This is a genomic window from Pseudoxanthomonas mexicana, assembly GCF_046736355.1.
Lineage (GTDB): Bacteria > Pseudomonadota > Gammaproteobacteria > Xanthomonadales > Xanthomonadaceae > Pseudoxanthomonas_A > Pseudoxanthomonas_A mexicana_B.
Genome location: NZ_CP157201.1, coordinates 1,819,805 through 1,935,147, shown reverse-complemented (window position 1 = coordinate 1,935,147; position 115,343 = coordinate 1,819,805). Strand labels below are relative to the sequence as shown.

Genomic DNA, 115,343 nt, shown 5'->3' with positions numbered 1-115,343 from the left:
GCGAGTCGAGCTGGCCGCGCTGGCTGCCCATGCGCTCCAGCGCTTGGCTCAGCCCGACGATCTGCGCGCGCTGCGATTCCAGCGTCAGCGCCAGCGCGTGCGCGGCGTCGCGCGAGGCGCGGGCGGCGTCGCGGGCCAGGTCGCGCGCTTCGACCAGTTGCCGGCGCTCGGCTTCCAGCGCGTGGCGGGCGCTCTCCAGGTCGCCCATGCGGGTGACCGCGTCCTCCAGCTTCGCGCGCGCCTCGCGCGCCTGCTCGCGGCTGGCGTCCAGCGTCTCGATCAGCTGCGCCAGCTCGCCGTCGATGCGCTCGATGCGGGTGCGGGTGGATTCGACGCGCCCCTGCTGGCTCTGCAACTGGCCGGCCAGCTCGGACACGCTGCGGTGCGCCATGTACAGCGCGCGCTGCGCGTCCTCGCGGTGCTGCTCGGCGGCCAGCAGCTGATCGCGCAGGCTGGCCAGGCGGTGCTCGAGCTCGGCCTCGCGCTGTTGCAGCGTTTCGATCTCCGCGCGCAGCGCTTGGATCTCGCGTTCGCGCAGCAGCGCGCCCTGCTTGGCCGCGCCCTGCCGCGAGACGCGCACCCAGCCTTCGCCCAGGCGTTCGCCGCCGCGGGTGATGACCGAGTCGCCTTCCGGCAGCTGCGGTTGCAGGCGGCGCGCCTCGGCCAGGTCCTCGGCCGCGTGCAGGCGCGCCAGCAGGCGGCGGATCGCGGCCGGGCCCTGCACCTTGGCCGCCAGCGAAGTGGCCGGGAAGGATTGCTCGCGGCTGTCGGCGTCGACCAGCGCGATGCGGCCCTCGCCCAGTTCGCCCAGCGCGTCGACCAGGGTCTCGGGCGCATCGACCAGCACGCCCTCGATGAGCTGGCCCAGCGCGCCTTCGACCGCGTTCTCCCAGCCGGATTCGACGCTGAGCCGCTCGCCCACGCGCGCGGCGCTGTCCAGCCCGCGCGCCTTCAGCCAGTTGACCGCCGCGCCCTGCTCCTGACCCAGCGCGGCGTGCTGCAGCGTTTCCAGCGAGGACAGCCGGCCGCGCGCTTCCTGCGCGCGCTTGCGCAGCTCCGACAGTTCGGCCTGGGTGCTGCGCTGCTGTTCCTGCACCGCCGTGGCGGCCTGCTTGCGCGATTCGACCTGCTCGCTGAGCGTGTCGATGGATTCCTTCTGGGTGTCGTGCTGGATGCGCAGCTGCTCGAAGGCGTCGGCCAGCGCGTCCAGGTCCAGCCCGGCGCGTTCGCCGGCCAGCGCCTCGCGGCGGCGCTCGGCCTCGAATGACTGCCGATCCAGATAATCGACGCGGGTACGCTCGACCTCGCCGGCGCGCGCGGCTTCCGACGCCTCGCGGCTGTGCGTCTCCCAGCGCTGCTGCCAGTCGCCGAGCCTGCCTTCGGCATCGCGCAGCGCGTCCTGCTTGAACAGGTCTTCCTCCTGCATTTCCTGCAGGCGCGGCTCGGCCTCGGCCACGCTCTCGCGCAGCACGTTCAGGCGGGTCTGGTCGCCGCTGATGTGCTGGCCCAGCTCGGCCAGCGCGTGCTGCGCCTCCTCGTGCGCCTTGTGCAGGCGCGCGGACAGCTCGCGCTGGTGCTGCATCTGCTGCTCGATGCGCGCCAGCGCGCTGCCGACCTGGTAGACCTCGGCCTGGGCGCGGCTCAGCGCGTCGGCCGCTTCCTCGCGGCGGACGCGGTCGGTCTCGATGTGCGCCTCGGCCTCGCGCTGCTCGGCGATCAACTGCTGCAGGCGGGTCTCTTCCTGCGACAGCCCCTCGCGCAGCGCGCCCAGCTGGCCGTCCAGGCCGCGGTATTCCAGCGCCTTCCATTCGGCGTCCTTGATCCGGCGCTCTTCCTGCAGGGCCTGGTACTGCTCGGCCTGGCGCGCCTGGCGCTTGAGGTGCTCGAGCTGCTTGCCGATCTCCTCGCGCAGGTCGCCCAGGCGGTCCAGGTTCTCGCGGGTGTGGCGGATGCGGGTCTCGGTCTCCTTGCGGCGCTCTTTGTACTTGGAGATGCCCGCGGCCTCCTCCAGGTAGATGCGCAGGTCCTCCGGGCGCGCCTCGATGATCTGGCTGATCATGCCCTGCTCGATGATCGAGTAGCTGCGCGGGCCCAGGCCGGTGCCGAGGAACAGATCGGTGATGTCGCGGCGGCGGCACTTGGTGCCGTTGAGGTAGTAGCTGCTCTGGCCGTCGCGGCTGACCTGGCGCTTGACCGAGATCTCGTTGAAGGCGGCGAACTCGCCGGAGATGGCGTGGTCGCTGTTGTCGAAGATCAGCTCGACGGTGGCCTGCGAGACCGGCTTGCGCGCGGCGCTGCCGGAGAAGATCACGTCGGTCAGTGAGTCGCCGCGCAGGCGGCTGGCCGAACTCTCGCCCATCACCCAGCGCACCGCGTCGATGATGTTGGACTTGCCGCAGCCGTTCGGGCCGACCACGCCGGTCATGTTGGTCGGCAGGTGCAGCGTGGTCGGATCGACGAAGGACTTGAAGCCGGACAGCTTGATGGTCGAAAGGCGCATGCGGCGTGGGTTTCCGGGCGGCGCGGCCGTGGTGGCCAAGCGTCGCTTGCTTTGGTTCAGGATTAAATGTCGATGGCAACCCATTGATTCCAATGGAGTAGCCCGGCGCCAAACGCACGCCGACCGATGAGTATAGCGGCAGGGCGGGATTGCATGGAGCGCTTGCGTGTCGCCTTCCGCCCCGCCGTCGCCGCGAGGCGGGCCACCGGCGCGCATCCCGGGAGGCACGCTGGGGCCGTGCCGTCCTGCAGGCCTTCGGCCCGGCGGCAACGCGCCCGCCGGAAGGCCGGTTGGCGGCCCTCGCAACCGGAATCGCCATGCGCCGGCGGATGGCCTTCACGCACCGCGCATGCCTGTTAGGATGCAGCGGTTTGCTCCGCGCAAATCCTCCCCTTCCTCCCATCGAGCGACTCACCGCCGTGTCTCAATTTGCATCCGTGGAACTGGCCCCGGGCGATCCGATCCTGGGCATGACCGACGCCTACAACGCCGACTCCCGTCCCGACAAGATCAACCTGGGCGTGGGCATCTACTACGACGAGCAGGGCCGCATCCCGCTGCTCGACTCGGTGCGCAGCGTCGAGCAGGCGCTGGCCGCGGCTGGCCGCCCGCGCGGCTACCTGCCCATCGATGGCCTGCAGGCCTACGTCGCGGCGACGCAGAAACTGGTGTTCGGCGCCGATGCCGAGGTGCTGGCCGCCGGCCGCGTCGCCACTGCGCAGACCATCGGCGGCAGCGGCGCGCTGCGGGTGGGCGCGGACCTGCTCAAGCGCGTGCTGCCGCAGGCGCGCGTCGCCATCAGCAGCCCGAGCTGGGAAAACCACCGCGTGGTGTTCGGCGCCGCCGGCTTCGAGGTCGCCGACTACCGCTACTACGACGCCGCCACCCACGGCCTGGACTTCGACGGCATGCTGGCCGATCTGGGCAGGCTGGAGCCGGACACGGTGGTGTTGCTGCACGCCTGCTGCCACAACCCGACTGGCGTGGACCTGAGCGCGTCGCAGTGGCAGCAGGTGGTCGAACGGGTGGAGGAACGCCGGCTGCTGCCGTTCATCGACATGGCCTACCAGGGCTTCGACCAGGGCACCGACGCCGACGCCACCGCGGTGCGGCTGTTCGCCGCTTCCGGCATCCCGGCCTTCCTGGTCGCCAATTCGTATTCCAAGTCGTTCTCGCTGTACGGCGAACGCGTCGGCGCGCTGTCGGTGGTCTCGGCCGACCGCGACGAGAGCAAGCGCGTGCTGTCGCAGGTCAAGCGCACCATCCGCTCCAACTATTCCAGCCCGGCCACCCACGGCGGCGCGCTGGTGGCCGGCGTGCTGGGCAGCGACGAGCTGCGCGCGCAATGGGATCGCGAACTGGGCGGCATGCGCGAACGCATCCATCGCCTGCGCGCCGGGCTGGTGGAAAAGCTCGCCAGCCTGGGGGCGCCGGAATTCGCCTTCATCCAGCAGCAGGCCGGCATGTTCTCGTACTCGGGCCTGAGCGAGGCACAGGTGGCGCGGCTGCGCGAGGAATACGCCATCTATGCCATCGGCACCGGCCGCATCTGCGTGGCCGCGCTCAATACCGGCAACCTGGATCGGGTCGCCGAGGCGGTGTACGCGGTCAGCCGCGGCTGAGGGGCGACGAGAAGGGAGGCGAACTCGTCTCCCTTCCCTCCCCTGTTCCTGTGGGAGCGACGTGAGTCGCGACGTGCCAACCACCTGTCGCGACTCACGTCGCTCCCACAGGACAGGACCCCGCGGGATGCAGGCTCAATCGCCCAGGCGCTGCCCGCTGCCGGGGTCGAAGAAATGCAGGCACGCGCCGTCCAGCGCCATCGGCAGCATCTGGCCCAGCGCCGGCAACGGGCGCGGCGACACGCGCGAGACCAGCGGCTGGCCGGCCAGATCGAGGTTGACGAAGATCTCGTTGCCAACCGGCTCGATCACCTCGATGCGTGCCTGGAAAGCCGCTGCGCCGTCCGCCGCCGGTTGCAGGTGCTCGGGCCGCACGCCCACCGCGATCGGCCGCTGCAGCCAGGCTTCCGGGACCTGCGCCGCACCCAGCGGCAGTGATGCCCCGCTGTCCAGGTGCAGCTTCAGGCCGTCGTCGCGCAACAGCCGCCCTTCCAGCACGTTCATCGCCGGGCTGCCGAGGAAGCCGGCGACGAACAGGTTGGCCGGGCGCTCGTACAACGCCATCGGCGTGTCGATCTGCTGCACCTGCCCGTCCTTCAGCACGACGATGCGCTGGCCCAGCGTCATCGCCTCGACCTGGTCGTGGGTGACGTAGATCATCGTGGTGCCGAGCTGGCGGTGCAGGCGCGCGATCTCGGTGCGCACCGAGTGGCGCAGCTTGGCATCGAGGTTGGACAGCGGCTCGTCGAGCAGGAACACCGACGGCTCGCGCACCAGCGCGCGGCCCAGCGCCACGCGCTGGCGCTGGCCGCCGGACAGCTGCTTCGGCAGCTTGGCCAGCATCGGCGTCAGCCCCAGCGTGTCGGCGGCGGCGGCGATGCGGCGCTCGATGGTGGCGCGGTCGTGCCTGCGCAGCTTCAGGCCGAAGGCGAGGTTCTCGGCCACGGTCATGTGCGGGTACAGCGCATAGCTCTGGAACACCATCGCGATGTCGCGATCCTTCGGCGCCACGTCGTTGACCACGCGCCCGCCGATCGACAGCGTGCCGGCGCTGATCTCCTCCAGCCCGGCGATCATCCGCAGCAGCGTCGACTTGCCGCAGCCGGACGGACCGACCAGCACCATCAGTTCGCCATCGGCGATCCCGAAGCTGGCCCCGTGCACGGCGACCTGGCCGTTGTCGTAGACCTTGCGGATGCCATCGAGTTGGACGTTTGCCATTGCAGCTCCTGCGGTGGGCGGCGCATGGCCGCAAGGGCCCCGGCGCACGCGTCGGCCCGCCGGCGGCCATCGCCGGTGCGATCGGGCCGGAACCCGGCCATTCTGCCATGTAACCGTTTTCATGGCGCAAGTCCACGAGCGTGCACGACGCGCGCGGCGCAGTGACGAGGATGCGCATCCCCGGTCGATGCATCGATGCACGCCGCAAGCAGACCAATGCCAATCCATTGCATGGCCGCGAACGGCAATGCGCGCGATCGCGACGGCGCCTTGCGTAAAAGTCCAGTGTCCGGAGGCGTCCGCAGACGCATCGCGCACCACGCGCAGGCTATCATCGCGGGTCGGCCGATCCCGCGCGCAGCGATCCGCGTGCACCGATCATCCTTCCCCTCCTTTCCGCATCTCCTCGAACGAATCCGCATGAGCCAAGCCCCGCGCGTCCTGCTGGCCGATATCGGCGGCACCAATGCCCGCTTCGCCCTGGTCGATACCGGCGCCGCCACGCCCCTGCTGCTGGACACGGTGCAGGGATTTCCGGTCGCCGATTTCCATTCGCTGGCTGATGCGGCGCAGCATTACCTGCAGCAGCCGCAAATCAGCGGGCAGGCCGGCGACGTGCGCCACGGCGTGTTCGCCGTGGCCGGCCGCGTCGACGGCGACGTGGCGCGCATCACCAACCATCCCTGGGTGATCTCGCTGGCGCGCACCCGTGATGCGCTGGGCTTCGACGGCATCCGCCTGGTCAACGACTTCGCCGCGCAGGCGATGGCGATCCCGATGCTGGGCCGCAGCGACGTGGTGGCGATCGGCAGCGCCGAGTGGACGCCGGACACGCAGCCACTGCCGCGCACCTACGCCATCCTCGGCCCCGGCACCGGTCTGGGCGTGGGCGGCCTGATCGTGCGCGACGGCAGGCGCTATCCGCTCGAGACCGAGGGCGGCCACGTCGATTTCGCGCCGGGCACGCCGCAGGAAATCGAGATCCTGCGCCGGCTTTCCGCGCAGTTCGGGCGGGTTTCGATCGAGCGCCTGATCTGCGGCCCCGGGCTGGTCAACCTGCACCGCGCGCTGTGTGAGATCGCCGGCGAGGATCCGGGCCAGCCGCAGCCCGCCGACGTGACCCGGCGCGCGCAGGAAGGCGACGTCCGCGCGATGCAGGCGATCGACGTCTTCTGCGCGGTGTTCGGCGCGATCGCCGGCGACCTGGTGCTGACGCTGGGCGCGTGGGACGGCGTGTTCCTGACCGGCGGGCTGGTGCCGCGGCTGTTGCCGTCGCTGCAGCATTCCGGCTTCCGCCAGCGCTTCGAACACAAGGGCCGCTTCTCGGCCACGATGGCCGGCATCCCGACGATGGCGATCATCCATCCGCATCCCGGCCTGCTGGGCGCGGCCGGCATGGCGGTCGAGGCGTTCGGCGCGCGGCGAAGCTGACGGCAACGCCACCGCGCGAAGGCTGGTCTGGCTTTGGTCACTTTAATCGGCGGCGCAAAGCCAGTAGAAAGTACGACATGCTCCTGCCGTCGCGCGCGACGGGCGCCACTGCCCGGTTTGCCTTCCCCGCTCCCCGCATCGCCACGCGCCGCGCCGCAGGCCGCTGCGCTGCGGCGGCAAGGCGAACGGTGAAGGAAACGGCGACGCGCTCCACGGCCGGCAGGCGCACAATCGACTTCCCGCAGCCCAGCCGACGCCAATGAGCCTGCATCCCCGCATCCAACAGGTCACCGAACGCATCCGCCAGCGCAGCGCGCCGCTGCGCCGCGCCTACCTGGACGGCATCGACGCCGTCCACCGCGACGGCCCGCAGCGCACGCGGCTGAGCTGCGGCAACCTCGCCCACGCCTTCGCCGCCTGCGGGCCGACCGACAAGGGCCGCCTGCGCGCCGACGTCACCCCCAACCTCGGCATCGTCAACGCCTACAACGACATGCTGTCGGCGCACCAGCCGTTCGAGCGCTACCCGGAGATCATCCGCACCGTGGCGCGCGAACTCGGCGCCACCGCGCAGGTCGCCGGCGGCGTGCCGGCGATGTGCGACGGCGTCACCCAGGGCCGGCCCGGCATGGAGCTGTCGCTGTTCTCGCGCGACAACATCGCCCAGGCCACCGCGATCTCGCTCAGCCACGACATGTTCGACGCGGCGCTGTACCTGGGCGTGTGCGACAAGATCGTGCCGGGGCTGCTGATCGGCGCGCTGGCCTTCGGCCACCTGCCGGCGGTGTTCGTGCCGGCCGGACCGATGACGCCGGGCATCCCCAACAAACAGAAGGCCGAGGTGCGCGAGCGCTACGCCGCCGGCGAGGCCACCCGCGAGGAACTGCTGGAAGCCGAGTCGGCCAGCTACCACGCGCCGGGCACCTGCACCTTCTACGGCACCGCCAACTCCAACCAGGTGCTGCTGGAGGCGATGGGCCTGCAACTGCCGGGTACCTCGTTCGTCAATCCCGACCAGCCGTTGCGCGACGTGCTCACCCGCGCCGCCGCCGAGCGCGCGCTGCGCATCACCGCGCTGGGCGACGACTACCGCCCCATCGGCCACCTGGTCGACGAGCGCGCCATCGTCAACGCGATGGCCGCGCTGATGGCCACCGGCGGCTCGACCAACCACACCATCCACTGGGTCGCGGTCGCGCGCGCGGCCGGCATCGTGCTGACCTGGGACGACATCGACCTGATCTCGCAGACCGTGCCGCTGCTGGCGCGGGTGTATCCCAACGGCGAGGCCGACGTGAACCGCTTCGCCGCCGCCGGCGGCACCCAGTTCGTGTTCCGCGAGCTGCTCGACGCCGGCCTGATGCACGACCTGCCGACCATCGTGCCGGGCGGCCTGCGCGCGTACTGCGATGAACCGCGCCTGGTCGAGGGCAGGCTGGCCTACGCGCCGGGCCTGGCGCACAGCGCCGACGAGGCGGTGGTGCGGCCGGTGGCGACCGCGTTCGAGCCGCAGGGCGGCCTGCGCCTGCTGCGCGGCAACCTCGGCCGCTCGCTGATCAAGACCTCGGCGGTCAAGCCGGAATACCGCCGCATCGAGGCGCCGGCGGTGGTCGTCGACGATCCGCGCGCGCTCAACCGCCTGCACGCGGCCGGCGTGCTGCCGCAGGACTTCGTCGCGGTGGTGCGCTACCAGGGGCCGCGCGCCAACGGCATGCCCGAGTTGCACTCGCTGGCGCCGCTGCTGGGCCTGCTGCAGAACCAGGGCCGGCGCGTAGCGCTGGTCACCGACGGGCGCCTGTCCGGTGCCTCGGGCAAGATTCCCGCCGCCATCCACCTGACCCCGGAAGCGGCGCGCGGCGGCCCGCTGGCGCGGCTGCGCGAGGGCGACATGATCCGCCTGGACGCCGAAGCCGGCACGCTGGAAGCGCTGGTGCCGGCCGACGAATGGGACGCGCGCGAACTGGCGCCCAACACCACGCCGGCCGGGCTGGACATGGGCCGCAACCTGTTCGCGATCAACCGCGAGGTGGTCACGCCGGCCGACCAGGGCGCGCTGTCGATCTCCTGCGGCCCGCCCCACGGCAACGGCTCGTGGGAATACGACGCCGAGTACGACCTGGGCGACAGCCCCGAGGCAGCGGATGCGCCGCACGAGGCCAAGGACGCCTGATGTGTCATGCGGCTCCAACCTTCCATGCGGGAGCGACATGAGTCGCGACGCTCCGATGTACAGCCGTCGCGACTCACCCGTACCGGCATGCCGGCACGACTCCCACATGACCCATTCATCGAACCGAACCGCGCCATGACCATCGCCGAACGCCAGCAGAAAGCCGAACACCTCCTCCGCGCCGCCGGCATCCTGCCGGTGGTCACCGTGCACACGCTGGAGCAGGCGCGCCGCGTCTCGGCGGCGCTGCTGGAAGGCGGCCTGCCCGCCATCGAGCTGACCCTGCGCACGCCGGTGGCGATGGAGGCGCTGGCGATGCTCAAGCGCGAGCTGCCCGGCATCGTCATCGGCGCCGGCACGGTGCTGACGCGCGCGCAGATCGCGCAGTCCATCGACGCCGGCGCCGATTTCCTGGTCACGCCCGGCACGCCGCCGGAACTGGCCGACGCACTGGCGGAAGCGGACATCCCGGCCGTGCCCGGCGCGGCCACGCCGACCGAGATGCTGGCGCTGATGGCGCGCGGCTTCCGCGTCTGCAAGCTGTTCCCGGCCAGCGCGGTCGGCGGGCTGGCGATGCTGAAGGGCCTGGCCGGACCACTGGCGGAGCTGAGGATCTGCCCCACCGGCGGCATCACCGAGGACAACGCCGCCGACTATCTTTCGCAGCCCAACGTCGTCTGCATCGGCGGCTCGTGGATGGTGCCGGCCGGCTGGATCGAGGCCGGCCAGTGGGACAAGGTCGCCGCCAGTTCGGCGATGGCGGCGGCCATCGTGCGCAAGGTGCGGGGCTGAGCCAAAGGGTTGGTATCCGTCGTCCCCGCGAAGGCGGGGACGACGAGAAGAAGCAGTTGAATCGGGAATGCCCTAGCCGCGCGACAGCGCCATCGCGAAGCCGTCGCGCCGCCACGCCAGGGCGAGCAGGACGTACCACGCCACCAGCATCAGGCCGAGCAGCCATTCGGAGGCGTTCTCGATGCGATCCTGCAAACCGGCGTCGATGCCGACCAAGCCGGCGGCGACGTTGACCAGGCCCAATGCCAGCATCACGGCGGCGGCCAGCGCCATCGCCTGGTGCAGCCTCGTGCCCATCCGCGCCGTCGCGACCGCCTGCCGCATCAGCAGCAACTGCGCCACGAATCCGCAGCCGAAGTACACGACGACGCCGTAGCGGCGCAGGAACCGGTAGACCTCGCCCTCGCTGCCGAGGAAGGTCGCATAGACCGCCAGCGCCAGCGCCGACAACGCGCCCAGCGCCAGCATCAGGCGGACCGCCCTGCCCGCTTCCGGCGCCAGCCAGCGGCGCGCCAGCCACCATGCCAGCAGGTGCAGCACCGCGCACGGCAGCGCGACCAGCTTGAACAGGTGATTGCCCCAACCGTGGCGCGCGGCGCGGCTGATCGACACGCAGCCGTCCACGTAGGGCAAGCACGCCGGGATCAGCCCGTCGCGCATCGACAGCAGCCATGCAGCGTGCACGCCGACCAGGAACAGCGCCGCGATCAGCAGCGGCAGCGGCCACAGCGGCGTGGTGTCGGTCCGGACGGGAACGAATCGCATGGCGACGTCTTAGCCGAGCCGCCCTTCCGGCGCAAGCCGAATCGCTGTAGAGCCGAGCTTGCTCGGCTCCCCTCTACTTTGCGCAGCCGGGCAAGCTCGGCTCTAAAGGAGCGTGCGTCAAACGGGGCCGGAACGATTCATGTTCGTGGTCCACCGTCATTGCGCCGGCCCCTGCGGAATCTCGATGGTCAAATCCGCAGGCAGCGCATCGATGCGCAGTTCGCTGCCGTTCCATGCGGCCCGGCCCTTGCCCACGCGCAGGCGACCCGGCTCGCCCGCGTAGGGCCAGGGCAGGTTCAGGCCACCGGCGGGCGGCGTCAGGCCGTCGCCTATTTGAAGATGCAGGCGCGCCCCCTCGCGCCGCAGCCGATAGCCCAGCGTGCCGTGCGGCGTGCGCAGGCCGTCGATCGCCACGCCCTGCTCCATCCACGCCGGCGGCAGGCCCGCCGCCAGCACCAGGCTGTCGTCGACCTCGCGCACGTAGGCGAACATGTCCAGCGCCGAACGCACGAAGTCCGATCCGACCCAGGCATGCGGCAGGTCGCCGACGAAGAACGGCGTGCGCGGCGTGCGCGAGACCACCTCGGCCCACTGGTTCCACGCCGGCGGCGCGCGATCGGCGAAGAAGTAGTCGACGACCTCCTGTGCGCGTTCGCGCCAGCCCAGCCGCACGAACGCGGCGACGTTGCGCCATTCGTAGGGCGTGTAGTCCTTCCATTCCAGCCGGCCGTCGCGGCGATCGACGAAGCGCTGCCAGTACAGCTCGAAGGTGTTGTGCAGCAGTTCCTTCGGCAGCCTGCCCTGCTCGCCGCCCGGCGCCAGCGCGATGGTGGTCGAGGTGGCGTCGAAGTCGCCCAGTTCGGCCGCGCCCGGCAGGTAGTCGATGCCGTGCCGCGCGGCGGCCGCGCGCAGCGAGGCGTCCAGGTCCTCGCGGAACTGGTCGCGCGAGGCGGCCATGCGCCGCGCGTCTTCCGCCTCGCCCAGCGCCTGCGCCACCTCCGCCGCGTCCTTGTAGCCGCGCAGCGCCCAGAAGTTGTCCCAGTACGAGTGCATCGGCTTGGCCGAATAGCCCTCGTGGCTGATCGAGGCCGGCATCATCCCGTAGAACGCCGGGTCGAGCGCGCGGTTGGCCTCCGTCCGCTCGCTGGCGCGCAGCTGCTCCATGTAGCGGTAGGCGCCGCGCACGTGCGGCCACATGCGGCGCAGGAAGGCCTCGTCGCCGGTGTAGCGCCAGTATTCGGCGATGTTGAAGATCAGCTCGCCGTGGCTGTCGTTCTCCGGCACCGGATCGCTGCCGCGATCGTCCACGCAGCACGGCACCTTGCCGTTGTCGAACTGGTACGGCGCGTACCATTCGACGTACGCCTTCACCACCTCGGGCCGGCCCATCCGCAGCAATCCTTCGGAAATCATCGCGCCGTCGCGGATCCAGCTGCGCGAATACGAGCGCGTGCCCGGTTGCAGGCGCGGGCCGATGCGCGAGATCAGCATGTGCGCCAGCGAGGTGCGCAGCGTGTCTACCAGCGGCTGCCCGGCCGGCGGCACCTCGAAGCGCACCACGTCCAGCTTGCGCCGCCACTGCGCGGCGACCTCGTCCTGCATCGCCTGCGCTTGCGCGGGCGCGACGGCGTGGCCGGGCGTCATCCCTTCCATCGGGATCAGCAGGACGATTTCCTCCGACTGCCCCGGTTGCAGCGTCATCCGGTAGACCATCGCCGCCGATGCCAGCCCGACCGGATCCTGCACCGCGGTCCTGTCCGCGGCCCGGACGGCATCGATGTCCTCCAGCGCCTGCGGCAACAGGCCGGCGTCGAAGCTGCTGGCATGCGAGGCGTCCGGCGCGCGCGAGGCGATCACGCGCGGGCGTCCGTCCACCGCCAGCACGCCTCCGTCGAGCGACAGCGACTCCAGCCGGCTGACGCCGCCGATGGTGTTGAGGAACTGCGCCGGCGGATTGACCTGGAACGGCCGCGCCGCCAGCACCAGCGCGTACTCGCGCGGCGCCGCGCCGGTGTTGCGCAGCACATAGCGCGACAGCAGCCGCGAGTCGCCCGGCGCGCCGTGGGCGAACGCGGTGACGTCGAGCGCGAAATCCGCATGCCGCCAGTGCACCGACGGTATCGGCAGGTAGCCGTCCTGCAGCGACTGGCTCACCTGCACGTCGGCCCAGGTCGCCAGCGCGCCGTCCAGCAGCACGAACGGCTCGATGCTGAAGCCGCCCTTGCCGACCTCGACCGCGCCGTCCTCGCCGATCAGGCCCTGCTCGGCGCCGCCGTCCAGCCCGAGGAGGGTCCAGTACGGTTGTTCGCCGCTGAAGCCGCGCGGGAACAAACCGCGCCGCGCATCGGCAGCCACCGCCTTGACGAAGTCGTTGGGATGGGCGGAAAAACCCAGCGGCTGCACCTCGGCCCCGGCCAGCCCGAACGACGCGCCCGGCCCGTCGGTCATCGTAAACCGCAGGTAGCGCGCCTCCGACTCCGGCAGCGCCAGGTAGTCGATGCCGCCGTTGCCGCCCGCCACCGCGCGCGCGTCGCGCCAGCGGCCGCCGTCGTCGGAAAGCTGCAACAGGTAGTCGGAGGCATGCTCGCCCGGCTTCCAGCGCAGCTTGAGGCCGCCGAACTCGCGCGGCTTGCCCAGGTCCAGCGTGATCCACGCGCCCTGCGAAGCGAAGTCCGCGTGCCAGGCGGTGGCCGCGTCCCCGTCAACCACCGCGGCCGCGCGCGTGCCGGCCAGCGCGGAGGACGCGCTGGCGGTGGCCGTCAACGGCGAACGATCCTCCGGTGGCAGCGGCTGGAGGGCCAACTCGTCGAAGCACACCGTTCCCTTGCCGCCGGCCTGGTTGTAGATCGTGAACTCGACCTTGGCGCTGCGGCGCAGGACGCGATCCGGATCCGGTCCCCAGGCCTTGTCGATGTGGCGCCGCTTGTAGCGCACCGGCGTCCAGTCGCGCGGGTAGTCGTATTTCGGCCGGTTGACCCACCAGACGTTGTCGCCGCTGGCGTCGACCAGCTTGAATTGCAGGTCGTTGGCCGGCGAATCGCCGCGCAGATGGAAGGCGAACGCGTAGTTGTCCGGATACTCCAGCGGCAGATCGCGCTGGATGCCGGCATAGCCGGACACGCCGTTGAAGTCGTAGTCCAGGCACAGCGCGTTGCCCCGCGCACCATCGATCTGCCGCAGCTTGCCGCTGACCTGGTCGGAGGTGACCACCCGCCACGACGCAGCGTCGTCGAAGCCGTCGAGCAGGCGTGCGCCGCCGGCATGCTCCCGGGCTTGGCCCGTTCCGATTGCCGCCAGCGCGGCGGCGGCCAGCAGGGGCTTCATCGGGAAGAATCGCTTGCTCATGTCACTGGACCTCATGCATCGGATCACGTCGCCGGCGTGGTTGGGCGTTCGAGCCGCCCTCCGCCCACACCATCCCCACCCAACCCTCCCCTTGAAGGGGAGGGCCGTAGAGCGGAGCTTGCTCCGCTGCTCCTCATCCCTTCACGCTGCCCAGCAACAGCCCCTGGATGTAGTAGCGCTGCAACACCAGGAACAGCAGCAGCACCGGCAGGATGGTCACCACCGCGCCGGCCATCATCAGCTCGTAGTCCATCACGTGCTCGCGCGACAGCGAGGCCAGCGCCACCGGCAGCGTCTGCATGCTGTCGTCGCTGAGGATGATCAGCGGCCACATGAAGTCGTTCCAGGCGGCCAGGAAGCTGAAGATCGCCAGCGTCACCAGGATCGGCTTGAGCCCGGGCAGCACGATCCGGAAGAAGATCCGCCACTCGCCGGCGCCGTCGATGCGCGCGGCCTCCAGCAGCTCGTCCGGTATCGAGCGCGCGTACTGGCGGACCAGGAAGATGCCGAAGATGGTCGCCATGCCCGGTACGATCGCGCCGGCGTAGGTGTTGACCAGCCCCATCTGCTTGAGCAGCAGGAACAGCGGCATCATCGCCACCTGCCCGGGAATCACCAGCGCGGCCAGCAGCGCGCGGAACGTGCGCTCGCGCCCCTTGAACCGCAGCTTGGCGAAGGCGTAGCCGGCCATCGTGTTGAACAGCAGCGACAGCACCGTCACGCAGCCGGCGATCAGCGCGCTGTTGAGCAGGTAGCGGCCCATGCCGGCGCGCACGAACAACTCGCGGTAGTTGTGCAGGGTCGGCGCGGATGGCAGCAGCGGCGGCGGGAAATGCCCGGCCTCGCCGGCCTGCATGAACGACACCGACAGCATCCACAGCAGCGGGCCGAGGCTGACCACGGCCAGCAGCGCCAGCAGCGCATTGACGGCGAACCTGGCCGCGCGCGGGCTCATCTCACTCCGCCCCGCGCCGGCGCGCGAACCACAGCAGGCCGCTGGTCACCGCCGTCATCAGCACGAACAGCAGGAACGCCACCGCCGACGCGTTGCCCAGGTTCCACCACTTGAAGCCTTCCTCGTACATCAGGTACAGCACGCTCTTGGTGCTCTCCAGCGGCCCGCCCTGGGTCATCACGTAGGGCTCGGCGAACAGCTGGAAATAGCCGGCCATGGTCAGGATGCCGACCAGCAGCATCACCGGTCCCAGCATCGGCAGGGTGACGTGGCGGAACTGCGCCCAGCGCGAGGCGCCGTCGATGCGCGCGGCCTCGTAGAGATCCTCGGGGATGCTCTGCAGGCCGGCCAGGAAGATGATCATGTTGTAGCCGAAGTTCTTCCACACCGCGAACAGGATGATGGTCGGCATCGCCCAGCGCGGGTCGCCCAGCCAGTCGATCGGGTCGACGCCCACATGGGACAGTCCCCAGTTCACCAGCCCGTAGCGGGTGTGGAACAGGTAGCGCCAGATCACCGCCACCGCCACCACCGTGGTCACCACCGGCGCAAAGAACGCGGTGCGGTAGAAGCCCTTGAAGCGGCCCAGCCTCGAATGCAGCAGCAGCGCCGCGCCCAGCGACAGCGCCACCGACAGCGGCACGCCGACCGCGACGAAGTACGCCGTGTTGCCCAGCGACTTCCAGAACAGCGGCGTCTGCAACAGCGCGAGGTAGTTGCCCAGGCCGACGAAGCGCAGGTTGCCGATGTCGGCCAGCGCGTAGATGTCGAAGTCGGTCAGGCTCAGCGCCAGCGCCGCCAGCACCGGCAGCCCGAAGAACACCACGATGACCGCCAGCGCGGGCGCGGCGAACATCCAGCCGGCGGCCTGCGCCTTCATGGACGGCCCGCCTGTGCGCGGTCCAGCATCCAGCGGCGCTTCTCCAGGATGCGGTCGGCGCGGCGGTCCAGTTCCTCGGCGGCCGCATCCACTTCCATGCGGCCGTTGGCGACCCGTTCGCCGATCAGCCGCATCTCGGTGGCGATGCGCTCCCACTCCGGCACCTTGGGCGTGGGCACGGCGCGCTCGAGCTGTTCGCGGAAGGCGCGCGCATGCGTGTCGTTGGCCAGCGCGGGCGTACGCCAGGGCGAACGGCGCGGCGGCAGATCGCCGGTCATGGCATGGAAGCGCGCCTGCACCTCCGGGCGCGAGAACCAGCGCACCAGTTCCCAGGCTTCCGGCTTGCGCGCCGAGCCGCGGAAGATCACGAAACTGGTGCCGTTGGCCAGCGACGCGCCCGGCCCTTCCGGGCCCGGCAGCGGCATCGTCATCCAGTCGCCCTGCTGCGACGCCGGCAGGCGCTGCTTGAACTGCGCGATGTTCCACGGACCGGAGATGTAGAAGGAATAGAAGCCCTTGCCGAATTCGTCCCAGACGTTGGAGATCTGGTTGTTGGTCACCGCCGGCGCCCAGCCGCGATCGAACATCTCCTTGTAGAAGGAAAGCGACTGCCGGAAACCGTCGCTGCGGAAGTTGCCGTAGCGCCCGCCGTCGCGCAGCAGCGGCTCGGGCTGCTGCACCGCCAGGCTCAGCAGCGGCTCGAACTCGTTGAGCGGCAGCAGGATCGCGTAGTTGCCGGTGCCTGCCGCCTGCTTGACCGCCGCCATCGCCGTGCGCCACTCGTCCCAACTCGCTGGCGGCGCGTCGATGCCGGCCTTGCGCAGCAGATCGGCGCGATAGAACGGCAGCCGCGTCTCCACGTACCACGGCACCGCGTAGACGCGCCCCTCGACCACGCCGCTGTCCCACACGCCCGGGAAGTAGTCGGCGGCGTCGAAGCCCGCTGTGGCGGCGATCTCCTCGTCCAGCGGCTCCAGCGCGTCGATCGCGGCGAACTCGGGTATCCAGGTGTTGCCGATCGGGCTGACGTCGGGCAGCGCGTCGCCGGCGAAGGCGGTCAGCAGCTTCTCGTGCGCCGACAGCCACGGCAGCTTCTGCAGGTCGACGCGGATGTGCGGATGCTCGCGCTCGAACTCCGGGATCATCCGCGCGACGATCTCGCCCTCGTAGCCCATCACCCAGAAGGTGACGGTGCGCCGGTCGTCGCGTCCGGCGCAGGCGGCCAGCGATGCCGCCAGCACCAGCGCCGGCAGCAGCCAGCGCCAGCGGCCGGCGATGCGCCGGAAAGCCGCGCGGGCGATGTCGCGGGACACCGGCACCCCGTCAGTTCAGCGGCTGCGGGCGCGGCGGCGGCGAAGGCGGGGCGACGTTGCCGCGCGACTCGGCCGTGCCCAGCGCGCGCGCCGCGGCGGCCTCCGGATCGCCTTCCGAGGCGGGTTCGGCGGCCTCGCCTCCGGCCGTGCTCAGCCAGCCGCCCTTGAAGCCGGCGCGCTCCAGGCCGCGGCGGATGTGCGGGTTCTCCTTCATCACGTTCCAGACGAACTCGTTGCGGTAGTTGGTGATCATCGCAAGTATCGGCCCTTGATCGATGCCGATGTAGTCGCCGGCCACCCAGCCGTTGCCCGGCACCAGCCGCCCGGTCTTGAGCGGGATGTCGTAGTCGAAGCTGCGGTTGAACGAGTCGAGGAAGCCGTAGCTGGAATACAGGTAGTCGCCGAAGCGCCGGTGCATCTCCTCGGTCGCCGGGATCACGATCTCCGGCGCGAACGGCAGCGAGGCGACGGCCGCGGTCGGGGCGATGGTGCCGTCGTCGAAGTTCTCGCGGAAGCCGGTGCCGCGCGCCGAGTAGTGGCGGAAGTTGCGCTGCTCGCCGTTGTAGTCCTGCAGGGTCTGCTGCGGGCCGTCGCTGGCGGTCAGGCCCCAGACGTTCTCGCCGTAGTCCTTCCACTTCATCGGGTTCTCGATGGCGTAGTTGCGCTGGGCGTAGGTGGCGCGGCGGCTGTTCTCGAAGTAGTCGATGCCGCGCTCGCGCATGTAGTCGTCCTGGATGCCGCGGAAATCGACCCACACGTGGGTGTACTGGTGGCCGAAGTGCGGGCCGAAGGTCAGGAACTCCTGCCCCTGGAAAACGCCCCAGAACTCGTTGTAGCTGCGCGTCCACACCTGCCACGCGTCCGGGCTGACCGGATGGGTCGGCGAGGCCATCGCCAGGATGTAGACCATCATCGCCTCGTTGTAGCCGGTCCAGTCGTGCGGGATGAACCCGCTCTCGGGGAACCAGCCCATCGAGATCAACGGCTTGTTGATCTGCAGCCACGGCCATTCCACCCGCCGGTACAACTGCTCGGCCAGGTCGCGGATCTCCTTCTCGCGCGCGTCGTCGCGGTCGTAGTACGACTGCGCGAACAGCACGCCCATCATCAGGATGGCCGTGTCCACGCTCGACAGCTCCACCCAGCTGTCGTAGCGGTGGCCGTCCTGCATGTCGAGGAAGTGGTAGTAGAAGCCGTGGTAGCCGCCCTTGCCCTCGCGCTGCGGCCCCATCGGCAGCTGGCGGAAGAAGCGCAGCGTGGTCAGCGTGCGGTCCACCGCCTGGGTGCGGCTGACCCAGCCGTTCTCGATGCCGATCGGATACGCCGTCAGCGCGTAGCCCACCGAGGCGATGCTGGCGAACGGCCGCGACGGGAAGCGATCCGGCGTCAGCCCGTTGACCTCGTTGGTGGTGTCCCAGAAGAACTGGAACGTCCTGCGCTCGATGTCGCGGAACAGCGGCGGCAGCTCGGGCCGGGCCGGCGGCTTGCCGTCCCCGGCCTGCTGCTGCGGCATCGGCGGCGCCGGCTGCGGTTGCGGGCGGGGTTGTTCCTGCTTGCCGCAGGCTGCGAGCAGGACCACCACGGCACCCAGCACCAGCGCCGGAAATTTGTTCTTGAAGGAGGAACCTTTGGACACGCTTCTTCTCTGCAATCGTTTTCAGTGTTCGGCAAGGCCAGCCACCCGGCGGGTGGCTGGCCGCGGGTCTTACCAGTCGAGTCCGAAGGACAGCTTGAAGGTGCGTGTCGGCCAGAGTATGCCGTTGCCCGAACGCTGCCCGAAGTTCGGGTTGGCCACGCCCGGGGCGCCGCGCCAGTCGTCGAAGTCCGTCCAGTTGCTCCAGTTGAAGGCATTGATCAGATCGGCACGCACCTTGAGCTTCAGGTCGCTGCCGGTGTCCCAGACCTTCTGGATCGCGACGTCGAACTGCTTGAAGCCGATCGTTTCCGAACGCTCGTAGGGATCGAAGAAGCAGTTGTCATTGCTGATCGCGTCGTAGCAGTTGGTCGCGCTGCGCGGCGTCGGCGACTCCAGGATCAGCTTGGCCGACAAGGTGATGTCCCAAGGCAGACCATAGATGCCCGCCGCCACCAGGCGATGCTTCGGTACCCCGTTGGACAGGTAGAAAGTGTCGCCGACATCCGGATAGTCGAAGACATAGGTCTCGCCATTGGACGAACTGAGCCGGTTCTCCGTCGCATCGCTGTAGGTATAGGCCACCGTCAAGCCCCAGGGCGATTGTTCGGTGTACGGCTTGTCGATCGACAGCAGCAGGGAGTTGAGCTTGGTCTCGATGCCGTTCTGGCCGAGGATCAGGCTGCCGTACCCCGGGATGGCCTGGCCCCAGGGCTGGCGGCCCCAGGTCGCGTTCGGGAACGCCGGGTCACGGAAGCCGCCGTTCGGATAACGGTTGCCGAGGCGGAAATAGATGCCTTCCTTGGAACGGATGTGGGCCAGGGAGATCGAAGTGTTCCAGTCATTGCCCCAGGCGGTGAAGATGTTGCGCATGCCGATGCTGATCTGATCGGAATATGGCGTTTCCAGGTCGTTCCTGATGAGGTTGACCTCGCCGCCCGCCGTCGGATTGGCTGCCGCGAACGCCGCCAATCCCTCCGGCGTCATCAATGCCGGATCGAACGGAATGCAGGTCGGGCTCGGGTTGCACGGATGGTTCACATCCGGGAAGTTGATCGTGTACGTGGTGAAGGCGCCGGCATAGAACTCGCGCGCGGTGTAGTCGAACAGGTTGCGGTCATAGGACCGCCCGACGCCGCCGAAGAACACGTGGCGCTGGTCTCCGTAGAGGTCGTAGGAGAAGCCAAGGCGCGGGGCGAAGTTGTTCTTGTCGCTCTTGCGGTTGCTGCCGTTGCTGATGTAGTCCTCGACGTCGTAGTCGGTATTCTGGATGTTGGTCCAGCCACGCAGGGCACCGACGATCGCAGGATCGAGCACGTAGTCCGTGTAGGCACCCATGTCCTCGTAGTCCCAGCGGACGCCCAGGTTCAGGGTCAGCTTTTCGTTGACCTGCCAGTCGTCCTGGACGTAGATGCCGAACTGCTTGTTGTCGGACTTGATGAACGGCGTGCGCCCGACGCGCGAGGTCGTGTATTCGATCCGGTAAGGCTGGCCGGGGTTGACCTGCACGTCGTAGATGTAGCGCGGGTTCGGCGGGAACTGCTGGAACGCGGTGAGCTCGATGTCCTTGTACTTGAAACCCGCCTTCAGCGTGTGATTCTCCCACCCGTACCAGGTGAAGTCGTTCTGCAGGCCCCAGCCCTCCTGGCCCTTGTCCTGGAAGCTGGCGCCACCGCCGGTATTGAGCAGCGTGATGTCGCCATTGTTGGCCAGGTTGCGGGCCGTATAGCGGACGATCGGGGCGTTCACCAGCGGCGAGGGGTTGTAGGCCGATTCCTCGAACGTGAGGTGCGCGTCGTTCATCCAGTCCGTCGCCGAGTACAGCGAGCGCAGGTCATAGCGCTTCTCGTCGTTGTTCAACGCGGTGGCCGCCTGGACCGCGTTCACGCCGCCGACATCGAGGATGCCGACTTCCTCGCGTATGCGCGCGGAGAACTCGACCAGGTGCGCGTCACTGGCCTGCCAGCTCAGCTTGCCGAAGTAGACGTCCTGATCGAACGGCCGGCTGGTCGGCCCGTACTGGGCGAGGATGTTGGCGGGAATCGCCACGTGTCCGGCGCTGTTCGGCCGCGTGACCATCTCGGGAACGACGAAGTCCTTGGCTTCGTAGGTCACGAAGAAGTGCAGGCGGTCGCGGATGATCGGGCCGCCGAAGGCGACGCCGTACTGCTCGGTGCGCTCGGGACTTTTCCTCCCCGCCGCCGCCTCGCCCGGGCTGGCCTCGCGCCAATCGTCGCTGTAGCGATCCCAGATGAAGCTGCCGGAAAAGTCATTGGTGCCCGAGCGGGTCACGGCGGTGACCGCCGCGCTGCTGATCTGATCGTACTCGGCCTTGTAGTTCGAAGTGATGACCTTGTACTCGCCGATGGCGAGCTGCGGGAAGGGGTTGCCGCGGCTGTCGTCCTGGCCGGTGATGCCGCCGGGCGTGACGTAGTTCTTCTGGCCGACACCATCGATGAACACGTTGATCTGGCTGGCGCCCTGCGCGCCGCTGCGCAGCTGCGACTCGTTGCCGTTGCCGCTGGTGATGAAGCGCATGCCCGGCACGGTATCGGCGAACGCCAGGAAGTTGCGCGAGTTCTGCGGCAGCAGTTCGATCTGCTTCTGCGACACGTAGGTCGCCACTTCCGAGGTCTTGGTCTCCACCAGCATCGGCGCGGTCACGCTGACGGTGTCGAGCGTGGTGGCGTCGCCGGGCGCAGCCGTCGTCGCGGGGGCGCCGGTGAGGTTGAACGTCGCGGTCTGGCCCACCTGCAAGGTCACCGCCTCCGTGCGCGACTGGCCGCCAGAGGTCAGCACGATGCGGTAGGTACCCGGCGGCAAGCCGCCGATGTTGTAGCTGCCGTTGCTGGCCTGGACCGTACGGGTCAGGCCGGTATCCACGTTGGTGACGGTGATCGTGGCATCGCTGGCGGCGCTGCCGCGCAGCGTGGCCGAAGTCGACTGCGCCAGCACGGCCGGTGCGGCCAGCGACAGGCAGCTGGCCAGCGCGCAAGCCAGCAGGCGGCGGTTGTATCGCGGATTGTTGCGTTGGTGCCTCATGACGCTCCCTCCCGGGGGATTGATCGAATGGAGTTTTTTTCTGTTTCTGTAAACGGTTACAGCCCAGGGCAAAAAAATTCCGGCCTCAGTGGCCGTTGTCGTCCCGCGACGCCGCGCTGGAGGCGCGCACGATCAACTCGGGCACCAGCACCCGCGAAACCGGTTCGGCCGGCTCCCTGCCCTCGATGGCTTCCAGCAGCATCTGCATGGCGCCGCCGCCCAGCCCGGCAATGTTGACCTTCATCGTGGTCAAGGTCGGATGAACGAAGCGCGCCAGCGGGATGTCGTCGAAACCGGCCAGCGCGATGTCGGCGGGCACGCGCACGCCGGCCTCGCTGAAGGCGTACAGGCAGCCCAGCGCCATCATGTCGTTGGCGGCGAACACCGCGTCCGGGCGCTGCGCCGATTGCAGGATGCGCCGCCCGGCCTCGTAGCCGGAGGCCTCGTCGAAATCGCCCGGAAGTTCCCAAGGCTCGACGCCGGGCGCGCCGGCGCGCAGGGCGTCGCGGTAGCCGCGCAGGCGCTCGCGCGCGTCGAAGTTGTCCTCCGGCCCGCCGATGAAGGCGATGCGGCGGTGGCCGGCGGCGATCAGGTGCTCGACCATCGCCACCGCGCCGCCGTGGTTGTCGATGCTCAGCACCGGGAAGCCGATCTCAGGCGACTGCGCGTTGATCAGCACCGCCGGCAGCGAGGCCGGCAGGTTGTCGACCAGCGCGTCGGGCGTGTCCAGGTACGGCGAGAGCACCAGCAGGCCGTCGACGCGGCCGCGCATCGCGCGCAGCGCCTCGCCCTGCTCGCCGGGATGACCGTGGTAGCTGGACACCAGCAGGTGCTGGCGGCGCGCGCGCGCGACCTGGTCGATGCCGCGGATCAGTTCGGAGAAGAATTCGCCATGCAGGTCCGGCAGGACCACGCCGATGGTCTGGGTGCGGCGGCTGCTGAGGCTGCGGGCGGCGGCGTGCGGCTGGTAGCGCAGGCGGTCGGCGGTGGCCAGCACGTGCTGGCGCACGCCCTCGGCGACGTTTTCATGGCCATTGAGCGCGCGCGAGACCGTGGCGACGGACACGCGCGCCTCGCGGGCGACATCCTTGATGGTGATCGCACTTCGCGCCATCTACCGCCCCTCCGCGGCCATGACTGCCTTCCGGTTGGCGCGGACTGTAAACGTTTCCATGCAGGGATGCAAAGCCCTTCCGACGACGGTCTTTGCGCCTGTGCGATCAACGCCTTGCCGCGGCCCGTGCATGCCGCATCGCAACATCGTCCACGCCGGGGCTTGCCGCCCTACCGCGCCTCGTCCGGCGTTGCCGCCTCGATGGCCAGGGCGTGGACGTCGGTGACCATCATCTCGCCCAGTGCGGCGTAGACGGCGCGGTGCCGGGCCAGCGGCGGCTTGCCGGCGAAGGCCGCGCTGACGATGCGCACGCGGTAGTGGCCGCGGCCGTCGCGCGCGCCGGCATGGCCGGCGTGCAGGTGGCTCTCGTCGATCACGTCCAGCGCGGCCGGCGCCAGCGCCGCCTGCAACGCCGTGCGGATGCGCTCGACGCGGTTCACGGCAGCACCTTACGGAACGGGCGCACCTGCACGCGCTGGTAGACGCCGGCCTCGACGTAGGGGTCGGCGTCGGCCCAGGCCTGCGCGGCCGCCAGCGAGTCGAACTCGGCGATGACGATGCTGCCGCTGAAGCCGGCCGCGCCCGGATCCTCGGCGTCGATGGCCGGGCACGGGCCGGCCAGCAGCAGGCGACCTTCGTCGCGCAGCGCGGTCAGCCGCGCCAGGTGGGCGGGGCGCGCCGCCAGCCGCGCCGGCAGGGCGTCCCCGGCGTCGTATCCTTCGATGGCGTACCACATGGCGTTCTCCCGGCTCCAGGGCAGGCGATTGTACGGAACGCACGCGCCTTGCCGACGCTGGACAGCACCGGCGCCAGCCCGTACCCTGTCGGCACTCGCACGGCCGGAAAGCAGCGGCCCGTCCCCGAAGCGGCTCCCCGCCCTCCTTCCCGACGCCAGATTCGCTGCCCGCACCGCCCGCGCCCGACGACCTCGCTGTCCGCCGCCGCCCCCCTGCGGTGTGCGTTGCTTGTTGCAGTACCCCCTGCGTCTGCCCGCGACGCAGCATCGATGCAGTGCCGCTGCGCCGCCCCCGTCGCGCCCGGTCCTGCATACCCCGGCTTGAATGGCATTACGGCTTTTCCCCAGATGAGTTCCGAACTCGCGCAAGACGCGAATCCGCAAACCCAGCCTTCGCCCCCGCAGCAGCAGGAAATGCCGCTGGCGGTGGTGCATGGGCAGCCGGTGCTGCAGATCCCGCAGGATCTGTACATCCCGCCGGACGCGCTGGAAGTCATCCTCGACGCCTTCGAAGGCCCGCTGGACCTGCTGCTGTACCTGATCCGCCGGCAGAACCTGGACATCCTCGACATCCCGGTCGCCGAGATCACCCGCCAGTACGTGGACTACATCAACGTGATGCGGGAGCTGCGCTTCGAGCTGGCGGCCGAATACCTGGTGATGGCCGCGATCCTGGCCGAGATCAAGTCGCGCATGCTGCTGCCGCGGCCCGTGGCCGAGGAGGGCGAGGAAGGCGACCCGCGCGCCGAGCTGGTGCGCCGGCTGCAGGAATACGAGCGCTTCAAGCAGGCCGCCGAGGACCTGGACGCCCTGCCCCGCCAGGACCGCGACACCACGCCGGTGCAGGCGCACGTGCCGGACCGCGCCGCGGTCAGGCTGCCGCCGCCGGTGGACCTGAAGGAGATGCTGCTGGCGCTGCACGACGTGCTCAAGCGCGCCGAGCTGTTCAGCGGCCACGCGATCAGGCGCGAGGCGCTGAGCGTGCGCCAGCGCATGGGCGACCTGCTGACCCGGCTGGAGGACGGCCGCTTCCACCGCTTCGAGTCGATGTTCACCGCCGAGGAAGGCAAGCTCGGCGTGCTGGTGACCTTCCTGGCGATGCTGGAGCTGGCCAAGGAACAGTTGCTGGACATCGTGCAGGAAGCGCCGCTGGCGCCCATCTACATCAAGTCGCTGGCGCTCAACAACACCAACGAGCCGTTGCAGTTCTCCAGCGAGTTCGACGACAGCGACGCCGCCAACGACGATGCGCAGCGCTAGCCCGCGCACCGCCCGGGCGGCGCCCCGCCATTCCCGCCCCGGCCCGCGCCGGGACGAAGGCTGAACCCCCCAGACACCGGAATCATGGATCAATCCCTCATCAACCGCATCGTCGAGGCCGCGCTGCTGGCGGCCAGCCAGCCGCTGACGCTGGCGCAGCTGCACGGCCTGTTCCCGGAGGACGAGCCGGCGCCGCCGGGCGGCGTCGAGCAGGCGCTGGATCAACTGCGCGAGGCCTGCGCCGAGCGCGGCGTCGAACTGGTCGAGGTGGCCTCCGGCTTCCGCTACCAGGTCAAGGCCGACGTCCACCCCTGGGTGGCCCGGCTGTGGACCGAGCGCAAGACCCGGTACACCCGCGCCACCCTGGAGACGCTGGCGCTGATCGCCTACCGCCAGCCGATCACCCGCGGCGAGATCGAGCAGGTGCGCGGCGTGGCGGTCAGCAGCAACATCATCCAGGCGCTGGAAGAACGCGAATGGATCCGCGTGGTCGGCCACCGCGACGTGCCGGGCAAGCCGGCGCTGTTCGGCACCACCAAGACGTTCCTGGACTACTTCGGCCTCAAGCGGCTGGACGAACTGCCGCCGCTGTCGGAGCTGAAGGACATCGGCGAGCTGGAGCCGCAGCTGCCGCTGGACGACGTGCCGCTGCCAGCCGGCATCGCCGCGATGGACGCGGTCGCCGACGGCGGCGCCGACACCCCGGAAGCCGGGAGCGCCGAGGCCACGGCGGCGGCCGATGCCGGCGAACCGGGTGACGGCGGCGAAGACGCGAACGACGACGACGCGGACGCATCCGCCGGCGACGCCCCGGCCACGCCGCAGGACGAAGACGGCATCGCCGGCATCGACGACGCCGGCGACGAAGACGACGAAGACGACGAAGACGACGAAACACCCGCGCCGCCACCGGCCATCGCCGGTTCCGGCGCGCCCCACGACGACAACCCTACCCCACGACAAGATGACGACGCCGCCGATTCCGAACAGGAAAGCCGGGCATCGTCGGAGCAGAAACAATGAGCAACACCCCCCGCAACAAACTGTCGCTGAAGCGCGACGCCGCCGAAACCACCGAGACCAGCGGCAAGCTGGAAGAGCGCCTGCACAAGGTGCTGGCGCAGGCCGGCCTGGGATCGCGCCGCGCGCTGGAGCAGCGCATCGCCGACGGCCTGGTCAAGGTCAACGGCGAGGTCGCGCAGACCGGCATGTCGGTCAAGGGCGGCGACCGCATCGAGATCGACGGCCGCACCTTCGTCGCCAGCGCGCTGACCGAGCCGGCGCGCGTGCTGATGTACAACAAGCCCGAGGGCGAGGTGACCACCCGCGAGGATCCCGAAGGCCGCCCGACCATCTTCGATTCGCTGCCCGCGCTCAAGGGCGCGCGCTGGATCGCCATCGGGCGCCTGGACATCAACACCACCGGCCTGCTGCTGCTGACCACCGACGGCGAGCTGGCCAACGCGATGATGCACCCGTCCTACGAGGTCGAGCGCGAGTACGTGGTGCGCGTGCGCGCGCCGGAAGGCCAGGAGACCGTGCCGGACAACATCGTCGATCGCCTGGCGCGCGGCGTCGCGCTGGACGACGGCCCGGCCAAGTTCGACGAGATCGAGAAGATCGGCGGCACCGATTCGCACGACTGGTTCCGCGTGGTGGTCAAGGAGGGCCGCAACCGCGAGGTGCGCCGGCTGTGGGAATCGCAGGGCTGCCAGGTCAGCCGCCTCAAGCGCACCCGCTACGGCAAGATCTCGCTGCCGCAGCCGCTGCTGCGCGGCCAGTCGCAGGAACTGTCCGACGCGCAGGTGCAGGCGCTGCGCAAGGAACTGGGCCTGGAGGACGGCGCGCCGGCCGCGCTGACCCTGCAGCCGGTGATCGGCCAGCGCAAGGCGGCCAAGTCCACCGTGCACGTCGGCGGCGGCCGCGGTGCCGGCCATGCCTACGTCAACGGCCACAACACCGCCGACGAGGGCCGCGAGCTGCGCCGCTTCGACCACGTGCGCGAGGATCGCGGCCGTGGCGGGCGCGGCAGGAAGCCGCACGGCGGCCTGACCGTCAGCGGCGAGGCCGCCGCCAAGCAGTCGCAGAAGCCGTTCAAGCAACGCAAGGAAAAGGGCCCCAGGCCGCTGCCGGAAGGCAACCCCGCCGCGTTCCGCACCTGGTACGTGCCGGAAGGCGTCGATACCGGTCCGACCGGCCACCGCAACGCCGGCCCGAAGAAGCCCTACGGCGGCAAGCCGGGCGGCCGTCCGGGCGCCGCGGGTCGTCCCGCGGGCGGCGGCGGCAAGCGCACTGGCTCGCCCTATGGCGAACGCGGCCAGGGCGGCGGCTTCGGGGGCGGTTTCGACGAGCGCGGCCCGCGCGGCGGCGGACAGGGCGCCGGCAAGCCGCAGCGCGCGGCCCGTCCCTACGGCCATCCGGGCAACGCGCCGAGCTTCCCGTCCGATCACGCCAATCCCGGCTTCAGTCCGTATGGACAGCAGCCGCGCGGCCCGCGTCCGCAGGGCCGTCCGGGCGGCGGCAACCGGCCGCAGCACGCCGGCCCGCGCCCGGGCGGGCGACCGGCCGGCGGGCGCGGTCCTTCCGGCCGCCCCGGCGGCTCTCGCGGCCCGCGCGGCGGACAGGGCTGAAGCGAATGAAGGCAGGGGCGCGATGAGCGCTCTTGCCGTTTCCGGCGCCAGCATCCTGCGAGATTCCATCGGCACGACGTCGTGGCCCGCACCGCCATCGCGACGCCGCCTTCCCTCGTCCGCGCGCGCCGCGATTGAGCAGGATCAAGGACAACCCGCGGCGGTTGGCTAGAATGGCCGCGGTTCGACACAAGGTCCCCCTCCCTCATGTCCTCTGCTTTCGGCACCGAGACGGTGCTCGAGGTCCGCCACTGGACCGACGCCTACTTCAGTTTCACCACCACCCGCGACGAAGGTTTCCGCTTCGACAACGGCCAGTTCGTGATGATCGGCCTGCAGGTGGACGGCAAGCCGCTGCTGCGCGCCTATTCCATCGCCAGCGCCAACTGGGAAGAGCGGCTGGAGTTCTTCAGCATCAAGGTCCAGGACGGCCCGCTGACCTCGCGCCTGCAGCACATCAAGCCGGGCGACGAAGTCATCGTCGGGCGCAAGCCCACCGGCACCCTGCTGATCAGCGACCTGCACCCGGGCCGCAACCTGTACCTGCTCGGCACCGGCACCGGCCTGGCGCCGTGGCTGTCGATCATCAAGGATCCGGAAACCTACGAGCGCTTCGAGCGCGTGGTGCTCTGCCACGGCGTGCGCAACGAAGCCGACCTGGCCTACCGCGACTATTTCGAGAAGGAACTGCCGCAGCACGAGTTCCTCGGCGAGACCATCCGCGAGAAGTTGCTGTACTACCCGGCCGTCAGCCGCGAACCGTTCCCCAACCAGGGCCGACTGACCGACCTGATGGCCAGCGGCCAGATGATGCGCTCGCTCGGCATCGAGCCGCTGGATCCGGAACACGACCGCGCCATGATCTGCGGCAGCCCGCAGATGCTGGCCGACTTCCGCGCCCTGCTCGACGGGCGCGGCTTCGTCGCCGCACCGCGCATCGGCACGCCCGGCAACTACGTGTTCGAACGCGCCTTCGTCGAGAAGTAGATCCCGCCACGCCCATGCCGGAGCGGGAGCCCAGGGCTCCCGCTCAACCGGCCAGCGCGGCGCGGATTTCCCCGGCCAGGCTTTCGGGCCTGCGCACCGGTGCGTGGCGGGCGATGACCCGGCCATCGCGGCCGACCAGGAACTTGGTGAAATTCCACTTGATGGCGCCGGTGCCGAGCAGCCCGCGCCGCTGCGCGCGCAACCAGCGCCACAGCGGGTGCGCATGCTCGCCGTTGACCTCGACCTTGGCCGACATCGGGAAGCTCACCGCATAGTTGAGCGCGCAGAAGCTGCGGATGCCGGCTTCGTCCTCCGGTTCCTGGTGGCCGAACTGATCGCAGGGAAACCCCAGCACCACCAGCCCGTCGTCGCGGTGTTCGCGCCAGAGCTTTTCCAGGCCGGCGTACTGCGGAGTGAAACCGCAGCGCGAGGCGACGTTGACGATCAGCAGCACGCTGCCGGCGAAGTCGGACAGCGGCAGCGGGTTGCCGTCGATGCCGGTGGCGGTGAAATCGAAGGCGGTGGTCATGGCGGAATCCGGCTGCGGCGTCCCCGGAAGACTAACCCGGCCCGGGTCCACCGCAGTTCGCATCGCGCACGCCGCTCGCCCATGCCTTTCGTCATGGTCCCGCCCTGCGGCCTTGGGTTACCCTTGCTGGTCCATATCTAAGGAATCAGCGCTACATGACCACCCGCCTAGCCCTCGCGCTCGCCGCGACCCTTGGACTCGCCATGCCCGCCTATAGCCATGCCGCCCCGGCCACGTCGCAGACCGCCCAGGCGGCCAATCCGTTCTTCGCCGAGAGCCCGCTGCCGCTGCACTATCCGCAGTTCGACAAGATCAAGGACAGCGACTTCGCCCCGGCCTTCGACGCCGGCATGGCGCAGCAGCTGAAGGAAGTGGAGGCCATCGCCAACAACCGCGCCAAGCCCACCTTCGAGAACACCATCATCGCGCTGGAGAAGAGCGGCGACATCCTCGACCGCGCCACCACCGTGTTCTTCGCCCTGGTCGGCGCCGACACCAACGACGCGCGCAACAAGCTGCGCAGCGACTACGCGCCGAAGTTCGCCGCCCACGGCGACGCCATCAACCTCAACGGCAAGCTGTTCGCGCGCATCCAGGCGCTGTACGACCAGCGCGACAAGCTGGGCCTGGACGCCGAGGGCGTGCGCCTGATCGAGCGCTACCACACTCAGTTCGTCCGCGCCGGCGCCAAGCTGTCCGACGCCGACAAGGCCAGGCTGAAGGAAATGAACGGCGAACTGGCCCGGCTGGGCAGCCAGTTCAGCCAGAACGTGCTCGACGAGGTCAATGCTTCGGCGCTGGTCATCGACGACGCCAAGGAGCTCGACGGCCTGACCGAGGCGCAGATCGCCACCGCCGCCAACGAGGCCAAGTCGCGCGGGCTGGAGGGCAAGTACGTGCTGACCCTGCTCAACACCACCGGCCAGCCGCCACAGGCACAGCTGACCAACCGCGCGGTGCGCCAGCGCCTGCACGAGGCCTCGGTCACCCGCGGCGGCAAGGGCGGCCAGTACGACAACCGCGAGATCATCAGCAAGGTGATGAAGCTGCGCGCCGAGCGCGCCAGGCTGCTGGGCTACCCCAACCACGCCACCTATGGCCTGGAGGACCAGACCGCGCGCACGCCGCAGGCGGTCAACGACATGCTCGGCAAGCTGGCCCCGGCCGCCGTGGCCAACGCCAGGCGCGAAGCGGCCGACCTGCAGGCGATGATCGACCGCGAGGGCGGCAAGTTCGAGCTCGCCGCGTGGGACTGGGCGTACTACAGCGAGAAGGTCCGCGCCGACAAGTACAACTTCGACGAGTCGCAGCTCAAGCCGTACTTCGAGCTCAACAACGTGCTGGAGAACGGCGTGTTCCATGCCGCCAACCAGCTCTACGGCCTGACCTTCAAGAAGCGCACCGACCTGCCGGTCTACCACCCCGACGTGGCCGTCTACGACGTGTTCAACGAGGACGGCTCGCAACTGGCGATCTTCATCGCCGACATGTACGCGCGCAAGTCCAAGCGCGGCGGCGCGTGGATGAACTCCTACGTCTCGCAGTCGGCGCTGACCGGCTTCAAGCCGGTGGTCGCCAACCACCTCAACATCCCCAAGCCGCCGGAAGGCGAGCCGACCCTGCTGACCTGGGACGAGGTCACCACCACCTTCCATGAGTTCGGCCATGCGCTGCACGGCATGTTCTCCGACGTGAAGTACCCGTACTTCTCCGGTACCAGCGTGCCGCGCGACTTCGTCGAGTACCCCTCGCAGGTCAACGAGATGTGGGCCGACTGGCCGTCGATCCTGAAGAACTACGCCAAGCACTACCAGACCGGCGCGCCGCTGCCGCAGGAACTGCTGGACAAGGTGATCGCCGCGTCCAAGTTCAACGAAGGCTTCCGCACCACCGAATACCTGGGCGCGGCGATGCTGGACCAGCGCTGGCACCAGATTACCGCCGACCAGGTGCCCGACGCGGCCGGCGTGCTCGACTTCGAGGCCAGGGCCCTGGCCGCCGACGGCATCAACTACCCGCCGGTGCCGCCGCGCTACCGCACCACCTACTTCAGCCACATCATGGGCGGCTACTCGGCCGGCTACTACGCCTACATCTGGTCCGAAGTGCTGGACGCCAACAGCGTGGAGTGGTTCAAGAACAACGGCGGCCTGACCCGCGCCAACGGCGACCACTTCCGCAAGACCCTGCTGTCGCGCGGCGGCAGCGAGGACGCGATGAAGATCTTCCGCGACTTCGCCGGCCACGATCCGAAGATCGAACCGTTGCTGGAGAAGCGCGGACTGACCACCACGCCGACGGCCGACTGATCGGCATCCAGGTGTTCCCATCGCGCCACCTCCGGGTGGCGCGATGTTTTTGGGGACATGCGTTGTGGGAGCGACGTGAGTCGCGACAAGGCTCTACCGATCAAGCGTCGCGACTCACGTCGCTCCCACAGTTCGCCAAGCCTCCCGCGCCGGCTTCTCGCCGCCTATACGCCCGCGCTCCCACACTGCCGGGCATGCCGGCATTCCCCTCCGACGATCTGATCGTGCTGCGCCCGGAAGGGCTGTACTGCCCACGCGGCGACTTCCACATCGACCCGTGGCGGCCGGTGTCGCGCGCGGTGATCACCCACGGCCACGGCGATCACGCGCGCATCGGCATGGGCGAGTACCACTGCTGCGAGGATTCGCTGCCCATCCTGCGCTGGCGGCTGGGCGAACAGCGCTACACGGCCTACGAATACGGCCAGCCCTTCGTGCTCGGCGATGCGCGCGTATCGCTGCATCCGGCCGGCCACGTGCTCGGCTCGGCACAGGTGCGCATCGAATGCGGAGACGAGGTGTGGGTGGCCTCGGGCGACTACAAGCGCCAGCCGGATCCGACCTGCGCGCCGTTCGAGGTGGTGCCGTGCGACACCTTCATCACCGAGGCGACGTTCGGCCTGCCGGTCTACCGCTGGCCGGACACCGCCGAGGTGGTCGCCGACATCGTCGACTGGCGGCGGCGCTGCGCCGCGCGCGGCGAGGCCGCCCTGCTCTACTGCTACGCGCTGGGCAAGGCGCAGCGCGTGCTGGCCGAGTTGCGCGCGCACGACGATGAGCCCCCCGTACTGCTGCATGGCGCGGTCGCCGCCGGCGTCGACGTCTACCGCCAGGCCGGCGTGCCGATGCACGGCAGCGTGCGCGTGTCCGAGCAGGACAAGGGCGCCGACTTCGCCGGCCGGCTGGTGCTGGCGCCGCCGTCGGCCGCGGGCAGTCCCTGGATACGCCGTTTCCGCCGCGCGCAGCAGGGATTCGCGTCGGGCTGGATGCGCATCCGCGGCAACCGCCGCCGGCGCAACTACGATCGCGGCTTCGTCGTGTCCGATCACGCCGACTGGCCGGATCTGCTGCGCACGATCCGACAGACCGGCGCGCGCCGCGTCATCGCCACCCACGGCAGCACCGATGCGCTGATCCGCGCGCTGCGCGAACAGGGCATCGCCGCCGAGGCGTTCCGCACCGACTACGGCGGCGAGGAATGATCCACCGCCATCGCCACACCGCATCGGACGCCGGGCGATGAAAGCCTTCGCCGCGCTGTTCACCGAACTGGACCGCAGCACCGCCACGCTGGACAAGCGCGCGGCGATGGTCGCCTACCTGGGGCAGGCGCCGCCGCGCGACGCCGCCTGGGCGATCTGGCTGCTGTCCGGCGGCAAGCTGGCGCGCATCGCCAACACGCGCGAACTGCGCGACTGGATTTCCGCCGAAAGCGGCCAGCCGGACTGGCTGGTCGCCGACAGCTACGACCACGTCGGCGATCTGGCCGAGACGCTGACGCTGCTGCTGGACGATCCGGCCGCGCCGGTAACCGACCGACCGCTGCACGCATGGGTCGAGCAACACCTGCTGCCGGTGGCCAACCGCCCCGAGCCGGAGCGCCGCCAGGCCGTCGTCGCCGGCTGGCGCGGCCTGCCCGGCGCGCAGCGGCTGCTGTTCAACAAGCTGCTGACCGGCGCGCTGCGCGTGGGCGTGTCGCAGCGGCTGGTGCAGCAGGCGCTGGCGGACCTGACCGGCATCGACATCGCCCGCATCGCCCAGCGCATGCTCGGCGCATGGCGGCCGACGCCGGCCTTCCTGCAAGACCTGCTCAACCCCGAGGCGCTGGAATCCGACCGCCAGCAGCCCTACCCGTTCTTCCTGGCCTCGCCGCTGGAAGCCGACGCCGCCGCGCTGGGCGACATCGCGCAGTGGTGGCTGGAATGGAAATGGGACGGCATCCGCCTGCAACTGATCCGCCGCGGCGGCGAGATCGCGCTGTGGTCGCGCGGCGAGGAGCGGCTGGACGGCCGTTTCCCGGAAATCGAGGCGGCCGCCGCGCTGCTGCCGCGCGACTGCGTGATCGACGGCGAACTGCTGGGCTGGCGCGAAGGCGACGCGCCGCTGCCGTTCACCGCCTTGCAGACGCGCATCCAGCGCCGCAAGCCGGGACCGAAGGTGCTCGGCGACACCCCGGCGCGCGTGCTGGCCTACGACCTGCTCGAACTTGACGGCGAGGACCTGCGCGCCCTCCCGTTGCGCGAGCGCCGTCATCGGCTCGAACAACTGCTGGTGCCGCTGGCCGATCCGCGCCTGTCGCTGTCGCCGCGCGTGCAGGCGGACGATTGGACGCAGGCGGCCGCGCTGCGCGATAGCGCGCGCGAACGCGGCGTCGAGGGCCTGATGCTCAAGCGCGCCAATTCGACCTACCAGTCCGGCCGCCGCCGCGGCGACTGGTGGAAGTGGAAGATCGATCCGCTGACCATCGACGCGGTGCTGATCTACGCGCAAGCCGGCCACGGCCGCCGCAGCACGCTGTACACCGACTACACCTTCGGCCTGTGGGACGGCGATGCGCTGGTGCCGGTGGCCAAGGCGTATTCCGGGCTGGACGACAGGGAAATCCTCGCCCTCGACGGCTGGATCCGCGCGCACACCAGCGAGCGCTTCGGCCCGGTGCGCGCGGTGCGGCCGCACCATGTGTTCGAACTCGGCTTCGAGGCGGTCAACCTGAGCAAGCGGCACAAGTCGGGCGTGGCGGTGCGCTTCCCGCGCATCCTGCGCTGGCGGCACGACAAGCCGATGGCCGAGGCCGACCGGCTCGATACGCTGAAGGCGCTGGCGCGATGAAGCAACGCGCAGGCGATGGCGCCGAAGCGGACGACAGTGCGCCGCGCGTATCCGCAACGTCCTCCACTGCGGCGCGACGCCTGGCGCAGGCGCGCCTGGCCGGCTGGTTCGCCACCCGCGGCTGGAAACCACTGCCGTTCCAGCGCGAGGCCTGGCGGCGCTACCTGGCCGGCGAATCGGGCCTGCTGCACACGCCGACCGGAAGCGGCAAGACGCTCGCCGCCTTCGGCGGTCCCTTGCTCGAAGCGCTGTCCGATTCCCTTCTCCCACCCGCGGGAGAAGAGCCTGCCCCGTACTTGATACGGGGTGGCCCGAAGGGCCGGATGAGGGCCACCGGCCGCAAAAAAACATCCCGCGCATTGAAAGTCCTGTGGATCACCCCACTGCGCGCCCTCGCCACCGACACCACCCGCGCACTGCGCGAGCCGGTCGAAGCGCTCGGCCTGGACTGGATCATCGCCCAGCGCACCGGCGACGCCAGCGCGCGCGACAAGCGGCTGGCGCGCGCCGGCGACCGGCTGGACGCGCTGGTCACCACACCCGAATCGCTGGCGCTGCTGTTGTCCTATCCCGACACCGCAGCGCACCTGTCGCAGTTGCGCTGCGCGATCGTCGACGAATGGCACGAGCTGCTCGGCAACAAGCGCGGCGTGCTGCTGCAACTGGGCCTGGCGCGGCTGCGCGCGCTGGCGCCGGCGCTGCGCACCTGGGGCCTGTCGGCCACGCTCGGCAACCTGGACGAGGCGCGCGACGTGCTGCTACCGCATGCGCCGCAGGCGGCCATCGTCTCCGGCGTGCGGCCCCGGCAGGTGCGGGTGGAGACGCTGCTCCCCGCGCAGGAGGAACGCTTCCCCTGGGCCGGCCACCTCGGCCTGTCGCAGTTGCCGCGCGTGCTGGAGCGCATCCTCGCCCGGCACAGCAGCCTGCTGTTCACCAATACGCGCGCGCAGGCCGAGCTGTGGTTCCAGGCGCTGGGTGCGGTCTGGCCGGATGACGCGGCCACGCTCGCGCTGCACCACGGCTCGCTGGACCCGGCGCTGCGCGCGGCCGCCGAACAGGGCCTGCGCGACGGCTCGCTGCGCTGCGTGGTCGCCACCTCCAGCCTGGATCTGGGCGTGGACTTTCCCGCCGTCGATCAGGTCTTCCAGATCGGCAGCCCCAAGGGCGTGGCGCGACTGGCGCAGCGCGCCGGCCGCGCGCGCCATCGCCCGGGCGAAAGCGGGCAGATCACCTGCGTGCCGACCCACGCGCTGGAACTGGTCGAATACGCCGCCGCGCGACGGGCGCTGGCCGCGCGCCGCATCGAACCGCGCCGTCCGCCGCGGATGTCGCTGGACGTGCTGGCCCAGCACTGCGTGACGCTGGCGCTGGGCGGCGGTTTCGATGCGGCGGCGCTGCTGGACGAGGTGCGCGGCACGCATGCCTTCGCCGCGCTCGATGCGGCCACTTGGCGGGCGGTGCTGGACTTCATCGTGCAGGGCGGACAGGCGCTGTCGCACTACCCGGATTTCCGCCGCGTAATCGTCGATGCGGACGGCCGCTACCGGGTCGAGGATCGCCGCGTCGCGCTGCGCCACCGGCTGTCCATCGGCACCATCACCAGCGACGGCAGCGTGGCGGTCAGGTTCCTGCGCGGCGGCGGGCTGGGTTCGGTCGAGGAGAGCTTCGTCGGCCGCCTGCGCCGCGGCGATCGCTTCCGCTTCGCTGGCCGCCTGCTGGAACTGGTGCGGCTGGAGGACATGACCGCCTACGTGCGCCTCGCGCGCGGCGGCGAGGGCGTGGTGCCCAAATGGATGGGCGGACGGCTGCCGCTGTCGACCGAACTGGCGCACGAGGTCCAGGCGCTGCTCGCCGATGCCGGCGACGACGACGCGCAACCGCCGGAACTGCGCGCGATGGCGCGGCTGTTGCGGCTTCAGCGCAAGCTCTCGGCGCTGCCGGGCGCCGGCACGGTGCTGGCCGAGTCGGTCAAGACTCGCGACGGCCGGCACCTGTTCCTGTATCCGTTCGCCGGACGGCAGACGCACGAGGGCCTGGCCGCGCTACTGGCGCTGCGCTGGGGACGGCGGCGGCCCAACACGTTCGGCTACTCGGCCAACGACTACGGGCTGGTGCTGTCGCCGGCCACGCCGGACGAGACGGTGGACGCGGCGTTCATCGCCTCGCTTTTCGCTGCGGAAGGCCTGCAGCGCGACCTGCGCGAAAGCCTCAACCTCGGCGAACTGGCGCGCCGGCAGTTCCGCGACATCGCGCGCGTGGCCGGCCTGCTGCCGCCGTCCCTGCCCGGACGCGCGCCGCGCAGCCAGCGCCAGTTGCAGGCCTCCAGCGGGCTGCTGTTCGACGTGCTGCAGAAATACGACCCAGGCCACCTGCTGCTGGCGCAGGCCGAGCGCGAGGTGTTCGATTCGCAACTGGAGATCGCGCGCATCGCCGCGGCGCTGGCCGACCTGTCCGCGCGCACGGTGGACCTGCGCCATCCGCGCGGCCTGACCCCGCTGTCGTTCCCGCTGTGGGCCGAGAGCCTGCGCGGCCACCTCAGCACCGAAGACTGGAAGACCCGCGTGCAGCGCGCCGCCGCGCAACTGGAGCGCCGGCATGGCTGAGACGCTGGACGCCGTCATCGCCGGCGAACCGCTGCGCCTGCTGGCCGGGCGCGCGCTGCACTGGCCGGCGAAGCGGCGGCTGCTGATCGCCGACCTGCACCTGGGCAAGGCCGACGCCTTCCGCCGCGCCGGCATCGGCCTGCCGATCGGCGGCACCGGCGGCGATCTGCAACGGCTGGACGCGCTGGTGGCCGCCACCAGCGCGGACGAAGTCTGGATCCTCGGCGACGTGCTGCATGCCGCCATCCACCCGGCCGCGTGGCGCGAACGCTGGCGGCAGTGGCGCGAACGGCATCCCCGGCTGCGGGTGATCGCGCTCGCCGGCAACCACGACCGCGCCCTGTTCGCGGCGGCGGCCGACCTGCGGCTGGAACTGGTCGGCGAGGCGATGTTCGACGCGCCGTTCGTGCTGCGCCACCTGCCGCAGCCGGAACCGGGCTGGCACGTGCTGTGCGGCCACCTGCACCCGAGAATCGCGGTGCCGGGCCTGCCGCGGCGCTGGCCGGCGTTCTGGCTGCGCGAGGGATTGACGGTGCTGCCGGCGTTCTCCGCCTTCACCGGCGGCATGGCGCCGGCGGCCGCCGCGCCGGAGCGGCTGGCCGCCTGCGTCGAGGGCAGCATCCTGTGGGTGCCGCCGCCGGCCGGCGAACGCGCACGAAAAAGCCGCCCATGAAGGCGGCTTCGTCGTAGGCCGGGAACGCCATGTCGGCGCGTCCGGCGGGTGGAACTGGTGGGCGGTACAAGGTTCGAACTTGTGACCCCTGCCGTGTGAAAGCAGTGCTCTACCGCTGAGCTAACCGCCCGGTAATCGGGCCGCAAATGGTAATGGGGCCGGCCGGATTGGTCAATCGTTCCGAGCCGACGCGCGCTCTGGCCTAGACTGGCGCGATGGAAGACACCTGCTACTACCACAATCCCCGCTGTTCCAAGTCGCGCGAGGCGCTGGCCCTGCTGGCCGCGCGCGGCGTGCAACCCCACCTGGTCGCCTACCTGGAGCAACCGCCCGACACCGGCGAACTGCGCGCCCTGCTGGCCCTGCTCGACCTGCCCGCGCGCGCCCTGCTGCGCACCGGCGAACCCGAGTACGCCGCGCTGGGGCTGGACGACGCCGCGCTGGACGAGGACGCGCTGATCGCGGCGATGGCCGCGCATCCACGGCTGATCGAACGCCCGATCTTCGTCCGTCGCGGCCGCGCGGTGATCGGCCGGCCGCCGGAACGCGTGCTGGACTTGCTGGACTGACGTTACTACCAGCGCCGCACCCACGCCCACGTGTACGTCCGAATAATCCTGCAAAGCCGCCTCCGTCGTCGCCGCGAAGGCGGCACCGCCGAGTAAGCTCGACTCCGCTGCCATCGCCGTGCCAGACCAAAGCAGCCGAGCAAGTTCGGCTCTACAGTGGTTTGCCGGCAGCCATCGGGTGCCGGCTTCATGCGACAACGCTGCCGGCAGGGCCGCGACACAGGGCCGGTCTCACTGCATGAGACTGGCACGGGCTAGAAATCCCGTTCCCCGCCTAGCACTCCATCGCCGATGCCCGCGTCCTCCCCCGCCCGCCTGCCCGCGTCCACGGCCGATGAAACCCTGCCCGCCCGCCTCGACGGCGGCGCGCTGTCCGTGCACCTGGAGCGCAAGTTCGCCGGCCGGGTGACCGGCGCGCAGCGCCTGCCCGCCCGCCCCGCCTGCCGGGTGGACCTGCCGGACGCGCTGCCGCCTGCGCTGGCCCGGGCGCTGCGCACGCGCGGCATCGCGCAGCTGTATTCGCACCAGGGACAGGCATGGGAAGCCACCCGGCGCGGCGAGGACGTGGTCGTCGCCACCGCCACCGCGTCGGGCAAGAGCCTGTGCTACCTGCTGCCGGTGCTGGCGGCGGCGATGACCGGCCGGGCCAAGGCGCTGTTCCTGTTCCCGACCAAGGCGCTGGCGCAGGACCAGGTGGCCGAGCTGCTCGAACTCAACAACGCCGGCAACCTCGGCGTGCGCGCCTTCACCTTCGACGGCGACACCCCGGGCGACGCGCGCCAGGCGATCCGCCTGCACGGCGACGTCGTGGTCAGCAACCCGGACATGCTGCACCAGGGCATCCTGCCGCACCACACCAAGTGGGCGCAGTTCTTCGAGAACCTGAAGTACGTCGTCATCGACGAGGTGCACACCTATCGCGGCGTGTTCGGCTCGCACGTGGCCAACGTGCTGCGGCGCCTGCGGCGCATCTGCGCGTTCTACGGATCGCGGCCGCAGTTCATCCTGTGCTCGGCGACCATCGGCAACCCGCGCCAGCACGCCGAGGCGCTGATCGAGCGCGAAGTCATCGCCATCACCGAATCCGGCGCGCCGGCCGGCGAGCGCCACCTGCTGCTGTGGAACCCGCCGGTGGTCAATCCCGATCTCGGCCTGCGCGCGTCGGCGCGCTCGCAGAGCAACCTGATCGCGCGGCTGGCGATCCGCAGCGGGCTGAAGACGCTGGTGTTCGCGCAGTCGCGGCTGATGGTCGAGGTGCTGACCAAGTACCTGAAGGACATGTTCGACCACGACCCGCGCAAGCCGCCGCGCATCTGCGGCTACCGCGGCGGCTACCTGCCGACCGAACGCCGCGAGGCCGAGCGCGCGATGCGCAGCGGCGACGTCGACGGCATCGTCGCCACCTCGGCGCTGGAGCTGGGCGTGGACATCGGCAGCCTCGACGTGGTGGTGCTCAACGGCTATCCCGGCACGATCGCCGCGACCTGGCAGCGGCTGGGCCGCGCCGGCCGCCGGCAGAAGCCGGCGCTGGGCGTGCTGGTCGCCAGTTCCGATCCGCTGGACCAGTACATCGTGCGGCATCCGGAATTCTTCGCCGCCGCGCCGCCCGAGCAGGCGCGCATCCACGCCGACCAGCCGGTCATCCTGCTCGATCACATTCGCTGCGCGGCGTTCGAGCTGGCCTTCCAGCAAGGCGAGCGCTTCGGTCCGGTCGATCCCGAGGTCTACCTGCAACTGCTGGCCGAGGATGGCGTGCTGCACGCCGAAGGCCAGCGCTACGAATGGGTGGCCGACAGTTACCCCGCCAACGCGGTGAGCCTGCGCTCGGTGGCCGACGGCAACTTCGTCGTCGTCGATCGCAGCGACGGCCGCCAGACCATCATCGCCGAGGTCGACTACACCGCCGCCGCGTCCACGCTGTACGAAGGCGCCATCCACATGGTGCAGAGCATGCCCTACCAGGTCGAACGGCTGGACTGGGAAGGCCGCAAGGCCTACGTCACCCGTACCCACGTGGACTACTACACTGATGCCATCGACTACACCAAGCTGAAGGTGCTGGATCGCTTCGACGGCGCCATCGCCGGCGAAGGCACCTGCCATCACGGCGAGGTGCACGTGGTGCGGCGCGTGGCCGGCTACAAGAAGATCCGCTACTACACCCACGAGAACATCGGCTACGGTCCGGTCACCCTGCCCGACCAGGAACTGCACACCACCGGCGTGTGGTGGCAGTTGTCGCAGGAAGCGCTGGCGCGGCATTTCGACGGACGCCAGCAGGCGCTGGACGGATTCCTCGGCGCCGGCTACGCGCTGCACGTGGTCGCGCGCGTGGCGGTGATGGCCGAGGCGACGGACTTGCAGAAGGCCGTGGGCGACGGCAACGGCGCCTGGTTCGCCGCGTCCGACGGCCGCGGCCGCGGCCAGGCGCGTGGCGGCGATGGCGAAATCGCCGACCTCGACGCCGGCGAGCGCTTCGCCCCGACCCTCTACCTGTACGACCAGTATCCCGGCGGCGTCGGCCTGAGCGAACCGCTGTGGCGGCGCCAGCGCGAACTGCTGGACCACGCCATCGGCCTGGTCCGGCGCTGCGACTGCAAGGCCGGCTGCCCGGCCTGCGTCGGCCCGGTGCTGGCCGCGGACGAGGACGCCGACTGCACGCCGCGCGAACTGGCCCTGCGCGTGCTGCGGGCGCTGGCCGGCGCATGAGCGTATCGCTGGCGCAGTTGCAGCGGCTCAAGCGGCAGGCCGGGCATCGCGGCGCGGCGCCTGCGGCAGCAGCGACCGTTGCCGTCGCGCCGCGGCAGGCCTCGCTGGACGACCTGCGCCGGCTGCTGCGGGTGCGCGCGCCGGAACGCGTGGCGCGGCCGCTGGACGCGGATCGCGGGCTTCCCGGCGTCGAGGTCGCGCCGTCGGTGCGGCTGCTGGAGCGCAGGCTGCCGATGGAACCGGCGCCGGCCGAGATCGATGGCGCCTTCGCGCGCCGCGACGCCATCGCCCGCGACCGGCTGCTGTTCTTCGACACCGAGACCACCGGCCTGTCCGGCGGCACCGGCACGCGCGCCTTCATGATCGGCGCGGCCGACTGGCAGGGCGACGCGCTGCGCATCCGCCAGCTTTACCTGACCGCAACCGCGGGCGAGGCCGACATGCTGGCGCTGTTCCGCCAGTGGCTGCGGCCGGACACCGTGCTCTCCAGCTACAACGGCAAGTGCTACGACGCCCCGCTGCTGGCCACGCGCTACCGCCTGTGCCGGATGGACAATCCGCTGGCCGGGCTGGCCCACGTCGACCTGCTCCATCCCACCCGCCGCCGCTTCCGCGGCGTGTGGGAGAACTGCCGGCTGGCGACCATCGAGCGCAACCGCCTGCGGATCGTGCGCGAGGACGACCTGCCCGGCGCGCAGGCCCCGGCCGCGTGGCTGCACTACCTGCGCGGCGGTTCGGCACACGATCTGCGCCGCGTGGTCGCGCACAACCACCAGGACGTGGTGACGCTGGCGCGGCTGCTGCTGGATTTGTCGCAAGGCGAGGCCGGCAAAGTTGCGTAGCCCCGTAGAGCCGAGCTTGCTCGGCTGCCCGAGCTCCGGAGCCAGGAGCAGCGGAGCAAGCTCTACAGGGCTGTTCCCTTCCCCCGCTTGCGGGGGGAAGGTGCCCGGAGGGCGGATGGGGGCAAGCACAGCGATCGCCCCGCACTTCGGACGCACAAGCGGTTGAGCCCTGTAGAGCCGAGTTTGCTCGGCTGCCCAGGCCCCGGAGCCAGGAGCAGTGGAGCGAGCTCGGCTCTACAGGGCTGTTCCCTTCCCCCGCTTGCGGGGGAAGGTGCCCGGAGGGCGGGGCAAGCCAGCGATGACAACACGCTTCGCGAAAACAGACCTTCACGGCACCTGCTTCGTTTCCCGGACCACCGCTTCAACCAGTGGACAAGCCCGCCAGCCGCGCAAGCTTCCACCCGGCCACAATCGCCAACAGCCCAAGCCCGACGTGCAGCCCGGCGACCAGCGCCAGCCAACCCCAGCGCCCCGCCCGCAGCAGTTGCAGCAGATCCACGCCGAAGGCCGAGAACGTGGTCAGGCCGCCGAGGAGGCCGGTCAGCAGCAGCGCCCGCCAGAAGTCGTCGGGCTGGCGGTGCTCCAGCCAGGCGACGACGATGCCGGCCAGCAGGCAGCCCACCACGTTGACCAGCAGCGTGCTCGCGGCGAATGGATGGTGCGCGGCCTTGGGCAGCAGCAGGTTGGCGCCATGCCGCAGCAGCGCGCCGAGGCTACCACCTGCCGCCACGGCCAATGCCTGCGCGACCAGCGGATTCATGCCTTGCCCTTCTTCGCCGCCGCGCGCGCATCGGCGCGCTGTTGGCGCAGCCGGTCGAGCTTTTCCTTCAGCTTGATCTCCAGCCCGCGCTCGACCGGATGGTAGTAGACGCGCTCGCCCATCGCGTCGGGGAACGCGGTCTGGTCCAGCGCAATGCCGCCCTCGGCGTCGTGGTCGTACTGGTAGCCGCCGCCGTAGCCGAGGTTCTTCATCAGCCGGGTCGGCGCGTTGCGCAGGTGCATCGGCACTTCCTGCGTGCCCAGTTCGCGCACGTCGCTCTTCGCCGCGTTGAAGGCCATGTAGCCGGCGTTGGACTTGGCGGTGCTGGCCAGGTAGATGGCCAGCTGCGCCAGCGCGAGTTCGCCTTCCGGGCTGCCGAGGCGGTCGAAGGTCTCCCAGGCCTGGATCGCCATCTGCAACGCGCGCGGATCGGCCAGGCCGACGTCCTCGACCGCCATCCGCGTCAGCCTGCGCGCCAGGTAGGCCGGGTCGCAGCCGCCGTCGAACATCCGCGCCAGCCAGTACACCGCCGCGTCCGGGTTGGAGCTGCGCACCGACTTGTGCAGCGCCGAGATCTGGTCGTAGAACTGCTCGCCGCCCTTGTCGAAGCGGCGCGTGCGATCGGCCAGCACCTGCAACAGCGTCTGCGCGGTGATGACGTTGTCCTCGTCGGCGGCCAGCTCGGCGGCGATTTCCAGCAGCGTCAGCGCGCGGCGCACGTCGCCATCGGCGGCGCCGGCGATCTCGCGCAGCGCCTCTTCCGACACCTCGACGCCCTGCCCGCCCAGGCCGCGCTCGCCGTCGGCCAGCGCGCGCCGCAGCGCCTCGGCGATGTCTTCCACCGACACCGCTTCCAGCACGTGCACGCGACAGCGCGACAGCAGCGCCGAGTTCAGTTCGAACGAGGGATTCTCGGTGGTCGCGCCGACGAAGATGATGGTGCCGCGCTCGATGTGCGGCAGGAACGCGTCCTGCTGCGCCTTGTTGAAGCGGTGCACCTCGTCGACGAACAGCACGGTGCGCCGGCCTTCGGCAAAGCGCTGGGCGGCCTCGGCCAGCACCTGCCGCACTTCCGGCAGGCCCGACAGCACCGCCGAGATGGCCTTGAACTCCGCGTCGGCGTATTGCGCCAACAACAGCGCCAGCGTGGTCTTGCCGCAGCCCGGCGGCCCCCACAGGATCATCGAGTGCACGTGCCCGGACTCGACCGCGCGGCGCAGCGCGGTGCCCGGCGCCAGCAGCCGGCGCTGGCCGACCATCTCGTCCAGGGTGCGCGGGCGGATGCGCTCGGCCAGCGGGCGCAGCGCCTCGTTGTCCACGCTCAGCAGATCCGGGGTTGGCGGCGGGGTTTTGCGGGTGCGGGCCACGCCGGCATTCTAATGGGATGGCCCGTCAGCGCGTGACGATCCGCATCGCTGCGCCGATTGCCGATGCGCGCCCGCTTACGGGCCGCCCACCACGTCCACGCCCTTGCCCGGCGCGTACTTGAAGGTGTCGCCGGCGAAGGCGGGATTGCGCTTCCAGCCGCTGAAGCGGATCGCGGTGCGCTGGCCGACCGCATCGACCACCTCCATCCGCGCCAGGCCGCCGGCGTCGAAGCCGAGCCGCGCGTGCTGGAAGCTGGCGTCGCCCTCGCGCTTGGGCGTCAGCGACAGCCATTCCAGGCCGTTCTCGCTGCCGGCCTCGGCCACGTCGAACTGCTGGTCCAGCTTGCCGGGATCGATCAGCGCCGACAGCGGGCTGTTCTGTTCCTCGATGCCCTGCTCGCGCACGGTGGCCTGCTGCAGGTCCGGGTCGTAGACCCAGACCTTGCGGCCGTCGGCGACGATCAACTGCTCGTAGGGCTTGACGTATTCCCAGCGGAACAGCCGCGGCGCCGACAGCGCGACGCGGCCGCTGGAGGTTTCCTTGAGCTTGCCGCCGCCGTCGTAGACCTGCTGGGTGAACTGGCCATCCAGGCCCTTCAGGCCGGTGGTGAAGGTCTTGAGGTGATCGCGCGCGCCGGCCAGCGCGGTGCCGGCGAACAGGGCGGTGGTGAGGATGGCGTAGCGGACGGTGCGGCGCATGGTCGGTTCCGGAAGAGCAGTTGCAAGAAGTGTGGCCAAGGAAAACTGAATGGGAGGAAATGGCGGCGCGACCCGCGTTCAGGATTCCCCATTGTCTGTGGGAGCGACGTCAGTCGCGACGACGGAATCGCAGCCTGGCCTAGATTCGGCCGCGGCAGCTTCGACCTTGTCGAGTACTTCAGTCCGCGCTGTCGCGACTGACGTCGCTCCCACAGGGTACGAAGCGCTATCGCGGCGGCGGCGGCGCCAGCACCTGGCGATCGCCATTGTGCTCGGGCGGAGTGACCACGCCGGCCGCTTCCATCGCCTCGATCAGGCGCGCGGCGCGGTTGTAGCCGATCTTCAGCCGGCGCTGCACGCCCGAGATCGACGCGCGCCGGCTCTCGGTGACGATGCGCACCGCCTCGTCGTACAGCGGGTCGCTCTCGTCGCCGGCGCCGCTGCCGGACTCCGGCAGGCCGGTCGGGCCGACCACCACGCCGTCGCCCATCGTCTGCACTTCCTCCAGCACGCCTTCGATGTAGTCGGCGCTGCCGCTGGCCTTGAGGTGCTCGACCACGCGGTGCACCTCCTCGTCGCTGACGAAGGCGCCGTGCACGCGGTCGGGCATCGCCGTGCCCGGCGGCAGGTACAGCATGTCGCCGTGGCCGAGCAGGGTCTCGGCGCCGGACTGGTCGAGGATGGTGCGCGAGTCGATCTTGGAACTGACCTGGAAGGCGATGCGGGTCGGGATGTTGGCCTTGATGAGGCCTGTGATCACGTCCACCGACGGGCGCTGGGTGGCCAGGATCAGGTGGATGCCGGCCGCGCGCGCCTTCTGCGCCAGCCGCGCGATCAGCTCCTCGACCTTCTTGCCGACGATCATCATCATGTCGGCGAATTCGTCGATGAAGATGACGATGAAGGGCATCGGCTCCAGCGGAACAGGCGCCTCGGCCAGGTCGGGATTGGGCTTGAACAGCGGGTCCATCAACGGCTGGCCGGCGTCCATCGCATCCCTGACCTTCTTGTTGAAGCCGGCCAGGTTGCGCACGCCCACCGCGCTCATCAGCTTGTAGCGGCGCTCCATCTCGGCCACGCACCAGCGCAGGCCGTTGGCGGCCTCCTTCATGTCGGTGACCACCGGCGCCAGCAGGTGCGGGATGCCCTGGTAGACGCTCAGCTCGAGCATCTTCGGGTCGATCATCAGCATGCGCAGGTCTTTCGGGCTGGCCTTGTAGAGCAGGCTCAGCACCATCGCGTTGACCGCCACCGACTTGCCCGAACCGGTGGTGCCCGCCACCAGCAGGTGCGGCATGCGCGCAAGATCCGCCACGGTCGGGCGGCCGGCGATGTCCTTGCCCAGCGCCAGCGTCAGCACGCTGCCGGACTTGTCGTATTCCTTCGAGCGCAGCAGCTCGGACAGGAAGATCATCTCGCGGCTGGTGTTGGGGATCTCCAGGCCGATCACCGACTTGCCCGGGATCACGTCGACCACGCGCACCGACTTGACGCTCAATCCGCGCGCGATGTCCTTGTCCAGCGAGCTGATCTGGCTGACCTTGACGCCGGGCGCCGGCTCCATCTCGAAGCGCGTGATCACCGGGCCGGGATAGGCGCCGACCACCTGCACGTCGATGCGGAAGTCCTTGAGCTTGAACTCGATCTGCCGCGACAGCGTTTCCAGCGTCTCTTCCGAATAGCCCTTGGTCTGCGGCCTGGGATCGTCCAGCAGTGACAGCGGCGGCAACCCGGAATCGTCGCCGCCGGTGCCGTGGAACAGCGGGATCTGCTGCTCGCGCTTGGCCCGCTCGCTCTTCTCGATGACCGGCGCCGGCGGCGGCTCGATGTGCACCGGCTCGCGCCTGGCGCGCGCGACCGCCTCGACCTTGCGCACGATCTCGCGCTCCTCGCGCAGCGCGCGGGTCTGCTTCCATTCGTCGGCCTGCTTCTGTCCGCGGCGGAACCACTCCGGGACCATCAGCACCCACTTGCCGATGCGCTCCATCACCGCGAACCACGACAGCCCGGTCGCCAGCGTCACCGACACCAGGAACAGCGCCAGCAGGAACAGGTTGCCGCCCAGCGCGCCGAACCCGCGCATCAGCGACTTGCCGATCAGCGTGCCGAGGATGCCGCCGGCGCCGGCGGTGAAATGCACCGCCGGGAAGTCGCGCAGATACAGCAGCCCGGTGGCCGAAACCAGGAAGCCGACCATGCCGACCAGCCGCAGCGCCGGTCCCAGGTCGGCCTGGCCGTCGCCATCGCTGTCCAGGCCGAACAGCGCGATCCATGCGATCGCGCCCAGCACGACCGGCAGCAGGAAGGCCACGTAGCCGAAGAAGCCGAGCAGGATGGAGGCGGTCTTGGCGCCGACCAGCCCGCCCCAGTTCCGGATCGGCGCGGTCAGGCTGCCGGCCTGCGACCAGCCCGGATCATCGGACGAATAGGAGAACAGGCTGGCGAACAGGTAGACCAGCAGCGGCGCGATCGCGATCAGCGCCAGGTCGCGCCAGAGGCGCTGGCGGCGCGGCGGAACGGCGGCGGCCGGCTTGCGGGCCGACTTGGCGCCCTGGGTTCTACCGCTTTCCGGAAGCTGCTTCGCCACCTGTGGACCAGACCTTAGAAATATCCCGTTAGTCTTTGATAGTAAACGAATCGCCACGCCTTTTCAGCGGGGCGCCGGCCCTGCGCATCATCCGCGCGGCAATAAAAACGCCGCAACCGCGGCGCCCCGTTCTCCAGCTTTCGCGCCGGCCCTGCTGCATCGGCGCATTCCATTCATGCGCCTTGATCGGATCCGGTGGCGCCGCCACTCTATGCGCCTGCGATGGCCGTGAACCACGCGATCGCAGTCCCGAATCCACCTGACGCGAGTATACATGAGCACCTCGAAGCACTGCCGCCTGTTGATCCTGGGCTCCGGCCCCGCTGGCTGGACCGCCGCCGTCTACGCCGCCCGCGCCAACCTTAAGCCCGTCGTGATCACCGGTTTGCAGCAGGGCGGCCAGCTGATGACCACCACCGAGGTGGACAACTGGCCCGGCGACGCCCACGGCCTGATGGGGCCGGACCTGATGGCGCGCATGCAGGCGCACGCCGAGCGCTTCGAGACCGAGGTCATCTTCGACCACATCCATACCGCCGACCTGTCCAAGCGCCCGTTCAAGCTGATCGGCGACAACGGCGAGTACACCGCCGACGCGCTGATCATCGCCACCGGCGCGACCGCCAAGTACCTGGGGCTGCCGTCGGAGGAGGCCTTCAAGGGCCGCGGCGTCTCCGCCTGCGCCACCTGCGACGGCTTCTTCTACCGCGACCAGGACGTGGCGGTCATCGGCGGCGGCAACACCGCCGTCGAGGAGGCGCTGTACCTGTCCAACATCGCCCGCAAGGTCTACCTGGTGCACCGCCGCGACACCCTGCGCGCGGAGAAGATCATGCAGGACAAGCTGTTCGCCAAGATCCAGGCCGGCAAGATCGAGCCGATCTGGCACCACACCGTCGACGAGGTGCTCGGCGACGAGACCGGCGTGACCGGCATCCGGGTCAAGTCGGTGCAGGACGGCGGCACCCGCGACGTCGCCGTGCACGGCTTCTTCGTCGCCATCGGCCACACGCCGAACACCGGCCTGTTCGAGGGCCAGTTGGAGATGAGCAACGGTTACCTCAGGATCCGCTCCGGCATCGAGGGCAACGCCACCGCCACGACCATCCCGGGCGTGTTCGCGGCCGGCGACGTCACCGACCAGCACTACCGCCAGGCCATCACCTCCGCCGGGTTCGGCTGCATGGCCGCGCTGGATGCCGAGCGCTTCCTCGACAAGGACGGCTGACCCGGGGCCGTCCATCGCGCCCGCCGGGACCGGAGCGGCACCGACGCGGTCCCGCTCCGGCCGGCGGGCGCACTCACGCTTTCCCTGCGCCGGAGCGACGAGGTGAGCGCCCTGCAAGTCCGCCTGCATCAACGGCTCGCCGAGATTCCCGCCGCGCAATGGGATGCGCTGCACGATGGCGGCAATCCCTTCGTCGGCCACGCCTTCCTGTCCGGGCTGGAGGAAACCGGCTGCCTACGCGAGCGCTGGGGCTGGCGTCCCTGCCACCTTGCGCTGTGGCAGGGCGATCGCCTGCGGGCGGCCGCGCCGGGTTACCTGAAGGACAACTCGCACGGCGAGTTCGTGTTCGATCACGCCTGGGCGCAGGCCTATGCCCATCACGGGCGCGACTACTACCCCAAGTGGCTGGCGGCGGTGCCGTATACGCCGGTGACCGGGCCGCGCCTGCTCGCGGCCGACGCCGAAGCGCGCGCGGCGCTGCTGCGCGCCATCGTCGCGCACGCCGGCGAGGCGGGCCTGTCCTCGGCGCATGTCAACTTCCATACCGCCGAGGAGGACGCCGCATTCGGCGACGACTGGCTGCCGCGCATCGACCTGCAATACCACTGGCGTAATCCCGGCCACTGGCGCGGCTTCGACGACTACCTGGCGGCGATGGACCACAAGCATCGCAAGAACATCCGCCAGGAGCGCAGCCGCGTCGCCCGCGCCGGCGTGGCCTTCCGCATCGTGCACGGCGACGAGGCCGGCGAGGCCGACCTCGACGCGATGTACGGCTTCTACCTGCAGACCTTCGCCGAGTACGGCAACTCGCCGGCGCTGACGCCGGCGTTCCTGCGCCATCTCGCCACCGCCCTTGCCCGCCGGCTCGTGCTGGTGCTGGCCGACCTGGGAGGCGAGACCATCGCCGGCGCGCTGTGCCTGCGCGGCGGCGACACCCTGTACGGCCGCTACTGGGGCGCGACCCGCCTCCTGCCCGGCCTGCACTTCGAGACCTGCTACTACCAGGGCATCGACTACTGCCTGCGCGAAGGCCTGCACGTCTTCGAGCCCGGCGCGCAGGGCGAGCACAAGATCGCGCGCGGCTTCCTGCCCGTGCAGGTGCACAGTCGGCACTGGATCGCCGATCCGGCCTTCGCCGAACCGCTGCGGCGCTGGTGCCTGGAGGAAGCGCGCGTGGTGCGCCGCCACCAGGCGACGCTGGCCACGCATTCGCCGTTCAAGGCCGTGGCGGGCGCGCAAGCCTAGGCGTGTCATGCACGTTCCCGCATCCGGCCGCGGCGAGCCGAGCAAGCCCGGCTCTACAGCCAGGCTTGTTGTAGAGCCGAGCTTGCTCGGCTCCCAGCCATGCCGGCAGCAGCCCAGACGCACGGACTCGCCGTCGTGCCTGCGACTTCTTGCTTCAAAGACCCGCCTTCACAGGGATGGCGGTGGAGCGAAATGCATCGGCTGCCGGAGATAATCCCGGCATGAGCAAGCTCCCTTTCCTGCTGTCGCCGGATCCGCGCGCGCCCTTCCCGCCCGCGCACCTGGCGCTGCGCGAACCCGATGGCCTGCTTGCCATCGGCGGCGACCTGTCGCCGGTGCGCCTGCTCAACGCCTACCGGCACGGCATCTTCCCGTGGTTCTCCGAAGGCCAGCCGCCGCTGTGGTGGTCGCCGGATCCGCGCACGGTGTTCCGCAGCGAAGGCGTGCGGCTGTCCTCGAAGTTCCGCCGCGGACTGCGCCACAGCCGCTGGCAGGTGCGTGCCGACGGCGCCTTCGCCGAGGTCCTCGCCCATTGCGCGCAGGCGCCGCGGCGCGGTCAATCCGGCACCTGGATCACCGAGGCGATGCAGGCGGCCTATCTCGAACTGCACGCGCTCGGCCACGCCCACTCGATCGAGGTGTACGACGACGATCGGCTGGTCGGCGGCCTGTACGGCGTGGCGATCGGCAGGATGTTCTTCGGCGAGAGCATGTTCAGCGCCGCATCCGGCGGCTCGAAAGTGGCGCTGGCGGCGCTGGCGTGGCGGTTGGCCGAATGGGGCTGGCCGCTGATCGACGCGCAGGTCGAGAACGAGCACCTGCTGAGCCTGGGCGCGGAAAGCTGGCCGCGGCCGCGCTTCCTGCAGGCGCTGGCCCGGCAGGTCGCGCTGGCGGCGCCGGCGGGCCACTGGCGCACGGTCTTCGCCCCCCTGGCCGCGGCCGAACTGGCCGGGCAACTCCCGCCTTAACGGTTTTTTTGCGCGCGGGTCAAGTCCCGGGTAGAATACCGGGCTTCGCCTCGGCTTCCGCCGCCGCACATCACAGGTCTACATGTCGAAAGACGACTCCATTGAATTCGAAGGCACCGTCACCGAGACGCTGCCCAACACCATGTTCCGGGTCACCCTGGAGAACGGGCATTCCATCATCGCCCACATCTCCGGCCGCATGCGCAAGAACTACATCCGCATCCTGACCGGCGACAAGGTCAAGGTCGAGATGACGCCCTACGACCTGACCAAGGGACGCATCACCTACCGCATGAAGTGACGCGGTGCCGATGCGCGGAAGAAGCGGCCGGCGGCCGCTTTTTTCATGCGCGAAGGGTCGGCGGGATTCGGCACCGCCACAACGGGAACGGCCACCTCGCGGGGTGGCCGTCCTCGTTTGCCGGGTCGGTGCGGCGTATCAGACCGTGACCGGCAGCAGCCGCTCCGGCTCGGCCTGCGCATCGACCACCAGCTCGCCGTCCTTGACGTCGATGCTGACCCGGCCGCCGCCGACCAGCTTGCCGAACAGCAGTTCGTCGGCCAGCGGGCGCTTGACCTTGTCCTGGATCACCCGCGCCATCGGGCGGGCGCCCATCAGCGGGTCGAAGCCGTGCTGGGCCAGCCAGTCGCGCGCGGCCGGCGTGGCCGACAGGGCGACGTGCTTCTCCTGCAACAGCATCTCCAGCTCGATCAGGAACTTGTCCACCACCCGCAGGATGTGGTCGAAGCCCAGCGGCTGGAACTGCACCACCGCGTCGAGGCGGTTGCGGAACTCCGGCGAGAAGCTGCGGCGGATGACCTCCATCGCGTCGGTGGAGTGATCCTGCTTGGTGAAGCCGATGCTGCGGCGCGAGGCCTGCGCGGCGCCGGCGTTGGTGGTCATCACCAGCACCACGTTCTTGAAGTTGGCCTCGCGGCCGTTGGTGTCGGTGAGCACGCCGCGGTCCATCACCTGCAACAGGATGTTGAAGATGTCCGGGTGCGCCTTCTCCACCTCGTCCAGCAGCAGCACGCAGTGCGGCGTCTTGACGATCTTCTCGGTCAGCAGGCCGCCCTGGTCGAAGCCCACGTAGCCCGGGGGCGCGCCGATCAGCCGGCTGACCGAATGCGGCTCCATGTACTCGCTCATGTCGAAGCGCACCAGCTCGATGCCCAGTTGCAGCGCCAGCTGCCGGGTCACCTCGGTCTTGCCCACGCCGGTGGGGCCGGCGAACAGGAAGTTGCCGATCGGCTTGTCCGGATTGCCCAGGCCCGAGCGCGCCAGCTTGATCGCCGAGGCCAGCGTCTCGATGGCCGGATCCTGGCCGAAGATCACCATCTTCAGGTTGCGCTCCAGGTGTTGCAGCACGTCCTTGTCCGACGAGGTGACCTGCTTGGCCGGGATGCGCGCCATCTTGGCGACGATGGTCTCGATCTCCTCGACGTCGATCAGCTCCTTGCGCGTGCCCTCCGGCAGCAGCCGCTGGCGCGCGCCGGCCTCGTCGATGACGTCGATGGCCTTGTCCGGCAGCAGGCGGTCGCCGATGTGCTTGACCGACAGGTCGACCGCCGCCTGCAGCGCATCGTCGGCATAGGTCACGCCGTGGTGCGCCTCGTACTTGGGCTTGAGGCCCTGGAGGATCTCGAAGGTCTCGCCGATGGTCGGCTCGACCACGTCGATCTTCTGGAAGCGCCGCGCCAGCGCGCGGTCCTTCTCGAAGATGCCGCGGTATTCCTGGAAGGTGGTCGAGCCGATGCAGCGCAGGTCGCCCGAGGCCAGCGCCGGCTTGATCAGGTTGGAGGCGTCCATCGTGCCGCCGGACGCCGAGCCGGCGCCGATGATGGTGTGGATCTCGTCGATGAACAGGATCGCGCCGTCGTGCTTCTTGATCGCCGCCAGCACGCTCTTCAGCCGCTTCTCGAAGTCGCCGCGGTACTTGGTGCCGGCCACCAGCGCGCCCAGGTCGAGCGAGAAGATGGTCGCATCCAGCAGCACCTCCGGCACCTCGCCGTCGACGATGCGCTTGGCCAGCCCCTCGGCCAGCGCGGTCTTGCCGACGCCGGCCTCGCCGACGTACAGCGGGTTGTTCTTGCGCCGGCGGCACAGCACCTGGATGGTGCGCTCGATCTCGTCGCCGCGGCCGACCAGCGGATCGATGCGACCGTGGCGGGCCGCCTCGTTGAGGTTGCTGGCGAACTCGGCCAGCGCGTCGCCCTTGCCCTCGCCCTCGCCGCCCTCGGCCTTGCCCTCGCTTTCCGGGTGCGGCTGGCCCTCGCCTTCCTCGCCCTGCTTGGCGATGCCGTGCGACAGGTAGTTGACGATGTCCAGCCGGGTCACGTCCTGCTGGGTCAGGTAGTAGACCGCGTGCGAGTCCTTCTCGCCGAAGATGGCGACCAGCACGTTGGCGCCGGTGACCTCCTTCTTGCCCGAGGACTGCACGTGGTAGACGGCGCGCTGGAGCACGCGCTGGAAGCCCAGCGTGGGCTGGGTGTCGCGGCCGTCGTCGTCGGCCAGGCGCGAGACGGAGGCCTCGATGGCCTGCTCCAGCTCGCGCTGCAGGCGCGGCGAATCGGCCCCGCAGGCCTTCAGGACCGCCTGCGCGGAAGGGTTCTCGAGCAGCGAGAGCAGCAGGTGCTCGACGGTCATGAACTCGTGGCGGGCCTCGCGGGCGCGCTTGTAGCACTGGCCGATGGTTTGTTCGAGGTCTTTGCTGAACATGGAATGCCTCCGGGGCCGATGGCAACAATATGCGGCTTCGGGTGTGAAATTCCATCATGCGCCTGAACCCCTGCGTTCAGGCGGGGTTGCCCTGCCCCTGCGCGGGTCGTCCCCACGGCCGCGAAGGTCAGGATTTCTCCATCGTGCACAGCAGCGGATGCTGGTTGATGCGCGAGAATTCGTTGACCTGGGCGACCTTGGACTCGGCCACCTCGCGGCTGTAGACCCCGCACACGCCGCGGCCGCGGGTATGCACGTGCAGCATCACCTGGGTGGCCCTTTCCAGGTCCATCCCGAAGAACTGCTGCAGCACCACCACCACGAAGTCCATCGGGGTGTAGTCGTCGTTGAGCAGCAGCACCTGGTACAGCGGCGGCGGCATGACCTCGGGCTTGCCGGTCTGCACCAGCAGGCCGGTGTCGCGGTCGTTTTCTTGCTTGTGGGCCATGCCGGCGATTATACGGATTGGACGGAGCGTGCCGCTGCCCGCACAATTCGGGCTTCACACATGGAAAACGCCATGAAGCCCTTTCTCCCCGCCCTGCTGTGCCTGTTGTCCCTGCCGCTTTCGGCGGCCCCGCCGGCCGCCGAAAACAAGGCCGATCCCGGCATCGCCCGGCAACTGGAGCAGTTGCGGTACGAATACGAGATCGACGAGGACGGCGACTACCGGCTGCTGATGGCCGTGGACGAGGACAGCGGGCGAAGCCAGTGGGTGTACGTGCGCTCGACGGTGGAGAAGTACGGCGAGCACCGCGTCCGCGAGCTCTGGTCCTACGCCTACCGCGCCAATGGCTCCGCGTTCCCGTCGCTGGTGGCCAACCGCCTGCTCGAGGCCTCCAACAACCTCATCATGGGCAGCTGGGTCAAGCAGGACCAGAGCGCGGTGCTGGTCGTCAAGATTCCGGCCGATGCCGATGCCGAGGCGCTGGACGATGCCATCGTCGCGGCCGCGCAGTCGGCCGACGAGATGGAAAGGGAACTGGCCGACGACCCGGCCTCGGACGACTACTGAGCCGCGCCGATGACCTACCGCGAAGGCCGTTTCTGGCAGCCGGACGTGACCGTGGCCACGGTGGTGGTGCGCGACGGGCGCCTGCTGATGGTCGAGGAGACCGCCCACGGCCGGGCGGTGTTCAACCAGCCGGCCGGCCACCTGGAGCCGGACGAGAGCCTGCTGGAGGCGGCCCTGCGCGAGACCCGCGAGGAGACCGGCTGGGACGTGCGCCTGACCGGCTTCGTCGGCGCCTACCAGTGGAAGGCCGAGCCGCCGGCGCAGGGCGGCAGCGGCCGCCACTACCTGCGCTTCGCCTTCGCCGCCGAACCGGTGCGCCACGATCCGGAACGCCCGCTCGACGAGGGCATCCTGCGCGCGATCTGGCTGACCCCGGCCGAGTTGCAGGCCGAGCAGGCGCGCCACCGCAGCCCGCTGGTGTGGCGGGTGGTCGAGGACTTCCTGGCCGGGCGCCGCTATCCGCTGTCGATGCTGGGGCATCTGCCGTGAGCGGGTTCCGTCGCGCTTGCCCCCACCCATCCGCCCGGCCCGGCGCAACGCGCCGGCCGTTCGGACGGCCTGCGCGGCAATGCCGCGCAATCAGGCCCTCCTTGCCTCCCGCAAGCGGGGGAGGAGAATACGTGCCGGGCGGAATCGGCTTCGAGCGCAGCGTCGCCGATTCCCCATGAGCGCACGAATCATCGTCGGTATTTCCGGGGGCGTCGATTCGTCGGTCGCCGCGCTGCGGCTGGTGCAGTCCGGCGAGTCGGTGGCCGGCTTGTTCATGCAGAACTGGGCCGACGACGGCAGCGGCGAATGCCGCGCCGAGCAGGACCGGCGCGACGCGGTGGCGGTGTGCGGGAAGCTGGGCATCCCCTTCCACTTCCGCGATTTCTCGGCCGAGTACTGGCAGGGCGTGTTCGAGCACTTCCTGGCCGAATACGCCGCCGGCCGCACGCCCAACCCCGACGTGCTGTGCAACCGCGAGGTCAAGTTCAAGCACTTCCTCGACGCCGCGCGCGAGCTGGGCGCCGAGAAGATCGCCACCGGCCACTATGCCCGCGTGCAGCACGAGGGCGGCCGCTGGCGGCTGCTGCGCGGCCTGGATCGCAACAAGGACCAGAGCTATTTCCTGCACCAGCTGGGGCAGGCGCAGCTGTCGGCCACGCTGTTCCCGATCGGCGACCTGGACAAGGCCGACCTGCGCCGCATCGCCCGCGAGGCCGGCCTGCCGACCCACGCCAAGAAGGATTCCACCGGCATCTGCTTCATCGGCGAGCGCGATTTCCGCGAGTTCCTCGGCCGCTACCTGCCGGCCCGGCCCGGCGAGATGCGCGACCCGCAGGGCCGGCGCATCGGCGAGCATTCCGGGGTGTTCTACTTCACCCTCGGCCAGCGCGAGGGGCTGAACATCGGCGGCGTGCGCGGCCGCGCGCAGGCGCCTTGGTACGTGGTCGGCAAGGACGTGGCCAACAACGTGCTGTACGTGGACCAGGACACCCTCAGCCCGTTCCTGATGTCGCGGCGGCTGTGGTCCGAACCCGCGCACTGGGTGGCCGGCGCGCCGCCGGCCGCGCGCTTCGAATGCACCGCGCAGACCCGCTACCGCCAGCAGGACGAGCCCTGCGCGGTGGAAGTGGCCGACGACGGTACCCTGGCGGTGCGCTTCGAGCGCGAGCAGCGCGCCGTCACTCCCGGACAATCGCTGGTGCTGTATGACGGCGACCAGTGCCTCGGCGGCGCGGTCATCGCCCGCACCGACGCCCCTTTGGAAAGCAGAATCGCGGAGCAAGCAGCTTGATCAACCGTTTTTCCGAACGCGTGCTGGCGCTGGCCGGCCTGGCCCAGGCGCTGCAACAGGTGCGCCGCATCGCCGAGACCGGCCAGTCCGATCCGGCCGTGGTGCAGGCATCGCTGGACAGCGTCTTCCGCATCGACGCCGATTCGCCGCTGGCGGTGTACGGCCGGGTCGCCGACGTCTCCGCCGGCCTGCGCCTGCTGCGCGGCTACCTGGCCAACGAGGCGCGCGACGAAGCGCTGCCCAAGCTGGCGCTGTCGGTGCTGCAACTGGAGCGGCGCTTCGTGCGCGAGGACAACACCGTCGACGCGGTCGGCAACGGCATCGGCGAGTTGTCGGCGCAGGCGCGGGCGCTGGGCGCGACCCACCCGGAAGTGCTGGCCGCGCTCGGCGGCCTGTACGCCGACACCATCAGCCACCTGCGCCCGCGGGTCATGGTGCAGGGCAACCCGCACTACCTGGCGCAGCCGGGCGTGGTCGCCGAGATCCGCGCGATCCTGCTGGCGGCGGTGCGCTCGGCGGTGCTCTGGCGCCAGCTCGGCGGCAGCTACTGGGATTTCCTGCTGTCGCGCAAGCCGATGCTGGAAGCCGTGGACGGCTGGCTGCGCGGCTGATTGCGTGCTGTGGAGCGGAGCTTGCTCCGCTGCTTCTCCTCCCCCGCGTAAAGCCAAAGCAGCCGAGCAAGCTCGGCTCTACAGGAATCTCGCCAGGCGTAACCGCCGGAATACACGATTGATTACGCCGATGTAGAGCAGAGCTTGCTCCGCTGCTTCCCCACTTGAAGCCAAAGCAGCCGAGCAAGCTCGGCTCTACAGGAATCTCGCCAGGCGTACCGCCGGAATCCACGATTGGTTACGCCGATGTAGAGCGGAGCTTGCTCCGCTGCTTCTCCACTTGAAGCCAAAGCAGCCGAGCAAGCTCGGCTCTACAGGAATCTCGCCAGGCGTAACTGCCGGAATCCACGATTGGTTACGCCGATGTAGAGCAGAGCTTGCTCCGCTGCTCCACTACGCCTGCAGCCGCGCCGGCGGCGCGTGCAGGTAGGCCGCGGCGCGGCGCTTGGCCTCGATGTCGCGGTAGATCGCCCGCGCGCGCTCCTCGTCGATTCCCAGCGCCCGCGCCAGTTCGGCGGCCGGGCGGCGATGCTCGAACGCCCACAGCGCCAGATCCATCTGCGCGTAGGGCAGCGCGAAATAGAACTCGTCCTGGCCCTGCGGCAGGCTGTAGGTGTCGGTGGTCGGCGTCGTGGAACAAATCTCCGCCGGCAGGCCGAGATGGCGCGCCATCGCGTAGACCTGGGTCTTGTACAGGTGCGCGATCGGCTTCAGGTCGGCCGATCCGTCGCCGTTCTTGACGAAGAAGCCCTGGTCGTACTCGAGCCGGTTCGGCGTGCCGACCACCGCGTATTGCAGGCGGTCGGCGTGGAAGTACTCCAGCGTCTTGCGCAGGCGCTGCTTGTGGTTGGTCGCCGCGACGATGCGCCGGTACGCCTCCGGCGGCAGTCGTGCCTCGTGCTGTTCGCCGTCCGGCGAGCGCACCACCAGCCGGAAGTGGTTGATGCCGCCCTCCAGCCCGCCGTGCAGGACGATCTTGCTCTTCCAGCCCTCGCCATAGCCGGGGAACACCTGGCCGATGGCGTCGTCGCGCTCGCGGTAGCAGCCCAGCGCCTCCAGCGCAGGGGCGATGTCGTGCAGTGCGTGGGCGATGCCCAGGTGCGCGGCCAGTTGCCGTCCCAGCGCGGTGGAAGCGCCGCTGGAATCGCGCTCCGGCAACAGCAGCCCGAACACCCGTTCGGCGCCGACCGCGCGCACGGCCAGCGCCGCGCACACCGAACTGTCGATGCCGCCGGACATCGCCACCACCAGCCCGCGCCGCTTCAGATCGCGCGCGGTCGCACGCATCCAGCCGGCGATGCGTTCGGCCTCGGCCCCGGCATCGAAATCCAGTACCTGCGGTCCCGGCGCGCTCATGCGGCGCGCTTGCGATCGACGAAGCGCGCGATCGCCTCCAGCGAATCGAGGTTGTCCGGCATCATCTCGTCGTCCTCGACCTTGATGGCGTAGGTGTCCTCGAGGAAGTGCACCAGTTCGAGGAAGCCGGTGGAATCCAGCAACTGCGCGTCCATGAAGGAGGCGTCGTCGGCGTAGTCGGCGGCGTCGCCCATCAGGAAGTTGTCCTGGATGTACTGGCGCACGGTGGTCTTGACGTCTTGCATCGGTTTTTCCATGACGGTGTGTGTGAGGCTCAGGACAATCCCTGCCGGGTCGGCTTGCCGGTAGCCGTGCGCGGCAGGCGCTCGACGAAGGCCACGTGCTTCGGCGCCATGTGGTTTTCCAGCGATGCCAGGCAATGGCGGATGACGTCGCGCTCGCCGAGCGCCGCGCCGGGTTCCGGCACCACCCAGGCCTTGATTGCCTCGCCCAGCAGGTCGTCGGGGACGCCGCCGACCAGGCATTCGCGCACGCCGGGCAGGCGCGCGATGGCGCGCTCGACCTCCAGCGGGCTGACCTTCTCGCCGCGCGTCTTGATGATGTCGTCCTTGCGCCCGGCGAAGTACAGCCAGCCCTGCGGATCGCTGCGGAACAGATCGCCGGTGCGCATCGCGCGGCGGCCGCTGGCGGGATCGACGAACAGCTTCTCGCAGGTGCGCTGCGGGTCTTCCCAGTAGCCGAGCATCACGTGATCGCCCTGCACCACCAGTTCGCCGGTCTCGCCCCAGGGCAGGCGCCGGCCGTCCTCGTCGATCAGCCAGCAGCGCTGCCCGGGCAGGCCGCGGCCCACGCTGTCCGGCCGCTCGTCCAGTTGCTCCGGCGGCAGGTAGCTGATGCGCGTGCATTCGGTCTGCCCGTACATCACCACCAGCTGCGCCGTCGGCAGCCGCGCGCGCACCTGTTGCAGCAGCGGCAACGGCAGCGGCGCCGAGGCGCTGGTGGCCAGCCGCAGCGACGACAGGTCCCAGCGCGAGAGATCCCGCATCGCCATCAGCATCGCGTACATCGTCGGCACCGCGGGGAATACCGTGGCGCGCTCGCGCGCGATGATCTCCAGCGCCTGGGCGGGGAACGCGAACGAGCGCTCCAGCACCAGCGTGGCGCCGGTGCAACAGGCCAGCAGGAACTGCGTCAATCCGTAGTTGAAGCTCAGCGGCAGCGCGCTGAAGACGACGTCGTCCTGCCGGATCGCCAGGTATTGCGCGATCGCGCGCACGGCGCAGACCAGGTTGCGGTGGCTCAGCATCACGCCCTTGGGCAGGCCGGTGGTGCCGGAGGTATGGCTGATGAAGGCCAGCGCGTCGGGCGAGGTCGCCGCATCGCTCGATGCCGCCGCGAACGCCTCGCCTTGCGGCCAGCCGCATTCGCCCGCCCGCCCCTGCCAGTCCGGATCGGCGACCACGACCCGCCGCAGTTCCGGCGCGGCCCGCCGCGCGTCGCGCCAGACTGGCGCCAGCGACGGCTGCGCGATCAGCATCGCCGCGCCGCTGCGGGCCAGCATGCCGCCGAGCTTGTCGGCCTTGGTCTGCGGATTGAACGGCATGCACACCGCGCCGATGCGCAGCAATGCCCACAGCGCGCACACCATCTCCACGCCGTTCTCCAGCAGCAGCCCGACCCGCTCGCCCGGCGCCACGCCCCATTGGCGCAGATGCCCGGCCAGCGCGCGGCTGCGGGCATCGAGTTCGGCATAGCTCAGGCGCCGTTCCCCGCACACCAGCGCCAGCTTGCCGGGCTGGCGCTGCACGGTGGCCGCGAACAACCGGTGCAGCAGCATCAGGCCGCCTTCGCCGCCGGCGCCCGTACGAAGCGCTCGTGCAGCAGCAGCAGCGACAGCACGCCGACGAAGGCCATGTTGTCGGGGAAGCCGATCGCGCGGCCGCTGCGGCATTTCTCCAGCAGGTGGCCGATGGCCGGTGCGTCGAACAGCCCGCTGGCCCGCAGCCGTTCCGGATGCAGGCACTGCGCCACCCACGGCAATGGTTGCCCGTCGCGGAAGAAGCAGGCGCTGTCCGGCGCGCGGTACGGCTGCTTGTGGCGTTGCAGGATGGCGGCGGGCAGTTCGGCGCGCATCGCCCGCTTGAGCAGGCGCTTCTCGCGCAGGCCGCGCAGCTTGTGCCGGGCCGGCAGGCGGTTGGCGAACTCGATGACGCGGTGATCGAGGAAGGGATAACGCCCCTCCACCGAATGCGCCATGCTCATCCGGTCGCCCTGCGAGGACAGCAGGTAGCCGGACAGCAGCGTGTCCGCCTCGACGCGCTGGTCGCGGTCCAGCGGCGGCCACCGGCCGATGTCGTCGGGCAACTGCGCCCGCAGCGCCTGCAACGGGTCGAAGCGCTCGATCTCGCGGCGCAGGTCCGGGTGCAGGAAGCGCAGCACGCGGCGGGTGCTGCGGATGCGGGTCAGGTGCGCGAACCACGGCTGCGCCAGCGCGTCCCCGTCCTGCCGGAAGAACTGCTCGGCGAAGCCGCGCGATCGCGCCGGCGAGTGCGCCAGGTACGGGTACAGCCGCTCCAGGATGCGGCCGCGCCACTGGCTGCCCGGCGCGCGCGCGAGGAAGCGGCGCGCCTGCGCCTCCTTGAACAGGTCGTAGCCGGCGAACACCTCGTCGGCGCCCTCGCCGGTCAGCACGACCTTGTAGCCGCAGTCGCGCACATGGCCGGCCAGCAGCATCATCGGCACCGGCGCGGTGCGCAGCAGCGGCGCTTCGGCGTGCTCGACGGCGCGGGCGAAGGCGGCGGCGATGTCGGCCTGCCCGGCCAGCACCTGGCTGTGCTCGGTCGCCAGGTGCGCGGCCATGATCCGCTGGTACCGGCTTTCGTCGAACTCGGCCTGCTCGAACGCCAGCGAGAACGTCCGCAGCCGCACGTCGCCCTGCCTGCGCACCAGCGCGGCGACGGCCGCCGAATCCAGCCCGCCGCTCAGGTAGGCGCCGACCGGCACGTCGGCGCGCAGTTGCAGGCGCACGGCATCGGCGAGCAGCGCGTGCAGTTCCTCGGCCAGATCGTCCTCGCTGCGCACGGCGGTCCCGGCGTCGCCCAGCGGACGCCACTGCCAGTAGCGCTCGATGCGCGGCGCCGGCGCGGGATCGTCCAGGTCCACGCTCATCCGGTGGCCCGGCGGCAGCTGCGCGATGCCGGCGAAGGCGCTGCGCCCGCCCAGCGTGCTCCAGCAGCCGAAGATCTCGCCCAGCGCCTGCGCGTCCAGCGCGAGCGCGCCGCCGAGCGCGTGCAGCGCCTTGATCTCCGAGGCGAACGCCAGCCGGTCGCCGCCGAGGCGGTAGTACAGCGGGCGGATGCCGACGCGATCGCGCGCCAGCACCAGCCGCCGCCGGCGCGCGTCGTGCAGCGCGATGGCGAACTGCCCGTTGAGGTGATCGACGAAATCGTCGCCATAGCGGTCATAGAGGTGGACGATGACCTCGGTGTCCGATTCGGTGTAGAAGACGTGGCCCTGCCGGCGCAACGCGGCGCGCAGCTCGACGTGGTTGAAGATCTCGCCGTTGAAGACCACGTGCACGCTGCGTTCCGGATTGTGGATCGGCTGCCAGCCGCCTTCCGGATCGATGATCGACAGCCGCGCGTGCGCCAGCCCGACCCGCCCGTCGAGGCGCAGGCGGCTGCCGTCCGGGCCGCGGTGGTGCAGCGCGCCGATCATCGCCGACAGTTCCGCCCGCGTCGGCGCCGGCGCGCCGGGCGCGGCGGCGATGCCGGCTGATGCCGCACATGGCGGGCGTCGCACGGCAGCGTCAGAAGCAGCCGTCATTGTCGAAACTCAGATCGGTGATCTGCCAGCGCCCGACGCCGCCCACGCCGGGCAGCGGCAGCGGCGTCTGCACGCCGGCCACCAGCGCCTCGGCCTGCCGGCTCATGAAGCCCAGCCGCGCCAGCACCAGCGCGGCCGAGGTATCCAGCGCGGTCGTGAACACCTTGCTGCAACCCAGCAGGCGCGCCTGCGCGATCGCGTGCAGCAGCAGCGCCGACAGCGTCGCGGAGGCGTCCTCGTCGGCCAGCTTCCAGTCGATGACGTGCATGGCGGCCAGGCGCCCGCCTTCGGCCGGCACGTGGCGCGCGGCCAGGTAGCCGACGCAGCGCCCGCCGCGGGCGGCGGTGAACAGCCGATAGGCCGCGCGCGGATTGCGGAACAGCCGCCAGTCCAGATGCCCGGCCGAGGGCGCCACGCAGGCCAGCGACGGCGGCAGCGCCGCGTGCACGGCCTCCAGCCATTCCGGGGCGACGCCGGTCGCCTCCTCGATGGCGAGGGCGCGCATGCCGGCGTCCTTCGCCAGCCGCTCGCGCAGCCGCCAGCCGGCGTTGACGAAGGGGCCGGCAAGGGCGGCCAGCGCCACGGGCGTGCCGCGCTGGCGCAGCAGCACGGCCGCATCCAGCGGCAGCACGTGATAGGTGCGATTGGGCAGCGGCGCGAACAGCCGCCGCACCAGCCCCAGCGAATTCCCGTTGGCGCCGATCGCCAAGGTGGCGCTGGCCTGCTCGCACATCGCCTGGTTGAGCCAGGCGCCGCCGCCGGCGCCTTCCAGCGCCGGCTCGAGCTGCACGTCCATCAGGTACTGGCCGTCGTAGAGATGGCCGGCATGGCGGATCGGCTGTACCTCGCTGCCGATGGTGGCCAGCACCTTCGACTCGTCGCGCAGCAGCCACAACTGTCCGAAAGGATGGCCGACCGTGGTCAGGCCATAGCGCCAGCGCAGGTAGGCCGCGTCGTCCCAGCCCCGTCGCCTGCGGAAATCCAGCAGCGCCGGCAGATCGTCGGCCGTGGCCGGCCGGAACGTTTCCAGCAACCGTTGCGGCGACCAGCCCAGCGCGCGCGCGAACAGCCGCGTCGTGGTCTCGAAGGCCGGGACCGGCGCGCTTCGCGGAACCCGGCTATCCATCCAGTACCCCGTGGCGGCGCAGGTAGTCGAGCACGTCGCCGACTTGGCGCATCGCGCGCGACTCCTCCGCATCCAGTTGCAGGCCGAAGCGCTCGTCCAGCTCGGCCATCAGCATCAGCGCGCCCATCGAGTCCCAGCCGGCGACGTCGTCGCGCCGCGTCGCCGGCGACAGCGGCGCGGGTTCGGCAAAGGCCTCGGCGATCATCGCCAGCGCCTGTTCGGTGGTCAGCCTGCCCTCGCTCATGCCGCGGCTCCCTGCCCTTCGTACAGTTCATGCATCAACGCGGCGCCGGCCGGCAGCGTCACCACCGCCGAAGCCCAGGACAGGCCGACGCCGTAGCCGAGCAGCATCAGCGTGGTCGGGCGCGAGGCATCGGCCATGCGCGTCAGCGTCACCGCCACCGACGGGCCGCCGCAGTTGGCGGTGTCCTCCAGCGTGAGCGGCACCTTTTCCTCCGGCAGCCCGCACTTCTTGGCCAGGTGGCGGATGATGAAGCGATTGGACTGGTGGAATACGTACTGGTCGACGTCCTCCACCGCCTTGCCGGCCAGCGCCAGCGCGTCGCGCACCAGCGGCGGCACGCGCTTGAGGGTGAAGTTGAAGATGGCCGCGCCGTCCATCTCCAGCGCCAGATGGCGCGGATCCTGCGGATTGCGATCGCGGAACGCGCCGCCGCGGATGATCAGCCCCTCGTGGCCGCTGCCGTCGGTGTGCAGGCAGAAACTGGCCTCGTCCTCCCCCGCTTCCAGCGCGGTCGCCGAACCGGCATCGCCGAACAGCAGCGTGGTGGCGTGATCGTCGGGATGGGTGAATCGGCTGGGCGTCTCGCCGTGCAGCATCAGGATGCGCCGCTGGCCGCCGCCGGCCAGCATGGTCGCGGCCACGTACAGGCCATAGGGATAGCCCGAGCAGCCCATGCCGATGTCGAAGGCGGCGCAGCCGTCGGACAGGCCCAGCCGCTGGTGCAGCAGGCAGGCGGTCGAGGGCAGGAAGTAGTCCGGCGACTGGGTGACGAAGATCAGGCCGGTGACGCTGTCCGGCGACCATTGCAGCCGCTCCAGCAGCCCCTGCGCGGCCTGGAAGCACAGGTCGGCCGAGGTGACGCCGTCCTCGACGACGTGCCGGGCGCGCACGCCTGCCATCGAGACCACCTTGCGCACCTCGTCGGCGCCGTAGCGATCGGCTTCCGCCAGGTTGTCCACCTGCCGCGCCGGCACGCAGGTGCTCACGCCCGCGATGCGGATGCCTTTGATGCGTGCTTGCGCCACCGGGCGATGTCCCCTGTTCCGTTGTCGTGGGGCCGATGCCTCGTGGCGCCTGCCCTTGTCGATTCGCTAACGCGAACGGCGCGCCAGACCGGCCGCGTGCCTGCCGCGAAAAAGAAGGGGGTATTCGGATTTCAGTGGAGACTCGTCCTTGGACTGCTCCACGAGTTCCCTTCTCGCGCTTGCGGGAGAAGGTGGCGCGCAGCGACGGACGAGGGCCTTTTCGCCTGCGGCACCCCCATCCGCCTTCGGCACCTTCCCCCGCAAGCGGGGGAAGGAACATCCGACAGCAGGCAATCTCGCACTGAAATCCGGATACCCGGTAAAAAAGAAGCCCGGCGCAAGGCCGGGCTTCGGGTGACGCGCTGAGGGAGGGTCAGGCCGCGACCGAGTCGGCCACTTCCTTGTAGTCCTGGATCTGGTCGAAGTTCATGTAGCGGTAGATCTCGGCGCCCTGGCGGTTGATGACCCCGATGTCGGCCATGTACTCCTCCTTGGTCGGGATGCGGCCCAGGCGCGAGCAGATCGCCGCCAGTTCCGCCGAGCCCAGGTAGACGTTGGAGTTGCGGCCCAGGCGATTGGGGAAGTTGCGGGTGCTGGTCGAGAACACCGTGGCGCCCTCGCGCACCTGCGCCTGGTTGCCCATGCACAGCGAGCAGCCCGGCATCTCCATGCGCGCGCCGGCGGTGCCGAAGGTGCCGTAGTGGCCTTCCTTGGTCAGCTCGGAGGCGTCCATCTTGGTCGGCGGCGCGACCCACAGCCGCGTGGGGATGTCGCGCTTGCCCTCCAGCAGCTTGGCGGCGGCGCGGAAGTGGCCGATATTGGTCATGCACGAGCCGATGAACACCTCGTCGATGGTCGCGCCGGCGACGTCGGACAGGGTCTTCACGTCGTCCGGATCGTTCGGGCAGGCGACGATCGGCTCGTGGATGTCGGCCAGGTCGATCTCGATGACGGCGGCGTACTCGGCGTCGGCATCCGGCTCCAGCAGTTGCGGGTCGGCCAGCCACTCCTCCATCTTCCTGATGCGGCGGGCCAGCGAGCGCGCGTCGGCGTAGCCCTCGGCGATCATCCACTTCAGCAGGGTGATGTTGCTGTTGAGGTACTCGATGATCGGTTCCTTGTTCAGGCGCACCGTGCAGCCGGCGGCCGAGCGCTCGGCCGAGGCGTCGGACAGCTCGAACGCCTGCTCGACCTTCAGGTCCGGCAAGCCCTCGATCTCGAGGATGCGGCCGGAGAAGACGTTCTTCTTGCCCTGCTTGGCCACGGTCAGCAGGCCGGCCTTGATCGCGTACAGCGGGATCGCGTTGACCAGGTCGCGCAGGGTCACGCCCGGCTGCATCTGGCCCTTGAAGCGCACCAGCACGCTCTCCGGCATGTCCAGCGGCATCACCCCGGTGGCCGCGGCGAAGGCGACCAGGCCGCTGCCGGCCGGGAACGAGATGCCGATCGGGAAGCGCGTGTGCGAGTCGCCGCCGGTGCCGACGGTGTCGGGCAGCAGCATGCGGTTGAGCCAGCTGTGGATCACGCCGTCGCCCGGGCGCAGCGACACGCCGCCGCGGGTGGAGATGAATTCCGGCAGGGTGTGGTGGGTCTTCACGTCCACCGGCTTCGGGTAGGCGGCGGTGTGGCAGAACGACTGCATCACCAGATCCGCGCTGAAGCCCAGGCAGGCCAGGTCCTTCAGCTCGTCGCGGGTCATCGGGCCGGTGGTGTCCTGCGAGCCGACCGAGGTCATCTTCGGTTCGCAATAGGTGCCCGGGCGCATGCCCTGGCCTTCCGGCAGGCCGCAGGCACGGCCGACCATCTTCTGCGCCAGCGAGAAGCCCTTGCCGGTGTCCGGCGGGTTCATCGGCAGGCGGAACAGGTCGGTGGCCGGCAGGCCCAGCGCCTCGCGCGCCTTGGCGGTCAGGCCGCGGCCGACGATCAGCGGGATGCGGCCGCCGGCGCGGACCTCGTCGAACAGCACGTCGGACTTGACCTGGAACTCGGCGATCACCTCGCCGTTCTTCAGCGCCTTGCCCTCGTACGGACGCAGCTCGACGACGTCGCCGTGTTCCATCTGCGAGACGTCCAGCTCAATCGGCAGCGCGCCGGCGTCTTCCATCGTGTTGTAGAAGATCGGCGCGATCTTGCTGCCCAGGCAGACGCCGCCGTAGCGCTTGTTGGGGATGAACGGGATGTCCTCGCCGGTCCACCACAGCACCGAGTTGGTCGCCGATTTGCGACTGGAGCCGGTGCCGACCACGTCACCGACGTAGGCGACCAGATGGCCCTTGGCCTTCAGGTCGAGCAGGGCCTGGATCGGGCCGCGCTTGCCGTCCTCTTCCGGCACGAACGGCGCATCGGGGCGCTTGTTCTTCAGCATCGCCAGCGCGTGCAGCGGGATGTCCGGGCGCGTGGTCGCGTCCGGCGCCGGCGACAGGTCATCGGTGTTGGTCTCGCCCGGCACCTTGAACACGGTAATGGTCAGCGAGGCCGGCACTTCCGGCTTGCTGGTGAACCACTCGGCCTCGGCCCAGCTCTTCAGCACCGCCTGGGCGTGGGCGTTGCCCTTGCCGGCCTTGTCCTGCACGTCGTGGAAGGCGTCGAACACCAGCAGCGTGTGCTTCAGGCCCTCGGCGGCGACCGCGCCGAGCTCGGCGTGATCCAGCAGTTCGACCAGCGGATGGATGTTGTAGCCGCCCAGCATGGTGCCGAGCAGTTCGGTCGCGCGCCGCGGGGTGATCAGCGACGTGGACTCGCTGCCGAACGCCACCGCCGCCAGGTAGGAGGCCTTGACCTTGGCCGCGTCGTCGACGCCGGCCGGCACGCGGTGGGTGATCAGGTCGACCAGGAACTCGCCCTCGCCGGCGGGCGGGTTCTTCAGCAGTTCGATGACCTCGGCGGTCTGCTGCGCGGTCAGCGGCAGCGGCGGGATGCCGAGCGCTTGGCGCTCTGCGACGTGGTGGCGGTAGGCTTCCAACATGGCGACTCCGGATGGCGGTAAACGGTGGGGAATGGTTTGTTGTGCGGTTATTCGGCGGTTATTCGGCGACCGGGACGATCAATTTGAGTCCCTTGAAGTAGTCGCGGTAGAAGGCGCTGTCGCGGGTGATCAGGCCATTGCACTGCAGCAGCGCATGGGCGCCGATCAGGAAATCGGGCACGGCGCGGGCGCGGGCGCCGCCGCGCTGGCGGTAGCGCCGCTGCATCTCGCCGGCGCGCAGCGCCGACTTGGCTTCCAGCGTGCTGAAGCGGATGCTCATCTCCTCCAGCACCGTCAGCGCCTCGGAACCGTCGCGCAGCGCGCTGCACACCTCGGCCAGCGCAACGTCGCAGATCACCACCGGCCCGCTGCTCAGGCACTGGCGCAGGCAGGCTTCGGCGGCGTCGGCCTGCGGGCCGTCGGCCAGCAGGTCCACCAGCACCGAGGAGTCGATGGCGATCATGCCGGCGCTCACGGATCCAGCGGTTCGCCGGGCGCGCGGCCGCGGATGGCGCGCATCGCCTCGTCGGTGGAACCGAAGCCGTCCAGCTTGAAGCGGCCGCGCGCACGCGAAATGGCATCGTCCACGCTCTTGCGCAGCACGATGCGGCTGCCTTCCAGCTCGACCTTCAGCACGCTGCCCTTGGTCAGGCCCAGCGCATCGCGCACGGCCTTGGGCAGGGTGATCTGGCCGCGCTCGGCTACGGTCGCTTCCATCGGCGGGCCCTCTTGAGTATGCACGAATTATACATACCTCCAGATGCATACTCAAATGGCCGTTCCGGCCGGGCAGGCATCCGGCGCGGCAACGCACCGTCCCGTCCGCCGGCTTGGCCCGTCATGCATTTGGCCGATAATGCAGGCGCAATGGTCGCCTCTCGCTTCACGATGCCGACCCGTCCGCACCGTTAGGCTGGCCGGCGACGATTCCCTCTATCAGCTACAGGAGCCTCCGCGATGAGTGATTCCTTCGCCACCCGCAGCACCCTGGACGTCGGCGGGCGCGCCTACACCTATTACAGCCTGCCCCGGCTGGGCCAGCGCTTCGCCATCGACCGGCTGCCGTATTCGTTGAAGATCCTGCTGGAGAACCTGCTGCGCTGCGAGGACGGCGTGACCGTCACCCCCGCCCACATCGAGGCGGTGGCAACCTGGGACGCGGGCAAGGAACCGGACACCGAGATCGCCTTCATGCCGGCGCGGGTGGTGCTGCAGGACTTCACCGGCGTGCCCTGCGTGGTCGACCTGGCGGCGATGCGCGACGCGGTGGTCAGGCTGGGCGGCACGCCGGAGCAGATCAACCCGCTGATCCCGTCCGAACTGGTGATCGACCACTCGGTGCAGGTGGACTCCTTCGGCAGCCCCGAATCGCTGGACCTCAACGGCCGCATCGAGTTCGAGCGCAACCGCGAGCGCTACGGCTTCCTGCGCTGGGGCCAGAAGGCGTTCGACAACTTCAAGGTGGTGCCGCCCAACACCGGCATCGTCCACCAGGTCAACCTGGAGAACCTGGCGCGGGTGGTGATGACGGCGGAAAAGGACGGCGTGCTGCTCGCCTACCCCGACACCGTGTTCGGCACCGACTCGCACACCACGATGATCAACGGCATCGGCGTGCTCGGCTGGGGCGTGGGCGGCATCGAGGCCGAGGCGGCGATGCTGGGCCAGCCTTCGTCGATGCTGATCCCGCAGGTGGTCGGCTTCAGGCTGACCGGTCGGCTGCCCGAGGGCGCCACCGCCACCGACTTGGTGCTGACCGTCACCGAGATGCTGCGCGCGCATGGGGTGGTCGGCAAGTTCGTCGAGTTCTTCGGCGACGGCCTGCAGCACCTGCCGCTGGCCGACCGCGCCACCATCGGCAACATGGCGCCCGAGTACGGCGCCACCTGCGGCATCTTCCCGATCGACGCCGAATCGCTGAACTACCTGCGCCTGTCCGGCCGCGGCGAGGATCAGATCGCGCTGGTCGAGGCCTATGCCAGGGCGCAGGGACTCTGGCACGACGCCGACAGCCCGCATGCCGAGTACAGCGCCACCCTGCACCTGGACATGGACGACGTGCAGCCGTCGCTGGCCGGCCCCAAGCGCCCGCAGGACCGCGTGCTGCTGGGCGAGGTCAAGGACAACTACCGCCGCAGCCTGGCGCCGTTCGTCGAGGCGCGCGACCGGCGCACGCCGGAAGTGGCCGACTTCGTCGCCGAGGGCGGCGGCTCGGCGGTGGGCAACGAATCGCTGAGCCGCGGCTACGCCGACATCGGGATCGACGGCCGGCCGGTGCGGCTGAAGGACGGCGCGGTGGTGATCGCCGCCATCACCTCCTGCACCAACACCTCCAACCCGGCGGTGATGATCGGCGCCGGCCTGCTGGCGCGCAACGCCGCCGCGCGCGGGCTCGATCGCAAGCCTTGGGTCAAGACCTCGCTCGGGCCGGGCTCGCGGGTGGTGACCGACTACCTGCAGAAGGCCGGCGTGCTCGACGACCTGGAGAAGATCGGCTTCTACGTGGTCGGCTACGGCTGCACCACCTGCATCGGCAATTCCGGCCCGCTGCCGCTGGAAGTCAGCGCCGGCATCGCCAGCGGCGACCTGGTGGTGACCTCGGTGCTGTCGGGCAACCGCAACTTCGAGGGCCGCATCCACGCCGAGGTGAAGATGAACTACCTCGCCTCGCCGCCGCTGGTGGTGGCCTACGCCATCGCCGGCACGGTGGACATCGACCTGACCTCCGAGCCGCTGGGCACCGGCGCCGACGGCCGGCCGGTGTTCCTGCGCGACATCTGGCCCAGCAACAAGGAGATCGGCGACGTCATCGCCGCCACCGTCGGCCCGGAGCTGTTCAAGCAGAACTACGCCGACGTGTTCAAGGGCGACGCCCGCTGGAACACCATCGAGTCTCCGGACGGCGGGCTGTACGCCTGGGACGCGGCGTCCACCTACATCAAGAACCCGCCCTACTTCGACGGCATGTCGATGGCGGTGGGCGCGATCGAGGACGTGCACGGCGCGCGCGTACTCGGCCTGTTCGGCGATTCCATCACCACCGACCACATCTCCCCGGCTGGCAGCATCAAGAAGGATTCGCCGGCCGGCCGCTACCTGCAGGCGCGCGGCGTGCAGCCGGCCGACTTCAACAGCTACGGCAGCCGCCGCGGCAACGACGACGTGATGGTGCGCGGCACCTTCGCCAACATCCGCATCAAGAACCTGATGCTGGGCGGCGAGGAAGGCGGCAACACACTGTACTTCGGCAGCGAGCCGGCCGAGCGGATGTCGATCTACGATGCGGCGATGCGCTACAAGGCCGCCGGCACGCCGCTGGTGGTGCTGGCCGGCAAGGAATACGGCACCGGATCCTCGCGCGACTGGGCGGCCAAGGGCACCAACCTGCTCGGGGTCAAGGCGGTGTTCGCCGAGAGCTTCGAGCGCATCCACCGCTCCAACCTGGTCGGCATGGGCGTGCTGCCCTTGCAGTTCATCGAGGGGCAGAACGCCGGCACGCTGGGGCTGGACGGCTCGGAAGTCTTCGACATCACCGGCCTGCACGACGGCGCCTCGAAGGTCGCCACGGTCGTCGCCCGCCACCCGGGCGGCCGCGAAGTGCGCTTCCAGGTCCAGGTGCTGCTGCTGACGCCTAAGGAGGTGGAGTACTTCCGCCACGGCGGCCTGCTGCACTACGTACTCCGGCAGTTGGCTGCGCGCAGGGCTGCCTGACTCTTCGGAAAGGGCGGAAGACCGGCCCGCCGCTGCGCGGCGGGCGTTCGCAAGCGCGCGAAGCAGTGCTTCGCAAGCGCGCTTCCTCACCCACCACGGCGGCCTGTTGCACTACGTACTCCGGCAGTTGGCTGCGCGCAGGGCTGCCTGACTCTTCGGAAAGGGCGGAAGACCGGCCCGCCGCTGCGCGGCGGGCGTTCGCAAGCGCGCGAAGCCATGCTTCGCAAGCGCGCTTCCTCACCCACCACGGTGGCCTGCTGCACTACGTGCTTCGCCAGCTCGCCGCGCGCAAGGCCACCTGACTCCGGAATCGGCGGTCGCAGAAGCAACCGCAAATGGATCCCAGCGAAAGCTGGGAGCATTTCGCTTTTGACTTCCGCTGCAAAGCGCCCGCAAGCCGCAAAAGCAACGGCAATGGCAATGGCAATGGCAACATGGATCCCTGCGTTGGCTGGGATGACACCTTCGGAAGTGCGCCTTGGACTCTGCGACGGCCAAGCCCGTCGTGACGACCGTTGGTCGTTTCGCCAGGCCGGCGTGCACTGAATCCCGCGTTCCTGCTGTACAAGGACCGCAGCGAATGCCGCCGTGAAACCGCGCGGGCGGCGACCGTCGTGGCCCGGTTGCGCCAACCTCGCATTTCCCTGGGAGAAGTGCCGTGATCAAGCCCTCGTGTCTCGCGTTCGCCCTGCTCCTCGCGCTGCCGGCTGCGCCGGCCGGGGCGGCCGGACCCGACAAGGCCGGCGTGGATCGGGTCGTCAAGGCCCACGTCGCCCGATTGAACGCGCAGGTGCAGCAAAACCAGGAAAGCGTGGAGGAGCAGCAGGTCGAGGTGGCCGACCTGGATGGCGACGGCAAGGCGGAGATCGTCCTGCTCAGCGCCAACTACGGCCCCACCTACTGGAGCTACGGGGTGACCGTGTTCGCCGAGCGCGGCAAGGGATACGTCCCGGCGGCGGAATCACAGGACGCGCTGGGGATGGTGGAGCGTTTCGATCTGCGCGACGGCCTGATCCACGTCCGCGCGAAGTGGCCGGGGCCGAACGATCCACGCTGCTGCCCCAGCCTGGAGCGCACCACCGCCTTGCAGTGGCAGGGCGACAAGCTGGTCGAGGCGAAGACGCCACGCGCCACGGCCGCGCCGACGGCGTCCGCTCCCGCCCGCAGGACGCCCGCGACCGGTTGGCAGATCAGGCCGGTATCCGGGCGATCCCCGGTCGCCACCGTGACCGGACCGGGCATCGTGCAGAGCCTGAGCCTGATCTGCGAGCAGCGGGTGCCGGTCGCCGCGTTCGTGTTGAAGTCGCCGCCGGCGGCGACGCCGGCCATCGCGGCAGTGGAGATCGGCGGGCACCGGATCCAGCTCAGCCTCATCCGGCCGGCCGGCGGCGGCAATGTCTGGTTCGGCGATCTGCGCGCCTCTCCCCTGCCGCGCCTGCTGGTCGATGCGCGCGGCAGCGCCTCCGTCAGCATCGACCGGCAGCCGCAGGGCGAGCTGGCGCTGCAAGGCGCGGGCGAGGCGGCGCGCGCCGCGCTGTCGGCGTGCTACCGGTTCTGACCGCCGCCCGTCACTGCGGCTTCCACTCGGCGTAGTACACGCGCCACTGCCCGCCCTGATCGCGCCAGCCGCTGGTCACGCGATAGGACTGCATGCGCTCGGGCAGCAGGCGCTGGTTGCCACCGGTCAGCACCACGGTGAACGCGACGGTGGCGGTGTCTTCCCGCAGTTGCACGTCGAGCGGCCCCAGCGTGGCGCCCATGCGCGCGTTGGCCAGCAGTTGCGCGCGCAACAGGTTGTGCAGCGCAGCACGATCCATGCCCTGCGTTCCGGTGAAATCCTCAGCCACCGCCTCCATGAAATCGCCGGGGCGGCGTTCGGCGAGCGCCTCCTGCATCTGCGCGACCTGCGCGCGCAGCCTCTGCTCCGCCGATTCCCTGCCACAGCCGCCCAGCAGCAACAGCGCCAGCACGAGCCCGCACGAAGCCGCGCGCCCTGCCATCGCCGGTATGTGGAGCCGCTGAAATGCCGGTTTCATTGCTTCGCCTTTTCCATCCGGAACGGTATGCTGGCCCCAGGGGCATCCCGCGCGATGTCGCCCGGCATCCATACAGAACGAGCACATGACCCTTGGGGAGGGAGTTAAGAAGATGATTCAGGACCGTCCGTGGTTCAAGCATTATCCCGACGGCGTGCCGCACGAAGTGGACCTGGAGGAATACCGATCCATCGTGTCGGTGTTCGAGACCGCGGTGACGCAGTACCGCGACAGGCCGGCCTTCGAGAACTTCGGCAAGCGCCTGACCTATGGCGAGGTGGACGCGCTCAGCCGCGACTTCGCCGGCTACCTGCTCGGCGAGCTGAAGCTGAAGAAGGGCGATCGCGTCGCCATCATGGCGCCCAACTGCCTGCAGTACCCCATCGCGCTGTTCGGCATCCTGCGCGCCGGGCTGACCGTGGTGAACGTCAACCCGATGTACACCCCGCGCGAGCTCAAGCACCAATTGGTCGACGCCGGCGCCAGCGTGCTGCTGGTGGTGGACAACTTCGGCAAGACCGCCGCCGAGGTCATCGCCGAGACGCCGGTACGCCAGGTCATCACCACCGGCCTGGGCGACATGGTCGGGCTGAAGGGCGCGATCATCAACTTCGTGCTCAAGTACGTGAAGAAACTGGTGCCGGACTACCAGATCCCCGGCGCGGTGCGCTTCCGCGAGACCCTGCGGCTGGGACGCGCGCGCAAGCTGCCGGAGATCGACATCAGCCATGACGACATCGCCTTCCTGCAGTACACCGGCGGCACCACCGGCGTGTCCAAGGGCGCGATGCTGACCCACCGCAACCTGGTGGCCAACATGCAGCAGGCCGGCGTGTGGGTCGGCACCGGGCTGGACTACGGCAACGAGGCCATCATCACCGCGCTGCCGCTGTACCACATCTTCGCGTTGACGGCGAACTGCCTGGTCTTCATGAAACTCGGCGGGCTCAACCATTTGATCAGCAACCCGCGCGACATGCCGGGCTTCGTCAAGATCCTCAAGGGCACCCGCTTCAGCGCCATCACCGGCGTCAACACGCTGTTCAACGGCCTGCTCAACACGCCGGGCTTCGACGAGGTGGACTTCTCGCACCTCAAGATGACCCTCGGCGGCGGCATGGCGGTGCAGCGCGCGGTGGCGGAAAGGTGGAAGAAAGCGACCGGCGTGACCCTGGTCGAGGCCTATGGCCTGACCGAGACCTCGCCGGCCGCCTGCATCAACCCGATGAACCTGAAGGACTACAACGGCTCCATCGGCCTGCCGGTCCCCTCCACCGACGCCTGCATCAAGGACGACGACGGCAACATGCTCGGCGTCGACGAGGTCGGCGAGCTTTGCATCAAGGGCCCGCAGGTGATGAAGGGCTACTGGCAGCGCCCGGACGAGACCGCCAAGGTCATCGACGCCGACGGCTGGCTGCACACCGGCGACATGGCCAAGATGGATGCCGAGGGCTTCTTCTACATCGTCGATCGCAAGAAGGACATGATCCTGGTGTCCGGCTTCAACGTGTATCCCAACGAGGTCGAGGACATCATTGCCGGCATGCCCGGCGTGCTGGAAGTGGCCGCCGTCGGCGTGCCCGACGAGCGCTCCGGCGAAGCGGTCAAGGTATTCGTGGTGCGCAAGGATCCGTCGCTGACCGCCGAGCAGATCAAGGCGTTCTGCCGCGACAACCTCACCGGCTACAAGCAGCCGCGCCACGTCGAGTTCCGCACCGAGCTGCCGAAGACCAACGTCGGCAAGATCCTGCGCAAGGAACTGCGCGACTCGGCGCCGGCACAGGGCTGATTGCACTGCGCCAGGAACGGGGATGCGAAGCCGGCCGAAAGGCCGGCTTTTTCATGCCTGGACCCTATTTATGCGATATTCGTCACAGTTTGATGTCGAGATGTCTTGGCGAATCCCAACCCTGCCTTGAGGCACCGTGGATACTTTCTTTTAACCGTTCGTTCAGGTGTAGCATCGGCCGCGTGATGCGCTCCCCGTCACACGCGGCCAGGACATGGCCGCGCACTCCCAGCCTCGAGGAATACCGCCATGAACAACGTCGAGAAACTGCAACGCACCCGCCAGCTTCCCACCATCCGCGTCGAATCCGAGCCCAGCGGCGACGCGCATTGGATGTACATGCATTCCAATGCCGCGCCGGGCGTGCGTCCGTGTTTCCACAGCCAGATGCTGGACGACGTGCTCGGCTTCATGAACTCGATCACGTTGCGCGACTCGCAGCGCGAGTGCGGCAAGCTGCGCCATCTGGTGGTCGCATCCGATGCGGCGGCCTTCAATCTCGGCGGCGACCTGGAGCTGTTCTCGCGCCTGATCCGCGACAACAACCGCGACCAGTTGCTGAGCTACGCGCGCCGCTGCATCGACGGCGTCTACCACCTCAACACCGGCCTGGGTGGCGACGTGCGCACGATCGCGCTGATCCAGGGCGACGCGCTCGGCGGCGGCCTGGAGATCGCGCTGTCCTGCCACACCATCGTGGCCGAGGAAGGCGTGCAGATGGGTCTGCCGGAGGCACTGTTCGGCCTGTTCCCGGGCATGGGCGCCTACTCCTTCCTGTGCAAGCGCATCTCGCCGCAGCTGGCCGAGAAGATCATCCTCGAAGGCAGCCTGTATTCCAGTGAGGAAATGCACCGCATGGGCGTGGTCGACGTGCTGGTGCCCAAGGGCCAGGGCGCGGCAGCGGTGCAGTCGCTGATCGATCGCCAGCGCCGCGCCCCGCATGCGCACCTGGCGCTCAACGCCTGCCGCAACCTGGCCCAGCCGGTCGGCTACAACGAGCTGATGGGCATCACCGAGATCTGGGTCGACACCGCGCTGGCGCTCGGCGACAAGTCGCTGAAGATGATGGAACGGATCGTGCGCGCGCAGGAGAAGCGCGCCAGCTGCCGGGTCGCCTGATTCGCGGAGAGCGCTTCACCACCATCTGACAGGGGGCGGACAGCGCACGATGCACTTTCCGGATGGCGGGCCGGCGCAAGCCGCCCGCCTGGATTCCGCCAATGGCGCCGCCTTCGATGCGGCTCCGCCGTGCCATGCAGCGCGATGGCACGTTTGCGCCGGACAACGGACGGCAACGAAACCGGCTCCCCTCCCGCTCAGGAACCCTGTCCGTGCGAGGCACGCGCGCGCTGGCGGCTTTCCAGCGCATCCTTGCCCTGTGCAAGGAAGGAATTGAGCGTAGCCAGGCGCTGGCGCCACTCGCGCTGGATCTGCCAGTCGCTCAGCCTCATCATCTCGCTGGCCGCCGCGGCCACCCGCACCAGGCCCAGGTTGCTGGCCACGCCCTTCAACGCATGGGCGTGATCGCGCAGGCTTTCGCCCGTGTTCTGTTCCATCGCATGCGCCATCGCGCCGATGCAGCCATCGGCATCGCTGAGGCACTGGGCGATGAATTCGCGCTCGAACGCCTCCCCCATGCCCAGCGCGCTCAGTTCGTCGAGCACGGTCAGGTCCAGGATCTCGTCTCCCATCCGGTGCGACTGGACGTCGGTGATCACCGGTGCGCCGACGATGGCGCCGCGACCGGCAATCTCGGCCAGCACGTCGAGCAGGCGCGAGGCGACCACCGGCTTGGCGAGGAAAGCGCGCGCGCCGGCGCGCTCGCAATTGCGGATGGCATCGGGCGTGACATCCGCGCTGAGGACGATGACCGGCGTGCGCCTGCCGCCGCCCGCCTCCATCACCCGCAGCTGCTTGAGCAGGTCCAGGCCGCTGACGTCGGGCATGTGCAGGTCGCAGACAATCGCGTCGTACTCGTAGGACTCCAGCGCGTTGAGCACGTCCTCGCCGCCATTGACGCAGGTGATGCGGTGGCCGGCCTTCTGCAACAGCCGCTGCACGACCATGCGGTTGGCCTCGTGATCGTCGGCGACCAGGATCTGCAGGCTGCGCACGCGCGCGCGATGGCGCAGGAAGGGGTCGGAGAAGGCGATGATGTTCTCGGCCAGCGCCGGCGTGCCGGTTTCCTCGTCCTGTGGCCGCCGGGCCGGTTGCGGCATGGCATCGCCTGCCTGCACCTCCTCGAACGGCAGTTCGACCCAGAATGAGCTGCCGCGCTGCTCGGCGCTCTCGAAACCGATGGTGCCGCCCATCGCCTCGGCCAGGCCCTTGGCGATGGTGGTGCCCAGACCGGTGCCGCCGTAGCGGCGCACCAGGCTGGCGTCGGCCTGCTCGAACGCCTCGAAAAGGCGCGTGCGCACCTCGGCCGGGATGCCGATGCCGGTATCGGTGACGCTGAAGCGCAGCCTCACCCGCCCCTGCTCGCCCGGCTGGGCGCCCACTTCCAGCGTCACTCGCCCCTGGTCGGTGAACTTGACCGCGTTGCCTGCCAGGTTGAGCAGGATCTGGCGCAGGTGCCCGGCATCGCCGCGCAGCCGTTGCGGTACCGAGTCGTCGATGCGCGCTTCGTAGTGCAGGTGCTTGGTGCGCGCCTGCGGCGACAGGATCAGGCCGATGTTGTCGACCAGCTCCCGCGGCGAAAACTCGACCAGGTTGAGCTTGAGCTTGCCCGCCTCGATGGCGGAGATGTCCAGCACGTCCTCCACCAGCGCCAGCAGGCTGCGCGCCGAGGCCTGGATGGTGGACAGGCATTCGCGCTGCTCGCTGTCCAGCCGCGTGGTCGCCAGCAGTTCGGACATGCCGGACAGGCCGTTGAGCGGGGTGCGGAACTCGTGGCTCATGTTGGCCAGGAAGCGGCTCTTGGCCTCGTTGGCGCGGCGCGCCTCCTCGGTCGCGGTGGTCAGCTGGCGCAGCAGCCCCGACAGGTACATCGGCACCGCCACCAGCCCGATCAGCAGGCCGACGCCCAGGGTCAGGTTCTGCCGCCAGTAGGGACTGATGGCGACGACCGCGCCGAAGGCAATGCAGGCCATCGCCACCGCACCCACCAGGTAGCGGTTGCCATAGCGCAGGCCGTTGCCGACCGTGACCCACATCAGCACGATGTAGGCCCACGACAGCGGCTCGCCCATGCCCACCATGGCCGCGGCCATCAGGCCGTAGTCGGCCAGCATGCCCAGCCCGCGCCGCACATGCGACTTGCCCGGCTGCACCAGCAGCCAGGCGAAGATGCCGATGCCGTTGACCAGCCCGGACAGCACGATGCTCAGCACCAGCGCGTACTCGTCCTGCGGCAGGGCCTGCCGCGAGGACGGCAGCAGCGCGTACAGCAGGATGATCGAGATCAGGCCGATACGGACCAGCGCCTGGCCGTGCTCGCTGTCGGGACGATTGGCGATCCGCGAACGGATCCAGGCTGACAGGGAATTGTTCATGGCTCACTCCATGCCGGGGCGGGCCTGGACCGTCGAATAGCGCGCGCAGATGTCGTCCAGCCGCTCGCGGGCACGGACCAGGGCATCCACGCACGCCGGATCGAACAACCGCCCGCGCTGCGCGTACAGGTAGGCCAGCGCGGCGTCCTTCTCCCACGCCTTCTTGTAGGGACGGGGTGAAATCAGCGCGTCGAAGACGTCGGCGACGGCCACTATCCTGGCTTCCAACGGTATCTGCTCGCCCTTGAGGCCATCGGGATAGCCGCTGCCGTCGAAGCGCTCGTGGTGGCGCAAGGCGATGGTGGCGCCCATCTGGATGAAGCGGTTGTGGCTGCCGGCCAGCAACTGGTAGCCGATCCGGGGATGCCGGCGCATGATCTCGCCCTCCTCGGGCGTCAGCGGTCCGGCCTTCATCAGCACCGCGTCGGGGATGGCGATCTTGCCGATGTCATGCAGCGGCGCGGCCATCTCGATGGTGCGGACCTCGTCCTCGGGCAGCCCCAGCTGCTCGGCGATCAGGCCGGCGACGTGGGCCATCCGCTCCAGGTAGGCGCTGGTGCCGCTGTCGCGGTACTCGATGGCGCGGGCCAGCCGCGACAGCGTCTCGCGCTCGCGCTCCTCGACCTCGTGCATGCTCGACAGCAGCCGCTGCTCCAGCGACAGTGCGCGCTGCTTGACGTTCTCCGACTGCTGGCGCAGCTGCAGCAGGTTGCGGCAGCGCGCGCGCAGCTCGCGCGGGCGCACCGGCTTGACCAGGAAGTCGATGACGCCGGCCTCCAGCGCGGCCTGGCGGATCGGCTCGTCGCCGACCACGGTGACCAGGATGATCGGGATGTCGCGGTGCATCGGCAGGCGGCGGAAGCGGCGGGCGAACTCCAGCCCGTCCATGCCCGGCATGCGGTAGTCGAGCAGCAGCAGGTCGCTGCGATTGCGCTCGCACCATTGCAGGGCGGCCTGCGAATCGCCGAAGTCGTGCACGTTCAGTTCCGAGGCGATGTCCTCGATGACGTGGCGCAGCATCGTGCGCGCGGAAGTCTGATCGTCGACGATGACGATGTTCAAAGCGCCTACCGCCCCTTGTGGCCACGCCAGGTGGCTGTCGGGGAAGGATACTCCGCTGGCGACTGCACTGGCATCAAGCATGGGGGATGTCTCCAGGCACGCGGTCGGTACCGGTTCAACCGGATGCCGCTACATGTTATCGGCAGGAGGGTATTCGGATTGAGGACGCAACGCGCAGGCACGCCGCGCAGCGATGCACGCAGGAAGCATGCCAGGACCTGGCCGCCATCCGCGGCGGCGCCTCCGATGGCATGCAACCCGCCGCATCTGGCGGGGATTTCCGGCACATTTCGGCAAATTCCCGCGTATGGCGCAGCCCAGGCAACCTGCGTGCCGGACGCGACGGACGCCGCCGCAATGGCCGTCCAGCGGCAGTATCTGTCCAGGCGCGCCGCATCGGTTCCGCCCGTTGCGGGGCTTGCAGTGGACCTGATGCCCGGCACCGGCGCCCCGCCGCGGCGCTTCAGCCGTGGTGCTGCTCGGGGCGCATGTACGGGAACAGCAGCACGTCGCGGATGGAATCGGCGCCGGTCAGCAGCATCACCAGCCGGTCGATGCCGACGCCCAGGCCACCGGTCGGCGGCAGGCCGACCTCCAGCGCGCGGATGTAGTCGGCGTCGTAGTGCATGGCCTCGTCGTCGCCGCCGGCCTTGGCCTCGACCTGCGCCTGGAAGCGCGCGGCCTGGTCCTCAGGGTCGTTCAGCTCGGAGAAGCCGTTGGCGATTTCCTTGCCGTTGATGAACAGCTCGAAGCGGTCGGCATAGCCGGCCTCGCTGTCGCTGGCGCGTGCCAGCGGCGAGACCTCGATCGGATGGTCGGTGATGAAGGTCGGCTGGACCAGGGTGTGCTCGACGGTCTTCTCGAAGATTTCCAGCAGCAGCTTGCCCCAGCCCCAGGACGGCTTGATCGGGATGCCCAGGCGCTGGCAGTGGCGGGCCAGCGCCTCGCGGTCGGTGCAGTCGGCCGCGCTGATCTCCGGATTGTGGTGGCGCACCGCCTCGTCCATGCGCCAGCGGCGGAACGCTGGCTCCAGGTCGATCTCGTTGCCTTCCCAGGTGACCGTGCCGGTGGCCAGCACCTCGTGGGCGACGTCGCGGATGACCGATTCGGTCAGGTCCATGACCTCGTGGTAGGTGGCGTAGGCCTCGTACAGTTCCAGCATCGTGAACTCGGGGTTGTGCCGGGTCGACACGCCCTCGTTGCGGAAGTTGCGGTTGATCTCGTAGACGCGCTCGAAGCCGCCGACCACCAGCCGCTTGAGGTACAACTCCGGCGCCACGCGCAGGTACAGGTCCAGGTCCAGCGCGTTGTGGTGGGTGGCGAACGGCTTGGCCGTCGCGCCGCCGGGGATGTAATGCATCATCGGCGTCTCCACTTCGAGGAAGCGGCGCGCGTCCAGCCATTCGCGGATGGCGCGGATGATCCTGGAGCGCTTGAAGAACACCTCGCGCGCCTCCGGCGTGACGATGAGGTCGACGTAGCGCTGGCGGTAGCGCTGCTCGACGTCGCTCAGGCCGTGCCACTTGTCCGGTAGCGGGCGCAGCGACTTGGTCAGCAGGCGCAGCGTCGCCGCCTTGACCGACAGTTCGCCGGTGCGGGTGCGGGTCAGGCCGCCCTGCACGCCGACGATGTCGCCGATGTCCCAGCCCTTGAACGCCTCGTAGGTCTCGCCCAGCGCGTTGGACTGCAGGAACAGCTGGATGCGCCCGGACTCGTCCTGGATCTGCACGAAGCTGGCCTTGCCCATCACCCGCTTGGCGAGGATGCGCCCGGCCATCGCCACTTCCAGGCTGGCCGATTCCAGCGCCTCGGCCGTCCACAGGTCCCGGTCGGCATATTCGGCCTGCAGGTCGCCGGCGTAGTGGGTGCGGCGGAAGTCGTTGGGATAGGCGATGCCCTGCCCGCGCAGCGCATGCAGTTTGGCGCGGCGCTCGGCGATGAGGCTGTTCTCGTCGGCGGGAGGCGCGGGTTGGGCGTGCGGTTCGGTCATGGGGTGCGGAGCGAGAAGTGAGTGGAGAGAAGTGAGGAGTGAGCAGAAGCGAAAGCGGGATGGCGAAAGGGCTGGAACGGAATGGCGAAGGGGGGCGGGAACGGCGGACGGCGAGAGTGGCGCTGCTTTACCTCACTCCTCACTCCTCTCCGCTCACTCCTGCCTCAAGGCCTCAAGCATCCACCCGTTTGGCCCCGGCCTCCAGCCCGGACTTCAGGCTGGCCTCCAGGAACTCGTCGAGGTCGCCGTCGAGCACCTTCTGGGTGTCGCTGCGCTCGACGCCGGTGCGCAGGTCCTTGATGCGGCTCTGGTCCAGCACGTAGTTGCGAATCTGGCTGCCCCAGCCGATGTCGGACTTGGTGGCCTCCAGCGCGTTCTTCTCGGCGTTGCGCTTCTGCACCTCGATCTCGTACAGCTTGGCCTTCAGCATCTTCATCGCGCGGTCGCGGTTGGCGTGCTGGCTGCGCTCGGTCTGGCAGGCCACCACCACCCCGCTCGGCACGTGGGTGATGCGCACGGCCGACTCGGTCTTGTTGACGTGCTGGCCGCCGGCGCCGGAGGAGCGGTAGACGTCGGTCTTCAGGTCGGCCGGGTTGATGTCGATGGCGATGTTGTCGTCCACCTCGGGCGAGACGAACACCGAGGTGAAGCTGGTGTGGCGGCGGTTGTCCGAGTCGAACGGCGACTTGCGCACCAGCCGGTGCACCCCGATCTCGGTCTTCAGCCAGCCGTAGGCGTAGTCACCCTCCACGCGGAAGGTGGCCGACTTGATGCCCGCCACTTCGCCGTCGGAGGCTTCCATCAGCTCGACCTTCCAGCCGCGCGACTCGGCCCAGCGCAGGTACATGCGCAGCAGCATCTCGGCCCAGTCCTGCGCCTCGGTGCCGCCGGCGCCGGCCTGGATGTCGACGAAGGCGTTGGCGCTGTCCATCTCGCCGGAGAACATGCGCTGGAACTCCAGCTTGTCCACCCGCGCGGCGTAGCGCTCGACGTCCTCGACCACGGCCTGCGCGGTCTCCTCGTCGCTCTCCATCTCGGCCAGTTCCAGCAGTTCGCCGGCGCCGGACAGGCCCTCGTCTATCTCGCGGATGCCGTTGACCGTCTTGTCCAGCAGCGAGCGCTCGCGGCCCAGGGACTGGGCGTGCTCGGGGTTGTTCCAGACGTCGGGGCTTTCCAGCTCCCGGCTCACCTCTTCCAGGCGTTCGCGCTTGCTCTCGTAGTCAAAGATACCCCCGTAGCGAGGCCAGCCGTTCCTGCAGTTCGGCGATGCGCTGGCGGACGGGATTGAGCTCGATCATGGGAATGCGCGGACGTGGGATGAGGGTCGGCAAGGATAGCAGAGCCCCGCGCCGGCCCGGCGCACGCCATGAAACCGGCGCCGGCCTGGCGCCGTTTCTGGCACGATGCTTGCATCGCCAAGGCAACGCCAGGTGCCGACGCCCATGCCCATGCCCAAGCCCAAGCCTTCCTTCAACCCGATCCGCCTGTTGCCGCTGCTGCTGGCGACCATGCTGCCGGCCGCACCGGCCGCAGCCCCGGTGCCGATGGCGGTGGAGGCGGTGGACGCCCGGATCTCCCGTTGCTTCGAGCTGCGCCGCAGCCAGCCGCGGCAGGCGGTGGAAGTGGCCGAAGCCCTGCTGGCCGACAGCAGCCTGGGCATCGAGCCGACGATCAAGGCGCTCAGCTGCCTGGGCGTGGCGGCCGCCATCGTCGGCGACACGCCCCGCGCGGCCAGCAGCGCCCGGCTGATCGAACAGCACCTCGAGCGCCATCCGGCGCTGGCGCCGGAATTCCGGCTGCGCGCGCTGTCCAATGCCGGCGGCATCCTGCACGGCATCGGCCAGGTCTACCGCGCCGAGCAGATGTATACCGAGGCGGCCCGGGTGGGCGAGGCCATCGGCGGGCAGGACGCCAGGATGATCCGGATCAGCACCCTCAACAACATCGGCCTGATCCACGCCGACTACCTGGATTCGCCGCAGGCCGCCGACGAGTACTACCGCAAGGCGCTGGCGCTGGCCGACACGGTCGACCATGACCGCTCGCAGCTGCTCTACAACTTCGCCATCAACCTCACCCGCCTGGACCGCCGCGAGCAGGCGCTGCACGCGCTGGAGCAGGCCGAGGCGAACGCGCGCGACAAGCGCAACGTCCTCATCGGCCACCGCATCCATGCCGCGCGCCTGGGATTGCTGCTGCAGGCCGGCAACGCCCAGACCAGCGCGCGGGAGCTGCTGCGCACGGCCACCGAGCAGCGCAAGCTGGCGGACGCGGCCGGCGAAGCGGCCACGCTGGCCTGGCTGGCACAGGCCCAGCGCCTGCAGGGGCACTACCCGCAGGCGCTGGAAAGCGCCCGCCAGGCCTGGCAGGTGGTCGGCAAGGGGCATTACCCGCAGGAGCAGTACCAGGTGCTGCGCGAGCTGATGGACATCCACGCCGCGCTCGGCCAGACGGACGAACTGCTGCAACGCGGCCGCCAGTTCCACACCCTGAAGATGGACGCGCTCAAGCAGCAGCGGCTGGAGATGCTGGCCGACCTGCAGGCGCGCACCCAGAGCGCCGATTCGCAGCGCGAGCTGGAGCGGATGCAGCACGAAAGCCAGATCCAGGCGCTCAGCAGCGAGAAGAACCGGCTGATGCGCACCACCGCCATCGTCCTGCTGTCGCTGCTGGTGATCGTGGTGCTGGCGTTCGGGCTGATGCAGCGGCGGCGCCACCGCCAGTTGCGGCGGATCAGCGAAATCGACGCGCTGACCGGCCTGAACAACCGCCATGCCGCCACCGCCACGCTCAACGCCCTGGCCGCCCAGCGCGGCCCGGAGGGCACCCGCCACACGCTGTTCCTGATCGACGTCGATCACTTCAAGCACATCAACGACACCTATGGCCACCATGCCGGCGACGAGGTGCTGGTCGAGGTCTCGGCACGGCTGAAGGCCGCCTGCCGGCCCAGCGACCTGGTTGCGCGCTGGGGCGGCGAGGAATTCCTGGTCGCCTGCCCCAACCTGACCCGCGAGCAGGCCGAGCAGATCGCCGGGCGGCTGCGCCGGGCGATGGCGCACACGCTGGAGGTCGGCGACGCCGCCCGGCCGGTGACGGTGTCGCTGGGGCTGGCGCCGATCCCGTTCTTCGACGTGCTGCCTGAGGATCACGTCGCGCGCCGCTGGGACTACGCGCTGCGCATGGCCGACCGCGCCCTGTACGCGGCCAAGAAGACCCGCAACGCCTGGGTCGGCTACTGGGGCGCGCAGCTGCCCGACGACGCCACCGCCGAGGCGGTGCTGGAGCAGCCCGAGGCCGCCGAGGGCATCATCACGGTGATGTCCAGCGTGCCGCGCGCCGCGTCGGTTTCGGCCGCCCGCGCCGAGAGCCTCCGTGAAGCGGGCGCGCAGATCTGAGCGCTAGCGCCGGCTGCACGTCCTTCGACTGCACGCGCGCATCGCCGCTGTGCAGCGGCTCGATCGCGGCGACTTGGCCCAGGTGACGATGTAGCCGCGGTGCAGCCGGGGCGAACCTGACGGCATGGCTCAGGCTTCCAGCGGTTCTCGATGCTCGACGATCAGCTGGATCGCCTGCCCGCCGCGGTAGTCGTCGGCGACCAGCCGGTAGGCGATGCGCTCGCGTGCGCCGGGCGCATCGCCGCGCCAGCCGCCGAAATGGATGGCGTCGATCGGTCCGCTGCCGGCCGCCGGCCGCAGGCTCAGCTTGAGGTGGCGCTCCTTCAGCACGCGCCATTGCAGCACCTCGAACTCGCCGTCGAACAGCGGTTCGGGAAAGCCCTGCCCCCACGGCCCGGCCAGGCGCAGCGCCTCGGCATGGACGTGATCCATCTCGTGCGGTTGCAGTTCGCCGTCGCTGAACAGCTCGGCCTGCAACAGCGCCGCATCCAGGGTGGCGCGGGCATGCGTGTCGAAAGCCTGCTCGAACGCCGCCAGCGCGTCGCGGTGCAGGCTCAGCCCGGCGGCCATCGCATGGCCGCCGAACTTCTCCACCAGGCCCGGCTGCAGCGCGTCCACCGCCGCCAGCGCATCGCGGATGTGGAAGCCGGGAATCGAACGCGCAGAGCCGCGCAGGGTTTCGGCGCCGGGCTCGGCCGGCGCGAACGCGATCACCGGGCGGTGCAGGCGTTCCTTCATCTTCGAGGCGACCAGCCCGACCACGCCTGGATGCCATTCCGGATCGAACAGGCACAGCGCCACCGGCGCTTCCTGCTGCGCGGCCAGCGCCACGCGCGCCACCGCGACCTCGGCCTCGTCGGTCATCTGCTGCTGCACGGCGCGGCGCTCGGCGTTGATCTCCTCCAGCGTCGCGGCGATCCCGCGCGCCTGCGCCGGATCGTCGCTGAGCAGCAACTCGATGCCCAGCGCCATGTCCTCCAGCCGGCCGGCGGCGTTCAGGCGCGGCGCCAGCGCGTAGCCGATGTCGCTGGCGGTCAACCGCGCCGGATCGCGGCCGCTGGCGGCGATCAGCGCGCGCAGGCCGGTGCAGCCCTGGCCCTGTCGCAGGCGGCGCAGGCCGGCCTGCACCAGCGCGCGGTTGTTGGCGTCCAGCGGCACCAGGTCGGCGACGGTGCCGACCGCGACCAGATCCAGCAGCGTGGCCAGGTCCGCTTCGTCGCCGGCCGGCAGGCAGCGTTCGCGCAAGGCGCGGCGCAACGCCAGCAGCACGTAGAAGATGACGCCGACGCCGGCCAGCGCCTTGCTCGGGAATCCATCCCCGGGCAGGTTGGGATTGACGATCGCGTCGGCCGCCGGCAGCGCCGCACCCGGCAGGTGGTGATCGGTGACCAGCACCTGCCAGCCGAGCGCCTTGGCCGCGGCGATGCCGGCATGGCAGGCGATGCCGTGATCGACGGTGACCAGCAGGTCCGGTTCCAGTCCGGCCAGTTCCGCCACCAGCGCCGGCGACAGGCCGTAGCCGTGCACCCTCCGGTTGGGCACCGCCGGGGTGACCCGGCGCGCGCCGAGCATGCGCAGCCCGCGCACCGCGGTGGCGCAGGCGGTGGCGCCGTCGCAGTCGAAATCGCCGACCACGACGATGTGGCGATCCCGCGCGATGGCGCCGGCCAGCAGTTCCGTGGCCTGCGCCAGCCCGAGCATCGCGTCGGGGGGCAGCAGTTGAGCCAGCCGCGGCTGCGCCAGTCGCGGATCGGCGACGCCGCGCGCGCAGTAGAGGCGCCGCAGCAGCGGCGGCACGCTGGCCGGCCACTCGCCGACCACGGCGATCTCGCGCCGCCGGATCCTCGGCGCGGCCCTCATGCCGGCATCGCGTCCGCGGCCTCGTGCAGGCGCCGCAGCGGACGCCGCCACCAGCGCCAGCGCTGCCCGCGCGCGATGCGGAACTGCGCGCCGTCCTCGAAATCCAGCGTCAACGCGGCCAGTTCGCGCCTGTCCAGCGCCTGCAGCAGCGGTTGCAGCGCCTCGGCGCAAAGCCTGTCGAGGTTGCGCAAGTGGCGCAGGTCGATCAGCGCATCGACCTGCCCGGCCTCCTGCGCGGAAACCACGCCGGCGGCCGCGGCCAGCGCGCGCAGCAGCGCATCCGGGCTGCGTATCTGCCGGTAGTGCGTCTGCACCGCGTCGGGCAAACGTCCTCCGCCCCAGAACCACAGCGAGTTGACCGGCGGCTTGCCCTGCGCCACGCGTTGCGCATTCCACGGATGGTTGTGCAGCAGCACCTGCGCCTCGCTGAGCAGCGCGCGCCAGCGGCGGCCCTGTTCGCCCTGCGGCAGGTGATCGAACAGATCGTCGCCGAGCACGTCCTGCACCGGCGCGAACGCCGGCACCTTCGCTTCGCGCGGCAGCCGCAGGTACCAGCGCGAAGGCTGCGGCGCATCGAGCAGGAAACCGGCGTCGCCGAACAGCGGCTTCAGCGCCGGCAGCAGCTGCGCGGTGTCCTCGGCGGTCAGTTCCAGCGCCTCGCCCCAGGCCAGCATGCGCGCGCCGTGCATGTCGGGCGCGATGCGTGCCGGATCGGCACGCAGCCAGGTGTCGCCGCCGGCATCGCCCGCGTCGAGCTGGCGGGTCAGCGCGGCGACCGGCCAGTGGTCCGGCAGCAGGCGGAAATGCCGGCGCAGCTGCGCCGGCTGCCCGGCCTCGCCCTCGCCGCGATCGGACCGGCCCAGCGCGCGCGCCACCGGCTCCGGCAGCGGCTGGCCGTCGAGCCGGCGGCGGGCGGGCAGCAGCAGCGTGGCCGAGGCCATCGGCGCGACGCTCCCTCAGCTCTCGTAGGAGACGCTGACGATCTCGTACTCGCGCTGGCCGGCCGGCGCGTCGATGGTGACCGCGTCGCCCTCGTGCTTGCCGATCAGCGCGCGCGCCAGCGGCGAGGAGATCGCAATCAGGCCCTGTTTGATGTCCGCTTCCAGGTCGCCGACGATCTGGTACTTCTTCTCCTCGTCGCTCTCCACGTCGGCCAGTTCGACGGTGGCGCCGAACACGATCCGGCTGCCGGCGTTGAGCTTGCTCACGTCGATGATCTCCGAGTGCGAAAGCTCGCTCTCCAGCTGCTTGATGCGGCCTTCGATGAAACCCTGCTGCTCGCGCGCGGCGTGGTACTCGGCGTTCTCCTTGAGATCGCCGTGCGCGCGCGCCTCGGCGATCGCGGCGATCACCTCGGGGCGCTTGACCGTCTTGAGCTGTTCCAGCTCGGCGCGCAGGCGTTGCGCGCCCTTCATCGTCATCGGGGCTCTCACCCTTGTAGCTCCTTGTGCAGTTCCTGCAAGGCCCACACCGGGCCGGTGCCGCGGAACTCCAGCGAATGCACCAGCGCCCTGGCGCCGGCGATGGTGGTTGAATAGGTGACGCGCTGCTGCAGGGCCTCGCGCCGGATGGAGAAGGAATCGGCGATGGCCTGCCGTCCCTCGGTGGTGTTGACGATATACACGATCTCGCCGTTCTTGATCAGATCGACGATGTGCGGGCGGCCCTCGGCCACCTTGTTGATCAGCTCGCACTCCAGGCCGTTCTCGCGCAGCCAGCCGCCGGTGCCCTGGGTGGCCACCAGCGAGAAGCCGCGCTCGACCAGCGCGCGGGCCACCGGCAGCACGCGCTGCTTGTCGGGATCGCGCACCGACACGAACGCCTTGCCCGGCTGCGGCGCCTTGATGCCGCCGGCCTCCTGCGCGCGCGCCATCGCCGCGCCGAAGCTGCGGCCCACGCCCATCACCTCGCCGGTGGAGCGCATCTCCGGGCCGAGGATCGGATCGACGCCCTGGAACTTGGCGAACGGGAAGATCGCCTCCTTGACCGAGTAGTAGTCCGGCACGATCTCCCTGGTGGCACCCTGTTCGGCCAGCGTCTTGCCTGCCATGCAGCGCGCGGCGATCTTGGCCAGCGGCATGCCGGTGGCCTTGGACACGAATGGCACCGTGCGCGAGGCGCGCGGATTGACCTCCAGCAGGTAGACGATGTCGCCGCCGTCGTCGTTGCTCTGGATGGCGAACTGGGTGTTCATCAGCCCGACCACGTTCAGCGCCTTGGCCAGCTCGACGACCTGCCGGCGCAGCTCGTCCTGGGTTTCGGCCGACAGCGAGTACGGCGGCAGCGAGCACGACGAGTCGCCCGAATGCACGCCGGCCTCCTCGATGTGCTCCATCACCCCGCCGATCAGGGTGTTGCCCTCGGCATCGGCGATCAGGTCGACGTCGACCTCGACGGCGTTGTCGAGGAAGCGATCCAGCAGCACCGGCGACTCGTTGGACACCTTAACCGCGTCGCGCACGTAGCGCGCCAGGTCGGATTCGCCGTAGACGATCTCCATCGCGCGGCCGCCGAGCACGTAGCTCGGGCGCACCACCAGCGGATAGCCGATCTCGCGCGCCAGCGCCAGCGCCTCGTCGGCGTTGCGCGCGGTGCGGTTGGGCGGCTGCTTCAGGCCCAGCTTCTCGACCAACTGCTGGAAGCGCTCGCGATCCTCGGCCAGGTCGATCGAATCGGGCGAGGTGCCGATCACCGGCACGCCGTTGGCTTCCAGCGCGCGCGCCAGCTTCAGCGGGGTCTGCCCGCCGTACTGGACGATCACGCCCTTCGGGTTCTCCAGCTCGACGATGGCCAGCACGTCCTCCAGCGTCAGCGGCTCGAAGTACAGGCGGTCCGACGTATCGTAGTCGGTGGAGACCGTCTCCGGGTTGCAGTTGACCATGATGGTCTCGTAGCCGTCCTCGCGCAGGGCGAGCGCGGCGTGCACGCAGCAATAGTCGAACTCGATGCCCTGGCCGATGCGGTTGGGGCCGCCGCCGAGGATCATGATCTTCTCGCGATCGGTCGGCTGCGCCTCGCACTCGTCCTCGTAGGTCGAGTACAGGTAGGCGGTGCCGGTGGCGAACTCGGCCGCGCAGGAGTCCACGCGCTTGTAGACCGGCTTGACGCCGAGCGCCTTGCGCAGCACGCGCACGGCCGCCTCGTCGGTGCCGGCCAGCTGCGCCAGCCGCGCGTCGGAGAAGCCCAGCCGCTTGAGCCGGCGCATGCGCGCCTTGTCCAGTGAGGCCAGCCCGTCGGCGGCGACCTGCTTCTCCTGCGCCACGATGTCCTCGATCTGGTCGAGGAACCACGGATCGATGAACGACAGCGCGTGCACCTGCTCGACGCTCATGCCGGCGCGGAAGGCGTCGCCGACGTAGAACAGGCGCTCCGGGCCGGGCGCCTTCAGTTCGCGCTTGAGCGTGGTCAGGTCGTCCTCGTCGGACAGGTCCAGCCCGGTCGGATCCAGGCCGGCCTTGCCGGTCTCCAGCCCGCGCAGCGCCTTCTGCAGCGACTCGGAGAAGGTGCGGCCCATCGCCATCACCTCGCCGACCGACTTCATCTGCGTGGTCAGGCGCGCGTCGGCCTGCGGGAACTTCTCGAAGGCGAAGCGCGGGATCTTGGTGACCACGTAGTCGATCGCCGGCTCGAACGAGGCCGGGGTCTTGCCGCCGGTGATCTCGTTCTTCAGCTCGTCCAGCGTATAGCCCACGGCCAGCTTGGCCGCGACCTTGGCGATCGGGAAGCCGGTGGCCTTGGACGCCAGCGCCGAGGAGCGCGACACGCGCGGGTTCATCTCGATGACGACCACCCGGCCGGTCTGCGCGTTGATGCCGAACTGCACGTTGGAGCCGCCGGTGTCCACGCCGATCTTGCGCAGCACCGCGATGGAGGCGTCGCGCAGGCGCTGGTATTCCTTGTCGGTCAGGGTCTGCGCCGGCGCCACGGTGATGCTGTCGCCGGTGTGCACGCCCATCGGGTCGAGGTTCTCGATCGAGCAGACGATGATGCAGTTGTCCGCGGTGTCGCGGACCACTTCCATCTCAAACTCCTTCCAGCCCAGCACCGATTCCTCCACCAGCACCTCGGTGGTCGGCGACAGCTCCAGGCCGCGGTTGACGATCTCGATCAGCTCCTCGCGGTTGTAGGCGATGCCGCCGCCGCTGCCGCCGAGGGTGAAGGACGGGCGGATGATGGTCGGATAGCCGACGCTGGCCTGGATCTCCAGCGCTTCCTCCAGCGTGTGCGCCACGGCGGCCTTCGGGCATTCCAGTCCGATCTCGCCCATCGCCACGCGGAACAGCTCGCGGTCCTCGGCCATGCGGATGGCCTCGCGCGAGGCGCCGATCAGCTCGACGCCGTGCTTCTCCAGCACGCCGTTGTCGGCCAGGTCCAGCGCGCAGTTCAGCGCGGTCTGCCCGCCCATCGTCGGCAGCAGCGCGTCGGGCTTCTCCTTGGCGATGATCTTCTCGACCGTCTGCCAGTTGATCGGCTCGATATAGACCGCGTCGGCCATCTCCGGGTCGGTCATGATGGTGGCCGGGTTGCTGTTGACCAGCACCACGCGGAAGCCCTCCTCGCGCAGCGCCTTGCACGCCTGCGCGCCGGAATAGTCGAACTCACAGGCCTGGCCGATGACGATCGGGCCGGCGCCGATGATGAGGATGGTTTTTATGTCGGTGCGCTTGGGCATGTATTTGACTCAGTTTGCTGCGTTGGCTGATTTGCTGCCGATGTGCTTGTCGAGGAAGGCTTCCAGCGCGTTGTAGAGACGCACGTTGTTTTCCAGCTCCTGGAAGCCGTGTCCCTCCTTGGGCGCGAGGATTTCCACCTCGGGCGGGCGCCCCGCGGAGACCAGTGCGCTCTTCAGCGCCCGGTACTGCGACATGGGTACGCGCTCGTCGCGCTCGCCATGAACCAGCATGACCGGCACGCGGATGCGGTCCACGTTGAAGGCGGCGGACTGGGCCTGCTGCTCGACCACGCTTTCCGGCAGAATCCGGCGCAGGTAATTGCGGCCGGAATCGGTCTGCGGAATGTCTCCGTCGCGGAACATCAGCGGCAGGCTATAGACACCGACATAGCCGATTGCACACTTGTAGCGCTCGGGTTCGCGGACGATGCTCTGCAGGGCCGCATAACCTCCGTATGAGGCGCCATAGGTACAGATGCGCCCGGGATCGGCCACGCCCTCCTGCACCGCCCACTGCACCGCATCGGTCATGTCGTCGATCATCGACATACCCCAGTTGCGGTATCCCTTGCGCTCGAATGCGTTGCCGTAGCCGCCGGACCCACGGAAGTTCACCTGCAGGACCGCATAGCCCCGGCTGGCGAGGAATTGGACATCGGGATTGAAGCCCCAGTTGTCGCGCGGTCCATGCGGTCCTCCGTGAGGGTGCAGGACGAGGGGAAGATTCTTGCCGCTGCTGCCGGCCGGCACGGTGATGTAGCCATGCACCCGCGTGCCGTCTCTTGCGGTGAAGCTGAAAGGCTTCATCGGCGACATCTGCGCGGGCTTGATCCATTCCATCGCCGCAAGGAGGAACTTTGCCTGGCTGGTCTTGCGATCGAAGAGATAGTAGCTGCCGGGATCGACATCGCTGTACACACGCAGCAACACGTAGCGACCGTCCTTGCTGATGCCGTCGAACCTGACCGCGCCGTCCGGGAAAGCATTAATCAGGCCGGCGTAGGTCTTGGTCTCCGGATGATCCCTGTTGATGAAGTCCGTGACCGGATAGCCATCCGCATAGGTCACACCAAGAAGTTCACGGCCGTCGCTGCTGGCCAGGTAGCCGTTGGCTTCGACATTGGCATTGGTCGAAAGCAGCTCGCGCTGCTCGGTATCGGCTGCAATCGCATACAGTCCGGCAGGCTCGCCCTTTTCGCTGACCACGGTATAGACCAAGCGGTTCGTGGCATCGAAGCCGAGCGGCATGTGCTGGGAATCCCCCATCGCGGCGCGATGGATCTCGCTCCACTTGTCGCCGTCGCGCCGCAACGTCACGCTTTCGTTGTTCTCTTCACGACCGATCACGTAGCGCAGCTTCTGCTCATGATCGACCAGGAAGCTGCCGAACCGCACGGGCGCGGTCGCCACCGTGCGCACCTTGCCATCGTTCACGTTCAGCTTGAACAGGTATGCCGAATCAACCGAGCGCTGGACGAGAATGTTGTCCGGATCGTTTTCCAGCAGATCCACCAGCTGGTAGGTGCCGCCGTTGGGGATCATTATCCGGCGCTTGCCATCCACGTCGCTGGCATGCACGTCGGGGGTTCCGACACGGAAGTCATACCGCCCCAGCTTGCGCGAGACATAGGTGAAGAATCGCTTGTCGTTGACCCAACGAACCCGCTCGGCATGATACTGCTTGCCGTAGTCCCACTTGCCAATCAACTTCATGTCCGCGATACGGAATGCGGTCAGCACAGTACGATCGGCCTGCGGCACTGCAACGGTGATGTACTCGCCGGTAGGCGACAACGTCACCGAGGTGAACTCGGGATCCTTGAAGAAATCCTCCACCGGAACCTTCTGCGCCCAGGCGGATACGGGAATCAGACACAGCAGCAGCAATGCACGCATCATGGACTTCACTCCTTTGGTCTTTGTCACTGCAAGGCGTAACCGCCACGTCCTCTGGGGAGCCGGGTTACGGTCTGTGTTTCCGATCAACCGCCTCTCCTCTCCATGCCGGCCACGAATCGATCGAACAGCGGCGCCACGTCGTGCGGGCCGGGCGAGGCTTCCGGATGGCCCTGGAACGAGAAGGCCGGCGCGTCGGTCAGCTCGATGCCCTGGTTGGTGCCGTCGAACAGCGAGCGGTGGATGACCCGCACGTTGGCCGGCAGCGTCGATTCGTCCACCGCGAAGCCGTGGTTCTGCGAGGTGATCATCACCCGCCCGCTGTCCAGGTCGATGACCGGGTGATTGGCGCCGTGGTGGCCGTGCGGCATCTTGACCGTCCGTGCGCCGGCGGCCAGCGCCAGCAGCTGGTGGCCCAGGCAGATGCCGAAGGTCGGGATCTTCTTCGCGATGAACTCGCGGATCGCGATGATGGCGTAGTCGCACGGCGCCGGGTCGCCCGGGCCGTTGGACAGGAACACGCCATCCGGATTCATCGCCAGCGCCTCGGCCGCCGGCGTCTGCGCCGGGACCACGGTCACCTCGCAGCCGCGCTCGGCCAGCATGCGCAGGATGTTGTGCTTGACGCCGTAGTCGTAGGCCACGACCTTGAACTTCGGCGCGGCCTGCACGAACGCGCCGCTGTCCAGATCCAGCTGGCCGTCGCGCCACGCATACGGCTTGTCGGTGGACACCACCCTGGCCAGGTCCATGCCCTTCAGGCCGGGGAACTTGCGCGCCGCTTCCAGCGCCTTCTCCACGTCGAGATCCGGGCCGGCCATCAGCGCGCCGTTCTGCGCGCCGTGCTCGCGCAGGATGCGCGTCAGCTTGCGGGTGTCGATGCCAGCGATGGCGACGATGCTGCGCGCGATCAGCCACTCGGGCAGCGGCGTCTGGCTGCGCCAGCTGCTCGGCCGGCGCGGCACGTCGCGCACGATCAGGCCGGCGCACCAGACCTTGTCGGCCTCGTCGTCCTGGTCGGTGCAGCCGGTGTTGCCGATGTGCGGATAGGTCAGGGTGACCAGCTGGCGGGCATAGGAGGGATCGGTGAGGATCTCCTGGTAGCCGGTCATCGCGGTGTTGAACACCACTTCGCCGACCGACAGGCCGCTGGCGCCTACGGATTCGCCCTCGAACACGGTGCCGTCTTCGAGGACAAGGATTGCGGGTTGAGTCACGGGGTTCGCCTTGGGGTGAGAGGAACCCTGCTCCCGGACTTGCGGCTGCAAGAAACCGCGGACGCGGCATTTCTCCGGTCCGTGGCGATGGGTAACAGGCGAGCGGGAATTGTACCGGCGCGGCCCCGTTCGCGCCAGCATCGATGAACGCTGGGCCTGTTCAGCAATGCATGCGGACGCAGCGCAAGGCTCAATCGAGCAGATCGCGGACCCGGTACTGCCCCGGCGCGCGGCCGACCATGCGCGCGGCGGCGTGCAGCGCGCCGCGGGCGAAGATGTCGCGGTTGGTGGCGCGGTGGACCAGTTCGATGCGCTCGCCCGGCCCGGCGAACTGGACCAGGTGCTCGCCGACGATGTCGCCGGCGCGCAGGCTGGCATAGCGCGGCTGCGCCCCGCCCGCCTGCGCCGACTGTCCCAGCGTCAGCGCGGTGCCCGAGGGCGCGTCCTTCTTGTGCACGTGGTGCGATTCGACGATGTCGCAGTCCCAGCCCGGCAGCGCCGCGGCGGCGCGTTCGACCAGCTCGGCCAGCACCGCCACGCCCAGGCTGAAGTTCGACGCCCACACCAGCGCGATGCCTTCGGCCGCCTGCGCCAGCGCCTGCCGCTGCGCCTCCGACAGCCCGGTGGTGCCGGAGACCAGCGGCGCGCCACGCGCGCGGCACAACGCCAGCACCGGGTCGAAGCCTTCGGGCAGGCTGAAGTCGATGGCGGCGTCGAACGCCGGCACGGCCGCCAGCTCGGCCGCGGCGAAGAACGGGACGCCATCGACGACCCGCTGCGCGGGCGGGCGCCCGGTCACCGCGGCGACGACCGAATAGCGCTCAGGCTGCTCGGCGGCCAGCCGCAGCAGCGCCTGGCCCATGCGCCCGGACGCGCCGTGGATGAGGATGCGGGTGGAAGTGGCGTTCATGCCGGCATGGTAGCGACGCCGGGGATATCTGGCGACCGGTTGCGGGCGGGTGCCATCTTCGCTTCAAGCGGCTGGAAGCGAAGGCGCTGGGTTGACCAGCCTGGCGGCTGTTGAAGAGCGCCTCCGCCTACACGGTAATGACGGCGGGTCGGGGTTCGCCGCGCATTTTCCAATCCGGCGGCCAGCGCTTGCTCTTGCGGGAACGGATTCAGGACGCCGTTTCGCCGGTCAGCCGCTTGTCCCAGCTCTCGGTCTTTCCCTGCGCCAACCTGCGCTCGAACAACGTGCGCCACGACGGCACCAGCGGCAGCCGCAGCACCTGCTCCAGCGTTTCCCGCTCCAGCGTGCGCCGGTACAGCAGTTCGATCAGCCGGGCCAGCGACCATTGCGGATGCGGGCGCTCGACCAGGCGCAGTGCGTCGCCGGCGCGCACCTGGCCCGGTTCCAGCACGCGGTAGTACCAGCCGGTGCGGCCGCTGTCCTGCACGCGCCGGGCCATGTCAGCGACGGCGAAGCGGTCGGACAGCTTCCAGCACGGCTGCCGCGACTGCGAAACCTCGACCAGCGCGTCGCCCAGCCGCAGGCGATCGCCCAGGCACAGGTCGGCCTCGCCTACGCCGGTGGTGCTGATGTTCTCGCCGAAGGCGCCGGGCTGCCGGAGCAGCGGATGATCGCCGAGCTCGCCGCGCCAGCCGGCGTAATGGTCGAACGGATAGTGGTGCACGGCCTTGTCCGGGCCGCCGTGCACGCGCAGGTCGCCCTGCTCGTCGCCGTCCAACCCCAGCGGGCCGACCTGCACCGCGCCCTGCCGCGGCGTCTTGGCGATCGCGCTGCGGCTGCCGGGCCGGGTGAAGTCCACGGCCCGGCCGGAGAGGACGGCGGTCACGATGGCCAGCCGTTCCTCCATGCCGCGCTTACGCCGTCGCGGCCGCCTTGGCGGCCACTTCCGCCGTCACCAGCGCGCCGAGGATCTTCATGCCCTGCTCGATCTTCTCGGCCGGCACGGTCACGAACGACAGCCGCAGCGTGTTCTTCTGCGGCTCGGTGGCGAAGAACGGCGCGCCCGGCACGAAGGCGACGTTCTGTTCGATGGCCTTGGCCAGCAGTTCGCCGGTGTCGATGCCCTCGGGCAGGGTCACCCAGATGAACATGCCGCCGGCCGGCCGGTTCCACTTGGCCTCGGCCGGGAAATAGCGATCCAGCGCAGACAGCATCAGCTCGCACTGGTTGGCGTAGAGCTTGCGGATCTCGGGGATGTGCCGGTCGAGGAAGTCGCCCTGCAAGGCCTCGTAGACGATCCGCTGCGAGAACGAGGGCGTGTGCAGGTCCGCCGCCTGCTTGGCCTGCACCAGCTTGCCGTGCAGCGCCTCCGGCGCGATCAGGTAGCCCAGCCGCAGGCCCGGCGCCAGCACCTTGGAGAACGAGCCCATGTAGATCACGTTGTCCGGATCCATCGACAGCAGGCTCGGCAGCTGCTCGCCCTCGTAGCTCAGCTCGCCGTACGGATCGTCCTCGACGATCGGCACGCCGGCCTCGCGCGCCTTCTTCACCAGCGCCTGGCGGCGCTCCAGCGGCAGGCGGCGGCCGGTCGGGTTCTGGAAGTTGGGCAGGCAGTACATGAAGCGCGCGCCCTGCAGCTGCTCGCCGGTCAGCGACTCGACGATCAGGCCCTGCTCGTCCGAGGCCATCGCCGAGAAGGCCGGACGGAACAGCGAATAGGCCTGCAACGCGCCGAGGTAGCTGGGCGTTTCCACCAGCACCTTGCTGCCCTCGTCGATCAGCACCTTGCCCAGCAGGTCCAGGCCCTGCTGCGAGCCGGTGGTGATCAGCACCTGACTGGGCCGGATGGTGACGCCGCCCTTGCTGTGGCGCGCGGCGATCCACTCGCGCAGCGGCGTGTAGCCCTCGGTCGGGCCGTATTGCAGCGCGGCCTGCGGCGCCTCGTCGAACACCTTGTCGGTCGCCTCGCGCATGCGCGCGATCGGGAAGGTCGCGGGCGACGGCAGGCCGCCGGCGAAGGAAATCACCTCGGGACGCTCGGTGACCTTGAGGATCTCGCGGATCGCCGAACTGGTCAGCGCCTGCGCACGTTGGGAAAGAGTGAATTGATTGGCCATGCCGATAGTGTACCGCCTGCGGCCGCCGTTGCCCTCCCCGCCCTCAGTACGCAGCCGTACCGCGGCGGCGCATCATTCCAGCACGTGGCCGATGCCGCTGGCTGCAATCTCGTCGGCCACCGCCGCCAGCGCGGCCGGGTCGCAGCCGGCGTCGAAGCCGATGCGGAAATGCACCTGCCCCTCCGGCGTGCGCGAGGAATGGATCGAGGACAGACTCACGCCGTGGCGCTCGAACACGTGCAGCAGCGCGCGCAGCGAACCGGGCCGGTCCTCCGGCAGGTGCACGCCGAGGCTGCGGGTCTCGGTCAGGTCGGCGAGCAGGTAGCCCAGCCGCTCGAAGCCGTAGTTGCCGGCGGCCAGCGCGCGCTCGCCGATCGCCTGCCGGCTGGCGTGCAGGAACTCCTCGCGGAACGCGCCGCGCGCCGCCTCGTCGCCGGCGCGCACCAGCGCGGCCATCCGCCCGAGCTGCGCGCCCAGCGCCTGCAGCATGTCCGGCGCGTGCGGGTTGCCGAACTGGATGTCCTCGTAGATGGCCGGGTTGAGCGAGAGGATGCGCGCGATGATCGCCGCGTCCATCTCGAAGGAGGCCGAGCGGAACGGCATCAGCGCCTCCAGGCTGCCCAGCTCCGGCGCGTAGTCGCGCAGCACCGCCGCCTGTGACAGGTGGCTGGCGTGCACCATCGCCTGCACCAGCGCCATGACCCGGTCGTGCCGCTGCGGCGTGGCTGGGACGCACTCGGCCTCCAGCGCGCGCAGGCAGTCCTGCAGCCACGGCCGCCAGCGCGACAACCGCGCCTCGCACACCACCATCACCCTGCCCTTCAGCGTCGGCGCCTTCGGCGGCGCGGCCATCGGGTGCAGGCCTGCCACCTCGGCGCGCGAGCGCAGCATCGCCGCCACCGGCGCGTCCTTGATTGAGGTGACGTCCAGCCACAGCCGGCCCTGCTCGCGCCCACCGGCGAGTTCGACGTAGCGCTCGATGATGCCGACGGTATGGCGGATCGGCGCCGAGAAGATCAGCACGTCCGCGCCGTCGAGCAGTTCCCGCTCGCCTACCGAGTCCCCGGCCGCCGGATCGTGGCCGATGACCTCCAGCCCCATCCGTTCGGAGAAGAACCGTTGCAGCCAGCGCCCGTAGGCGCCGGCCAGGCCGACGATGCCGATCCGAGGTGTCTGCTGCATGCGCGGCTCCCGTGTGGAACCGCATTGTAGGAATTCGCGGCGCGCCGCGCCGGGGCCGTCAGGAGGTCATCCGGTCCCAGAAGCCCTTGACGCCGTCGAGGAAGGTCGCCGACTTGGGCGAATGCTTGCGCGCCTCGTCGCCGCTGAAGGTCGCCTCGAACTTCTCCAGCAGTTCGCGCTGCTCGGAAGTCAGGTTGACCGGCGTCTCCACCACGACGCGGCAGAACAGGTCGCCCTCGCTGCGGCTGCGCACCGAGCGCACGCCCTTGCCGCGCAGGCGGAACAGCTTGCCGGTCTGGGTCTCGGCCGGGATGCGGATCTCGGCCTCGCCGTTGAGCGTGGGCACGCGCACGGTGTCGCCCAGCGCGGCCTGGGAGATGCGGATCGGCACCTCGCAGTGCAGGTCGTCGCCGTCGCGCTGGAAGATGGCGTGCTCGCGCACGCGCACTTCCACGTACAGGTCGCCCGGCGGCGTGCCGGGCGGGCCGGCCTCGCCCTCGCCGGTCAGGCGGATGCGATCGCCGTTGTCCACGCCGGCCGGAATCTTGACCGACAGGACCTTCTCGTCCTCCACCCGCCCGGCGCCGTGGCAGCTCTTGCAGGGGTTGCGGATGGTCTGCCCGCGCCCGCCGCAGGCCGGGCAGGCCTGCTGCATGGCGAAGATGCCGCGCTGCATGCGCACGTTGCCGCGGCCGCCGCAGGTGGCGCAGGTCTCGGTCTTGCCGTCCTCCGAACCGGAGCCCTTGCAGGGCTCGCAGGTGGCCAGGGTCGGGATCTCGATGCGCTTCTCGACGCCGGCGACGGCCTCCTCCAGATCCAGCTCCATCACGTAGCCGACATCGGCGCCGCGCCGCGCCGCGCGCGCGCCACCCCCGCCGAAGATGTTGCCGAAGATGTCGCCGAAGATGTCGCCGAAGATGTCGCCCATGTCCGGCGCGCCCTGGCCGCCGCCCATGCCGTGCTCGAACGCGGCATGGCCGTGAGCGTCGTAGGCGCGGCGCTTGGCCGCGTCCGACAGCACCTCGTAGGCCTCCTTGCACTCCTTGAACGAAGCCTCGGCCGCCTTGTCGCCGGGGTTGCGATCCGGATGGAACTTCATCGCGCAGCGGCGATAGGCCTTCTTCAGCTCATCGTCGCCGGCGGTGCGGGGCACGCCCAGGACTTCGTAGTAGTCGCGTTTGCTCATGGAGCCGGGAATCGGGAATGGGGAGTGGGGAATGGTCCGAAGCGGTTCTCGGACGACGGATACGAGAACGGGGAACCAGGGTCTTGGTACGCGTGCCTCAGCATCGCCGTTCCTATTCCCGATTCCCCATTCCCTATTCCCGCCTTACTTCTTGTCGTCGTCCTTGACCTCGGTGAACTCCGCATCAACCACGTCGTCGGCCGCCTGGCCGCCGGCGTTGCCGGCACCGGCTTCCGCGCCGGGCTGGCCGGCCGCGCTGGCGGCCGCGTACAGCGCCTGGCTGGCGGTTTCCAGGGCCTTGGTCCTGGCTTCGATCTGGGCCTTGTCGTCGCCCTTCATCGCCGTTTCCAGATCCGCCAGCGCCGACTCGACCTGGCCGATGACCTCGCCGCCGACCTTGCTGCCGTGCTCGGCGATGGCGCCGCGGGTGGCGTGGATCAGGCCGTCGGCCTGGTTGCGCGCCTGCACCAGCTCGTGGAACTTCTTGTCCTCCTCGCGGTGCGCCTCGGCGTCGGCGACCATGCGGTTGATCTCGTCCTCGGACAGGCCCGAGCCGGCCTTGATCTCGACCTTCTGCTCCTTGCCGGTCTTCTTGTCCTTGGCGGTGACGTGGACGATGCCGTTGGCGTCGATGTCGAAGGACACCTCCACCTGCGGCATGCCGCGCGGCGCCGGCTCGATGCCGGACAGGTCGAACTTGGCCAGCGACTTGTTGAAGCGGGCCTGCTCGCGCTCGCCCTGCAGCACGTGCACGGTCACCGCGGACTGGTTGTCCTCGGCGGTGGAGAAGGTCTGCGAGGCCTTGGTCGGGATGGTGGTGTTCTTCTCGATGATCTTGGTGAACACGCCGCCGAGGGTCTCGATGCCCAGCGACAGCGGGGTCACGTCGAGCAGCAGCACGTCCTTGACGTCGCCGGCCAGCACGCCGCCCTGGATCGCCGCGCCCAGCGCGACCGCCTCGTCGGGGTTGACGTCCTTGCGCGGCTCCTTGCCGAAGAACTCGGCCACCGCCTGCTGTACCTTCGGCATGCGGGTCTGGCCGCCGACCAGGATCACCTCGCCGATGTCGCTGGCGCGCAGGCCGGCGTCGTTGAGCGCGGTGCGGCACGGCTCGATGGTCTTCTTCACCAGGTCTTCCACCAGCGCTTCCAGCTTGGCGCGGGTCAGCTTGATGTTCAGGTGCTTGGGACCGGAAGCGTCGGCGGTCACGTACGGCAGGTTGACCTCGGTCTGCTGCGAGGTGGACAGCTCGATCTTGGCGCGCTCGGCGGCGTCCTTCAGGCGCTGCAGCGCCAACGGGTCCTTGCGCAGGTCGATGCCCTGGTCCTTCTGGAATTCCTCGACGAGGTAGTCGATGACGCGCTTGTCGAAGTCCTCGCCGCCGAGGAAGGTGTCGCCGTTGGTGGCCAGCACCTCGAACTGCTTCTCGCCGTCGACGTTGGCGATCTCGATGATCGACACGTCGAAGGTGCCGCCGCCCAGATCGTAGACGGCGATCTTGCGGTCGCCGCCGGCCTTGTCCAAGCCGTAGGCCAGCGCCGCGGCGGTCGGCTCGTTGATGATGCGCTTGACGTCCAGGCCGGCGATGCGGCCGGCGTCCTTGGTCGCCTGGCGCTGGCTGTCGTTGAAGTAGGCCGGCACGGTGATGACCGCCTCGGTGACGGTCTCGCCCAGGAACGCCTCGGCGGTCTTCTTCATCTTCTCCAGCACCTTGGCGGAGATTTCCTGCGCGGCCATCTTCTTGCCGTCGCTGGTAGCCACCCAGGCGTCGCCGTTGTCGTGCTGGACGATCGAGTACGGCACCAGGCCGAGGTCCTTCTGCACCTCGGCGTCGGTGAACTTGCGGCCGATCAGTCGCTTGACCGCGAAGAAGGTGTTCTTGGGGTTGGTGACGGCCTGGCGCTTGGCCGAGGCGCCGACCAGCACCTCGCCGTCCTTGGTGTAGGCGACGATGGAGGGCGTGGTGCGATCGCCTTCCGAGTTCTCGATGACGCGGGCCTTGCCGCCGTCCATGATCGCCACGCACGAGTTGGTCGTGCCCAGGTCGATGCCGATGATCTTGCCCATGTGGGGTGCTCCCTAGAAATTCTGGTGTTGGCCGGCCAGTGGCCGGATTGATGAGTCGGATGTGGGGCTGAAGCCCTCCCCTTCAAGGGGGTGAGGGCCGATGCTTGCGAGCCACCGGCTCGCATCGGCCCGAACGCCTGAGCGCTATGCGCGAAGGCCGGGCGGGTTGGGTGGGGAGGGTGTTGGCTGTTCGGTCAGTGTGTCGACTGCAACGGCCGGGAAAACCATCCCCATCCCGGCCTTCCCCTTGAAGGGGAAGGGGAAAAGCGGAAAGCGTCAGTCGTGCCTGGCCACCACCACCAGCGCCGGGCGCAGCAGGCGGCCGTTGAGCAGGTAGCCCTTCTGGAACACCTGCACCACGCTGCCGGGCGCGGCGCCGGGCGCGTCGGCCTGGCTGATGGCCTGGTGGTGCTCGGGGTTGAACGCCTCGCCGGCCGGGTCGAGCACGCTCAGGCCGTTGTCGCCGGTGACCTTCATCAGCTGCTTCAGGGTCAGCTCCAGGCCATCCTTGAGCGGACTGGCGCCCTCGCCGGCCGCGGCCAGGCCGGCGTCCAGGCTGTCGAACACCGGCAGCAGGTCGCCCAGCAGGCGCTCGTTGGCGAACCTGCGCGCCTGCTCGACGTCGCGGGCCACGCGCTTGCGCTGGTTCTCCAGGTCCGCCCGCTCCAGCAGGACGGAAGCGCGCAACTGGTCCAGCTCGTTGCGCAGGGTCTCGATTTCGGCCTGCAGCAGGTTCTCGGTGTCCTGCTGCTCGGCGCTCGGGTCGGGGGCGGAATCTTGTTCGTTCGGGTTCATTGCGGGTTTCCGTGGCGGCGCATCCTGCCGCGTGACCGGACACCTATGGGGCCGGCGGCTCGGGATTCAAGGCGGCGCCCAGCACGTCGGCGGCGGCCTGCACCACCGGGATGACCCGGTCGTAGGCCATCCGGGTCGGGCCGATCACGCCCAGCACGCCCAGCACCTGGCCGCCGGCCATGTACGGCGCGGTCACCACCGAGACGCTGTCGTGTGGCGCCAGCCCGGTCTCCTCGCCGATGAAGATGCGCACGCCCGGCGCGCGCAGCGTGCGCTCCAGCAGTTGCAGGATCTCGCGCTTGCGGGCGAAGGTCTCGAACAGGTCGCGCAGCCGCTCCAGGTCCGACAGTCCCTGCGCGCCCATCAGCTTGGTCTGCCCGGCCAGCACGACGTCGTCGCCCGGCGGCACCAGCGCCTGCTCGGCCAGGTCCACCGCCTGGCTCAGCAGGGTCTCCATCTCCGACTTGGCCGCGCGCAGGTCGCGCAGCAGGGTGGCGCGGATGTCGGCCATCGAACGGCCGGCGAAGTGCGCGTTGAGGTAGTTGGCGATGCGCTCCAGTTCCGAGCGCTCGTAGGCGCGGCGCGGCTCGATGACCCGGTTCTGCACGTCGTTGTCGGCGAACACCAGGATCGCCAGCACCCGCCTGCCGTCCAGCGGCACGAAGTCGATGTGGCGGAAGGCGAACTGCTCGCGCCGCGGCGCGCTGACCACGCCGACGAAATGGGTCATCGCCGACAGCAGCTCCGAGGCGTTGCCCAGCAGCGCCTGGGTACCGGCGCCGGTCGGCAGTTCGGCGCGCAGCCGCGCCACCTCGCCCTCGCCCAGCGACTTGACCTGCACCAGGCTGTCGACGAACACCCGGTAGCCCTGTGCGGTCGGCACCCGCCCGGCCGAGGTGTGCGGCGAGCTGAGCAGGCCCACCTCCTCCAGTTCGGCCAGGATGTTGCGGATGGTCGCCGGGCTGACCTCCAGTCCGGCGCACCTGGCCAGCGTGGCCGAGCCGACCGGCTCGCCGTCGTGGATGTAGCGGGCGATCAGCGTGCGCAGCAACTGGCGCGCGCGCGGGTCCAGCGGGGGCGATGGGACGGACATGCCTCCTAGATAGCGAGCGCGGCCGGCCTTTGCAAGACGAGGCGACGCCGCGGCCGTCTCACCCGCTGCGCCGGCAGGCCCTACAATCGCGCCCCATGCTGAGACATCTCGCCCTCAAGGATTTCGCCGTGGTCCGCGCCGCCGAACTGGAGTTCGGCCCCGGCATGACCGTCATTTCCGGAGAGACCGGCGCCGGCAAGTCGCTGCTGGTCGATGCGCTGGGTTTCCTCTCCGGCCTGCGCGCCGACAGCGGCGTGGTCCGCCACGGCGCCGAGCGCGCCGAGCTGTCGGCCGAGTTCGAGCCGGCCGAAGGTTCGCCGGCACGGGCCTGGCTGCGCGACAACGAACTGGACGACGGCGAACAGTGCCAGCTGCGCCGGATCATCCGCGCCGACGGCGGCTCGCGCGCCTGGATCAACGGCCGCAGCGTCACCCTGACCCAGTTGTCGGAACTGGCCGCGCGGCTGGTCGAGATCCACGGCCAGCACGAGCACCAGGCGCTGATGGCCCGCCACAGCCAGCTGCAACTGCTCGACGCCTATGCCCGCAACGAGGCCGAGCGCGAGGCGGTGCGGCAGGCCGCCGCGCACTGGAACGCGCTGCTGCGCGAGCGCGAGCGGCTGTCCGCCCAGGGCGACGTCTCCGATCGCCTGAACTACCTGGAGCACCAGCTCGGCGAACTGCAGCGCGAGGACCTGGCCCCGGCCAGCGTGCAGGCGCTGGTCGCCAACCACCGCCGGCAGGCGCACGCGGCCGGCCTCATCCAGGCCTGCGACCTGGCGCTGGAGCGCCTGGGCGGCGACGACGGCCCGGCGCTGCTGTCACTGCTCGGACAGAGCCGCCACGACCTGTCTCGCCTGCGCGAACACGAGCCGCGGCTGGGCGAGGTCGACGGCCTGCTGGAGAACGCGCACATCCAGCTCGACGAGGCGCTGGCGCTGCTGTCGCAGGTCCGCGACGACCTCGACGCGGATCCGGCGCAGTTCGACGAGCTTGAGCGCAGGCTCGGCCGCATCCACGACCTGGCGCGCAAGCACCGCATCCTGCCGGAGGAACTGGCCGCCCACCGCGACGCGCTGCAGACCGAACTGGAAAGCCTGCGCGGCGCCGGCGAGCGGCTGGTCCAGCTCAACGCCGACATCGAGGCCGCCCGCGCCGGCTGGCGCAAGGCCGCCGACAAACTGGGCCGCAGCCGCCAGCGCGCCGCGCAGGAACTGGGCAAGGCCACCACCGCGCTGATCGGCGAGCTGGGCATGGGCGGCGGCCGCTTCGAGATCGCGCTGGAAGCCAATGCCGACGATCGTCCCGATCCGGCCGGCGGCGAGCGCGTCGAGTTCATGGTCGCCGCCAATGCCGGCCAGCCGCCGCGGCCGCTGCGCAAGGTTGCCTCCGGCGGCGAGCTGTCGCGGGTGTCGCTGGCCATCGAGGTGGCCGCGCTGGGCCTGGACGCGGTGCCGACGATGGTGTTCGACGAAGTGGACTCGGGCATCGGCGGCGCGGTCGCCGACATCGTCGGCCAGAAGCTGCGCGCGCTCGGCGCGCAGCGGCAGGTGCTGTGCGTGACCCATCTGCCGCAGGTCGCCGCGCAGGGCCACGCCCACTACCGCGTCAGCAAGGCGCCGGTGGACGGCATGACCCAGAGCGCGGTCGAGTCGCTGGACGCCAAGCAGCGCGAGGAGGAACTGGCGCGCATGCTCGGTGGTGTGGAAGTCAGCAAGGAAGCCCGCGCCGCCGCGAAGCGGCTGCTGGCGGAAGCCACGGCGAGATAGGCCACTCTCGCCGTCATCTCCTTTTTGCCGTCATCCCCGCGAAGGTGGGGATCCAGCGACTCCATGCCTTGAAGCCAAAGACACTGGGTCCCCGCCTTTGCGAATCCCCAATCCCCAATCCCGAATCACCGCTTCTTCCGCACGTACAGCACCAGCGAATGCTCCTCGAGGATGTAGCCGTGCCGGGCGGCGATCTCGCGCTGCAGCTTCTCGATTTCCGGGCTCTCGAACTCGATGATGTTGCCGGTATCGACATCGACCATGTGGTCGTGGTGGCCGCCGCGATCCAGTTCGTACACCGCCTGCCCGCCCTCGAAGTTGTGCTTGAGCACCAGGCCGGCCGCCTCGAACTGGGTCAGCACGCGGTACACGGTGGCCAGGCCGATCTCGTCGCCGTGCTCCAGCAGTTGCCGGTAGATGTCCTCGGCGCTGAGGTGGTGGGCGGCGCCTTCGCGCTCGAGCAGCTCGAGGATGCGCATGCGCGGATGCGTGACCTTGAGGCCGACCTTGCGTAGTTCCTGCGATTCCATAGAGGGGGCGTCTCCGTTCATTGGCGGTTTAGCGCCAGCTGCCTGAAGTGCGGTTGCGGCGGTCCGCGGAAGTGTATCATCGGGCACGTTTTTCCATCGCCGGTCCGATGCCGTTACCCATGCGCAAATTCCTGTTGGTCGCCCTGCTCGCCTCCGCCACCGCCGGCTGCGGCATCCTCTATAAGCAACCCATCTACCAGGGCAGTCTCCTCGAGAAGGCCGCGGTGGATCAGTTGCAGGCGGGCCAGAGCAAGCAGCAGGTGCAGGCGCTGCTGGGTTCGCCCTCGATCGCCGATCCGTTCCACGCCGATCGCTGGGACTACACCGCCAGCCAGCGCACCAACCGCCGCGGCACCACCGAGGTCAAGAACCTCACCCTGCATTTCGACGGCAACAGCCTGGCCAGCTGGGAAGGCGAATACTTCCCCGAGAACGACCTGCAATTGTCCAGGGACGTGCGCAAGTTCGGCCCCAACCTGGCCAAGGACAAGAAGAAGGGCCGCCGCCGCTGATCGCGGCCCCGGACCCGCCATCCGTCTGTAGAGCCGAGCTTGCCCGGCTGCGCCTTGGCTTGATCCGGGAAAGCAGCGGAGCAAGCCCCGCCCTACGCCGCCGGCTTGCGCGCGCGCCGGCGGCGCGCCTCCTTCGGATCCACCTGCAACGGCCGCAGCAGTTCCAGCCGGTCGCCATCGGCCAGCCGCGCCTGCGCGGCCACGACGACGCCGAAAACCGCGCAGGCGCACTCCTCGCCCGCCCAGCCGCAGGCGCGCAGCGCATCGGCGACGGTGGCGCCTTCCGGCAGCTCCAGCATCACCGACTGGTGGCGGCGCGGCCAAGCGCGGATCGCTTCCACCCGCATTCAGTCGCCCCGGTCGGCGACCCGGATGAAATCGTTCACCATCCGGTCCGCCAGTCCCTGGAACCCCAGCGCCAGCGCCGGCGCCAGCAGCCGGCTGCTCGGCTCGAAGTCCAGCGTCAGCGTGACCTTGCAGGCCGACTCGTCCAGCGCGTGGAAATCCCACTGCCCGTGCAGCGTGCGGAACGGGCCTTCGACCAGCTTCATGTCGATGCGGTGCGGCCGATCCAGCGTGTTCTCGGTGGTGAACCAGGTGCGCAGCGAGCCCAATCCCAGATCCAGCCGCGCGACCAGCCGGTCGCCCGCCTGTTCGATCAGGCGCGCTTCCCGGCACCAGGCGAAACGGCGGGGATAGGCGGCGACGTCGTTGACCAGGTCGAACATGCGGGCGGCCGAGTGTTCGACCAGGGCGCTGCGGCGGATGGTAGGCATTTGGCTCGCGTGTGGTTCCGCCTTGGGCGACAATGGACGGATGGGCAAGAAACCGGACAAGAATAAAGCAACTGGCACCATCGCGTTGAACAAGCGCGCCCGCCACGAGTACCACCTGGAGCAGCGCCACGAGGCCGGGCTGGCGCTGCAAGGCTGGGAGCTCAAGGCGATCCGTGCCGGCCGGGCCAACATCACCGAGGCCTACGCGACCATCCGCAACGGCGAGATCTTCCTGTTCGGCGCGCAGATCACCCCGCTGATCCAGGCCTCCACGCACGTGGTCGCCGACGATCGCCGCACCCGCAAGCTGCTGCTGCACCGGCGCGAGATCGACACCCTGGTCGGCAAGGTCGAGCGCGACGGCTACACGCTGGTGCCGACCGCGCTGTACTGGAAGGGCAACAAGGTCAAGGCCGAAATCGCCCTGGCCAAGGGCAAGCAGACCCACGACAAGCGCGCCGCCAGCAAGGATCGCGACTGGGCGCGCGAGAAGCAGCGCGCGATGCGCCAGCACAACAAGAACGCCTGAGCGCACAGGGGCGCACGCCGCCCCTCGATTCGCACGTCCTCGACGGCGCCGGCCCCAGGGCGGGACCGGCGCCCTCCGCACCCGGCCCCGCGCCGGATGCGCCCGCGGCGGCGTTTCAGGTACAGGCCAGCATCTGCATCAGGTTGGGAATCCCCCTGCCCTGCGTATAGCGATCGCGCTGGATGTCGGTGGCGTGCTCCATCAGCAGTTGCTTGACCCGGTCGGGGAAGCCGATGAACTCGCGCCGCACCGACAGGAACCCGGCGATGACGCCGGACACGTGCGGCGCGGCCATGCTGGTGCCGCTCATCTCGACCATCCAGGTGCGCGCATCGCGCGGATCAAAGCCGTGGTGGGCCGAGATGATCTTCTCGCCCGGCGCCACCACGTCGGGCTTGCAGCGCCCGTCGGCGGTCGGCCCGCGCGAGGAGAAATACGACACCCCGTAGTTGTGCGGATTGCTCTTGTGCACCGAGCCGACCGCGATGGCCTCCTCCAGGTTGGCTGGATCGCCGATGGTCATGTCCATGTTCATCGGATAGGAATGGCCATCGTTCTGCACCAGCCAGGCCAGGCCCTCGTTGCCCGCCGCCAGCACCACCACCACGCCCTGCCGCCACAGCCGCCGCAGCTCGTTGCACAGCGGCGTGTGCCCGCAGCCGTAGCTCTCGACGTCGAAGTAACCGCCCAGGCTCACGTTGACGCCGTGGATGACCAGTTCGCCGGCCTGCTCGTTGACCTCGGCGATCTGCTGGATCGCCTTGATGATCCACGAATCGCGCCCCGCGCCGTCGTCGTCGAGCACCTTGAAGCCGTACAGCTGCGTCTCCGGCGCGATGCCGCTGAACTCCACCGCATCGCCGCCGCCGGGCAGCGGCGCGCTGCACTGCCCGGCGATGATCCCGGCCACGTGGGTGCCGTGGCCGTTGCCGTCCAGCCCGCTGAACGCGGCGCCGTCGGCGCGCACCAGCTTCTTCGGCTTGCCGCGCACCGTGCAGTCCCATTGCGCCGCCACCAGGTCGCGCTTGCCGCGCTGGTGGAAATGCGGGTGGCTGGCGGCGATGCCGGTGTCCAGCACCGCCCAGCCGATGCGGTTGCCGCGCGCGCGGTAGGACACCTGCGCGGCGTCGGCGTGCACCACGCCCGGCGACTGGTGCAGCAGCGCGCGCTTGCCGGCGTCGCGCCACAGGCGCTTGAAGCTCAGCGCGCGGTAGTCGTTGCGCAACGCCTCGATCTCGAAGCGGGTCAGCCGCGCCGAGACGAAGCGCTGCAGGCCGTCCTCCAGCTCGATGGCCTCGTCCAGCGCGTGCCCCTTCAGCCGCGTGGTCGCCGCGCCGAGGGCGCGGATGCGCGCGATCAGCGCGTCGCGGACCTGCACACGATCGCCGCCGTCGGGCAGCTTGTCCAGCTCGATCAGGATCTCGTGGCGGTACTCGGCGCCGCGCGCTTCCAGCTGGTCGGACAGGTCCTTGATCAGCACCGTGTTGGAGACCGGCTGGTCGAAACCGGTGCCGACCGCGTTGCGCACCTCCTGCCGCGTCTGCGGCATGGACAGGTAGCCCGATCCCGAATGCGGGTTGCGCTGCCAGTCCGGGTTGATGCGCGCGCCGTCGATGTTGACGAAGCGCCCGGCCGGGCGCTCGATGTCGTCGGTCAGGTCGTGATCCAGCGATACCGGGTCCAGGTGCTCGGCGATGTTGACCCAGCGCCGCACGCAGGCCGGGAACGGCAGCTTCCGCTTCTTCGTCCACTGCTTGAACATGCTGCGCACGCTGGGCAGGCCGAGCGGCGAGCCGACGGTGACGAACAGCGCGACGTCGTGGACCGACGGATCCAGCTCGCGCAGCACGTCGTAGGCGATCATCGAACCCTGGCTGTGCGCCACCACCACGAACGGCCCGCCGCCGGCCTCGATGCGCTCGAGCAGGCTGCGCCGCATCCGCTCGCGCTCGCCGGCGACGAAGAAGAAGTCGTGCACGTCCTGCAACAGCGCCGCGGAGATCATCTTCAGCAGGATGCGGTTGAGGCCGCTGGCGATGCCCTTGGCACCGGGCGCGCCGGGCGGTGGCGCCGAGGCTTCCAGTTCGCCCAGCATCCGGTGCAGCAGCGCGCGCTCGCCCTCGCTGTCGGCCAGCGTGTCGGCCAGTTCGCCCAGGTCCTGCATGCCCGGCTCGACGCCCAGCGCGCTGAGGATGCGCTGCTCGGACTGGTTCAGCATCGGGCCCTGGTCGCGATCGTCGATGCCGCCGGGCTCGGGCGAGGGATAGCGCTCGCGGTTGACCCAGTACGCCATGCGCGTGCGCTCGCCCATGCCGCGGCCGAACAGCGCGTTGTCCCACTGCCGCCGCAGCACTTCCGGCAGCGGCTTGTTGCCGATGCCGTGGATGTAGAGCACGGTCCTGGCGTGTCCCTGCGACATCGCCATGAAGTCGCCGGGCTGCGCAGGCTCGGGGATTTCCCTGGCCGTCGTCGCGGCGGCCTTCTTCGTGCGTCGTGCGGTCTTGCGCGCGGCCTGCGCGGATTTCCCGGGCGGCCCGCGGCGGGGAGGCTTGTTGCCGGCCATCTTCAACTCCTTGAGCGTCGTTCCCCTGTGCTGCGGACAACGCATCGGCGTCCGCGGTCAGGCCATGCTGCGCCAGGTGAAGGCGTGCTGACCGTTAACCGCCGCACACTTGTGGCGGCCGCGACCCGCCCCTACACTGGCAACGTCAGCGCTGACTGACTCCCGGGGGTGCACTGGCTTCGACGGGGGTTGCGAAGTTGCCTGGCGCATGCCGAGGGGGCAGCTTTCCTCGTTAATCCAGCGGCAAAACTCTAGTTGCCAACGACGACAACTACGCTCTCGCCGCTTAAGGCGTAAGCCCCGAAACTGCTTGTGTCCGTGCTCGCAGCGTAGGGTCATTATCACGGAATCGCCGGGAGCGGCCGCCTGTCAGCTCCCGGTCAACCTCTAACAGGCTGGTCCTGCGGTGCGCTTCGCCCACCGTGCTGTCGCAGGACGAGACTCAACGGGGGGATAAGCATGTAGTGCCGGGGATGGAGTACCTTCGGACGGCGGTTCGATTCCGCCCACCTCCACCATTCCAAAGAACGAAAAAGGCCGCGGAAGCGGCCTTTTTCGTGCCGTTTCCCAACACGCGCTGCCCTGATCACCGACCGGATGACGGGCGCGCCCTGCCCTCGCCCAGCCTGTATCCGCCCGTCGCCGAGTCGGCGCGCTCTTCGTACTGGCCGGTCTGGCGGCAGTGGTGTTCGACGACCTCCATGATTCCGGCCATCAGCCGCTCGACCGGCAGGTCGTTTCCTTGCAGCTTCTCCAGGTCGCCTGTCAGGAAAGTACCGGTCGTGGCGTAGGAAAATTCTGGTTCTCTTCTGTTTCCGCTGTTCATCGGCATGAACACGCGATGCGGGTGTCCGCATGGCGGGCGCAGGGGCGTTGTCGGCAATGCACAGGGAGGATCCGACAGCCAGGGAAAGCGCACCATGCCAACTACCGACCTCCGCCATCTGACGATCGAAAACCTCCGCCACCTCGATCTGCGCGACCGCTTCCGCGATCAGGTTTTCTTCAATCCCGAGCTTCACTGGCCGTTCCTGCGGCCCTGCACGGTCAGGCTGCTGCTCGTTGCAGACGGTGGACTTGATTTCTCCGAGGCCGACTTCGGCCTGTCCACCTTCGTCCGCTCGCTGCTGGACATGCCCGGCCGCCACGCGCGCTTCCAGATCACGCTGGCGCACATCAACAACGTGGCCGACAGCCAGTTGATGGGCGGCGAACCGCGCATCGCCAACCGCATCAAGTCGTTCAAGTTCGACAACGGCGCGCACTTCGGCACCGGCATGTACGACGCGGTGTTCCTGTTCGGCATCGCCACCTCCTACAGCCGCGGCAACGGGTATCCGTCGGATCGGCTGTCGGACAACGAACTGCGCGTCCTCACCCAGTACATGAATGCCGGCGGCGGCCTGTTCGCCACCGGCGATCACGGCATGCTAGGGCGCGCGCTCTGCCACGCGATCCCGCGCGCGCGCGGCATGCGCCTGTGGCAAAGCACGTCGGCGCAGAACTCCGAAGACCAGGTCAGCATGAGTGGCCGCCGCCGCAACGACACCAACCGGCCGCAGGCCGGCGGCTCCTCCTTCGGCGACCAGTCCGACGACGTGCCGCAGACCGTCCAGCCGCGCCTCTACCGGCGCCAGAGCGGGCTGTTCCGCTACAGCTTCCCGCACCCGCTGCTGTGCGGGCCGAACGGCATGATCCGGGTGATGCCGGATCACCCGCACGAGGGCGAGTGCGTCGAACCGGCCGCGACCAGCGCGACGCTGAACTTCGGGGGTGCCCTGGGTCCCGAATACCCCAACGCCGTCGATGGCGGGCCGCGCCCCCTGCCGGAGGTGATCTCCTACTCCACCGTGCTTTCAGGCACGCGCTCGGGTAGCAAGGATCCGACGCTCGCGCAGAGCTTCGGCGGCATCTGCGCCTACGATGGCCATCGCGCCGGCATCGGCCGCGTGGTCACCGATGCGACCTGGCATCACTTCGTCAACGTCAACCTGATCGGCCTTTTCAACGATGCCGGACTGCCGCCGGGCCATGTCTGGCGCAACGGCTTCCTGTCCTCGCCGACCGGGCAGGCGCATCTCGAGAACATCAAGGCCTACTACCGCAACCTCGCGGTATGGCTGTCGCGGCCGGAGCGCATCCGCTGCATGAACACCCGCCTGCACTGGACGCTGCTGTGGGACGAGCGGGTGATGGAAGCGGTGCTGACGACGACCGACATCAAGCTGGCCGCGACCGATCTGAGCGTGATCCGCCTGATCGGCCAGCATGCGCGCGACGTGCTCGGCCGCTATGCGGGCCGCTGCCAGAGCGTGCGTCTGGTCATCGGCCTGCTGTACCCGCGGCTGCCGCGGCTGATCCCGGAGATCGATCCGTGGTGGCCGGAACCGGAACCGCTGCGCGAGAAGTTCGACGGCGTCGAATGGTTCGACGCCTCGGCGCTGCTGGACATCGCCCTGGGTGGCGCGCTGGTGGCGCTGCGCGAGGCGTTCCCCGAGCCGGACGAGAAGAACGTGCGCGGACTGGAGGGCGAGACGCTGGAAAAGGTGCTGCTGGAAGGCGCCAGCCTCAGCGTCGAGCGCGCGTTCAAGTCGCTGGCCGCATCGGCCGAGCTGGCCAACCTGCTGCCCAGGTACGCCGAGCGCGGCGACAGGGGCTGAAACGGAAAGGGCCGGCATTCGCCGGCCCTCCCATGCTCCGCGGCGACCCGCGGGGTTTCCGCGTCCGCAGCGTGCTGGCGCTCCATGCCGCCGCCTCCGCCCGTCGCGCCGCGGCGGAGGCGGACACGCCGATTCAGTGCGTGCCCTTGGCCCGTGCGAACGCGGCCGCCAGCGCATTGTCCGCCGGCGGCGCGGACGGCTTCACCGGCTTGCCGCCGCCCTGCCCGCGCCCGCCGCCATCGCGTCCGCGCGGCCTGTCGCCGGACGGACGCGCGTCGCGCGCGGCGCCCTGCTCGGGCGCATCGTCCAGGCGCCGCGTCAACGCGATGCGCTTGCGGGCGACATCGACCTCCAGCACCTTGACCTTGACGATGTCGCCGGCCTTGACCACTTCGCGCGGATCCTTGACGTAGCGATCCGACAGCGCCGAGATGTGGATCAGGCCGTCCTGGTGCACGCCGATGTCGACGAAGGCGCCGAACGCGGCGACGTTGCTGATCACGCCCTCAAGCACCATGCCGGGCTCGAGATCCTTGATGTCCTCCACGCCGTCGGCGAAGCGCGCGGCCTTGAACTCCGGACGCGGATCGCGGCCCGGCTTCTCCAGCTCCTTGAGGATGTCGCGCACGGTCGGCAGGCCGAAGCGCTCGTCGGTGTATTGCTCGGCCTTCAACTCGCGCAGGAAGGCGGTGTCGCCGATGATCTGCTTCACCTGCCGGTTGCTGCCGGCGAGGATGCGCTCGACCACCGGGTAGGCTTCCGGGTGCACCGAGGAAGCGTCCAGCGGCTGGTCGCCGTCGGCGATGCGCAGGAAGCCGGCGCACTGCTCGAAGGTCTTCTCGCCCAGCCTCGGCACCTTCAGCAGGTCCTTGCGGCTGCGGAAGGCGCCGTGCTGGTCGCGGTAGACGACGATGTTCTCGGCCACGCTGGCCGACAGGCCGGACACCCGCGTCAGCAGCGCGGCCGAGGCGGTGTTGACGTCCACGCCGACCGCGTTGACGCAGTCCTCCACGCGCGCGTCGAGCTTGCGCGCCAGTTGGTATTGATCGACGTCGTGCTGGTACTGGCCCACGCCGATCGCCTTGGGTTCGATCTTGACCAGCTCGGCCAGCGGATCCTGCAAGCGGCGCGCGATCGACACCGCGCCACGCAGGCTCACGTCCAGCTCCGGGAATTCGCGCGCGGCCAGTTCCGAGGCCGAGTACACCGACGCGCCGGCCTCGCTGACGACGATCTTCTGCAACTTCAGTTCCGGCGCCTGCTTGATCAGGTCGGCGGCCAGCCGGTCGGTCTCGCGGCTGGCGGTGCCGTTGCCGATGGCGATCAACTCGACCCCGTGCTTGCCGCATAGCTGGCGCAGCAGGTGCAGCGACTGATCCCACTGCCGCCGCGGCTCGTGCGGGTAGATGGTGGCGGTATCGACCAGCTTGCCGGTGGCGTCGACCACCGCCACCTTGACGCCGGTGCGCAAGCCCGGGTCCAGGCCCAGCACGGCGCGCGGGCCGGCCGGCGCGGCCAGCAGCAGGTCCTTGAGGTTGTCGCCGAACACTTCGATGGCCTGGCCTTCGGCCTTCTCGCGCGCCTGGTTGAACAGGTCCAGCAGCAGGTGCATGTGCAGCTTGGCGCGCCAGGTCAGCCGGCACGCGTCCAGCAGCCACTTGTCGGCGGCGCGCCCCTGCGCGGCGACGCCCGCGTGCAGGGCGACGCGGCCCTCGGCGAACTGGTGGCCGGCCTCGGCGTCGCCGCCCGGTTCCAGATCCAGGTGCAGGATTTCCTCGCGGCGCGCGCGGAACAGCGCCAGCAGGCGGTGCGAGGGAATCTTCGCCAGCGGCTCGGCATGGTCGAAATAGTCGCGGTACTTGGCGCCGTCGTTCTCCTTGCCCACGGCCACGCGCGCGCGGATGACGCCGTTCTCGTGCAGCCACTGGCGCAGTTCGCCGACCAGCGCGGCGTCCTCGCCCCAGCGTTCCATCAGGATCGCGCGCGCGCCGTCCAGCGCCGCCTTCGCGTCGGCCACGCCCTTGTCGGCATCGACGAAGCCGGCGGCGAATTCCTCCGGCACGCGCGCCGGATCGGCGAGCAGGCCGTCGGCCAGCGGCTCCAGGCCCGCCTCGCGCGCGATCTGCGCGCGGGTGCGGCGCTTGGGCTTGTACGGCAGGTACAGGTCCTCCAGGCGCGACTTGGTGTCGGCGGCCTCGATCTCGGCGCGCAGCTCCGCGGTCAGCTTGCCCTGCTCGTCGATGCTGGCCAGCACCGCGGCGCGGCGGTCCTCCAGTTCGCGCAGGTAGATCAGTCGCGTTTCCAGGTTGCGCAGCTGGGTGTCGTCCAGGCCGCCGGTGACCTCCTTGCGGTAGCGCGCGATGAAGGGCACGGTCGCGCCCTCGTCGAGCAGGCCGACGGCGGCGGTGACCTGCGCAGTCTGCGCGCCGATCTCGGCGGCGATGGTGGTGGCGATGTGGAGCGCGATGCGGCTGTCCTGCATGTTTCCTGTTACGTGTTGCCGGGCGGGACGGCGATTGTGACAACCCAGGCGGCGCGGGGAAACGGCTTGACAGCCGGCGGAATCGCGTTCCGCCGCGGCGC

General features: G+C 69.7%; 87 protein-coding genes, 1 tRNA gene and 1 other RNA gene (1 of these 89 cut by a window edge). 34 read left to right on the top strand and 55 right to left on the bottom strand.

Translation table 11 applies throughout. The features are described 5' to 3' along the window. A protein-coding gene (gene smc / locus AAG688_RS08895; protein ID WP_411831901.1) for a chromosome segregation protein SMC crosses the window boundary here: on the bottom strand, positions 1–2,500 show its 5' portion. The gene continues 1,004 nt to the left of window position 1, outside the view; 2,500 of the gene's 3,504 nt are visible here — the first part of the coding sequence; it begins with the start codon at positions 2,498–2,500; its stop codon lies off the left edge, out of view. A gap of 419 nt (positions 2,501–2,919) precedes the next feature. Between smc and AAG688_RS08890 the strand changes: the two genes are divergently transcribed. Beyond that, the gene (locus tag AAG688_RS08890) at positions 2,920–4,122 is read left to right on the top strand and encodes an aromatic amino acid transaminase (protein ID WP_411831900.1); all 1,203 of its coding nucleotides are present in this window, start codon (positions 2,920–2,922) and stop codon (positions 4,120–4,122) included. Positions 4,123–4,257: 135 nt separating this feature from the next. On the opposite strand, the gene AAG688_RS08885 is transcribed toward AAG688_RS08890, so the two are convergent. Further along, on the bottom strand, positions 4,258–5,343 hold the full coding sequence (locus tag AAG688_RS08885) for an ABC transporter ATP-binding protein (RefSeq protein ID WP_411831899.1): 1,086 nt from the start codon (positions 5,341–5,343) through the stop codon (positions 4,258–4,260). Positions 5,344–5,763: 420 nt separating this feature from the next. Between AAG688_RS08885 and glk the strand changes: the two genes are divergently transcribed. From glk to AAG688_RS08870, 3 genes are all read left to right on the top strand, one after another. Continuing rightward, a complete protein-coding gene (gene glk / locus AAG688_RS08880; RefSeq protein ID WP_411831898.1) occupies positions 5,764–6,774 on the top strand; it encodes a glucokinase in 1,011 nt (336 codons plus the stop codon). Positions 6,775–7,033: 259 nt separating this feature from the next. After that, the gene (gene edd / locus AAG688_RS08875; RefSeq protein WP_411831897.1) at positions 7,034–8,944 is read left to right on the top strand and encodes a phosphogluconate dehydratase; all 1,911 of its coding nucleotides are present in this window, start codon (positions 7,034–7,036) and stop codon (positions 8,942–8,944) included. Positions 8,945–9,079: 135 nt separating this feature from the next. Further along, positions 9,080–9,736 (top strand): bifunctional 4-hydroxy-2-oxoglutarate aldolase/2-dehydro-3-deoxy-phosphogluconate aldolase, encoded by a 657-nt coding sequence (locus tag AAG688_RS08870; protein ID WP_411831896.1) that lies wholly within the window; start codon positions 9,080–9,082, stop codon positions 9,734–9,736. Positions 9,737–9,808: 72 nt separating this feature from the next. On the opposite strand, the gene AAG688_RS08865 is transcribed toward AAG688_RS08870, so the two are convergent. From AAG688_RS08865 to AAG688_RS08820, 10 genes are all read right to left on the bottom strand, one after another. Next, on the bottom strand, positions 9,809–10,501 hold the full coding sequence (locus AAG688_RS08865) for a hypothetical protein (RefSeq protein ID WP_411831895.1): 693 nt from the start codon (positions 10,499–10,501) through the stop codon (positions 9,809–9,811). Between the two features lie 156 nt (positions 10,502–10,657). Next, positions 10,658–13,825 carry a discoidin domain-containing protein gene (locus AAG688_RS08860; protein ID WP_411834965.1) on the bottom strand — a complete coding sequence of 1,056 codons (3,168 nt, stop codon included), beginning with the start codon at positions 13,823–13,825 and terminating at the stop codon, positions 10,658–10,660. A 154-nt stretch (positions 13,826–13,979) separates the two neighbouring features. Next, positions 13,980–14,801 (bottom strand): carbohydrate ABC transporter permease, encoded by an 822-nt coding sequence (locus AAG688_RS08855; RefSeq protein ID WP_411831894.1) that lies wholly within the window; start codon positions 14,799–14,801, stop codon positions 13,980–13,982. Between the two features lies 1 nt (position 14,802). Then, positions 14,803–15,681: a carbohydrate ABC transporter permease gene (locus AAG688_RS08850; RefSeq protein WP_411831893.1), complete on the bottom strand. Its 879-nt coding sequence runs from the start codon at positions 15,679–15,681 to the stop codon at positions 14,803–14,805. Then, positions 15,678–16,958, bottom strand: coding sequence for a sugar ABC transporter substrate-binding protein (locus AAG688_RS08845; protein WP_411834964.1), 1,281 nt, complete (start codon positions 16,956–16,958; stop codon positions 15,678–15,680). The genes AAG688_RS08850 and AAG688_RS08845 overlap by 4 nt, the downstream gene beginning before the upstream one ends. A gap of 46 nt (positions 16,959–17,004) precedes the next feature. Beyond that, complete coding sequence (locus AAG688_RS08840) at positions 17,005–18,630, bottom strand: glucoamylase family protein (protein WP_411831892.1); 1,626 nt, start codon at positions 18,628–18,630, stop codon at positions 17,005–17,007. Between the two features lie 69 nt (positions 18,631–18,699). Next, positions 18,700–21,669, bottom strand: coding sequence for a TonB-dependent receptor domain-containing protein (locus AAG688_RS08835; protein ID WP_411831891.1), 2,970 nt, complete (start codon positions 21,667–21,669; stop codon positions 18,700–18,702). Between the two features lie 85 nt (positions 21,670–21,754). Then, positions 21,755–22,783, bottom strand: coding sequence for a LacI family DNA-binding transcriptional regulator (locus tag AAG688_RS08830; RefSeq protein ID WP_411831890.1), 1,029 nt, complete (start codon positions 22,781–22,783; stop codon positions 21,755–21,757). 170 nt (positions 22,784–22,953) lie between these two features. Further along, positions 22,954–23,223: a BolA family protein gene (locus AAG688_RS08825; RefSeq protein ID WP_411831889.1), complete on the bottom strand. Its 270-nt coding sequence runs from the start codon at positions 23,221–23,223 to the stop codon at positions 22,954–22,956. Then, positions 23,220–23,519, bottom strand: coding sequence for a YciI family protein (locus tag AAG688_RS08820; RefSeq protein ID WP_411831888.1), 300 nt, complete (start codon positions 23,517–23,519; stop codon positions 23,220–23,222). The genes AAG688_RS08825 and AAG688_RS08820 overlap by 4 nt, the downstream gene beginning before the upstream one ends. A 348-nt stretch (positions 23,520–23,867) precedes the next feature. Here AAG688_RS08820 and AAG688_RS08815 point away from each other — a divergent pair, with 348 nt between their 5' ends. The 4 genes from AAG688_RS08815 (at position 23,868) to AAG688_RS08800 (ending at position 28,396) form a co-directional block, all read left to right on the top strand. Next, positions 23,868–24,779 (top strand): segregation and condensation protein A, encoded by a 912-nt coding sequence (locus AAG688_RS08815; protein ID WP_411831887.1) that lies wholly within the window; start codon positions 23,868–23,870, stop codon positions 24,777–24,779. A gap of 84 nt (positions 24,780–24,863) precedes the next feature. Then, positions 24,864–25,802: an SMC-Scp complex subunit ScpB gene (gene scpB, locus AAG688_RS08810; RefSeq protein ID WP_411831886.1), complete on the top strand. Its 939-nt coding sequence runs from the start codon at positions 24,864–24,866 to the stop codon at positions 25,800–25,802. Beyond that, a complete protein-coding gene (locus AAG688_RS08805) occupies positions 25,799–27,409 on the top strand; it encodes a pseudouridine synthase (RefSeq protein ID WP_411831885.1) in 1,611 nt (536 codons plus the stop codon). Before scpB ends, AAG688_RS08805 begins: the two co-directional genes overlap by 4 nt. 207 nt (positions 27,410–27,616) lie before the next feature. Continuing rightward, positions 27,617–28,396, top strand: coding sequence for a ferredoxin--NADP reductase (locus AAG688_RS08800; protein ID WP_411831884.1), 780 nt, complete (start codon positions 27,617–27,619; stop codon positions 28,394–28,396). Positions 28,397–28,439: 43 nt separating this feature from the next. Here the strand turns inward: AAG688_RS08800 and AAG688_RS08795 are convergent, their stop codons facing one another. Continuing rightward, positions 28,440–28,925, bottom strand: coding sequence for a glutathione peroxidase (locus AAG688_RS08795; protein WP_411831883.1), 486 nt, complete (start codon positions 28,923–28,925; stop codon positions 28,440–28,442). A 155-nt stretch (positions 28,926–29,080) separates the two neighbouring features. On the opposite strand from AAG688_RS08795, the gene AAG688_RS08790 reads away from it, so the two are divergent. The 5 genes from AAG688_RS08790 to pdeM all read left to right on the top strand — a co-directional run bounded on the left by AAG688_RS08790 (position 29,081) and on the right by pdeM (position 37,339). Next, positions 29,081–31,234 (top strand): M3 family metallopeptidase, encoded by a 2,154-nt coding sequence (locus AAG688_RS08790; protein ID WP_411831881.1) that lies wholly within the window; start codon positions 29,081–29,083, stop codon positions 31,232–31,234. 194 nt (positions 31,235–31,428) lie between these two features. Continuing rightward, complete coding sequence (locus AAG688_RS08785; protein ID WP_411831880.1) at positions 31,429–32,436, top strand: ligase-associated DNA damage response exonuclease; 1,008 nt, start codon at positions 31,429–31,431, stop codon at positions 32,434–32,436. Positions 32,437–32,473: 37 nt separating this feature from the next. Further along, positions 32,474–34,063 carry an ATP-dependent DNA ligase gene (locus tag AAG688_RS08780; protein WP_411831879.1) on the top strand — a complete coding sequence of 530 codons (1,590 nt, stop codon included), beginning with the start codon at positions 32,474–32,476 and terminating at the stop codon, positions 34,061–34,063. After that, positions 34,060–36,666 (top strand): ligase-associated DNA damage response DEXH box helicase, encoded by a 2,607-nt coding sequence (locus AAG688_RS08775; protein ID WP_411831878.1) that lies wholly within the window; start codon positions 34,060–34,062, stop codon positions 36,664–36,666. Before AAG688_RS08780 ends, AAG688_RS08775 begins: the two co-directional genes overlap by 4 nt. After that, positions 36,659–37,339, top strand: coding sequence for a ligase-associated DNA damage response endonuclease PdeM (gene pdeM, locus AAG688_RS08770; RefSeq protein ID WP_411831877.1), 681 nt, complete (start codon positions 36,659–36,661; stop codon positions 37,337–37,339). Before AAG688_RS08775 ends, pdeM begins: the two co-directional genes overlap by 8 nt. A gap of 55 nt (positions 37,340–37,394) precedes the next feature. On the opposite strand, the gene AAG688_RS08765 is transcribed toward pdeM, so the two are convergent. After that, positions 37,395–37,469: transfer RNA gene (locus AAG688_RS08765), tRNA-Val, on the bottom strand. An 85-nt stretch (positions 37,470–37,554) separates the two neighbouring features. Here AAG688_RS08765 and arsC point away from each other — a divergent pair. The 3 genes from arsC to AAG688_RS08750 all read left to right on the top strand — a co-directional run bounded on the left by arsC (position 37,555) and on the right by AAG688_RS08750 (position 41,459). Next, the gene (arsC, locus tag AAG688_RS08760; protein ID WP_411831875.1) at positions 37,555–37,908 is read left to right on the top strand and encodes an arsenate reductase (glutaredoxin); all 354 of its coding nucleotides are present in this window, start codon (positions 37,555–37,557) and stop codon (positions 37,906–37,908) included. Between the two features lie 291 nt (positions 37,909–38,199). Next, positions 38,200–40,617: a DEAD/DEAH box helicase gene (locus tag AAG688_RS08755; RefSeq protein ID WP_411831874.1), complete on the top strand. Its 2,418-nt coding sequence runs from the start codon at positions 38,200–38,202 to the stop codon at positions 40,615–40,617. Next, the gene (locus AAG688_RS08750) at positions 40,614–41,459 is read left to right on the top strand and encodes a ribonuclease H-like domain-containing protein (RefSeq protein ID WP_411831873.1); all 846 of its coding nucleotides are present in this window, start codon (positions 40,614–40,616) and stop codon (positions 41,457–41,459) included. The genes AAG688_RS08755 and AAG688_RS08750 overlap by 4 nt, the downstream gene beginning before the upstream one ends. A 361-nt stretch (positions 41,460–41,820) precedes the next feature. Here the strand turns inward: AAG688_RS08750 and AAG688_RS08745 are convergent, their stop codons facing one another. The 4 genes from AAG688_RS08745 to AAG688_RS08730 all read right to left on the bottom strand — a co-directional run bounded on the left by AAG688_RS08745 (position 41,821) and on the right by AAG688_RS08730 (position 46,872). Continuing rightward, on the bottom strand, positions 41,821–42,219 hold the full coding sequence (locus AAG688_RS08745; protein ID WP_411831872.1) for a fluoride efflux transporter FluC: 399 nt from the start codon (positions 42,217–42,219) through the stop codon (positions 41,821–41,823). Continuing rightward, a complete protein-coding gene (locus AAG688_RS08740; protein ID WP_411831871.1) occupies positions 42,216–43,586 on the bottom strand; it encodes a replication-associated recombination protein A in 1,371 nt (456 codons plus the stop codon). Before AAG688_RS08740 ends, AAG688_RS08745 begins: the two co-directional genes overlap by 4 nt. A gap of 75 nt (positions 43,587–43,661) precedes the next feature. Then, positions 43,662–44,285 (bottom strand): outer membrane lipoprotein chaperone LolA, encoded by a 624-nt coding sequence (lolA, locus tag AAG688_RS08735; RefSeq protein WP_411831870.1) that lies wholly within the window; start codon positions 44,283–44,285, stop codon positions 43,662–43,664. 226 nt (positions 44,286–44,511) lie between these two features. Continuing rightward, the gene (locus AAG688_RS08730) at positions 44,512–46,872 is read right to left on the bottom strand and encodes a DNA translocase FtsK (protein ID WP_411831869.1); all 2,361 of its coding nucleotides are present in this window, start codon (positions 46,870–46,872) and stop codon (positions 44,512–44,514) included. A gap of 274 nt (positions 46,873–47,146) precedes the next feature. Here AAG688_RS08730 and trxB point away from each other — a divergent pair, with 274 nt between their 5' ends. The 4 genes from trxB to infA all read left to right on the top strand — a co-directional run bounded on the left by trxB (position 47,147) and on the right by infA (position 50,617). After that, positions 47,147–48,100: a thioredoxin-disulfide reductase gene (gene trxB / locus AAG688_RS08725; RefSeq protein ID WP_411831868.1), complete on the top strand. Its 954-nt coding sequence runs from the start codon at positions 47,147–47,149 to the stop codon at positions 48,098–48,100. Positions 48,101–48,202: 102 nt separating this feature from the next. After that, positions 48,203–49,348, top strand: a complete 1,146-nt coding sequence (locus AAG688_RS08720) for a GNAT family N-acetyltransferase (RefSeq protein ID WP_411831867.1) — start codon at positions 48,203–48,205, stop codon at positions 49,346–49,348. Between the two features lie 221 nt (positions 49,349–49,569). Continuing rightward, a complete protein-coding gene (gene aat / locus AAG688_RS08715) occupies positions 49,570–50,316 on the top strand; it encodes a leucyl/phenylalanyl-tRNA--protein transferase (protein ID WP_411831866.1) in 747 nt (248 codons plus the stop codon). 82 nt (positions 50,317–50,398) lie between these two features. Further along, positions 50,399–50,617 carry a translation initiation factor IF-1 gene (gene infA / locus AAG688_RS08710; RefSeq protein WP_411831865.1) on the top strand — a complete coding sequence of 73 codons (219 nt, stop codon included), beginning with the start codon at positions 50,399–50,401 and terminating at the stop codon, positions 50,615–50,617. 138 nt (positions 50,618–50,755) lie between these two features. Here infA and clpA read toward each other — a convergent pair whose 3' ends face one another. Next, positions 50,756–53,035, bottom strand: coding sequence for an ATP-dependent Clp protease ATP-binding subunit ClpA (gene clpA / locus AAG688_RS08705; RefSeq protein WP_411831864.1), 2,280 nt, complete (start codon positions 53,033–53,035; stop codon positions 50,756–50,758). A gap of 127 nt (positions 53,036–53,162) precedes the next feature. After that, complete coding sequence (gene clpS, locus AAG688_RS08700) at positions 53,163–53,483, bottom strand: ATP-dependent Clp protease adapter ClpS (RefSeq protein ID WP_411831863.1); 321 nt, start codon at positions 53,481–53,483, stop codon at positions 53,163–53,165. Positions 53,484–53,555: 72 nt separating this feature from the next. On the opposite strand from clpS, the gene AAG688_RS08695 reads away from it, so the two are divergent. From AAG688_RS08695 to hflD, 4 genes are all read left to right on the top strand, one after another. After that, the gene (locus AAG688_RS08695) at positions 53,556–54,050 is read left to right on the top strand and encodes a hypothetical protein (protein WP_411831862.1); all 495 of its coding nucleotides are present in this window, start codon (positions 53,556–53,558) and stop codon (positions 54,048–54,050) included. Between the two features lie 9 nt (positions 54,051–54,059). Next, positions 54,060–54,539, top strand: a complete 480-nt coding sequence (locus tag AAG688_RS08690; protein ID WP_411831861.1) for an NUDIX hydrolase — start codon at positions 54,060–54,062, stop codon at positions 54,537–54,539. 175 nt (positions 54,540–54,714) lie between these two features. Further along, entirely contained in the window at positions 54,715–55,830 is a 1,116-nt protein-coding gene (gene mnmA / locus AAG688_RS08685) for a tRNA 2-thiouridine(34) synthase MnmA (RefSeq protein ID WP_411831860.1), read from the top strand. After that, positions 55,827–56,441, top strand: coding sequence for a high frequency lysogenization protein HflD (gene hflD / locus AAG688_RS08680; protein WP_411831859.1), 615 nt, complete (start codon positions 55,827–55,829; stop codon positions 56,439–56,441). The genes mnmA and hflD overlap by 4 nt, the downstream gene beginning before the upstream one ends. A 393-nt stretch (positions 56,442–56,834) precedes the next feature. On the opposite strand, the gene nadE is transcribed toward hflD, so the two are convergent. The 10 genes from nadE to AAG688_RS08630 all read right to left on the bottom strand — a co-directional run bounded on the left by nadE (position 56,835) and on the right by AAG688_RS08630 (position 67,660). After that, positions 56,835–57,797, bottom strand: coding sequence for an NAD(+) synthase (gene nadE, locus AAG688_RS08675; protein WP_411831858.1), 963 nt, complete (start codon positions 57,795–57,797; stop codon positions 56,835–56,837). Beyond that, positions 57,794–58,042 carry an acyl carrier protein gene (locus AAG688_RS08670; protein WP_411831857.1) on the bottom strand — a complete coding sequence of 83 codons (249 nt, stop codon included), beginning with the start codon at positions 58,040–58,042 and terminating at the stop codon, positions 57,794–57,796. Before AAG688_RS08670 ends, nadE begins: the two co-directional genes overlap by 4 nt. Positions 58,043–58,071: 29 nt before the next feature. Beyond that, complete coding sequence (locus tag AAG688_RS08665; RefSeq protein WP_411831856.1) at positions 58,072–59,595, bottom strand: class I adenylate-forming enzyme family protein; 1,524 nt, start codon at positions 59,593–59,595, stop codon at positions 58,072–58,074. Further along, the gene (asnB, locus tag AAG688_RS08660) at positions 59,595–61,583 is read right to left on the bottom strand and encodes an asparagine synthase (glutamine-hydrolyzing) (RefSeq protein WP_411831855.1); all 1,989 of its coding nucleotides are present in this window, start codon (positions 61,581–61,583) and stop codon (positions 59,595–59,597) included. Before asnB ends, AAG688_RS08665 begins: the two co-directional genes overlap by 1 nt. After that, entirely contained in the window at positions 61,567–62,709 is a 1,143-nt protein-coding gene (locus tag AAG688_RS08655) for a hypothetical protein (RefSeq protein WP_411831854.1), read from the bottom strand. The genes asnB and AAG688_RS08655 overlap by 17 nt, the downstream gene beginning before the upstream one ends. Continuing rightward, positions 62,702–62,953, bottom strand: a complete 252-nt coding sequence (locus AAG688_RS08650; protein WP_411831853.1) for an acyl carrier protein — start codon at positions 62,951–62,953, stop codon at positions 62,702–62,704. Before AAG688_RS08650 ends, AAG688_RS08655 begins: the two co-directional genes overlap by 8 nt. Further along, positions 62,950–63,939: a 3-oxoacyl-ACP synthase III family protein gene (locus AAG688_RS08645; RefSeq protein ID WP_411831852.1), complete on the bottom strand. Its 990-nt coding sequence runs from the start codon at positions 63,937–63,939 to the stop codon at positions 62,950–62,952. The genes AAG688_RS08650 and AAG688_RS08645 overlap by 4 nt, the downstream gene beginning before the upstream one ends. 412 nt (positions 63,940–64,351) lie before the next feature. Beyond that, on the bottom strand, positions 64,352–66,943 hold the full coding sequence (gene acnB, locus AAG688_RS08640) for a bifunctional aconitate hydratase 2/2-methylisocitrate dehydratase (protein ID WP_411831851.1): 2,592 nt from the start codon (positions 66,941–66,943) through the stop codon (positions 64,352–64,354). Between the two features lie 58 nt (positions 66,944–67,001). Further along, the gene (locus tag AAG688_RS08635; RefSeq protein ID WP_411831849.1) at positions 67,002–67,406 is read right to left on the bottom strand and encodes a type II toxin-antitoxin system VapC family toxin; all 405 of its coding nucleotides are present in this window, start codon (positions 67,404–67,406) and stop codon (positions 67,002–67,004) included. Between the two features lie 8 nt (positions 67,407–67,414). Next, on the bottom strand, positions 67,415–67,660 hold the full coding sequence (locus AAG688_RS08630) for an AbrB/MazE/SpoVT family DNA-binding domain-containing protein (RefSeq protein WP_411831848.1): 246 nt from the start codon (positions 67,658–67,660) through the stop codon (positions 67,415–67,417). Positions 67,661–67,900: 240 nt separating this feature from the next. Between AAG688_RS08630 and acnA the strand changes: the two genes are divergently transcribed. Continuing rightward, positions 67,901–70,654 (top strand): aconitate hydratase AcnA, encoded by a 2,754-nt coding sequence (acnA, locus tag AAG688_RS08625; RefSeq protein WP_411831847.1) that lies wholly within the window; start codon positions 67,901–67,903, stop codon positions 70,652–70,654. A 658-nt stretch (positions 70,655–71,312) separates the two neighbouring features. Next, positions 71,313–72,212 (top strand): hypothetical protein, encoded by a 900-nt coding sequence (locus AAG688_RS08620; protein WP_411831846.1) that lies wholly within the window; start codon positions 71,313–71,315, stop codon positions 72,210–72,212. 10 nt (positions 72,213–72,222) lie between these two features. Here AAG688_RS08620 and AAG688_RS08615 read toward each other — a convergent pair whose 3' ends face one another. Continuing rightward, positions 72,223–72,654, bottom strand: coding sequence for a nuclear transport factor 2 family protein (locus tag AAG688_RS08615; RefSeq protein WP_411831845.1), 432 nt, complete (start codon positions 72,652–72,654; stop codon positions 72,223–72,225). A gap of 148 nt (positions 72,655–72,802) precedes the next feature. Between AAG688_RS08615 and AAG688_RS08610 the strand changes: the two genes are divergently transcribed. Then, entirely contained in the window at positions 72,803–74,482 is a 1,680-nt protein-coding gene (locus tag AAG688_RS08610) for a long-chain fatty acid--CoA ligase (RefSeq protein ID WP_411831844.1), read from the top strand. Positions 74,483–74,731: 249 nt separating this feature from the next. After that, positions 74,732–75,601: a crotonase/enoyl-CoA hydratase family protein gene (locus tag AAG688_RS08605; RefSeq protein ID WP_411831843.1), complete on the top strand. Its 870-nt coding sequence runs from the start codon at positions 74,732–74,734 to the stop codon at positions 75,599–75,601. A 197-nt stretch (positions 75,602–75,798) separates the two neighbouring features. Here the strand turns inward: AAG688_RS08605 and AAG688_RS08600 are convergent, their stop codons facing one another. The 4 genes from AAG688_RS08600 to prfB all read right to left on the bottom strand — a co-directional run bounded on the left by AAG688_RS08600 (position 75,799) and on the right by prfB (position 82,326). After that, entirely contained in the window at positions 75,799–77,976 is a 2,178-nt protein-coding gene (locus AAG688_RS08600) for an ATP-binding protein (protein ID WP_411831842.1), read from the bottom strand. A gap of 3 nt (positions 77,977–77,979) precedes the next feature. Continuing rightward, a complete protein-coding gene (locus tag AAG688_RS08595; RefSeq protein WP_411831841.1) occupies positions 77,980–79,119 on the bottom strand; it encodes an HD domain-containing phosphohydrolase in 1,140 nt (379 codons plus the stop codon). A gap of 382 nt (positions 79,120–79,501) precedes the next feature. Continuing rightward, positions 79,502–81,028, bottom strand: a complete 1,527-nt coding sequence (lysS, locus tag AAG688_RS08590; protein WP_411831840.1) for a lysine--tRNA ligase — start codon at positions 81,026–81,028, stop codon at positions 79,502–79,504. Positions 81,029–81,200: 172 nt separating this feature from the next. Next, a protein-coding gene (gene prfB / locus AAG688_RS08585; protein WP_411831839.1) for a peptide chain release factor 2 occupies positions 81,201–82,326 on the bottom strand; the annotation gives its coding sequence in 2 pieces (ribosomal slippage) (positions 81,201–82,250 and positions 82,252–82,326; 1,125 coding nt in all). A 144-nt stretch (positions 82,327–82,470) separates the two neighbouring features. Here prfB and AAG688_RS08580 point away from each other — a divergent pair. Beyond that, positions 82,471–84,426 carry a diguanylate cyclase domain-containing protein gene (locus tag AAG688_RS08580; RefSeq protein ID WP_411831838.1) on the top strand — a complete coding sequence of 652 codons (1,956 nt, stop codon included), beginning with the start codon at positions 82,471–82,473 and terminating at the stop codon, positions 84,424–84,426. Between the two features lie 129 nt (positions 84,427–84,555). Here the strand turns inward: AAG688_RS08580 and recJ are convergent, their stop codons facing one another. From recJ to hrcA, 14 genes are all read right to left on the bottom strand, one after another. Then, the gene (gene recJ / locus AAG688_RS08575; RefSeq protein ID WP_411831837.1) at positions 84,556–86,286 is read right to left on the bottom strand and encodes a single-stranded-DNA-specific exonuclease RecJ; all 1,731 of its coding nucleotides are present in this window, start codon (positions 86,284–86,286) and stop codon (positions 84,556–84,558) included. Beyond that, positions 86,283–87,227, bottom strand: a complete 945-nt coding sequence (locus tag AAG688_RS08570) for a phosphoglycerate mutase (protein WP_411831836.1) — start codon at positions 87,225–87,227, stop codon at positions 86,283–86,285. Before AAG688_RS08570 ends, recJ begins: the two co-directional genes overlap by 4 nt. Before the next feature lie 15 nt (positions 87,228–87,242). Continuing rightward, on the bottom strand, positions 87,243–87,719 hold the full coding sequence (gene greA, locus AAG688_RS08565; RefSeq protein WP_411831835.1) for a transcription elongation factor GreA: 477 nt from the start codon (positions 87,717–87,719) through the stop codon (positions 87,243–87,245). After that, entirely contained in the window at positions 87,716–90,958 is a 3,243-nt protein-coding gene (carB, locus tag AAG688_RS08560; protein ID WP_411831834.1) for a carbamoyl-phosphate synthase large subunit, read from the bottom strand. The genes greA and carB overlap by 4 nt, the downstream gene beginning before the upstream one ends. Positions 90,959–90,967: 9 nt before the next feature. Then, positions 90,968–92,857, bottom strand: coding sequence for an alpha/beta hydrolase family protein (locus tag AAG688_RS08555; RefSeq protein ID WP_411831833.1), 1,890 nt, complete (start codon positions 92,855–92,857; stop codon positions 90,968–90,970). Positions 92,858–92,940: 83 nt separating this feature from the next. Beyond that, positions 92,941–94,071, bottom strand: coding sequence for a glutamine-hydrolyzing carbamoyl-phosphate synthase small subunit (gene carA, locus AAG688_RS08550; protein ID WP_411831832.1), 1,131 nt, complete (start codon positions 94,069–94,071; stop codon positions 92,941–92,943). A gap of 190 nt (positions 94,072–94,261) precedes the next feature. Continuing rightward, positions 94,262–94,981 (bottom strand): 4-hydroxy-tetrahydrodipicolinate reductase, encoded by a 720-nt coding sequence (gene dapB, locus AAG688_RS08545; RefSeq protein WP_411831831.1) that lies wholly within the window; start codon positions 94,979–94,981, stop codon positions 94,262–94,264. 208 nt (positions 94,982–95,189) lie between these two features. After that, positions 95,190–95,888 (bottom strand): MOSC domain-containing protein, encoded by a 699-nt coding sequence (locus tag AAG688_RS08540; RefSeq protein WP_411831830.1) that lies wholly within the window; start codon positions 95,886–95,888, stop codon positions 95,190–95,192. A 7-nt stretch (positions 95,889–95,895) separates the two neighbouring features. Further along, positions 95,896–97,098, bottom strand: coding sequence for a PLP-dependent aminotransferase family protein (locus tag AAG688_RS08535; protein ID WP_411831829.1), 1,203 nt, complete (start codon positions 97,096–97,098; stop codon positions 95,896–95,898). 72 nt (positions 97,099–97,170) lie between these two features. Then, positions 97,171–98,280, bottom strand: coding sequence for a prephenate dehydrogenase (locus AAG688_RS08530; RefSeq protein WP_411831828.1), 1,110 nt, complete (start codon positions 98,278–98,280; stop codon positions 97,171–97,173). A 58-nt stretch (positions 98,281–98,338) separates the two neighbouring features. Then, complete coding sequence (dnaJ, locus tag AAG688_RS08525; protein ID WP_411831827.1) at positions 98,339–99,466, bottom strand: molecular chaperone DnaJ; 1,128 nt, start codon at positions 99,464–99,466, stop codon at positions 98,339–98,341. A 144-nt stretch (positions 99,467–99,610) separates the two neighbouring features. Beyond that, a complete protein-coding gene (gene dnaK / locus AAG688_RS08520; protein ID WP_411831826.1) occupies positions 99,611–101,533 on the bottom strand; it encodes a molecular chaperone DnaK in 1,923 nt (640 codons plus the stop codon). 276 nt (positions 101,534–101,809) lie between these two features. After that, a complete protein-coding gene (grpE, locus tag AAG688_RS08515) occupies positions 101,810–102,328 on the bottom strand; it encodes a nucleotide exchange factor GrpE (protein WP_411831824.1) in 519 nt (172 codons plus the stop codon). 43 nt (positions 102,329–102,371) lie between these two features. Beyond that, positions 102,372–103,421: a heat-inducible transcriptional repressor HrcA gene (hrcA, locus tag AAG688_RS08510; protein WP_411831823.1), complete on the bottom strand. Its 1,050-nt coding sequence runs from the start codon at positions 103,419–103,421 to the stop codon at positions 102,372–102,374. Between the two features lie 95 nt (positions 103,422–103,516). Between hrcA and recN the strand changes: the two genes are divergently transcribed. Continuing rightward, positions 103,517–105,190 (top strand): DNA repair protein RecN, encoded by a 1,674-nt coding sequence (gene recN, locus AAG688_RS08505; RefSeq protein ID WP_411831821.1) that lies wholly within the window; start codon positions 103,517–103,519, stop codon positions 105,188–105,190. A 125-nt stretch (positions 105,191–105,315) separates the two neighbouring features. Here the strand turns inward: recN and fur are convergent, their stop codons facing one another. After that, a complete protein-coding gene (gene fur, locus AAG688_RS08500; protein WP_411831820.1) occupies positions 105,316–105,720 on the bottom strand; it encodes a ferric iron uptake transcriptional regulator in 405 nt (134 codons plus the stop codon). A 119-nt stretch (positions 105,721–105,839) separates the two neighbouring features. Between fur and AAG688_RS08495 the strand changes: the two genes are divergently transcribed. Continuing rightward, positions 105,840–106,232, top strand: a complete 393-nt coding sequence (locus tag AAG688_RS08495) for an outer membrane protein assembly factor BamE (RefSeq protein ID WP_411831819.1) — start codon at positions 105,840–105,842, stop codon at positions 106,230–106,232. A 92-nt stretch (positions 106,233–106,324) separates the two neighbouring features. On the opposite strand, the gene AAG688_RS08490 is transcribed toward AAG688_RS08495, so the two are convergent. Both AAG688_RS08490 and AAG688_RS08485 read right to left on the bottom strand, forming a co-directional pair. Beyond that, positions 106,325–106,579, bottom strand: coding sequence for an RnfH family protein (locus AAG688_RS08490; RefSeq protein WP_411831818.1), 255 nt, complete (start codon positions 106,577–106,579; stop codon positions 106,325–106,327). Continuing rightward, on the bottom strand, positions 106,580–107,008 hold the full coding sequence (locus AAG688_RS08485; protein WP_411831817.1) for a type II toxin-antitoxin system RatA family toxin: 429 nt from the start codon (positions 107,006–107,008) through the stop codon (positions 106,580–106,582). It lies immediately after the preceding gene. 40 nt (positions 107,009–107,048) lie between these two features. Here AAG688_RS08485 and smpB point away from each other — a divergent pair, with 40 nt between their 5' ends. Then, entirely contained in the window at positions 107,049–107,537 is a 489-nt protein-coding gene (gene smpB, locus AAG688_RS08480; protein WP_411831816.1) for an SsrA-binding protein SmpB, read from the top strand. Between the two features lie 115 nt (positions 107,538–107,652). Here the strand turns inward: smpB and AAG688_RS08475 are convergent, their stop codons facing one another. Then, positions 107,653–110,100, bottom strand: coding sequence for a S8 family serine peptidase (locus AAG688_RS08475; RefSeq protein WP_411831815.1), 2,448 nt, complete (start codon positions 110,098–110,100; stop codon positions 107,653–107,655). Between the two features lie 164 nt (positions 110,101–110,264). Here AAG688_RS08475 and ssrA point away from each other — a divergent pair. Then, positions 110,265–110,618, top strand: a transfer-messenger RNA (tmRNA) gene (gene ssrA, locus AAG688_RS08470). Positions 110,619–110,686: 68 nt separating this feature from the next. Here ssrA and AAG688_RS08465 read toward each other — a convergent pair. Beyond that, the gene (locus tag AAG688_RS08465; RefSeq protein ID WP_411831814.1) at positions 110,687–110,932 is read right to left on the bottom strand and encodes a hypothetical protein; all 246 of its coding nucleotides are present in this window, start codon (positions 110,930–110,932) and stop codon (positions 110,687–110,689) included. An 88-nt stretch (positions 110,933–111,020) separates the two neighbouring features. Between AAG688_RS08465 and AAG688_RS08460 the strand changes: the two genes are divergently transcribed. Beyond that, the gene (locus AAG688_RS08460) at positions 111,021–112,760 is read left to right on the top strand and encodes a hypothetical protein (protein WP_411834904.1); all 1,740 of its coding nucleotides are present in this window, start codon (positions 111,021–111,023) and stop codon (positions 112,758–112,760) included. A gap of 133 nt (positions 112,761–112,893) precedes the next feature. Here the strand turns inward: AAG688_RS08460 and AAG688_RS08455 are convergent, their stop codons facing one another. Next, entirely contained in the window at positions 112,894–115,242 is a 2,349-nt protein-coding gene (locus AAG688_RS08455) for a Tex family protein (protein ID WP_411834903.1), read from the bottom strand. Between the last annotated feature and the right edge of the window lie 101 nt (positions 115,243–115,343).

What these genes read in the sequence shown, in the direction of transcription:
- AAG688_RS08885 (WP_411831899.1), bottom strand. Translation starts at nt 5,343, where the DNA reads ATGGCAAACGTCCAACTCGATGGCATCCGCAAGGTCTACGACAACGGC.
- glk (WP_411831898.1), top strand. Translation starts at nt 5,764, where the DNA reads ATGAGCCAAGCCCCGCGCGTCCTGCTGGCCGATATCGGCGGCACCAAT.
- edd (WP_411831897.1), top strand. Translation starts at nt 7,034, where the DNA reads ATGAGCCTGCATCCCCGCATCCAACAGGTCACCGAACGCATCCGCCAG.
- AAG688_RS08870 (WP_411831896.1), top strand. Translation starts at nt 9,080, where the DNA reads ATGACCATCGCCGAACGCCAGCAGAAAGCCGAACACCTCCTCCGCGCC.
- AAG688_RS08865 (WP_411831895.1), bottom strand. Translation starts at nt 10,501, where the DNA reads ATGCGATTCGTTCCCGTCCGGACCGACACCACGCCGCTGTGGCCGCTG.
- AAG688_RS08860 (WP_411834965.1), bottom strand. Translation starts at nt 13,825, where the DNA reads ATGAAGCCCCTGCTGGCCGCCGCCGCGCTGGCGGCAATCGGAACGGGC.
- AAG688_RS08855 (WP_411831894.1), bottom strand. Translation starts at nt 14,801, where the DNA reads ATGAGCCCGCGCGCGGCCAGGTTCGCCGTCAATGCGCTGCTGGCGCTG.
- AAG688_RS08850 (WP_411831893.1), bottom strand. Translation starts at nt 15,681, where the DNA reads ATGAAGGCGCAGGCCGCCGGCTGGATGTTCGCCGCGCCCGCGCTGGCG.
- AAG688_RS08835 (WP_411831891.1), bottom strand. Translation starts at nt 21,669, where the DNA reads ATGAGGCACCAACGCAACAATCCGCGATACAACCGCCGCCTGCTGGCT.
- AAG688_RS08830 (WP_411831890.1), bottom strand. Translation starts at nt 22,783, where the DNA reads ATGGCGCGAAGTGCGATCACCATCAAGGATGTCGCCCGCGAGGCGCGC.
- AAG688_RS08820 (WP_411831888.1), bottom strand. Translation starts at nt 23,519, where the DNA reads ATGTGGTACGCCATCGAAGGATACGACGCCGGGGACGCCCTGCCGGCG.
- AAG688_RS08815 (WP_411831887.1), top strand. Translation starts at nt 23,868, where the DNA reads ATGAGTTCCGAACTCGCGCAAGACGCGAATCCGCAAACCCAGCCTTCG.
- scpB (WP_411831886.1), top strand. Translation starts at nt 24,864, where the DNA reads ATGGATCAATCCCTCATCAACCGCATCGTCGAGGCCGCGCTGCTGGCG.
- AAG688_RS08805 (WP_411831885.1), top strand. Translation starts at nt 25,799, where the DNA reads ATGAGCAACACCCCCCGCAACAAACTGTCGCTGAAGCGCGACGCCGCC.
- AAG688_RS08800 (WP_411831884.1), top strand. Translation starts at nt 27,617, where the DNA reads ATGTCCTCTGCTTTCGGCACCGAGACGGTGCTCGAGGTCCGCCACTGG.
- AAG688_RS08795 (WP_411831883.1), bottom strand. Translation starts at nt 28,925, where the DNA reads ATGACCACCGCCTTCGATTTCACCGCCACCGGCATCGACGGCAACCCG.
- AAG688_RS08790 (WP_411831881.1), top strand. Translation starts at nt 29,081, where the DNA reads ATGACCACCCGCCTAGCCCTCGCGCTCGCCGCGACCCTTGGACTCGCC.
- AAG688_RS08785 (WP_411831880.1), top strand. Translation starts at nt 31,429, where the DNA reads ATGCCGGCATTCCCCTCCGACGATCTGATCGTGCTGCGCCCGGAAGGG.
- AAG688_RS08780 (WP_411831879.1), top strand. Translation starts at nt 32,474, where the DNA reads ATGAAAGCCTTCGCCGCGCTGTTCACCGAACTGGACCGCAGCACCGCC.
- AAG688_RS08775 (WP_411831878.1), top strand. Translation starts at nt 34,060, where the DNA reads ATGAAGCAACGCGCAGGCGATGGCGCCGAAGCGGACGACAGTGCGCCG.
- pdeM (WP_411831877.1), top strand. Translation starts at nt 36,659, where the DNA reads ATGGCTGAGACGCTGGACGCCGTCATCGCCGGCGAACCGCTGCGCCTG.
- arsC (WP_411831875.1), top strand. Translation starts at nt 37,555, where the DNA reads ATGGAAGACACCTGCTACTACCACAATCCCCGCTGTTCCAAGTCGCGC.
- AAG688_RS08755 (WP_411831874.1), top strand. Translation starts at nt 38,200, where the DNA reads ATGCCCGCGTCCTCCCCCGCCCGCCTGCCCGCGTCCACGGCCGATGAA.
- AAG688_RS08750 (WP_411831873.1), top strand. Translation starts at nt 40,614, where the DNA reads ATGAGCGTATCGCTGGCGCAGTTGCAGCGGCTCAAGCGGCAGGCCGGG.
- AAG688_RS08745 (WP_411831872.1), bottom strand. Translation starts at nt 42,219, where the DNA reads ATGAATCCGCTGGTCGCGCAGGCATTGGCCGTGGCGGCAGGTGGTAGC.
- lolA (WP_411831870.1), bottom strand. Translation starts at nt 44,285, where the DNA reads ATGCGCCGCACCGTCCGCTACGCCATCCTCACCACCGCCCTGTTCGCC.
- trxB (WP_411831868.1), top strand. Translation starts at nt 47,147, where the DNA reads ATGAGCACCTCGAAGCACTGCCGCCTGTTGATCCTGGGCTCCGGCCCC.
- aat (WP_411831866.1), top strand. Translation starts at nt 49,570, where the DNA reads ATGAGCAAGCTCCCTTTCCTGCTGTCGCCGGATCCGCGCGCGCCCTTC.
- infA (WP_411831865.1), top strand. Translation starts at nt 50,399, where the DNA reads ATGTCGAAAGACGACTCCATTGAATTCGAAGGCACCGTCACCGAGACG.
- clpA (WP_411831864.1), bottom strand. Translation starts at nt 53,035, where the DNA reads ATGTTCAGCAAAGACCTCGAACAAACCATCGGCCAGTGCTACAAGCGC.
- clpS (WP_411831863.1), bottom strand. Translation starts at nt 53,483, where the DNA reads ATGGCCCACAAGCAAGAAAACGACCGCGACACCGGCCTGCTGGTGCAG.
- AAG688_RS08695 (WP_411831862.1), top strand. Translation starts at nt 53,556, where the DNA reads ATGAAGCCCTTTCTCCCCGCCCTGCTGTGCCTGTTGTCCCTGCCGCTT.
- AAG688_RS08690 (WP_411831861.1), top strand. Translation starts at nt 54,060, where the DNA reads ATGACCTACCGCGAAGGCCGTTTCTGGCAGCCGGACGTGACCGTGGCC.
- mnmA (WP_411831860.1), top strand. Translation starts at nt 54,715, where the DNA reads ATGAGCGCACGAATCATCGTCGGTATTTCCGGGGGCGTCGATTCGTCG.
- nadE (WP_411831858.1), bottom strand. Translation starts at nt 57,797, where the DNA reads ATGAGCGCGCCGGGACCGCAGGTACTGGATTTCGATGCCGGGGCCGAG.
- AAG688_RS08670 (WP_411831857.1), bottom strand. Translation starts at nt 58,042, where the DNA reads ATGCAAGACGTCAAGACCACCGTGCGCCAGTACATCCAGGACAACTTC.
- AAG688_RS08665 (WP_411831856.1), bottom strand. Translation starts at nt 59,595, where the DNA reads ATGCTGCTGCACCGGTTGTTCGCGGCCACCGTGCAGCGCCAGCCCGGC.
- asnB (WP_411831855.1), bottom strand. Translation starts at nt 61,583, where the DNA reads ATGACGGCTGCTTCTGACGCTGCCGTGCGACGCCCGCCATGTGCGGCA.
- AAG688_RS08655 (WP_411831854.1), bottom strand. Translation starts at nt 62,709, where the DNA reads ATGGATAGCCGGGTTCCGCGAAGCGCGCCGGTCCCGGCCTTCGAGACC.
- AAG688_RS08650 (WP_411831853.1), bottom strand. Translation starts at nt 62,953, where the DNA reads ATGAGCGAGGGCAGGCTGACCACCGAACAGGCGCTGGCGATGATCGCC.
- acnB (WP_411831851.1), bottom strand. Translation starts at nt 66,943, where the DNA reads ATGTTGGAAGCCTACCGCCACCACGTCGCAGAGCGCCAAGCGCTCGGC.
- AAG688_RS08635 (WP_411831849.1), bottom strand. Translation starts at nt 67,406, where the DNA reads ATGATCGCCATCGACTCCTCGGTGCTGGTGGACCTGCTGGCCGACGGC.
- AAG688_RS08630 (WP_411831848.1), bottom strand. Translation starts at nt 67,660, where the DNA reads ATGGAAGCGACCGTAGCCGAGCGCGGCCAGATCACCCTGCCCAAGGCC.
- acnA (WP_411831847.1), top strand. Translation starts at nt 67,901, where the DNA reads ATGAGTGATTCCTTCGCCACCCGCAGCACCCTGGACGTCGGCGGGCGC.
- AAG688_RS08615 (WP_411831845.1), bottom strand. Translation starts at nt 72,654, where the DNA reads ATGGCAGGGCGCGCGGCTTCGTGCGGGCTCGTGCTGGCGCTGTTGCTG.
- AAG688_RS08610 (WP_411831844.1), top strand. Translation starts at nt 72,803, where the DNA reads ATGATTCAGGACCGTCCGTGGTTCAAGCATTATCCCGACGGCGTGCCG.
- AAG688_RS08605 (WP_411831843.1), top strand. Translation starts at nt 74,732, where the DNA reads ATGAACAACGTCGAGAAACTGCAACGCACCCGCCAGCTTCCCACCATC.
- AAG688_RS08600 (WP_411831842.1), bottom strand. Translation starts at nt 77,976, where the DNA reads ATGAACAATTCCCTGTCAGCCTGGATCCGTTCGCGGATCGCCAATCGT.
- AAG688_RS08595 (WP_411831841.1), bottom strand. Translation starts at nt 79,119, where the DNA reads ATGCTTGATGCCAGTGCAGTCGCCAGCGGAGTATCCTTCCCCGACAGC.
- lysS (WP_411831840.1), bottom strand. Translation starts at nt 81,028, where the DNA reads ATGACCGAACCGCACGCCCAACCCGCGCCTCCCGCCGACGAGAACAGC.
- AAG688_RS08580 (WP_411831838.1), top strand. Translation starts at nt 82,471, where the DNA reads ATGCCCATGCCCAAGCCCAAGCCTTCCTTCAACCCGATCCGCCTGTTG.
- recJ (WP_411831837.1), bottom strand. Translation starts at nt 86,286, where the DNA reads ATGAGGGCCGCGCCGAGGATCCGGCGGCGCGAGATCGCCGTGGTCGGC.
- AAG688_RS08570 (WP_411831836.1), bottom strand. Translation starts at nt 87,227, where the DNA reads ATGGCCTCGGCCACGCTGCTGCTGCCCGCCCGCCGCCGGCTCGACGGC.
- carB (WP_411831834.1), bottom strand. Translation starts at nt 90,958, where the DNA reads ATGCCCAAGCGCACCGACATAAAAACCATCCTCATCATCGGCGCCGGC.
- AAG688_RS08555 (WP_411831833.1), bottom strand. Translation starts at nt 92,857, where the DNA reads ATGATGCGTGCATTGCTGCTGCTGTGTCTGATTCCCGTATCCGCCTGG.
- dapB (WP_411831831.1), bottom strand. Translation starts at nt 94,981, where the DNA reads ATGAACGCCACTTCCACCCGCATCCTCATCCACGGCGCGTCCGGGCGC.
- AAG688_RS08540 (WP_411831830.1), bottom strand. Translation starts at nt 95,888, where the DNA reads ATGGAGGAACGGCTGGCCATCGTGACCGCCGTCCTCTCCGGCCGGGCC.
- AAG688_RS08535 (WP_411831829.1), bottom strand. Translation starts at nt 97,098, where the DNA reads ATGGCCAATCAATTCACTCTTTCCCAACGTGCGCAGGCGCTGACCAGT.
- AAG688_RS08530 (WP_411831828.1), bottom strand. Translation starts at nt 98,280, where the DNA reads ATGCAGCAGACACCTCGGATCGGCATCGTCGGCCTGGCCGGCGCCTAC.
- dnaJ (WP_411831827.1), bottom strand. Translation starts at nt 99,466, where the DNA reads ATGAGCAAACGCGACTACTACGAAGTCCTGGGCGTGCCCCGCACCGCC.
- dnaK (WP_411831826.1), bottom strand. Translation starts at nt 101,533, where the DNA reads ATGGGCAAGATCATCGGCATCGACCTGGGCACGACCAACTCGTGCGTG.
- grpE (WP_411831824.1), bottom strand. Translation starts at nt 102,328, where the DNA reads ATGAACCCGAACGAACAAGATTCCGCCCCCGACCCGAGCGCCGAGCAG.
- hrcA (WP_411831823.1), bottom strand. Translation starts at nt 103,421, where the DNA reads ATGTCCGTCCCATCGCCCCCGCTGGACCCGCGCGCGCGCCAGTTGCTG.
- recN (WP_411831821.1), top strand. Translation starts at nt 103,517, where the DNA reads ATGCTGAGACATCTCGCCCTCAAGGATTTCGCCGTGGTCCGCGCCGCC.
- fur (WP_411831820.1), bottom strand. Translation starts at nt 105,720, where the DNA reads ATGGAATCGCAGGAACTACGCAAGGTCGGCCTCAAGGTCACGCATCCG.
- AAG688_RS08495 (WP_411831819.1), top strand. Translation starts at nt 105,840, where the DNA reads ATGCGCAAATTCCTGTTGGTCGCCCTGCTCGCCTCCGCCACCGCCGGC.
- AAG688_RS08490 (WP_411831818.1), bottom strand. Translation starts at nt 106,579, where the DNA reads ATGCGGGTGGAAGCGATCCGCGCTTGGCCGCGCCGCCACCAGTCGGTG.
- AAG688_RS08485 (WP_411831817.1), bottom strand. Translation starts at nt 107,008, where the DNA reads ATGCCTACCATCCGCCGCAGCGCCCTGGTCGAACACTCGGCCGCCCGC.
- smpB (WP_411831816.1), top strand. Translation starts at nt 107,049, where the DNA reads ATGGGCAAGAAACCGGACAAGAATAAAGCAACTGGCACCATCGCGTTG.
- AAG688_RS08475 (WP_411831815.1), bottom strand. Translation starts at nt 110,100, where the DNA reads ATGGCCGGCAACAAGCCTCCCCGCCGCGGGCCGCCCGGGAAATCCGCG.
- AAG688_RS08465 (WP_411831814.1), bottom strand. Translation starts at nt 110,932, where the DNA reads ATGCCGATGAACAGCGGAAACAGAAGAGAACCAGAATTTTCCTACGCC.
- AAG688_RS08460 (WP_411834904.1), top strand. Translation starts at nt 111,021, where the DNA reads ATGCCAACTACCGACCTCCGCCATCTGACGATCGAAAACCTCCGCCAC.
- AAG688_RS08455 (WP_411834903.1), bottom strand. Translation starts at nt 115,242, where the DNA reads ATGCAGGACAGCCGCATCGCGCTCCACATCGCCACCACCATCGCCGCC.